General features: G+C 70.8%; 107 protein-coding genes, 3 tRNA genes and 1 riboswitch (2 of these 111 running past the window's edge). Of the genes, 52 read left to right on the forward strand and 58 right to left on the reverse strand.

All coding sequences use genetic code 11. The annotated features are described in order from the left end of the window. The 3 genes from DEJ13_RS15340 to DEJ13_RS15350 form a co-directional block, all read left to right on the forward strand. On the forward strand, nt 1–504 hold the 3' end of the coding sequence (locus DEJ13_RS15340; protein WP_111106423.1) for a SulP family inorganic anion transporter. Its footprint begins 1017 nt before the window's first position; 504 of the gene's 1521 nt are visible here — the last part of the coding sequence; its start codon lies beyond the left edge, outside the window; the stop codon is at nt 502–504. Nucleotides 505–654: 150 nt separating this feature from the next. Beyond that, nucleotides 655–855 carry a LacI family DNA-binding transcriptional regulator gene (locus tag DEJ13_RS15345; protein WP_236731478.1) on the forward strand — a complete coding sequence of 67 codons (201 nt, stop codon included), beginning with the start codon at nt 655–657 and terminating at the stop codon, nt 853–855. Between the two features lie 143 nt (nt 856–998). Beyond that, nucleotides 999–1400: an NUDIX domain-containing protein gene (locus tag DEJ13_RS15350; RefSeq protein WP_111106422.1), complete on the forward strand. Its 402-nt coding sequence runs from the start codon at nt 999–1001 to the stop codon at nt 1398–1400. Between the two features lie 34 nt (nt 1401–1434). Here the strand turns inward: DEJ13_RS15350 and DEJ13_RS15355 are convergent, their stop codons facing one another. Together DEJ13_RS15355 and DEJ13_RS15360 are read right to left on the reverse strand one after the other, a co-directional pair. Continuing rightward, nucleotides 1435–1920 carry a GNAT family N-acetyltransferase gene (locus tag DEJ13_RS15355; RefSeq protein WP_111106421.1) on the reverse strand — a complete coding sequence of 162 codons (486 nt, stop codon included), beginning with the start codon at nt 1918–1920 and terminating at the stop codon, nt 1435–1437. A gap of 339 nt (nt 1921–2259) precedes the next feature. Continuing rightward, nucleotides 2260–2451 (reverse strand): hypothetical protein, encoded by a 192-nt coding sequence (locus DEJ13_RS15360; protein WP_111106420.1) that lies wholly within the window; start codon nt 2449–2451, stop codon nt 2260–2262. Between the two features lie 202 nt (nt 2452–2653). On the opposite strand from DEJ13_RS15360, the gene DEJ13_RS15365 reads away from it, so the two are divergent. After that, complete coding sequence (locus DEJ13_RS15365; RefSeq protein ID WP_071282861.1) at nt 2654–3838, forward strand: MFS transporter; 1185 nt, start codon at nt 2654–2656, stop codon at nt 3836–3838. A gap of 34 nt (nt 3839–3872) precedes the next feature. Here DEJ13_RS15365 and lepB read toward each other — a convergent pair whose 3' ends face one another. From lepB to DEJ13_RS15385, 4 genes are all read right to left on the reverse strand, one after another. Next, nucleotides 3873–4580, reverse strand: a complete 708-nt coding sequence (lepB, locus tag DEJ13_RS15370; protein ID WP_111106418.1) for a signal peptidase I — start codon at nt 4578–4580, stop codon at nt 3873–3875. A 225-nt stretch (nt 4581–4805) separates the two neighbouring features. After that, nucleotides 4806–5012, reverse strand: coding sequence for a tautomerase family protein (locus DEJ13_RS15375; RefSeq protein ID WP_071275925.1), 207 nt, complete (start codon nt 5010–5012; stop codon nt 4806–4808). A 39-nt stretch (nt 5013–5051) separates the two neighbouring features. Continuing rightward, entirely contained in the window at nt 5052–5954 is a 903-nt protein-coding gene (locus DEJ13_RS15380) for an SDR family oxidoreductase (RefSeq protein WP_071282857.1), read from the reverse strand. Further along, nucleotides 5954–6694 carry an SDR family oxidoreductase gene (locus DEJ13_RS15385; protein WP_071282854.1) on the reverse strand — a complete coding sequence of 247 codons (741 nt, stop codon included), beginning with the start codon at nt 6692–6694 and terminating at the stop codon, nt 5954–5956. The genes DEJ13_RS15380 and DEJ13_RS15385 overlap by 1 nt, the downstream gene beginning before the upstream one ends. A gap of 96 nt (nt 6695–6790) precedes the next feature. Between DEJ13_RS15385 and DEJ13_RS15390 the strand changes: the two genes are divergently transcribed. Together DEJ13_RS15390 and DEJ13_RS15395 are read left to right on the forward strand one after the other, a co-directional pair. After that, the gene (locus DEJ13_RS15390; protein WP_111106417.1) at nt 6791–7516 is read left to right on the forward strand and encodes a TetR/AcrR family transcriptional regulator; all 726 of its coding nucleotides are present in this window, start codon (nt 6791–6793) and stop codon (nt 7514–7516) included. Further along, nucleotides 7513–8013 carry a VanZ family protein gene (locus tag DEJ13_RS15395; RefSeq protein WP_071282849.1) on the forward strand — a complete coding sequence of 167 codons (501 nt, stop codon included), beginning with the start codon at nt 7513–7515 and terminating at the stop codon, nt 8011–8013. The genes DEJ13_RS15390 and DEJ13_RS15395 overlap by 4 nt, the downstream gene beginning before the upstream one ends. Before the next feature lie 383 nt (nt 8014–8396). On the opposite strand, the gene DEJ13_RS15400 is transcribed toward DEJ13_RS15395, so the two are convergent. Both DEJ13_RS15400 and DEJ13_RS15405 read right to left on the reverse strand, forming a co-directional pair. Further along, nucleotides 8397–8471: transfer RNA gene (locus tag DEJ13_RS15400), tRNA-Arg, on the reverse strand. 33 nt (nt 8472–8504) lie between these two features. Further along, complete coding sequence (locus DEJ13_RS15405) at nt 8505–9623, reverse strand: epoxide hydrolase (RefSeq protein ID WP_111106416.1); 1119 nt, start codon at nt 9621–9623, stop codon at nt 8505–8507. Nucleotides 9624–9704: 81 nt separating this feature from the next. On the opposite strand from DEJ13_RS15405, the gene DEJ13_RS15410 reads away from it, so the two are divergent. Further along, the gene (locus DEJ13_RS15410; RefSeq protein WP_111106415.1) at nt 9705–10106 is read left to right on the forward strand and encodes an arsenate reductase ArsC; all 402 of its coding nucleotides are present in this window, start codon (nt 9705–9707) and stop codon (nt 10104–10106) included. A gap of 70 nt (nt 10107–10176) precedes the next feature. Here DEJ13_RS15410 and DEJ13_RS15415 read toward each other — a convergent pair whose 3' ends face one another. Beyond that, nucleotides 10177–10938 (reverse strand): SDR family NAD(P)-dependent oxidoreductase, encoded by a 762-nt coding sequence (locus DEJ13_RS15415; RefSeq protein WP_111106414.1) that lies wholly within the window; start codon nt 10936–10938, stop codon nt 10177–10179. 129 nt (nt 10939–11067) lie between these two features. Here DEJ13_RS15415 and DEJ13_RS15420 point away from each other — a divergent pair, with 129 nt between their 5' ends. Continuing rightward, nucleotides 11068–12399, forward strand: coding sequence for a PQQ-dependent sugar dehydrogenase (locus DEJ13_RS15420; RefSeq protein WP_111106413.1), 1332 nt, complete (start codon nt 11068–11070; stop codon nt 12397–12399). Between the two features lie 54 nt (nt 12400–12453). Here DEJ13_RS15420 and DEJ13_RS15425 read toward each other — a convergent pair whose 3' ends face one another. From DEJ13_RS15425 to DEJ13_RS15435, 3 genes are all read right to left on the reverse strand, one after another. Continuing rightward, the gene (locus DEJ13_RS15425) at nt 12454–12948 is read right to left on the reverse strand and encodes an HNH endonuclease (protein ID WP_056120587.1); all 495 of its coding nucleotides are present in this window, start codon (nt 12946–12948) and stop codon (nt 12454–12456) included. A gap of 336 nt (nt 12949–13284) precedes the next feature. Beyond that, complete coding sequence (locus tag DEJ13_RS15430; protein WP_146245196.1) at nt 13285–14226, reverse strand: C40 family peptidase; 942 nt, start codon at nt 14224–14226, stop codon at nt 13285–13287. 345 nt (nt 14227–14571) lie between these two features. Continuing rightward, nucleotides 14572–15267 carry an iron-dependent transcriptional repressor DtxR gene (locus DEJ13_RS15435; RefSeq protein ID WP_056120578.1) on the reverse strand — a complete coding sequence of 232 codons (696 nt, stop codon included), beginning with the start codon at nt 15265–15267 and terminating at the stop codon, nt 14572–14574. 121 nt (nt 15268–15388) lie between these two features. Between DEJ13_RS15435 and serC the strand changes: the two genes are divergently transcribed. Next, nucleotides 15389–16507 carry a phosphoserine transaminase gene (gene serC, locus DEJ13_RS15440; RefSeq protein WP_056120576.1) on the forward strand — a complete coding sequence of 373 codons (1119 nt, stop codon included), beginning with the start codon at nt 15389–15391 and terminating at the stop codon, nt 16505–16507. Between the two features lie 185 nt (nt 16508–16692). Here the strand turns inward: serC and DEJ13_RS15445 are convergent, their stop codons facing one another. Then, nucleotides 16693–17286 carry a DUF3027 domain-containing protein gene (locus tag DEJ13_RS15445; RefSeq protein WP_111106411.1) on the reverse strand — a complete coding sequence of 198 codons (594 nt, stop codon included), beginning with the start codon at nt 17284–17286 and terminating at the stop codon, nt 16693–16695. After that, entirely contained in the window at nt 17283–17660 is a 378-nt protein-coding gene (locus DEJ13_RS15450) for a cold-shock protein (protein ID WP_056120570.1), read from the reverse strand. The genes DEJ13_RS15445 and DEJ13_RS15450 overlap by 4 nt, the downstream gene beginning before the upstream one ends. A gap of 50 nt (nt 17661–17710) precedes the next feature. Between DEJ13_RS15450 and DEJ13_RS15455 the strand changes: the two genes are divergently transcribed. The 5 genes from DEJ13_RS15455 to DEJ13_RS15475 all read left to right on the forward strand — a co-directional run bounded on the left by DEJ13_RS15455 (nt 17711) and on the right by DEJ13_RS15475 (nt 24183). Beyond that, nucleotides 17711–18013: a hypothetical protein gene (locus DEJ13_RS15455; protein ID WP_056120567.1), complete on the forward strand. Its 303-nt coding sequence runs from the start codon at nt 17711–17713 to the stop codon at nt 18011–18013. 28 nt (nt 18014–18041) lie between these two features. Continuing rightward, nucleotides 18042–19871: a helicase-associated domain-containing protein gene (locus DEJ13_RS15460; protein WP_056120561.1), complete on the forward strand. Its 1830-nt coding sequence runs from the start codon at nt 18042–18044 to the stop codon at nt 19869–19871. A gap of 30 nt (nt 19872–19901) precedes the next feature. Next, complete coding sequence (locus DEJ13_RS15465; protein ID WP_056120557.1) at nt 19902–21617, forward strand: DNA repair helicase XPB; 1716 nt, start codon at nt 19902–19904, stop codon at nt 21615–21617. Between the two features lie 22 nt (nt 21618–21639). After that, nucleotides 21640–22335 (forward strand): response regulator transcription factor, encoded by a 696-nt coding sequence (locus tag DEJ13_RS15470; RefSeq protein WP_056120555.1) that lies wholly within the window; start codon nt 21640–21642, stop codon nt 22333–22335. A gap of 126 nt (nt 22336–22461) precedes the next feature. Continuing rightward, nucleotides 22462–24183, forward strand: a complete 1722-nt coding sequence (locus tag DEJ13_RS15475) for a sensor histidine kinase (RefSeq protein WP_111106410.1) — start codon at nt 22462–22464, stop codon at nt 24181–24183. Between the two features lie 204 nt (nt 24184–24387). Here DEJ13_RS15475 and DEJ13_RS15480 read toward each other — a convergent pair whose 3' ends face one another. From DEJ13_RS15480 to DEJ13_RS15510, 7 genes are all read right to left on the reverse strand, one after another. Continuing rightward, entirely contained in the window at nt 24388–25131 is a 744-nt protein-coding gene (locus DEJ13_RS15480) for a putative endonuclease domain-containing protein (protein ID WP_220037560.1), read from the reverse strand. Nucleotides 25132–25615: 484 nt separating this feature from the next. Continuing rightward, the gene (gene groL, locus DEJ13_RS15485) at nt 25616–27238 is read right to left on the reverse strand and encodes a chaperonin GroEL (protein ID WP_111106409.1); all 1623 of its coding nucleotides are present in this window, start codon (nt 27236–27238) and stop codon (nt 25616–25618) included. 330 nt (nt 27239–27568) lie between these two features. Then, on the reverse strand, nt 27569–27772 hold the full coding sequence (locus tag DEJ13_RS15490; RefSeq protein WP_056120541.1) for a cold-shock protein: 204 nt from the start codon (nt 27770–27772) through the stop codon (nt 27569–27571). A 259-nt stretch (nt 27773–28031) separates the two neighbouring features. Beyond that, nucleotides 28032–28604, reverse strand: a complete 573-nt coding sequence (locus DEJ13_RS15495; RefSeq protein ID WP_111106408.1) for a LytR C-terminal domain-containing protein — start codon at nt 28602–28604, stop codon at nt 28032–28034. Continuing rightward, nucleotides 28601–29011, reverse strand: coding sequence for a DUF3263 domain-containing protein (locus DEJ13_RS15500; RefSeq protein WP_258374054.1), 411 nt, complete (start codon nt 29009–29011; stop codon nt 28601–28603). The genes DEJ13_RS15495 and DEJ13_RS15500 overlap by 4 nt, the downstream gene beginning before the upstream one ends. A gap of 106 nt (nt 29012–29117) precedes the next feature. Next, complete coding sequence (locus DEJ13_RS15505) at nt 29118–30200, reverse strand: DUF2332 family protein (protein ID WP_111106407.1); 1083 nt, start codon at nt 30198–30200, stop codon at nt 29118–29120. Next, entirely contained in the window at nt 30197–30673 is a 477-nt protein-coding gene (locus DEJ13_RS15510) for a GNAT family N-acetyltransferase (RefSeq protein WP_181436969.1), read from the reverse strand. The genes DEJ13_RS15505 and DEJ13_RS15510 overlap by 4 nt, the downstream gene beginning before the upstream one ends. Nucleotides 30674–30728: 55 nt before the next feature. On the opposite strand from DEJ13_RS15510, the gene msrB reads away from it, so the two are divergent. Next, on the forward strand, nt 30729–31139 hold the full coding sequence (msrB, locus tag DEJ13_RS15515; RefSeq protein ID WP_111106405.1) for a peptide-methionine (R)-S-oxide reductase MsrB: 411 nt from the start codon (nt 30729–30731) through the stop codon (nt 31137–31139). Between the two features lie 42 nt (nt 31140–31181). Beyond that, nucleotides 31182–31257, forward strand: a tRNA-Thr gene (locus tag DEJ13_RS15520). Nucleotides 31258–31436: 179 nt separating this feature from the next. Here DEJ13_RS15520 and DEJ13_RS15525 read toward each other — a convergent pair. After that, complete coding sequence (locus tag DEJ13_RS15525; protein ID WP_111106404.1) at nt 31437–32468, reverse strand: aldo/keto reductase; 1032 nt, start codon at nt 32466–32468, stop codon at nt 31437–31439. Between the two features lie 54 nt (nt 32469–32522). After that, nucleotides 32523–33308 (reverse strand): alpha/beta fold hydrolase, encoded by a 786-nt coding sequence (locus DEJ13_RS15530; protein WP_111106403.1) that lies wholly within the window; start codon nt 33306–33308, stop codon nt 32523–32525. Nucleotides 33309–33341: 33 nt separating this feature from the next. Here DEJ13_RS15530 and DEJ13_RS15535 point away from each other — a divergent pair, with 33 nt between their 5' ends. Further along, entirely contained in the window at nt 33342–34034 is a 693-nt protein-coding gene (locus DEJ13_RS15535) for an NAD(P)H-hydrate epimerase (protein WP_111106402.1), read from the forward strand. Nucleotides 34035–34058: 24 nt separating this feature from the next. Here DEJ13_RS15535 and DEJ13_RS15540 read toward each other — a convergent pair whose 3' ends face one another. Further along, nucleotides 34059–35000 carry a 2-deoxy-5-keto-D-gluconate 6-phosphate aldolase domain-containing protein gene (locus DEJ13_RS15540; protein WP_111106401.1) on the reverse strand — a complete coding sequence of 314 codons (942 nt, stop codon included), beginning with the start codon at nt 34998–35000 and terminating at the stop codon, nt 34059–34061. A 58-nt stretch (nt 35001–35058) separates the two neighbouring features. Between DEJ13_RS15540 and ypfJ the strand changes: the two genes are divergently transcribed. Further along, a complete protein-coding gene (gene ypfJ, locus DEJ13_RS15545; RefSeq protein WP_111106400.1) occupies nt 35059–35952 on the forward strand; it encodes a KPN_02809 family neutral zinc metallopeptidase in 894 nt (297 codons plus the stop codon). A gap of 178 nt (nt 35953–36130) precedes the next feature. Here the strand turns inward: ypfJ and DEJ13_RS15550 are convergent, their stop codons facing one another. After that, the gene (locus DEJ13_RS15550; RefSeq protein ID WP_111106399.1) at nt 36131–37075 is read right to left on the reverse strand and encodes a DsbA family protein; all 945 of its coding nucleotides are present in this window, start codon (nt 37073–37075) and stop codon (nt 36131–36133) included. A gap of 279 nt (nt 37076–37354) precedes the next feature. Between DEJ13_RS15550 and DEJ13_RS15555 the strand changes: the two genes are divergently transcribed. Both DEJ13_RS15555 and DEJ13_RS15560 read left to right on the forward strand, forming a co-directional pair. After that, a complete protein-coding gene (locus DEJ13_RS15555; protein WP_111106398.1) occupies nt 37355–38455 on the forward strand; it encodes an ABC transporter ATP-binding protein in 1101 nt (366 codons plus the stop codon). Nucleotides 38456–38594: 139 nt separating this feature from the next. Then, the gene (locus tag DEJ13_RS15560) at nt 38595–39914 is read left to right on the forward strand and encodes a DUF4032 domain-containing protein (protein WP_111106397.1); all 1320 of its coding nucleotides are present in this window, start codon (nt 38595–38597) and stop codon (nt 39912–39914) included. A 215-nt stretch (nt 39915–40129) separates the two neighbouring features. Here DEJ13_RS15560 and rlmB read toward each other — a convergent pair whose 3' ends face one another. The 4 genes from rlmB to DEJ13_RS15580 form a co-directional block, all read right to left on the reverse strand. After that, complete coding sequence (rlmB, locus tag DEJ13_RS15565; RefSeq protein ID WP_056120504.1) at nt 40130–41140, reverse strand: 23S rRNA (guanosine(2251)-2'-O)-methyltransferase RlmB; 1011 nt, start codon at nt 41138–41140, stop codon at nt 40130–40132. A gap of 65 nt (nt 41141–41205) precedes the next feature. Further along, complete coding sequence (gene cysS / locus DEJ13_RS15570) at nt 41206–42615, reverse strand: cysteine--tRNA ligase (RefSeq protein WP_111106396.1); 1410 nt, start codon at nt 42613–42615, stop codon at nt 41206–41208. A gap of 101 nt (nt 42616–42716) precedes the next feature. After that, a complete protein-coding gene (gene ispD, locus DEJ13_RS15575) occupies nt 42717–43916 on the reverse strand; it encodes a 2-C-methyl-D-erythritol 4-phosphate cytidylyltransferase (RefSeq protein WP_258374053.1) in 1200 nt (399 codons plus the stop codon). Nucleotides 43917–43923: 7 nt separating this feature from the next. Continuing rightward, the gene (locus tag DEJ13_RS15580) at nt 43924–44406 is read right to left on the reverse strand and encodes a CarD family transcriptional regulator (RefSeq protein ID WP_017888066.1); all 483 of its coding nucleotides are present in this window, start codon (nt 44404–44406) and stop codon (nt 43924–43926) included. A gap of 165 nt (nt 44407–44571) precedes the next feature. Between DEJ13_RS15580 and DEJ13_RS15585 the strand changes: the two genes are divergently transcribed. After that, entirely contained in the window at nt 44572–45150 is a 579-nt protein-coding gene (locus DEJ13_RS15585; RefSeq protein WP_111106395.1) for a hypothetical protein, read from the forward strand. A gap of 81 nt (nt 45151–45231) precedes the next feature. Here DEJ13_RS15585 and DEJ13_RS15590 read toward each other — a convergent pair whose 3' ends face one another. Further along, nucleotides 45232–45912: a response regulator gene (locus DEJ13_RS15590; RefSeq protein ID WP_056120495.1), complete on the reverse strand. Its 681-nt coding sequence runs from the start codon at nt 45910–45912 to the stop codon at nt 45232–45234. Further along, nucleotides 45909–47075, reverse strand: coding sequence for a sensor histidine kinase (locus DEJ13_RS15595; protein ID WP_056120492.1), 1167 nt, complete (start codon nt 47073–47075; stop codon nt 45909–45911). Before DEJ13_RS15595 ends, DEJ13_RS15590 begins: the two co-directional genes overlap by 4 nt. Nucleotides 47076–47223: 148 nt before the next feature. On the opposite strand from DEJ13_RS15595, the gene phoU reads away from it, so the two are divergent. Then, entirely contained in the window at nt 47224–47880 is a 657-nt protein-coding gene (gene phoU, locus DEJ13_RS15600; protein WP_056120489.1) for a phosphate signaling complex protein PhoU, read from the forward strand. A gap of 89 nt (nt 47881–47969) precedes the next feature. Further along, nucleotides 47970–48509 (forward strand): P-loop nucleotide/nucleoside kinase family protein, encoded by a 540-nt coding sequence (locus DEJ13_RS15605; protein WP_056120487.1) that lies wholly within the window; start codon nt 47970–47972, stop codon nt 48507–48509. Nucleotides 48510–48572: 63 nt separating this feature from the next. Here the strand turns inward: DEJ13_RS15605 and DEJ13_RS15610 are convergent, their stop codons facing one another. After that, on the reverse strand, nt 48573–49319 hold the full coding sequence (locus DEJ13_RS15610) for a phosphoglyceromutase (RefSeq protein WP_056120484.1): 747 nt from the start codon (nt 49317–49319) through the stop codon (nt 48573–48575). Nucleotides 49320–49363: 44 nt separating this feature from the next. Between DEJ13_RS15610 and DEJ13_RS15615 the strand changes: the two genes are divergently transcribed. Further along, nucleotides 49364–50137, forward strand: coding sequence for a class I SAM-dependent methyltransferase (locus tag DEJ13_RS15615; protein WP_056120479.1), 774 nt, complete (start codon nt 49364–49366; stop codon nt 50135–50137). Between the two features lie 24 nt (nt 50138–50161). Here the strand turns inward: DEJ13_RS15615 and ygfZ are convergent, their stop codons facing one another. From ygfZ to DEJ13_RS15630, 3 genes are all read right to left on the reverse strand, one after another. Further along, a complete protein-coding gene (ygfZ, locus tag DEJ13_RS15620) occupies nt 50162–51229 on the reverse strand; it encodes a CAF17-like 4Fe-4S cluster assembly/insertion protein YgfZ (protein WP_111106394.1) in 1068 nt (355 codons plus the stop codon). Further along, nucleotides 51229–51837: a heme-binding beta-barrel domain-containing protein gene (locus DEJ13_RS15625; protein ID WP_056120475.1), complete on the reverse strand. Its 609-nt coding sequence runs from the start codon at nt 51835–51837 to the stop codon at nt 51229–51231. The genes ygfZ and DEJ13_RS15625 overlap by 1 nt, the downstream gene beginning before the upstream one ends. Before the next feature lie 136 nt (nt 51838–51973). Next, nucleotides 51974–52255 (reverse strand): hypothetical protein, encoded by a 282-nt coding sequence (locus DEJ13_RS15630; protein ID WP_056120472.1) that lies wholly within the window; start codon nt 52253–52255, stop codon nt 51974–51976. 85 nt (nt 52256–52340) lie between these two features. Between DEJ13_RS15630 and DEJ13_RS15635 the strand changes: the two genes are divergently transcribed. The 3 genes from DEJ13_RS15635 to DEJ13_RS15645 all read left to right on the forward strand — a co-directional run bounded on the left by DEJ13_RS15635 (nt 52341) and on the right by DEJ13_RS15645 (nt 56168). Further along, a complete protein-coding gene (locus DEJ13_RS15635) occupies nt 52341–53027 on the forward strand; it encodes a winged helix-turn-helix domain-containing protein (RefSeq protein WP_056120469.1) in 687 nt (228 codons plus the stop codon). Beyond that, nucleotides 53024–53863: a mycothiol synthase gene (gene mshD / locus DEJ13_RS15640; protein ID WP_111106393.1), complete on the forward strand. Its 840-nt coding sequence runs from the start codon at nt 53024–53026 to the stop codon at nt 53861–53863. The genes DEJ13_RS15635 and mshD overlap by 4 nt, the downstream gene beginning before the upstream one ends. Before the next feature lie 175 nt (nt 53864–54038). Next, the gene (locus DEJ13_RS15645) at nt 54039–56168 is read left to right on the forward strand and encodes a serine/threonine-protein kinase (RefSeq protein ID WP_258374052.1); all 2130 of its coding nucleotides are present in this window, start codon (nt 54039–54041) and stop codon (nt 56166–56168) included. Between the two features lie 291 nt (nt 56169–56459). On the opposite strand, the gene DEJ13_RS15650 is transcribed toward DEJ13_RS15645, so the two are convergent. Genes DEJ13_RS15650 through DEJ13_RS15660 form a run of 3 tightly spaced genes read right to left on the reverse strand, consistent with a single transcriptional unit; the run spans nt 56460 to nt 64879 of the window. After that, the gene (locus tag DEJ13_RS15650; RefSeq protein WP_111106391.1) at nt 56460–60710 is read right to left on the reverse strand and encodes a type VII secretion EssC family protein; all 4251 of its coding nucleotides are present in this window, start codon (nt 60708–60710) and stop codon (nt 56460–56462) included. Between the two features lie 30 nt (nt 60711–60740). After that, nucleotides 60741–62120, reverse strand: a complete 1380-nt coding sequence (locus DEJ13_RS15655; RefSeq protein WP_111106390.1) for a type 1 periplasmic-binding domain-containing protein — start codon at nt 62118–62120, stop codon at nt 60741–60743. Further along, complete coding sequence (locus DEJ13_RS15660) at nt 62117–64879, reverse strand: hypothetical protein (protein WP_111106389.1); 2763 nt, start codon at nt 64877–64879, stop codon at nt 62117–62119. The genes DEJ13_RS15655 and DEJ13_RS15660 overlap by 4 nt, the downstream gene beginning before the upstream one ends. Before the next feature lie 131 nt (nt 64880–65010). On the opposite strand from DEJ13_RS15660, the gene DEJ13_RS15665 reads away from it, so the two are divergent. Then, nucleotides 65011–66060 carry a hypothetical protein gene (locus DEJ13_RS15665; protein WP_284158107.1) on the forward strand — a complete coding sequence of 350 codons (1050 nt, stop codon included), beginning with the start codon at nt 65011–65013 and terminating at the stop codon, nt 66058–66060. A 361-nt stretch (nt 66061–66421) separates the two neighbouring features. On the opposite strand, the gene DEJ13_RS15670 is transcribed toward DEJ13_RS15665, so the two are convergent. The 4 genes from DEJ13_RS15670 to DEJ13_RS15685 all read right to left on the reverse strand — a co-directional run bounded on the left by DEJ13_RS15670 (nt 66422) and on the right by DEJ13_RS15685 (nt 73077). Continuing rightward, a complete protein-coding gene (locus DEJ13_RS15670) occupies nt 66422–66703 on the reverse strand; it encodes a hypothetical protein (protein WP_058740961.1) in 282 nt (93 codons plus the stop codon). Between the two features lie 180 nt (nt 66704–66883). Further along, nucleotides 66884–67342, reverse strand: a complete 459-nt coding sequence (locus tag DEJ13_RS15675) for a hypothetical protein (RefSeq protein WP_146245193.1) — start codon at nt 67340–67342, stop codon at nt 66884–66886. After that, nucleotides 67339–72687: a DUF6531 domain-containing protein gene (locus tag DEJ13_RS15680; RefSeq protein WP_146245192.1), complete on the reverse strand. Its 5349-nt coding sequence runs from the start codon at nt 72685–72687 to the stop codon at nt 67339–67341. The genes DEJ13_RS15675 and DEJ13_RS15680 overlap by 4 nt, the downstream gene beginning before the upstream one ends. A gap of 108 nt (nt 72688–72795) precedes the next feature. Then, complete coding sequence (locus tag DEJ13_RS15685) at nt 72796–73077, reverse strand: hypothetical protein (RefSeq protein WP_058740961.1); 282 nt, start codon at nt 73075–73077, stop codon at nt 72796–72798. 241 nt (nt 73078–73318) lie between these two features. On the opposite strand from DEJ13_RS15685, the gene DEJ13_RS15690 reads away from it, so the two are divergent. The 6 genes from DEJ13_RS15690 to pstB all read left to right on the forward strand — a co-directional run bounded on the left by DEJ13_RS15690 (nt 73319) and on the right by pstB (nt 80758). Beyond that, on the forward strand, nt 73319–75484 hold the full coding sequence (locus DEJ13_RS15690) for an RNA degradosome polyphosphate kinase (RefSeq protein WP_111106386.1): 2166 nt from the start codon (nt 73319–73321) through the stop codon (nt 75482–75484). A 20-nt stretch (nt 75485–75504) separates the two neighbouring features. Continuing rightward, nucleotides 75505–76428: an NUDIX hydrolase gene (locus DEJ13_RS15695; RefSeq protein ID WP_235515419.1), complete on the forward strand. Its 924-nt coding sequence runs from the start codon at nt 75505–75507 to the stop codon at nt 76426–76428. A 283-nt stretch (nt 76429–76711) separates the two neighbouring features. After that, the gene (locus tag DEJ13_RS15700) at nt 76712–77821 is read left to right on the forward strand and encodes a phosphate ABC transporter substrate-binding protein PstS (protein ID WP_111106385.1); all 1110 of its coding nucleotides are present in this window, start codon (nt 76712–76714) and stop codon (nt 77819–77821) included. Nucleotides 77822–77904: 83 nt separating this feature from the next. Continuing rightward, complete coding sequence (gene pstC, locus DEJ13_RS15705) at nt 77905–78855, forward strand: phosphate ABC transporter permease subunit PstC (RefSeq protein WP_056120326.1); 951 nt, start codon at nt 77905–77907, stop codon at nt 78853–78855. A gap of 14 nt (nt 78856–78869) precedes the next feature. Further along, nucleotides 78870–79949, forward strand: a complete 1080-nt coding sequence (pstA, locus tag DEJ13_RS15710; RefSeq protein ID WP_111106384.1) for a phosphate ABC transporter permease PstA — start codon at nt 78870–78872, stop codon at nt 79947–79949. Between the two features lie 29 nt (nt 79950–79978). Continuing rightward, on the forward strand, nt 79979–80758 hold the full coding sequence (gene pstB / locus DEJ13_RS15715) for a phosphate ABC transporter ATP-binding protein PstB (RefSeq protein WP_056120332.1): 780 nt from the start codon (nt 79979–79981) through the stop codon (nt 80756–80758). Between the two features lie 127 nt (nt 80759–80885). Here pstB and DEJ13_RS15720 read toward each other — a convergent pair whose 3' ends face one another. From DEJ13_RS15720 to DEJ13_RS15730, 3 genes are all read right to left on the reverse strand, one after another. Then, nucleotides 80886–81755 carry an anti-sigma factor gene (locus DEJ13_RS15720; protein ID WP_111106383.1) on the reverse strand — a complete coding sequence of 290 codons (870 nt, stop codon included), beginning with the start codon at nt 81753–81755 and terminating at the stop codon, nt 80886–80888. Beyond that, complete coding sequence (gene sigK / locus DEJ13_RS15725; RefSeq protein WP_111106382.1) at nt 81752–82351, reverse strand: ECF RNA polymerase sigma factor SigK; 600 nt, start codon at nt 82349–82351, stop codon at nt 81752–81754. Before sigK ends, DEJ13_RS15720 begins: the two co-directional genes overlap by 4 nt. A 618-nt stretch (nt 82352–82969) precedes the next feature. Beyond that, nucleotides 82970–83599, reverse strand: coding sequence for a hypothetical protein (locus tag DEJ13_RS15730; RefSeq protein WP_056120417.1), 630 nt, complete (start codon nt 83597–83599; stop codon nt 82970–82972). Nucleotides 83600–83722: 123 nt separating this feature from the next. On the opposite strand from DEJ13_RS15730, the gene DEJ13_RS15735 reads away from it, so the two are divergent. From DEJ13_RS15735 to DEJ13_RS15745, 3 genes are all read left to right on the forward strand, one after another. Further along, nucleotides 83723–83884, forward strand: a complete 162-nt coding sequence (locus DEJ13_RS15735; RefSeq protein ID WP_181436968.1) for a hypothetical protein — start codon at nt 83723–83725, stop codon at nt 83882–83884. A 62-nt stretch (nt 83885–83946) separates the two neighbouring features. Continuing rightward, nucleotides 83947–84019: transfer RNA gene (locus DEJ13_RS15740), tRNA-Lys, on the forward strand. A 528-nt stretch (nt 84020–84547) separates the two neighbouring features. After that, nucleotides 84548–84868, forward strand: a complete 321-nt coding sequence (locus tag DEJ13_RS15745) for a hypothetical protein (RefSeq protein ID WP_056120340.1) — start codon at nt 84548–84550, stop codon at nt 84866–84868. A 12-nt stretch (nt 84869–84880) separates the two neighbouring features. Here DEJ13_RS15745 and DEJ13_RS15750 read toward each other — a convergent pair whose 3' ends face one another. Then, entirely contained in the window at nt 84881–85822 is a 942-nt protein-coding gene (locus DEJ13_RS15750) for an aldose 1-epimerase family protein (protein ID WP_111106381.1), read from the reverse strand. Continuing rightward, nucleotides 85819–86664, reverse strand: coding sequence for a DeoR/GlpR family DNA-binding transcription regulator (locus tag DEJ13_RS15755; protein ID WP_181436966.1), 846 nt, complete (start codon nt 86662–86664; stop codon nt 85819–85821). Before DEJ13_RS15755 ends, DEJ13_RS15750 begins: the two co-directional genes overlap by 4 nt. Nucleotides 86665–86728: 64 nt before the next feature. On the opposite strand from DEJ13_RS15755, the gene galT reads away from it, so the two are divergent. Both galT and galK read left to right on the forward strand, forming a co-directional pair. Next, entirely contained in the window at nt 86729–87826 is a 1098-nt protein-coding gene (gene galT, locus DEJ13_RS15760) for a galactose-1-phosphate uridylyltransferase (RefSeq protein WP_056120346.1), read from the forward strand. Beyond that, a complete protein-coding gene (gene galK / locus DEJ13_RS15765; RefSeq protein WP_056120349.1) occupies nt 87823–88956 on the forward strand; it encodes a galactokinase in 1134 nt (377 codons plus the stop codon). The genes galT and galK overlap by 4 nt, the downstream gene beginning before the upstream one ends. Nucleotides 88957–89086: 130 nt before the next feature. Here the strand turns inward: galK and DEJ13_RS15770 are convergent, their stop codons facing one another. Both DEJ13_RS15770 and glyA read right to left on the reverse strand, forming a co-directional pair. Beyond that, nucleotides 89087–90016, reverse strand: coding sequence for a tetrahydrofolate dehydrogenase/cyclohydrolase catalytic domain-containing protein (locus DEJ13_RS15770; protein WP_258374051.1), 930 nt, complete (start codon nt 90014–90016; stop codon nt 89087–89089). After that, nucleotides 90013–91227, reverse strand: coding sequence for a serine hydroxymethyltransferase (gene glyA / locus DEJ13_RS15775; protein ID WP_502868739.1), 1215 nt, complete (start codon nt 91225–91227; stop codon nt 90013–90015). The genes DEJ13_RS15770 and glyA overlap by 4 nt, the downstream gene beginning before the upstream one ends. Before the next feature lie 177 nt (nt 91228–91404). Further along, a riboswitch (ZMP/ZTP riboswitch) is annotated at nt 91405–91490 on the reverse strand. Nucleotides 91491–91527: 37 nt separating this feature from the next. Here glyA and clpS point away from each other — a divergent pair. The 9 genes from clpS (at nt 91528) to DEJ13_RS15820 (ending at nt 98774) form a co-directional block, all read left to right on the forward strand. Further along, nucleotides 91528–91839 carry an ATP-dependent Clp protease adapter ClpS gene (gene clpS, locus DEJ13_RS15780; RefSeq protein WP_111106380.1) on the forward strand — a complete coding sequence of 104 codons (312 nt, stop codon included), beginning with the start codon at nt 91528–91530 and terminating at the stop codon, nt 91837–91839. Next, nucleotides 91836–92312, forward strand: coding sequence for a DUF2017 domain-containing protein (locus tag DEJ13_RS15785; RefSeq protein WP_056120353.1), 477 nt, complete (start codon nt 91836–91838; stop codon nt 92310–92312). Before clpS ends, DEJ13_RS15785 begins: the two co-directional genes overlap by 4 nt. Further along, a complete protein-coding gene (locus DEJ13_RS15790; protein ID WP_111106379.1) occupies nt 92309–93241 on the forward strand; it encodes a GNAT family N-acetyltransferase in 933 nt (310 codons plus the stop codon). The genes DEJ13_RS15785 and DEJ13_RS15790 overlap by 4 nt, the downstream gene beginning before the upstream one ends. 51 nt (nt 93242–93292) lie before the next feature. Next, a complete protein-coding gene (locus tag DEJ13_RS15795) occupies nt 93293–93712 on the forward strand; it encodes a MarR family winged helix-turn-helix transcriptional regulator (protein WP_082517784.1) in 420 nt (139 codons plus the stop codon). After that, nucleotides 93601–95154: an MFS transporter gene (locus DEJ13_RS15800; protein WP_258374049.1), complete on the forward strand. Its 1554-nt coding sequence runs from the start codon at nt 93601–93603 to the stop codon at nt 95152–95154. Before DEJ13_RS15795 ends, DEJ13_RS15800 begins: the two co-directional genes overlap by 112 nt. Nucleotides 95155–95361: 207 nt before the next feature. Then, the gene (gene purU, locus DEJ13_RS15805; RefSeq protein WP_111106377.1) at nt 95362–96222 is read left to right on the forward strand and encodes a formyltetrahydrofolate deformylase; all 861 of its coding nucleotides are present in this window, start codon (nt 95362–95364) and stop codon (nt 96220–96222) included. A 7-nt stretch (nt 96223–96229) separates the two neighbouring features. Beyond that, entirely contained in the window at nt 96230–96637 is a 408-nt protein-coding gene (locus DEJ13_RS15810) for a YrdB family protein (protein ID WP_111106376.1), read from the forward strand. 65 nt (nt 96638–96702) lie between these two features. Beyond that, nucleotides 96703–97875 carry an N-acetylglucosamine-6-phosphate deacetylase gene (gene nagA / locus DEJ13_RS15815; protein WP_181436986.1) on the forward strand — a complete coding sequence of 391 codons (1173 nt, stop codon included), beginning with the start codon at nt 96703–96705 and terminating at the stop codon, nt 97873–97875. Beyond that, nucleotides 97875–98774: a phosphotransferase gene (locus DEJ13_RS15820; RefSeq protein WP_111106520.1), complete on the forward strand. Its 900-nt coding sequence runs from the start codon at nt 97875–97877 to the stop codon at nt 98772–98774. The genes nagA and DEJ13_RS15820 overlap by 1 nt, the downstream gene beginning before the upstream one ends. Here the strand turns inward: DEJ13_RS15820 and DEJ13_RS15825 are convergent, their stop codons facing one another. Beyond that, entirely contained in the window at nt 98775–101231 is a 2457-nt protein-coding gene (locus DEJ13_RS15825; RefSeq protein ID WP_258374048.1) for a GH92 family glycosyl hydrolase, read from the reverse strand. Between the two features lie 91 nt (nt 101232–101322). Here DEJ13_RS15825 and DEJ13_RS15830 point away from each other — a divergent pair, with 91 nt between their 5' ends. Then, the gene (locus tag DEJ13_RS15830; RefSeq protein WP_111106374.1) at nt 101323–102504 is read left to right on the forward strand and encodes a MalY/PatB family protein; all 1182 of its coding nucleotides are present in this window, start codon (nt 101323–101325) and stop codon (nt 102502–102504) included. Between the two features lie 4 nt (nt 102505–102508). On the opposite strand, the gene nagB is transcribed toward DEJ13_RS15830, so the two are convergent. Then, nucleotides 102509–103294 carry a glucosamine-6-phosphate deaminase gene (gene nagB / locus DEJ13_RS15835; protein WP_111106373.1) on the reverse strand — a complete coding sequence of 262 codons (786 nt, stop codon included), beginning with the start codon at nt 103292–103294 and terminating at the stop codon, nt 102509–102511. A 100-nt stretch (nt 103295–103394) separates the two neighbouring features. Between nagB and DEJ13_RS15840 the strand changes: the two genes are divergently transcribed. Next, nucleotides 103395–104801 (forward strand): hypothetical protein, encoded by a 1407-nt coding sequence (locus tag DEJ13_RS15840; RefSeq protein ID WP_284158109.1) that lies wholly within the window; start codon nt 103395–103397, stop codon nt 104799–104801. 91 nt (nt 104802–104892) lie between these two features. Continuing rightward, the gene (locus DEJ13_RS15845; RefSeq protein WP_111106371.1) at nt 104893–105372 is read left to right on the forward strand and encodes an NUDIX hydrolase; all 480 of its coding nucleotides are present in this window, start codon (nt 104893–104895) and stop codon (nt 105370–105372) included. Nucleotides 105373–105377: 5 nt separating this feature from the next. Here DEJ13_RS15845 and DEJ13_RS15850 read toward each other — a convergent pair whose 3' ends face one another. Genes DEJ13_RS15850 through DEJ13_RS15865 form a run of 4 tightly spaced genes read right to left on the reverse strand, consistent with a single transcriptional unit; the run spans nt 105378 to nt 109463 of the window. Next, nucleotides 105378–106448, reverse strand: coding sequence for an ABC transporter ATP-binding protein (locus DEJ13_RS15850; RefSeq protein ID WP_111106370.1), 1071 nt, complete (start codon nt 106446–106448; stop codon nt 105378–105380). Continuing rightward, nucleotides 106445–107329, reverse strand: a complete 885-nt coding sequence (locus tag DEJ13_RS15855) for an ABC transporter permease (RefSeq protein ID WP_111106369.1) — start codon at nt 107327–107329, stop codon at nt 106445–106447. The genes DEJ13_RS15850 and DEJ13_RS15855 overlap by 4 nt, the downstream gene beginning before the upstream one ends. Then, nucleotides 107326–108306, reverse strand: coding sequence for an ABC transporter permease (locus tag DEJ13_RS15860; protein WP_056120442.1), 981 nt, complete (start codon nt 108304–108306; stop codon nt 107326–107328). The genes DEJ13_RS15855 and DEJ13_RS15860 overlap by 4 nt, the downstream gene beginning before the upstream one ends. 5 nt (nt 108307–108311) lie before the next feature. Further along, nucleotides 108312–109463 carry an ABC transporter substrate-binding protein gene (locus tag DEJ13_RS15865; RefSeq protein WP_056120445.1) on the reverse strand — a complete coding sequence of 384 codons (1152 nt, stop codon included), beginning with the start codon at nt 109461–109463 and terminating at the stop codon, nt 108312–108314. A gap of 175 nt (nt 109464–109638) precedes the next feature. Here DEJ13_RS15865 and DEJ13_RS15870 point away from each other — a divergent pair, with 175 nt between their 5' ends. After that, complete coding sequence (locus DEJ13_RS15870) at nt 109639–110076, forward strand: YdeI/OmpD-associated family protein (RefSeq protein WP_111106368.1); 438 nt, start codon at nt 109639–109641, stop codon at nt 110074–110076. A 134-nt stretch (nt 110077–110210) separates the two neighbouring features. Here the strand turns inward: DEJ13_RS15870 and DEJ13_RS15875 are convergent, their stop codons facing one another. The 3 genes from DEJ13_RS15875 to DEJ13_RS15885 all read right to left on the reverse strand — a co-directional run. Then, entirely contained in the window at nt 110211–110900 is a 690-nt protein-coding gene (locus DEJ13_RS15875; RefSeq protein WP_056120389.1) for a histidine phosphatase family protein, read from the reverse strand. A 23-nt stretch (nt 110901–110923) separates the two neighbouring features. Continuing rightward, complete coding sequence (locus DEJ13_RS15880) at nt 110924–111889, reverse strand: hypothetical protein (RefSeq protein ID WP_146245191.1); 966 nt, start codon at nt 111887–111889, stop codon at nt 110924–110926. Nucleotides 111890–112171: 282 nt separating this feature from the next. Beyond that, nucleotides 112172–113915 carry the 3' portion of an alpha-mannosidase gene (locus DEJ13_RS15885; protein ID WP_111106366.1) on the reverse strand. It continues 1367 nt past the right edge of the window, so the window shows 1744 of its 3111 coding nt (coding positions 1368–3111); the start codon falls outside the window, past its right edge; the stop codon is at nt 112172–112174.

Below are 113915 nucleotides of genomic sequence, written 5' to 3' on the forward strand. Positions count from 1 at the left end.
ATGGTGATGGTCTCCGTCGGCACCTTCGACTGGCACAGCATCAAGCCCTCCACCCTCAAGCGGATGCCCGTCGGCGAGACCATCGTCATGGTCCTCACCGTCGGAATCGTCGTCGCCACCGACAACCTCGCCATCGGCGTCATCATCGGCGTGATCGCAGCGATGATCGTCTTCGCCCGCCGCGTCTCCCACTTCACCAGCGTCTCGCGCAGCATCGAGACGCTCAGCACCGGCGAGCAGCACGCGCTCTACACCGTCGAGGGGGAACTGTTCTTCGCCTCCTCGAACGACCTCACCACCCAGTTCGACTACGTCGATGACCCCGAGCTCGTGATCATCGACATGACCAAGTCGCACGTGTGGGACGCCTCCACCGTCGCCGCGCTCGACTCGATCGAGACGAAGTACCACCAGCACGGCAAGCGGGTCGAGATCCGTGGCATGAACGACGCCAGCCAGGCCTTCCACGGCCGCCTCGCCGGCAACCTCGGCTCCGGTCACTGAAACCCTCCCACCTCCGCCCGGCCCCAACCCGGGGCACCGAGTGAACGGGCGGAGCACAAGGGCCGGCGTCCCCCTTTCCGCCGGCCCGGCGGGCACCGTCATGTCGTCCAGGACGGTGCCCGCACCTCACCACCCATGAGGAGCCAGCACGTGACCAAACCCACCATCCACGACGTCGCCGCCGCCGCACGCGTCTCCCACCAGACCGTCTCCCGCGTCCTCAACGGCGCCACCAACGTCCGCCCTGCAACCAGGTCCCGCGTCGAACACGCCATCCACGCACTCGAATACACCCGCGACGACCAAGCAGCAGCACTCGCACGCCGACCAAGGCGACACAGCACCGACTGACACCAATCGCGTCGCACGCAAACGGCCCCGGACAGCAGCTCGCTGTCCGGGGCCATTTCGGTGTCCGACAGCCGATCGTCACTCGAGGCACCTTGATGCCGGGCCGTGGCACTCGGCCAGGTGTTTCGTGGTGAGCTAGCCGGATGCGCATCAGGTCAGCGGCCGTTGTCGTCCGAGACGAGAGCCTGCTCGTCATCGATCGGTTGAAGAACGGTCGTCACTACTGTGTGCTCCCTGGTGGCGGGGTCGAGGAAGGCGAGAGCCTCCGCGAAGCGTGTCAGCGCGAGTTGCGCGAGGAGACGGGCCTTGATGCGAGCATCGGCGACCTCCTCGACGTACCAGTGGATAGCGCCGTTCCCGCGGCTTACTTCGTGGCACAAGTGCGTCCTGGTCCATTCCTACTCGGCGGCCTAGAGGTCGACCGTGCCTCGGAACTGAACCAGTACGAGCCGAGGTGGGTGAAAGTGGGCTTGCTCGCGCACATCCCGTTGGTGCCGGAAGCGGCGAGGGAAGCGGTCAAGCTGGTCCTCGAAGCGCACCGCTGAGGGATCGGCTACCGGACGTCCGCTGACCGACCGGCTATCGGACGCCCGCAGCAAAGGTCTTGCTGTACCAACGGTCGGAGTACGGCTCGTCATTGAAGGGCGCGACGCGCTCGTAGCCGTTCCGCTCGTACATTGCGCACGCCTCCGCGAGGGCCGCGCGGGTGTCGAGCCGGACCGTACTCATTAATCGCTGTCGGCAGACGTGCTCGGCCGCGTGCAGCAGTTGCGAGCCGATTCCCCGGCCTCGATGTGACGGCACCGTGAAAACCTTGGTGAGTTCAGCCACGCTGTCGAGGAAGCGGACGCCGACGCAGCCAACGGGCCGCCCGCCTTCTACGGCGACGAGCAGCGCGCCGGTGGACCCTTGTAGATCGCCGTAGGGCTCGTCTTGGAGTGCCTGGCTCAGCTCGTCGTCTGTCGCCGGGCGCTGGTACCACCGTGCCGCGACGTCGGCCATGTACTCCCGAACGATGTCAGCCGCTATGGCGGTGGTCGGAGCGACGGTCTCGATCGTGATCACGACATGACGCTATCCACCCCGAACGGCGACGGGCGGCCGATCCTCTATCGGCTCCCTCGCCGGGAAGCCACAGCCCGGACGATTGCGATCGTCATCAGCACGAAACCGGCGGCACCCAGAAGGGCAAACCAAATCCGGAGGTGCTCGCCGGAGGCAAGCCCGATCAGGGATGACACCAATACGAGGAAACCTACGATCGCTGGAGCCCAGAGCTGCCAGCTACTGAGTCCAGGTCGTCGCGGGGGCGATGGAGTCATAACGGCAGTCTGGCCCCTCGTCAGCTGTCTGGTTCGTTTCCGAAACTGCTCGCAGTGAAGGATCCCCTACCGTGTAGGCGCATCAGCTGCGATGACGTTCCGATATCTGTAGGAGGAGGCCCACGAGGCTGACCGCGGCCAAAACGAACGCGATCACGGCACCAACGGCGAAGGAGTTCACGACCAGGAAGATGCCGATGACTAGGAACGCAACGGCGAAGAACGCCGTGGCTCCCGGCGACTGCCGAGCGATCACTCTGGTGAGTTTCATCATTCCCTTAGACCGTGTCGACAAGCGCTGTACCGCGCGGCCTCCCTGCCACACACGCTAGCTAAGCACGATGTGCCGTAAGCGGATGGTTGAACGGGCGTCGACAAGTGGGCCACCTGGTGCCTACGATGGCGATGGGCGGCGGGGTGCCGGCTCGATAGGGAGTGTGTCTCCCGGGTGGGTGGGCTCCTTTCTTGGAGCCGTCGTGAATGGTTCGTACCGCATCGTCGTTACCGACCGGGCGTTCGTCACCGGACTGATCGCGGTCATGCTCTCCGCGATCGCACTCGGGATGGTGCCTCTGGTTCTGATCCTCGCTTCTCCAGCGGGGTCACTCGCGACCGCCGCAGTCGCCGCGGGAGCGTTCGGGATCGGTAACGCGCTCGGTGTTCCAGCCCAAGGTGCACTCCTCGCGCGGTTCCCCGTTCGGGCGGTACTCGGTGCCAGCGGATGCGCCTGCTGCGCGCTCCTTGTGGGTGCGGCAGCCATGACAGGCGCGGCGGCATCGCAGGCGGTAGTGCTCTTCTGTGCCGGTGCTGCGTTCCCAGCCATCACGGCTGCCTTCCGCGCCTGGGTTCCTCAACGGTTCACCACCCAAACCGTGAGGACGAGCGCTTACGCGCTGCTCTCGGTTGCGTTCCAGGCCGGATTAGCGGCCGGTCCGGTCCTCGCCGCGATGGCCATGGCATCGGCGCTTCGTCCGTACAGCGTGTCGGTGGTCGCAGTGCTCGCGGCAGGTGCAACCCTTTCGTTCACCGCTTCGCGCGGCACGATCGCGGGCGCCACGCCGAAGCGGCCTGCAAGCACGGCGACCCGGGCCGGAGTCCCAAAGGTGCTTCGTCTCGTGGTCATCGGAGCCCTGGTGAGCGTGGGGACAGGGGCACTGACCGCTGTCGTTCCGGCTGCGGCTGTTGCATCGGGAGCTCGCAGCAGCGCCGGCTTGATCTTGGCGTGCCTGGCAGTCGGGGAAGCGGTTGGAGCGCTGGTATTCGGTGCGATGCGCCTGCCGGGGTCAGAACGACGGCATCTCGTCGTCGCGTTGTCTCTGATCTTGGTCGGCTACCTGTCACTCTCGATGCTCCTCGGCGCGCTCCCGGCGATAGCGGGTGGAGTGTTCGTCATCGGGGCGCTCTCGAGCCCGGTCACGATCGTCCTGTCATCGATGCTCGATGACCTGCTTCCGCCAGCGCTCATCGCCGGCGCGTACGGCGCTGTGGTCGCTGCCGCGGTTGCGGGCGCGGCCATGGGCACGGGAACAGCGGGGCTGCTGCTCGGAAGCCCGCTCGGTATCACTGGTGCGGTTGGCGCAGCCGCTGTAGGTGTCTGCCTCGCGATCACACTCAGCATCCGGCGGATTTCACCACCAGATGAACCTGGCTCCGCCCGGTAGCTGATCCACTACCGGGCATTGGGAGAGCGCTCTGTCAGTGCTTTTTGGGGTCGGTGCCGGCGAAGACAGAGGGGTAGTCGTCGAGCCAAGCCCACCGCTTCACAGGCCAGGTGATGACGACTGCGCGACCGACGACATCGTCTTCTGGCACGAACCCCTTCGATGGCAAGCCCTGGTGATAGCGCGAGTCTCCAGACTCGTATCGGTTGTCGCCCATCACCCACAGCTTCCCTGTCGGTACCGTCACGTCGAACGGGGTTCCGGACGCGGCCTGGCCTGCTTGCTTCCGCACGTACGGCTCCGAGATTGGGACACCGTTGACCTCCATTTGACCGAGCGCGTTGCAGCACTGCACGTGATCGCCAGGCAGGCCGATGATGCGCTTGATGAGGTGATCGTCGCCGTCGGCGCCGAGACCAACCGTGCTGAGGGCCTTCGACAGTGCACTCCGCGACTGAGTCGTTTGGCCCTCGATGGACTGTCCGGCTTCGAGCCACCCGCCAGGATCGCGGAAGACGACGACGTCGCCACGGTGCAGTGCCGCGCGCTCGTTGACGATCACACGGTCGTTGATCTGCAATGTGTTCTGCATCGAACCTGACGGGATGTAGAACGAACGGACCAGGAACGTCTTCACGAGGAACGACACCAGGAGCGCTGCAAGCACGATGATGAGGAGGTCGCGAGCGAAACGCCAACCACTCGACTTCAGTTGGACGTGTCCCGCTGTTCGTTCCCCCACGACTGCAGCCTAGGTCAGGTCGACGATGCATCACCGGTCCCGTGGGCTGACAAAGCCCGATGCGGACCGGCGCCCGGTTGCGGATGGGCTACCGAACGCCCCCTCGGTCGCTCGTGGTCGCCCCGATAGGGGATCGGCTACCGGACATTGTCACGCCGTCTTCTCAAACTGGTGACGAAGGGACCCGGTCTTCCGGGTCCCTTCGTCTGCGTGTGGTCAGCGGACTCAGACGCGGCCGAGCATCGCCTCGTTGAGGATGGTGCCGCCGAGCATCCAACCGCCGTCGGCGACCTCGTCGAGGATGACGAGGGTGGTGGGGCGTGCTCGCTCCCCGTAGGCGTCGACGATGGCGTCAGTGACGGCGTCCTGCAGCTTCTTCTTCGACTCGGCGGTCAGGGTGTCAGCGGGGACCTTGATGTTGGCAAAGGGCATGGTGTTCCTCTCGGTGGGGTTTCCCGGGCGGTCCGGGGGTCAAAGTGCGGCGTTGGAGGAGAGCAGGTCCTCGATGCCGACGCGGTGGTAGAACTCGGACCGGATGCGGTCCGCCACCGCTGAGACGACCTCGCTGCCGTCGTGCGAGGGGTCGACGTGGGTCCGGTACGGGCGGGTTCCTTCTGGGAGGCTGACCACGCGGACGATCTCGTCGGCGACGTCCTGCACGTCGGCGTCCACCGGGACGATCGCGGCGAGGCGGTCGGTGAGGTCCTGCCGGAGCGCCCCGTACTCCTCGTCGTGTGCAGCGACTCGGGCGGCGTCTGTCGGGACCGCAGCGTTCGTGAAGTGGTTCGTTCCCGAGGTGAAGGCTCCCGGGACCACGATGGTGGTGTCGATGCCGAAGCGGACGAGCTCCGCTGCGTAGCTCTCGGCCAGGGCGTCCATGCCGGCCTTCGCCGCGAAGTACGGCGCGAGGAACGGCGGGTGCCCGCCGCGGGTCGATGAGCTGCCGACCCACACGACCAGTCCTGAGCGGCTGACGCGCATGTGCGGCAGGACGGCGCGGGCGACGCGTTGTGCGCCGACGACGTTGACGTCGTAGAGGGCCGTGAACTGCTCGGGCGTGAACGCTTCGGCCGGGCCGTAGGCCATGTGGCCGGCGTTCTGCACGAGGACGTCGATCCGCCCGTGCGAACGGACGACCGAGCCGACGGCGTCATCGACGGACTGTTGTGACTGGACGTCGAGCTCGACGGCGCTGAGCTGCAAGCCCTCGCGGATGGCGAGATCCTCGAGCTCGGTGCGAGCCGTCGCGTTCCGACGGTCGATCGCGCGCATCCCCGCGATGACCACGTTGCCCGCCCGCGCGAGCGCCTCAGCCGTCAGCCGACCGAAGCCGCTGGACGCACCCGTGACGAGGACGACCCGTGGAGCGGTCATCAGACCATCCCGCCGTTGGCGCGGATGGTCTGGCCGTTGACCCAGTGGCCGTCGGGTCCGGCGAGGAACGCGACGACCGCCGCGATGTCCTCCGGCGTGCCGAGCCGCTCGAGGGGCGGGACCTTCGACAGCGTATCGATCTGCTCCTGGGTCTTGCCGTCGAGGAACAGCTCCGTTGCCGTCGGTCCTGGGGCCACCACGTTCGCCGTGACGTCCCGGCCGCGGAGCTCCTTAGCCAGGATCAGCGTCATGCCTTCGACGGCGCTCTTGCTCGCGACGTAGGCGCCGTAAGTCGGGAATTGCGTCCCGACCACCGAGGTTGACATGCCGACGAACGTGCCGCCGGCCCGGAGCCTGCGCGCCGCCTGCTGCGCGACGACGAAGGTCCCGCGGATGTTCGTCCGGTGCAGTGCGTCGAGGACGTCGAGGTCCTGGTCGGCGATCGTTGACAGTGCGAGTCGTCCGGCGGAGTGCACGACGACGTCGACGCCGCCGTGGTCGGCCTCGACCCGATCGAACATCGCGGCGACTGCGTGCTCGTCCGCGACGTCGGCCTGCACGGCGACGGCGCGACCGCCTGCTTCCTGAATCTGCTCGACGGTGGCGGCGGCCGCGGCCGTCCCGCTGGCGTGGTTCACGATGACCGTGAAGCCGTCGGCCGCCAGCCGGGTCGACACCGCGCGGCCGATGCCGCGTGAGCCCCCCGTGACGACTGCGACGCGTTGTGGCGTGCTGCTCATCGTGCTTCCTTTCACTGATATGCACCGAGCATTTCGACGCTACGCAGAAGCTAGCACAGATACGATCACCGATACCAACTGCGCTACCATTGCTCTATGGCTCGATCTGATAAAGCACTCCGGAGCGCGCTGCTCCGCGCGGCAGAGGAGCAGCTCGTCGCAGCTCCCGACGGCGACATCGCCACCCGTGCTGTATGCGAAGCAGTCGGCGTCACCCAGCCCGTGCTCTACCGCGTCTTCGGCGACAAGCGCGGGCTGCTCGACGCCCTCGCTGATGTAGGTCTCGAGCGGTACGCGGCCAGGAAGGCCGAGCTCGAGGTGTCCGACGACCCGTCGGCGGACCTGCGACGCGGCTGGGATGACCACCTCGCATTCGCGCGCGAGCACGCCGCGCTCTACCGACTGATGTTCGCTCCTCGGCCGTGGGCCAGCAGTTCGGCGCGCGACGGCGTGACCGCGCTCCTCGAGCGGACGCTCACCCGCTGTGCAGCCGCCGGCATGCTCCGTGTCGACGTCAGGGTCGCGGCGACGATGCTGCTCGCCGCGAACGTCGGGCTCGCACTGGATGGGATGAGCGCCAACCGCCAGGACGACTCCGACGAGGTCGCCGACACGCTCCGGGACGCGGTCCTCGGCGCCGTCCTCGTGCAGCCGCCCAGCCCGGGACGCGGTGACGTCGACGCGGCCTCCCGTCATCAGCTCCGCGCGCGACTCGAAGCAGGCAGAGCGAGCCCGTTGCTCCCAGAGGAGTCGGCACTCATGCGGAAGTGGCTCGACCGACTCGACCACCACGCCGACCACGACCAAGACGGCTCCGAATGATCTCCACCTTCCTCATCGAACACGCACCCCTGGCCCGTGCGGCATTCTGGGTGGCACTCGCCGCCGCCGCCGTGCTCGCTTGGTTGCTCCACCGCCTGCGGCTCCGCGGCATCCTGCTGGGCCTGTCCGGGGTGTCGCTCGTCGCGGTGCTCGTGCTCACTCTGCTCCCCGACGGCACGCGCCCGGGCGGCGTCACCTGCACCGTACAGTTCTCCGTCCCGTTCCAGGGCCTCGAGACGCTCGCCAACGTCGCACTCCTGCTGCCGCTCGTGCTCTTCCTCGGAACCGCGACGAACCGACCGCTCACGATCCTTGCCGGCGCGGTGGCGCTCTCCGTCGCCATCGAGGTCGTACAGGCCCTCGCGCCGGCACTCGGTCGTCGGTGCGACACGAACGACTGGTTCATGAACACAGTGGGAGCGCTCCTGGGCGCCGTCGTCGCTCTCGTCGTTTGCATGATCGAACGACGTCGGACGACCGCCGCCGTCGCCGGGTGACCGACGGGCGGAACGCGGAGGACGAAGAGCTCGACACCCTGCGCGGTCGCTGCTGGTGAGGGCGCGATGTGCGCGTGCTCGCCGCCCCGCGAGGAGGGGCGCGAAACGGTCGTCCCGACGCGTCTCGTAAGCCGGTCGTTCACCGGCACCGAGAACGACACGTCAACCGCGACAACTCGACCAACACCCAATTGACCTGGGGATTCCCGTAAGACTGTCCCGCGAAATTGCCCGGTGAAGGGGCGACAAACGCAACACCGCCGACCGACGGACACAGGGTTGCGACAGCAGCCGTCGGACGCCACTGGCGCGCGCCCAGGCGAACCACGTCGACGACAGTACGGACACGAAGGCGACAAGTGGTCAACGTGGCGACCGGGTACTGGTGCCCCTGGAGGGACTCGAACCCCCAACCCTTTCCTTAGGACGGAACTGCTCTTCCATTGAGCTACAGAGGCCGGCCCGTCCACTCTAGCGAACCGGCCAGCCGCTCATCCTCGGGCGACGCCCCGGAACGGCTCGAGGAACGCGACCAGCTCGGCAACGTACGACTCCGGCTGCTCGACGGGTGCAAAGTGCCCTCCCCGCGCGGGCTCGGACAGGTACACCAGGTTCGTGGTCCGCTCGAGCCACTCCCGCGGCGCCGTCACCAGGTCCCCCGGGTACAGCGAGAACCCCGACGGCGCCTCGACCCGACGTGCGGACTGCTCGGGCGGGATCGCCGCGTTCGCGTGGTACATCCGCATCGCGGAGCCGATCGAGCCCGTCGCCCAGTACTCGGTCACGAGCGCCAGGACCTCGTCCCGCGTGTACACCGACCAGAGGTCCCCGTCGCAGTCGCTCCACGACCGCAGCTTCTCGATGATCCACGCGGCCAGCCCGGCCGGTGAGTCGGTCAGCCCGACCGCGGCGGTCTGCGGCTTCGTTCGGTGCATCATCGCGTACGCGCCTTCGGTGTCGCGCCACGCGGTGGTCGCGGCGACGAAGTTCCGTTCCGGTGGGGACAGCGTCGACACGTCGATCCCGGGCCACGGCAGCCCGCCGTCGATGCGGTGCACGGCGACCACGCGGTCGGGGTGGTCGAGCGCCAGGTACCGGGCGACGTGTGTGCCGATGTCCCCGCCGGCGACGGCGAACCGCTCGTGGCCGAGCGAGGTCATCAGCGTCGTCCACAGGCCCGCGACCTGACGGGCGTCGAGCACCTGCGGCGGCACGTCGGAGAAGCCGTACCCGGGCATGTCCGGCACGACGACGTCGAACCCGGCGGCGGTCAACAGCGGAAGCACCTTGCGGTAGCGCCACGTCGAGTCGGGCCAGCCGTGCGCGAGCAGCAGCGGCAGCGCCGCACGGTCGGACGCCGTCGAGGGGGCGACGAGCACGGTGACGCCGATGCCGTCGACCTCGACCCGGCGACTCGGCAGTGATGCCAGGGCGTCGCGGTGGGCGTCGAAGTCGAACCCGTCGGCCCAGTACGCCACCAGGTCGCGCAGTTCGTCCACGTCGACGCCGAGTGACCACCCGGTGCCCTGGGGAGCGTCGGGCCACCGGGTCGCCCGCAGCCGTGCCCGGAGGTCGGTGATGGTGTCGTCGTCGATCCACATCGCGGTCATGGCCCGACGCTACGGGCCCCAGCCGACATCCGCGATCGGTACCCTCGACGCTGCACCCACCCACACCGGAGGAACCCGCCGATGCCCGACAAGCTCGCCGTCCTGTTCGTCTGCGTCCACAACGCCGGCCGCTCCCAGATGGCCGCCGGGTACCTGCGGCACCTGGCCGGGGACCGCGTCGAGGTGTTCTCCGCCGGCTCCGAGCCCGCGGAGCACGTGAACCCCGTCGCCGTGCAGGCGATGGCCGAGGAGGGCATCGACATCACGAGCGAGCAGCCGAAGATCCTGACGACCGACTCCGTGCGCCACGCCGACGTCGTCGTCACGATGGGCTGCGGCGACGCCTGTCCCGTCTTCCCCGGCAAGCGCTACGAGGACTGGGACCTCGCCGACCCCGCAGGGCAGCCGCTCGACGCGGTCCGCCCGATCCGCGACGACGTCCGCCGCCGGGTCGCGGCGCTGGTCGCCGAGCTCACCGCCTGACCCAGCCCGGCCCGGCACCGGACGGGAGGCCCGTGGCGGCCCCGCCACGAGCCTCCCGTCCGACGCGTCGTCAGACGGCGGTGTACCCGCCGTCCGCCACCAGCACGGACCCGGTGATGAACGACGCCGCGTCGCTGGCCAGGAACACCACGCTGGGCGCGATCTCCTCGGGCAGTGCGAAGCGCTGCTGCGGGGTGTCCTCGACCCAGTGGCGCTGGAACTCCGGACGGTCGACCGGTGCCATCTCGGTCTTCACGTACCCCGGGGCGAGCGCGTTCACCCGGATGCCGTACGGCGCCCACTCCACCGCGAGCGACTTCGTCAGGTGGTGCACGGCCGCCTTCGACGCGTTGTAGGCGGGCTGCCACTGCGGGCGGTTGACGATGATCCCGGACATGCTGCCGATGTTCACGATCGACCCGGAGCCGGCGTCGCGCATGTGCGCCCCGACCGCGATCGTCGCCTTCCAGAGCGCCCGGACGTTCAGGGCGAACACGTCGTCCCAGGCCTGGTCCGTGACGGCGAAGGCCTCGTCGTGCACGCAGGTGCCGGCGTTGTTGACCAGGACGTCGATCCGCCCGAACGCCGCCAGGGCCTCGTCGGTCATGCGGGTGACCTGGTCGTCGTCGGTGATGTCCGCGGTGATGGTGACGAACTCGTGGCCGGCCTCGGCCGCCTCCATGGCGACCCGTGCATTGCGTTCTGCGGAACGACCGACGATCGCGACGCGGGCGCCGGCCTCGGCGAGACCGAACGCGAACGCCTTGCCCAGGCCCTGGTTGCCGCCGGTGACGACGGCGCTCCGGCCGTCGAGGCTGAACGGGGATGTCATGCGGTGCCCTCCGTCGGGTGCGGATGACGTCGGCGTCATCCTGTTCCCGACCCTACGCAGCGTCCGCCGTGCTGCGGGGGTGGACACTCGGACACGGACACGCTCGGGAGTCCACCGGAAGGACACGCCATGTCGACCACCCACCGCCTGACCGGGGTCGCGGCCGCAGTGCTGCTGGTCGCCACCGTCAGCGCCTGCACCGCCACCGACGCGCGCACCGAGGACACGCCGACGGGCGCCGCCAGCACCGCGGCGGTCACCGGCAACCCCTCGGACGGCCTGCGCGCGGTCCGCCTCACGGTCGCGGACGGCGCGGACGCCGGTGCTGCGGCCGGGCGCTCCCTCCGCGTGCCACAGGGGTGGCGGGCCGAGGTCTGGGCCGATGCGGACGGAGCACGCATGGCGGCGTGGCTGCCCGACGGCAGCATGCTGCTGACCACCGGCGACCGCGGGGAGCTCCTCCGACTCACGCCCCGCAGCGGCGACCGCGCCCCGTCTGTGCAGCGCCTGGCGTCGGGCCTCGACGATCCCCAGGGCGTGGCCGTCACGCAGCAGGACGGCCAGACCGTCGTCGTGCTCGGCGAGGACTCGCGCATCGTGACGTGGCACTGGCGGAGCGGCGCACTCACCGATCGCCGCGTGCTGGTCGACGACCTGCCGACCGGTGGCCACGGCGGCAAGTTCGTCGCCGTGCGGAACGGCATCGTCACCTACGACATCGGCTCCGGCACGAACGACAGCGGCGCCGACCGGCAGGCGAACCCCGACCGCGCCGTGATCCGGCAGGTCGGACTGGACGGCAGCGGCGACACGCTCCTGGCCACCGGGGTGCGCAACGGCGAGGGCCTCGCCCACGCCCCGGACGGCACGCTCTTCACCGCGGTGAACCAGGCCGACCAGCAGCCGTACCCGTTCCACGACGGCACGGGCAGGTACGGCCAGCGGGTCCAGGCGTACGTCAACGAGCACCCGAACGACCAGGTCACCCGGATCACGCGCGGCGCCGAACTCGGGTGGCCGTACTGCGTCCCCGACTCCCGCGGCAAGCCCGACCTGCTCGACCTGGGATACGTGCGGCAACCGGCGAACAACCCCGACGGCGACGCGCTCGACTGCGGCACGGTGACCACGACCATGGTCGGGCTGCCGGCACACAGTGCCCCGATCGGCTTCGTCTTCACGCGGGAAAGTGCGCTGCCGCAGGCGTACGACGACGGCGCGCTCATCACGACGCACGGGTCGTGGAACCGGCAGCCGCCGCGCCCACCGTCGGTGTCCTACAGCGCCTGGGACGACGACAGCGGGACGCTCGGCCAGCCGCACACGATCGTGGAGGGCTTCCAGACGGCATCCGGCTCGCGCTGGGGACGGTCCGTCGATGCCGTTCCCGGACCGGACGGCGCCCTGTACGTGACGGACGACACGGCCGGTCTCGTCTACCGGCTCACGCCCAGCAGGTGAGACGGGACGGACGGGAGGCCCGTGGCGGCGCCGCCACGGGCCTCCCGTTCGTCACTACGCGGCGACCAGGTACTCGTCCCACTCCGCCTGGGGGCGCTCCACGCCCCGGACCACCCAGCTCGAGCCGTGCGGTGCCTTCGGGCGGAACCGGAGCTGCCACCCCATCTCGCGCGGTGTGCGGTCGCCCTTCTCGTTGTTGCAGGCGAGGCAGCAGGCGACGAGGTTCTCCCACGAGTCGGCCCCGCCGCGCGACTTGGGCTGCACGTGGTCGATGGTCGTGGCATGCCGGTCGCAGTACGCACACCGGTTCGCGTCACGACGCAGGACCCCACGTCGCGACACGGGCACCAGGCGGGAGTGCGGGATGCGCACGTACCTGGTGAGGATGATGACCGACGGGCGGTCGTAGGTGGACGTCGATCCCGTGACGGGGTGGTCGAGGTCAGCGGCGACGATGGCGGCCTTCTGGTTCATGACCAGCACGAGGGCCCGCCGGAACGAGATGACCGCGAGGGGCTCGTAACCGGCGTTGAGGACGAGAGTGCGCATGGGTTCCCTTCCGACGAGCCTGGACGGCTTCCAGGCGGTGCGGGCACCGGACCGGTCGGGACGAACGGGTGAGGACGGACTGCCCCCGGAACGAAGAAGAGCACCACCCTGGCGGGCAGTGCTCTCGGTCACACCGGGACGTGCGGGTGCACGCAGGTCGTCGTCGACCGTATGTCGACGTACGCGCGCCGACCCATGGTGCGGGTCGTGTGTGACGTGGACATCAGGTCTCCTGTTCGGGCCGTGACGGGCCGATGGGGCCAGATTAACCCAGGAACCGGCCCAGCACGAGGGGTGCTGAACCGGTTCGGAGAGTGTTCAGGTTCTGGTCGGACGTCAGATGCCCATCCGGACGATGTGGTAGTCGCTCGTCCAGATCTTGCGGATCGACACGGCGCCGCCGGGCTTCGGGGCGTCCATGATCATGCCGTTGCCCATGTAGAAGCCGTCGTGCGCCTCGTTGTTGAAGATGACGACGTCGCCGGGCTGGGCCTGGGACTCGGGGATGGTCGTGCCGGCCTGGTCCTGCAGCGGGACCGAGTGCGCGAGGTTGATGCCGTACTGGGCGTACACGAACATCACGTAGCCCGAGCAGTCGAAGCCGGCCGGGGTGGCGCCACCGAAGACGTACGGGGTGCCGATGTACTGCTTGGCGGTCGCGACGACGGCGGGCAGGGAGAACGGCGTGCCGGCTGCGGGAGCGGCCGCGGTGGACGCTGCGGTCGTGGTGTTCGTCGTCGACGAGGCCAGGTAGTCGCTCTTGGTCGGGCCCGTGTACGCCGCGTACTGCTTGGCCGCGGCCGCACGGGCTGCGGCGACGTCAGCCGCGTGCTTCGCGGCGTCGAGCGTGGACTGCGCGGTCGCGGAGTACCCGTCGCGGCCCGTGTCGGCGAGGGCCGCGGCGTCGGAGACGGACAGCTGCTGGCTCTCGGTGGTGCGCGCGGCCTGCTGTGCGGTCGCGGCGTCGGAGGCACCGGACGGCTGCGTCGCGGCGAACGCTGCGGGGACGGCCATCGTGCCGAACATGCCCGCGGCGACGGTCAGGACGATCGGTGCCATGAAGCGACGCTTGCGCGAGACCGACGAGGGCTTCGTCGTCGCGGTGCGCGGAGCGGGTTCGGCCCTGCGGACGGCGTGGGTGCCGGTCGCGCGCATCGCCGCGGTGGCGGAGGACCGGCGGGGCGTCCGGCCTTCGGCCTCGCGGCTCGCCCGCCGGGTGAGCGGGGCATCGGTCGGGCTGGCGGCGTTCTCGGTGTTCGTCGGGTTCACGGGCGTCACGTCCGCGGGCGTACCGGTCTGCGTCAAGAGGGAGGTCTCCGGCGTCTCGTCATCACACACCACCGGCCACCGACTGCGTGACCTGCGACGTGCGCGACCCCATCCGTTCGTCATCGTCTCCGATCGAGGCAGGAGACGGGTTCGAGACGTCCTGCCACGGGTACCCGGGTCGTTGTCAGCCCGGGGACTCGTCGAGTGTACGGGCGGACCGTTACCTTGTCGAGACGAAAACGCCGTTTGGTAACGGAACGGTAAAGAAGCCCTGGTCAGGATGGAAGTTTGATTTTGCGCCAGGGCTTGCGTCAATCGCTCGACGTCGTCCCCCGGCGGCGTACCCCGGTCGGGCTAGGCGGCGTCGATGTAGACGTGCTGCGCGACCTCGGAGGGGAGCTCGATGCCCGCGTCCTCGCCGTCGACGCGCACCGCGACGTACGCCCCGGCGCGCTGCACACTGGCGAGTCGGCCGGGCATGACGCCCGCCGAGCGCAGCTGGTGCAGGAGCTCCGGCTCGAACTGGACGGGCTCACCCAGGCGACGGATGACACCGGTCGCCACCGCGTCGGTGCCCTCGGTCGCGGCGACGATGTTGCGGACGCCGTCGAGGAAGCCGCCGGCGTCGGGTCCGCCGATCTCGGCCAGGCCGGGGATCGGGTTGCCGTAGGGGGACTCGGTCGGGTTGCCGAGCATCTCGAGCAGGCGGATCTCGACCTGCTCGCTCATCACGTGCTCCCAACGACAGGCCTCGTCGTGGACGAACGCCCAGTCCAGGCCGATGACGTCGGAGAGCAGTCGCTCGGCGAGACGGTGCTTGCGCATCACGTGGGTGGCGCGCGAGCGCCCCTCGACGGTGAGCTCGAGGTGCCGGTCACCCGACACGACGACCAGGCCGTCGCGTTCCATGCGGGCGATCGTCTGCGAGACGGTCGGGCCGGAGTGCCCGAGGCGCTCGGAGATGCGCGCGCGCAGCGGGACGATCCCCTCTTCCTCGAGGTCGAGGATCGTCCGCAGGTACATCTCGGTTGTGTCGACGAGATCGGTCACGGTCCGCCCTCTCCTGTCCGGCTCCAGCGCGACCCACCCTACTTGTTCGCGGCGACAACCCGACATCCAGTCGCTTCCGGTGCAGGTCGGTTGGGATACCAGTGATCGGTAGGATCGGCCCATGGCAGACATCGTCATCCCCGCTGAATTCCTCCCGACCGACGGACGCTTCGGGTGCGGCCCGTCCAAGATCCGTGGTGCGCAGCTCGAGTCCCTCGTGACCCGCGGGGCGACGATCCTCGGCACCTCCCACCGCCAGGCGCCCGTGAAGGACCTGGTCGGCTCCGTGCGCTCCGGTCTCGCCGAGCTCTTCCAGCTGCCCGACGGCTACGAAGTGGTCCTCGGCAACGGTGGCTCGACCGCGTTCTGGGACGCCGCGGCGTTCGGGCTGATCGAGCGCCGCGCCGAGAACCTGTCCTTCGGCGAGTTCGGGTCGAAGTTCGCCAAGGCCGCCGCCGCCCCGTGGCTCGAGGCACCGCACGTCGTGCAGGCACCGGGCGGGTCGCGCTCCGAGCTCGAGATCGTCGAGGGCGTCGACGTCTACGCCTACCCGCACAACGAGACCTCGACCGGCGTGATGGCACCGGTCGTCCGCGCCGAGGGCGACCCCGGTGCGCTCACGGTCGTCGACGCCACCAGCGCCGCCGGCGGTGCGGCGTTCGACGTCAGCGCCACGGACGTCTACTACTTCGCACCGCAGAAGAACTTCGCCTCGGACGGTGGGCTCTGGCTGGCGCTGTTCTCGCCCGCGGCGATCGAGCGCGTCGAGCGCATCGCCGCCTCGGGCCGCTACATCCCCGAGTTCCTGTCGCTCAAGAACGCCGTCGACAACTCCCGTCTGAACCAGACGCTGAACACCCCGGCCCTCTCGACCCTCCTGCTGCTCGACGACCAGGTGTCGTGGATCAACGGCTCGGGCGGACTCGCGTGGGCGGACGTCCGCACCAAGACCTCGTCCTCGACGCTCTACGACTGGGCCGAGTCGGTCGACTGGGCGACGCCGTTCGTCACCGACCCGCAGCACCGGTCGCAGGTCGTGGCGACGATCGACCTCGACGACGCGATCGACGCCGCCGCCGTGGCCGCGACGCTCCGCCAGAACGGCATCGTCGACACAGAGCCGTACCGGAAGCTCGGGCGGAACCAGCTGCGCGTGGCGACCTTCACGGCGATCGACCCCGACGACGTGCAGCAGCTCGTGCGGGCGATCACCTACGTCGTCGGCCAGCTCGGCGCCTGACGCCGGCGCGGGTCAGCGCACGCCGGCGCGGGTCAGCGCACGCCGGCGCGGGTCAGCGCACGCCGGCGCGGGTCAGCGCACGCCACAGCACCACGGAACGGACACGGCACCGCGGAGATCCGCGGTGCCGTGTCCGTTCGTCGGTGCAGTGTGACGGTGTCAGCGCTGCTCGTCAGTGCTGCTCGTCAGTGCTGCTCGTCAGGGGCGGGCTCGCGGACGTCTGCGAGCTGGTCGACGTCGACGCCCTCGATCTCGTCGTCGTCCGACTCGGCGAGGTCGCCCTCGTCGGCGTCCGTGAAGTCGTCGTCCTCGTCGAACTGGTCGTCCGACTCGTCGTCATCGTCGTCGTCCGACTCGTCATCGTCGTCGTCGTCCGACTCGTCGTCGTCCGACTCGTCGTCGTCGGACTCGTCGTAGTCAGCGTCGTCGTCCTGGTCGTCCTCGTCATCGGACTCGTCGTGCGCCTCGTCGTCCTGCGCCGCGCGGTACTCGGCCAGCCGCTCCGACCACGGCACCCACTCCGGGGCGAGCAGCGCACCGTCACCGGGCATGAGCTCGACCTCGAGCACCGTGGGCTCGTCGCCCTCGACATGGGCGATGCTGACGGTCCAGCGCCACCCGGGGTAGCCGGGCATTCGGTTCGCGAAGAGGACCGAGACCACCCCGTCGCCCTCGTCCGTGGTGCCCGCGGGGGCGCCGACGGTGGACTCCGGGGTCACCTCGAGCAGCGCGGTGCGGGCCAGTTCGGTCAGGTCGGTGTGCTCGGTCGTCATGGTCATGCGTCCAATTGGTCTGCGACGTGCCGCAGGATCGCGGCGATGCGTGTGCCGTTCTTCGGGTAGCGGCCGTGGCGGAGGTCCCCGCTGATCCGGTCGAGCTCCTTCACGAGGTCCTCGACGATCACGGCCATGTCGTCCGCCGAACGCCGCGACATCTTCGCCAGCGACGGCTTCGGGTCGAGCAGCCGGACCGACAGCGCCTGGGAGCCCTTGTTGCCCTGCACGACGCCGTACTCGAGTCGCGCACCGGCCTTGACGGTGGTCGTGCCCTCTGGCAGCGAGGACGCGTGCAGGAACACCTGGTCACCATCGTCGCCGGTGATGAACCCGAACCCCTTCTGGTCGTCGTAGAACTTGACCTTGCCGGTGGGCATGCGTGGACTCCTCGATGTGTGTGCGGCCGTGGTGCGGATATCCTGGGCAGATGGCCAAGCCGACCCGATCCCCCGGGGACACGCGGAACTCCGCGCAACCCCCGGCGACGTCCAATCGTACCGAACGCGTCATCGCGTTCATGGTCGGTGGGATCGTCCTCTTCACGATCATCTGCTTCATCGTGATGATCGTCGGGTGGCTGACCATCGGCACGATCCCCGGCACCGGCATCTGGCCGGTCGCCCTCAGCGTGATCTACGTCGGACCGCCCATCGCGATGGTGCTGATCCTGGCACTGCTCGCGACCGTCTGGACGCGCAAGGCCCGCGAACACAAGAACGAGGCACGCTGACGTCCGCTCCGGACGCGGGCGAAGGACGATGACGACCACCGCCGACCTGGCCGCCCGACTGCGGGCGATGCCGGACGACGACCTCGAGCGGCTGATCGTCGCGCGCGGTCTGCCCACCGCCGTGCTCGGTGAGACCGGGCCCCAGAGCATCACCGACTTCTTCGACCTCGCCGAGGCATTCCGCGCCGAGGCCGCGGTCGACGCAGCGGTCGAGCGACTCCCCCGCCGCACCCTGCTGGCGCTCCGGGACGGCTCGACGGGTGACGACCTGGCTCCCGCCGTCGCCCTCGGCCTGGCAGACGACGACGGCCGGGTCGACGACGCGGTCGCCGCACGCGTGGCCGCCCACCCCGACCTCGCAGCCCTGCATGGGGCCACGCCGCCGGTTCCGGATCGACCCGCCAGCGGCGAGTCGGCCGTGCCGGTGGGGGGAGGCTCGCAGCACGACCGCCCCGACCGTCCCGTCACCGACACGGTCGGCCCGGACGCCGCACGCGCCACGGGCGCCGAGCACGCGTTCACGACGATGACCGTGCTCGCCGAGCTCCTGCGGGCGGTCGAGGACGGCGGCGTGCGCGAACTGGTCAAGGGCGGCATCGGGTCCCCGCTCGCCCGACAGCTCGCCGAGCGGTCCGGCGCCGACGCCGAGGTCGTCCCCGGACGCCTCGCGCTGCTCGCGCACATCCGCTTCACGGTCCCGGACGACCACACCTGGGCACTCACCGACACCGGCCGAGCGTGGCTGACGACCTCGTGGCCGGAGCGGTGGACCGACCTCGTCACGCGCTGGCACGACATGCTCGACCCCGCGGTGCACGACGTCCTCGCACTCGCGGGCACGGACTGGCGCGACCTGGTCGCCCTCGGCCGCTGGGCCTACCCCGCCGGCGCGCGCTGGCTGGACGCGACCCTGCTCGACGTCGCCGGCACCGCGAACGCGCTCGGACTGACCGTCGAGGGCATCGTCACCGACTCCGGCTCGACCCTGCTCGGCGACGACGCGTCCGCCGCTGCCCGGGTCGCCGCCGACGACCTGCCGCAGACGGTCGAGGGCGTGTACCTGCAGCACGACCTGACGGTCATCGCACCCGGACCGCTCGCCCCCGCGGCCGACGCCGAGCTCCGCAGCGTCGCCGACCTCGAGGCCCCGGGGCTCGCCGCACGGTACCGCGTGTCGGACGACTCCCTGCGGCGGGCCCTGCGCGCCGGCAGGTCCCGCGACGACGTGCTCGGCCTGTTCGAACGCATCGGACTGACCGGCGTCCCGCAGCCCCTGGCCTACCTGGTCGACGAGGTCGCCGCCCGTGACGGCAGCATCGTGGTCGACCGAGCGGGGGACGGGCTCGGTGCCGTCGTGCGCGGCACCCCCGACCAGCTCGACCTGATCGGGGTGGACGCCGAGCTCCGCCAGATGGCGTGGGAGCGGCCCGACCTGACGACACTGGTGACCCGCTACCCGGCGCACGTCGTCCACGCGGCGCTGGAGGACCAGCGCTACCCGGCCGTGCTGCAACCCGGCGCCCGCCCCGAGACGCACCACGGGCCTCCCGGTCGTCGCCGTGCCGCGACCCGGTCGCCGGAAGCCGCCGCGCGCGCCGTCGTCGGACGGCTCCGTCTCACGACGGAACGGGGCGACGCCGAGCCGGAGCAGGAGTGGCTCGGACGGCAGATCGACCTGGCCGTCCGGGGTCGCACACCCATCCGCGTCGTCGTCCGGATGCCGGACGGCACCGAGCGGCCGTTCTCGATCGTGCCCACGTCCGTCGCCGCCGGACGCATCCGCGGCAAGGACACGGCGGCCGACGTGGAGCGCACCCTGCCCCTGTCGCTCGTCGTGTCCGTCGACAGCGAAGCCTGACCCAGGCGCACCCGGCTAGGCTGGCAGGTCATGAACGGACCGCTGATCGTCCAGAGCGACCGCACGGTGTTGCTCGAGGTCGCACACCCCGACGCCGAGGACGCACGCCACGAGCTCGCGGTGTTCGCCGAGCTCGAACGCGCCCCCGAACACGTGCACACCTACCGGGTCACGCGCCTGGGGTTGTGGAACGCGCGCGCCGCGGGCCACGACGCCGAGAGCATGATCGCCACCCTCGAGCGCTTCGCGAAGTTCCCGGTGCCGCAGAGCGTCACCGTCGACATCCGCGACACCGTCAGCCGGTACGGCCGGCTCGTCATCCGCCGCGAGGAGCGCGAGGACGCGCCGGTCATCGCGAACTCGCCGGGCGAGGAGCTCGAGCGCCAGCCGAGGCTGCTGCTGACGGCGACCGACCCGACCGTCCTCGCCGAGGTGACCCGGTCCAAGCGCATCAAGCCGCTGCTCGGCGACAAGCGGTCCGACACCGCGATCGAGCTGCAGCAGTGGGCACGCGGGCAGGTCAAGCAGGAGCTGGTGAAGCTCGGCTGGCCGGCCGAGGACCTGGCCGGGTACACCCCCGGACAGCCGCACGCGATCGACCTCGACACCACCGAGTGGGACCTGCGCCAGTACCAGCAGGACGCGGTCCAGAGCTTCTTCGCGCAGGGGTCCGGCGTCGTCGTGCTGCCGTGTGGCGCGGGCAAGACGCTCGTCGGCGCGGGGGCGATGGCCACCGTCAAGGCGACCACGCTCATCCTCGTCACGAACACCGTCTCCGCGCGACAGTGGCGGTCCGAGCTGCTCAAGCGGACGTCGCTCACCGAGGACGAGATCGGCGAGTACTCCGGCAGTGTCAAGGAGATCCGGCCCGTCACGATCGCGACCTACCAGATCCTCACCGCGCGCCGGAAGGGCGAGTACACGCACCTGTCGCTCCTCGACGCGCTCGACTGGGGCCTCGTGGTCTACGACGAGGTCCACCTGCTGCCGGCGCCCGTCTTCAAGCTGACCGCCGACCTGCAGGCCCGTCGTCGCCTGGGACTCACCGCGACCCTCGTTCGCGAGGACGGCCGCGAGGGCGACGTGTTCTCGCTCATCGGTCCGAAGCGGTACGACGCCCCGTGGAAGGAGATCGAGGCCCAGGGCTACATCTCCCCAGCCGAGTGCTACGAGGTCCGCATCGACCTGCCGCACGAGGACCGGCTGGAGTACGCGGCGTCGAGCGACGACGAGCGCTACCGGCTCGCGGCGACGACGCCGGCCAAGACCCCGGTCGTCCGGGCCCTGATCGAGAAGCACCGCGGCGAGCAGATCCTGGTGATCGGGCAGTACATCGACCAGCTCGACGCACTCGCTGCCTCCCTCGACGCGGCCGAGATCACCGGGTCGACGCCCGTCGACGAGCGCGAGCGGCTGTACCAGGCGTTCCGCGACGGCGAGATCGACGTCCTGGTCGTCTCCAAGGTCGCGAACTTCTCCGTCGACCTGCCCGACGCCACGGTCGCCGTCCAGGTGTCCGGGTCGTTCGGGTCGCGGCAGGAAGAGGCGCAGCGGCTCGGTCGGCTGCTGCGGCCGAACAAGGACGGCCTCCCCGCGTCGTTCTACACGCTCGTGACCCGCGACACCGTGGACCAGGACTTCGCCCAGAACCGGCAGCGGTTCCTGGCCGAGCAGGGCTACTCGTACACGATCCTCGACGCCGACCAGATCCAGGGCGTACCCCAGACGCTCTCAGGGAACGCTTAGGGAACAGTCAGAGGATAGGGCCATGACCGATGGACCCAAGATCCTCATCGTCGATGACGAGCCGAACATCCGCGACCTCCTGACGACCTCGCTGCGGTTCGCCGGGTTCGCCGTCCGCGCAGTGGGGAACGGCGCCCAGGCCATCTCCGCCGTGCTCGAGGAAGAACCCGACCTCATCATCCTCGACGTCATGCTCCCCGACATGAACGGGTTCGGTGTCACCAAGCGCCTGCGCTCGTCCGGGTACACCTCGCCGATCCTCTTCCTCACCGCGAAGGACGACACCGAGGACAAGATCACCGGGCTCACGGTCGGTGGCGACGACTATGTGACCAAGCCGTTCTCGCTCGACGAGATCGTCGCCCGCATCAAGGCGATCCTGCGTCGCACGATGAACGACGAAGAAGACGCGATCATCCGCGCCGGCGAGCTCACCATGGACCAGGACACGCACGAGGTCACGATCGGCGACGCGCAGATCGAGCTCTCGCCCACCGAGTTCAAGCTGCTGCGCTACCTCATGCTGAACCCCAACCGCGTGCTGTCGAAGGCGCAGATCCTCGACCACGTGTGGGAGTACGACTTCAACGGCGACGCCGGCATCGTCGAGTCCTACATCTCGTACCTGCGTCGCAAGCTCGACCAGTACTCCACCGAGCCGATCATCCAGACCAAGCGTGGTTTCGGGTACATGCTCAAGGCGTCCAAGGCCTCGTAGCCCACGTGCGGGCGGGCTCGTCGCCCGGTCGTCCTCACGGCGTTCGTCCGGTTCCACCGGGCGGGCGCCGTTCTCACGGCGCTCGTCCGGTTTCACCGGTCGGGCGCCGTCTACCGTTGGGGCAGCATGCACGCGAGAATGAACCGCTGGTGGGACGGGATCTCCCTGCGCACCAAGATCACCGGGATCACGGTGCTCCTGGTGGCGCTCGGGCTGCTCGTCGCCGGCCTGGGCACGATGACCGTCCTGTCCACCTACCTGGTCTCCCGGCTCGACAACCAGGTCACGACGACGACCTCGCAGCTCGAGGGGCAGAACATCAGCGACGGTGAGCAGTACTGCAAGCTCACGATGGTGCTCGAGAAGAGCTCCTACGTCGCCGCCTACGACAGCGACGGCAAGCAGATCTGCGACACGCAATCGACTTCGCAGCCGGACATCGCGACCGTCGACTTCCCGGCCGCGACCAAGGCGAACACCCCGTTCACGCTCTACGACAAGCAGCACAACCACGAGTGGCGCGCGCAGGTCATCCCCGCCAACCTGCAGAACCTGACGACGGGTGCGACCGAGACCGGCTACGTGCTCGTCGCCGTGTCGAGCGCGGACACCGACCAGACGATCGCCCGGTTCACGGTGATCTTCCTGGGGTTCGGCGTCTCGGTGATCCTGCTCGGCGCGATGCTGACCCGGCTGCTCGTGACCGCGACGTTCGACCCCCTGCGCGACGTCGAGGACACCGCCGCCCGGTTCGCTGCCGGCGACTTCAACCAGCGCCTCGACGCCGACACCCCGAACACCGAGGTCGGTCGCCTGAACCGGTCGCTCAACGCGATGCTCGAGCGGATCGACAGCGCGTTCGAGGACCGCGAACGCACGATCGCGCAGATGCGTCGCTTCGTCGGCGACGCCTCGCACGAACTCCGCACGCCGCTGGTGTCGCTCCGCGGGTACGCCGAGCTCTACCGGATGGGTGCGCTCCGCAAGGACGAGGACGTCGCCCAGGCGATGGAGCGCATCGAGAAAGAGGCGCAGCGCATGGGGCTGCTCGTGCAGGACCTCCTGCAGCTCGCCCGCATCGACGAGTCCAAGCCGCTCGAGCTCGGGCCGGTCGACCTGGTCGCCATCGCCCGCGACTCAGCGCTCGACACCATGGCGTCGAACCCCGACCGCGAGATCCAGGTCCTGGTCGAGGACTCGGTCACGGGCGAGAACGTGCCCCAGGCCGTGCGGGCGCCGTCGGCGTTCGGACCGGGTGCCGTCACCCCGACCTCGGCCGACTCCGCCCCCACGTCCCCGTCGGCGAACACCACGGGGCCGATCGCGTTCTCGCGCCAGACCCTGGCGCGGCTGCGTGCCCGGCGCAACCGGGCGATGGAGATCGAGGGGCCGGTCGGCACCGAGACCACTCCCCTGCCCACGGTCGTGCTGCCGAAGCGTCCGCCGATCGTCCTGGCCGAGGAGAACAAGATCCGCCAGGTCGTGACCAACCTGATGGGCAACGCCATGCGCTTCACCGCGTACGACGACCCCATCGAGATCGGCATCGGCGTCGACGACGACCGTGGGATGGCGCACATCGACGTCATCGACCACGGCGAGGGGATCCCGCCGCAGCTGCGCGAGAAGATCTTCCAGCGCTTCTGGCGTGCCGACACCTCGCGCGCGCGGGACACGGGCGGCTCGGGCCTGGGGCTCGCGATCGTGTCCGGGATCGTCGCGGCGCACGGCGGGTCGGTCGAGGTCATCGACACCCCCGGTGGCGGTGCCACCTTCCGCATCTGGCTCCCCCTGCTCCCCCGTGACTGGGCGCCGACCCTCGCTCCCGAGGCGCCCCCCGCGTCCTGACGCCGCGGCGCGCGGCTGCCCGCCGCGCGTCCCGCGCATCTCCGCGTCGCACAACCCGCCGCTCACCTCCGCCGAAGTCGCTCAACCTGCCGCTCTTCACCGCGGACGACGGCCGACTCCGCGACGTCGATCGCTCGCCCGCGGCGAGTTATGCGACGTCGCGACAGACAGGTTCTGCGACGTGGACGGCACGCGCGCGGCATGTCATTCGACGTGGATCCGCGAGCGTTGCGCGAACGCCTGACGAAGTCGCTCGAACAGCACAGCCGTGCGCACCGCGTCAGCGCCGGTGGCGTGGATGACGAGCCAGTCACTCACCGCGAAGCCGTTCCCACGGCGCTGGTCGTGTCGGAAAGCGTCCCGTTCCCGATGGTGGTCGCCGTCGTACTCGAGCGCGATGCGGTACGCGGGCCACGCCATGTCGACACGCCCCAGGAAGTGCCCGGCGTCGTCGCGTACTTCGAGATTGAGTTCGGGCTCTGGGAACCCGGCGTCGATCACGTCGAGCCGCAGACCTGTCTCCATGGGCGACTCGGATCCGACCCGGACGTGGTCGAGGGCTGCCCGCGCCAACCGAACGTGACGGTTGCCCGGTCGGATCTGTGCAGCCAGGTCACCGATGGTCGTGTGCTCGCTGCGCCCGACGAGCGCGTCGCCGACGATGACGAGCGACCGGAGGTCCAACTCCGCCGCGCACTCGAACCACGCCCGGGCCGGGCTGCTCACTCGGAGGCCGCCGTCGAGCGTGGTGACTTGGTCGGGGGTGACGTGCGCTCGATGCGCCACGATGCCCGGACGCCGCATCAGCGGTCCCGCCCCGGCCGTGGACACGTGCACCGCGGACCGGTCTTGGACGTGGCTCGGCAATGGAGCGCCCCACAGGCCGGCTGCCGTCGTGTGGCTGAAGAACTGGTCGCACCGCATGACCACCGCGAGCGCCTGGACCACGGACGATGGCTCAGTCGACCGGACTCCGTGGATGACGGCATGGAGGTCACGACGGCGGAGACGGCCGGCATCGACACCGGAGGCGAGCGCGTCCCGAACGCGGAACGGGCCGGAGACGATGTGCGGCGGGAGCGGACGAGGACGTGCCATACCCAGCAGGATCACGCCGGCGTGCGAACTGGGCCCGCCTTGCACCGAACCTGTGGAGACCGACTCGAACGGCCCTCCTGTGCAGGAGGATGCACGGCCGAGGCGGTCGCAGGAAACGCCGTGGACGCGACACCGACGTCGCGCAGAGTGTCGGCGTCGCCGAGCGCGAGCGGCACGCTGAGCGACCTCGACGGGATTGAGCGGCGGGTCGTGCGACGTGTGCCCCGATGCCTGGGGGGCAGGCGGGGTGGGGGGGTGGCGGCGGGAAGGGCCACGCACGCGGAAGGGCCCCCGCACGCGCAGCGTGCGAGGGCCCTTCCGTGTCAGGACTGGATCAGAAGTCCATGCCACCCGTCGGGTCGCCAGCGGGAGCGGCAGCAGCGCGCTCGGGCTTGTCGGCGACGACGACCTCGGTCGTGAGGAACAGACCGGCGATCGACGCGGCGTTCTGCAGCGCCGAGCGCGTGACCTTGGCCGGGTCGATGATGCCCGCGGCGATCAGGTCGACGTACTCACCGGTCGCGGCGTTGAGGCCCCAGCCCGCTTCGAGCTCGCGGACCTTGGCGGCGACGACACCGGGCTCGAGACCGGCGTTGAGCGCGATCTGCTTGAGCGGCGCGTCGATCGCGACGCGGACGATGTTCGCGCCCGTCGCCTCGTCACCCTCGAGCGTGAGCCCGTCGAGCGCGACCTTGCCGGCCTGGATGAGGGCGACGCCACCGCCGGCGACGATGCCCTCTTCCACAGCGGCCTTGGCGTTGCGGACGGCGTCCTCGATGCGGTGCTTGCGCTCCTTGAGCTCGACCTCGGTCGCGGCACCCGCCTTGATGACGGCGACGCCACCGGCGAGCTTGGCGAGGCGCTCCTGGAGCTTCTCGCGGTCGTAGTCGGAGTCGGTCGCCTCGATCTCGGAACGGATCTGACGGACGCGGCCCGCGATCTGCTCGCTGTCGCCGGCACCCTCGACGATGGTGGTCTCGTCCTTGGTGATGACGACCTTGCGCGCCTTGCCCAGCAGGTCGAGCGTGGCGTTCTCGAGCTTGAGACCGACCTCTTCGGAGATGACCTGGCCACCGGTCAGGATCGCGATGTCCTGCAGCATGGCCTTGCGACGGTCGCCGAAGCCCGGGGCCTTGACGGCGACGGACTTGAAGATGCCGCGGATCTTGTTCACGACGAGCGTGGCCAGGGCCTCGCCGTCGACGTCCTCAGCGATGATGAGGAGCTGCTTGCCCGCCTGGATCACCTTGTCGACGACCGGCAGCAGGTCCTTGATGTTCGAGATCTTCGAGTTGACGATCAGGATGTAGGCGTCCTCGAAGACGGCTTCCTGACGCTCGGGGTCCGTCACGAAGTACTGCGACAGGTAGCCCTTGTCGAAGCGCATGCCCTCGGTGAGCTCGAGCTCAGTGCCGAAGGTGTTGGACTCCTCGACGGTGACGACGCCTTCCTTGCCGACCTTGTCGATCGCCTCGGCGATGAGCGCACCGATGGTCGGGTCCGCGGCCGAGATCGACGCGGTGGCGGCGATCTGGTCCTTGGTCTCGATCTCCTTGGCGTTCGCGAGCAGCTGGTCCGAGACGGCCGCGACGGCCTTCTCGATGCCGCGCTTCAGCGAGACGGGGTCCGAACCGGCGGCGACGTTGCGGAGGCCTTCGCGGACGAGGGCCTGGGCGAGCACGGTCGCGGTGGTCGTGCCGTCACCGGCGACGTCGTCGGTCTTCTTGGCGACCTCCTTGACGAGCTCGGCACCGATCTTCTCGTACGGGTCGTCGAGCTCGATCTCCTTGGCGATGGAGACACCGTCGTTCGTGATCGTGGGGGCGCCCCACTTCTTCTCGAGGACGACGTTGCGGCCGCGCGGGCCGAGCGTCACCTTCACGGCGTCGGCCAGCTGGTTCAGGCCGCGCTCGAGGCCACGACGGGCCTCTTCGTCGAAAGCAATGATCTTTGCCATGTGAGTTTCTCGTCCCTCCCGGACAACGTGGGGGTCTTCCGGCGCTCAGCGTGACCGAGCGCCTGCGCACGCGGCGTCAGCCGGTGCACCTGGCACTCAGTACGACCGAGTGCCAAGCCCGATTCTGGCACTCGACCCCTGAGAGTGCAACACGCGGAACGAGCCCGACCGCCAGGACACACGGACCGAGCCCGACCGCGACGACACCCGCGACGCCGCGGCCCGGCACACGCGACGCCGCGGCCCGCCAGGACACACGCGCCGCCCCGGCCCGACACGGACGAACGCGCCGCCCCCGAGGGGACGACGCGTTCGCGAGTGGTTCGGCGACTACGCCGGACGCACCGACTCGGCCTGCGGGCCCTTGGACCCGGTGCCGACGTCGAACGTCACCGCCTGGCCCTCTTCGAGGACCTTGTAGCCGTTCATGTCGATGGCCGAGTAGTGGACGAAGACGTCCTGGCCACCTCCATCGACGGTGATGAAGCCGAAACCCTTCTCGGCGTTGAACCACTTCACGGTTCCGTTGGCCATGATCTGTTGCTCCCTGCGGTACTGCTGTAGCGAACGACGGAGCCGTCGGGTGACGCCGTCGGGTCCCGGCCGGGGTGTTCCTGGCGTGCGCACCGAGGTCCGACGACATTCCGATCACGGGTTGACCACTTGTGACTCTAATCAGGAACGACGATCCGGCAAGGGGTGTGACGGACATTTCCCACAGTGACCCCCGGAACTCAACGTGCCGGAAACACAGTTGTTACAAACAGATGCGCGGAATGTCCGAGAACGCCGATCAACCGCTGTAGTCGGCGCCCAGGACGACGCTCACGTCAGCGTTCGGGAATGCAGTCGACTGTTCCACGGCGGTGGTGCCGATCGACTTCGCGATGCCTTCCGCCAGGGCCTTCTGGGACTCCTGCTGGTAGTACACGACGGTCGACGCGGTGCCGGTCGTCCCGGCGTTGCCGCTCGAGGTCACGGTCCACCCGGCGGTCGTCAGCGTCGCCGTGCCCTTCGCGGCGAGCCCGGCGGTCGTCGTGCCGTTGAGGACGACGAGCGTCGTGCTGCCCTGGTCGGACGGCCCGGCAGCTGCGGGCTCGGACGGGGAGGCCGACTCGGAGGGCGCCGCCGATGCCGACGACGACGCCGACGCCGACGGGGACGACGACGCGTCGGGCCCGGAGAACGAGTAGCTGCCGTTGAGCAAGGCGAGCACGAGCACGCCGATCCCGACGAGGACCCCCGTGGCCAGCGCCGCCCAGGCGAACGCGATCCATCCGCGACCGCGGCGGTGCATGCCGCGGTGCGCCCCGACGCGCGGACCATCGGTCACGTCGTCGAAACGGTCATGGGGGAATCTCGTCATCGTTCCTCTTCGGTTCGGTGGGGTCCCGGCGAGGTCGCCCCCGCCCCCGGCGCGACGAAGCGGCCGGCGCCCGGCGCGCCAGAGCGCCCGGCGCCCGGCGCGACAGAGCGCCCGGCGCCCGGCGGGACAGCGCGCTCGGCGTCCGGCGCGACGAAGCTCCGGGCGGCCCGCGCACCCACGCGGGACTGGCGCAGCCGCTGCAGGCGGCCGACCAGCTGCGGGTCGTACGCGAGCGCCGCGGGCGAGTCGATCACCCGGTTGAGCACCTGGTAGTACCGCGCCGGCGACATGTCGAACTCGACACGGATCTCCGCCTCTTTCGTCCGGTCGTGCCGTGCCCGCTCGTGCTCGAACGCGAGCACGTGCTTGGCGAGCTCGCTGAGCTCGTCCGCGGGGATGGTGGTCACGACGGTCCGATCGCGTTCGGGGAACAGGTCTCGCACATCGTAGGGGTCTGGTGGATGCCGACCCTGGCATGGCCCTGGACTGTCGCGGAATCGCCCTCGCGGGCTCTCAGACCCGGCGGAGCCACCGGATGACGGTGCCGAACGCGTCCGACACGGCGATGGCCCGCCCGTCGAGCGAGAGCGTCGCGAAGGCGTCGGGGTCGGCGGGGTCGACGTCGTCGGGCAGCGTGCTCGCGACACCGGTCAGGATGCCGGTTCGCTCGAGCGCGATCCACCGGAGTCCACGCTCGCGGATCCGGTCGACGACCTGCTGCCGGGCGGCTCCCGGCACGTAGACGAGCGTGCCGGTGGTCAGGACGACGGGCTCGCAGCCGGCCGGCAGCGCGTCGACCGCGCGGTCCAGGTCGTCCGGCACACGGCCGGTGACCCGGACGGGAGGCACGGTGCGCGTCGCCGACATCGCCGCGCGCATCTGGGCGATCCGGTCCAGGGCCTCCGGCGGCACCGCCCGCGACAGCCGGTCGAGTGCGTCGGGCGCCGCCGGGTCGATGGGGTGCGGGTCGAGGGCGACCCGCGCCACGACGCGAATCGGCCTCGTGGCCGGCGCCGGCAGCACTCCCGAGGCGTCGGCGACCAGGTGGATCGACGGGTCCGCGGGCGCGGTGTGCATCCGCACGGTGCGGTGTCGCACTCCCTGACGGACATCGCGCCCCCGCGCACCGGGGTGCGACGTCGGGACGGAGGTGCGATCCGGATCGGTGTCCGGAGCGCCGTCCGCTGCGACGCGGTAGTCGAGCGTCACCCGGTCCGGGATCGAGCACAGCCCCGCGGACGCCCCGACGTCCACGAGTCCGAGCGGCCGGTCGACCGACTCGGCGAGCGCCGCGAGCAGCGGGACGACGGGACCGAGCCGCCGCGGGTCGTTGGCCTGCACCGTCGCGGTGGTGAGGGCCGTGACCAGGGCGGGGCGGGCCTCCTGTCCGAGTGCGCGGAGCGCGCCCGGGTCCGACGGGTCCGCACCCAGGCTGCGCGCGACCGCGAAGAGCAGTTCAGGCTGCCGCTGCGTCGCCGGGACCCGGTCGAGGAGCGCGACGAGGTCGTCGTCGAGCGACCGGGCCCAGGCCGCGTAGGACGGGGACACGGTGGCGATGCGGTCGGCGTAGGACGCGTAGCGCTCCCGCGTGCTCACGCGCTCGCCGCGCGGTACATCCCGACGTGCCGGATGCCGGCCTCGACGTAGGGCTCGTCGAACCGGACGAAGCCGTGTCGCTCGTACAGTGCGGCGACGTACTCCTGGGCGTGCAGGACGACCGGTTCGTGCCCGTGCTCCCCCAGCACCGCGTCGACCAGGCGACTGGCGATGCCGACGCCGCGGTGCTCCGGGTGCGTGGCGACCCGCCCGACCACCCAGGCCGGTGGGACGCTGTCGGCGGGGTGCCGCTCGTCGGTCGCTGGCCGGATCAGTCGCAGGTACCCGACCGCTTCGGTGTCGGTTCCGAACCACCAGTGCTCGGTGTCCACCGCGCGGTCGCGGCCGTCGAAGTCCTCGTCCGTGACGCGTTGTTCGAGCGCGAACACCCGATTCCGCAGCCGGACGATGCCGTACAGTTCGTCCGTCGTCAGGCGGGGCCATCGAGTGCGGTGCACGGAATGCTCGGACATCCGGGCGAGTTTACTGAAGTGGTCGAAGAACCCCGACCGGAAGCAGGAGGAACCCATGGCATACAACGTCGAGAAGAGCGACGCCGAGTGGCGCGAGGAACTCTCCCCCGAGCAGTACGCCGTCCTCCGGCAGGCCGGCACCGAGCGGCCCTGGACCGGTCAGCTGCTGGACGAGGAACGTGCCGGCATCTACACCTGTGCGGCGTGCGGTGCAGAGCTGTTCAAGAGCGGCACGAAGTTCGACTCGGGCTGCGGCTGGCCGTCGTTCTACGAGTCGGTCGACCCCCAGGCCGTCACGCTCATCGAGGACAAGTCGATGGGCATGGTCCGCACCGAGGTCCGCTGCGCGAACTGCGGGTCGCACCTGGGGCACGTGTTCCCCGACGGCTTCGGCACCCCCACCGGCGACCGCTACTGCATGAACTCGCTGTCGCTGAACTTCTCCGAGAAGTCCGCGGCCGAATAGCACGCGAGCCAGGGCCCGCGCATCGGTAGGATGAGCGGGTCAGCCAGCATGGCGCAATTGGTAGCGCACCGTACTTGTAATACGGGGGTTGCGGGTTCAAGTCCCGCTGCTGGCCCCAGCAGAGCGAGAGCCCCGAGCGACAGTGTCGCTCGGGGCTCTCGGCGCAGGTGGAACACGGATCAGGAGTGTTCCTGGCGCTCAGCACGGTAACCAGCCGGCCGTACCGGAAGGATGACACCGTGCGGAGGGGCTCGTCCAGGCTTCCTGACCGACCTCGCGGCTTCCCGCAAGGAATGTTCAGCGTCCGCCCTGGATCTTGCGCTCCCGCTGCGCGACACCGGCGGTGCCGTAGGGGTAGTCGTCGATCCGCGGCGCGCTGGCGTCGGTGAGCGACCGCAGCTCGTCGTCGGTCAGGACGAGGTCCGCGGCGCCGAGGTTGTCCTGCAGCTGCGACACCGTCCGGGCGCCGAGGATGACGCTCGTGACGGCCGGGCGTGCGAGCAGCCATGCGAGGGCGACCTGCGACTTCGAGGCACCGTGTGCGTCGGCAGCGGCGGAGACCGCGTCGAGGACCTGCCACGTGCGCTCGTCGCCGTTGCGGGCCTCCCACGCCTCCATGCCGCGCTCCGGGTTCTCGCCGAGCCGCGTCGAGCCGGTGGGGGCCTCGTCGCGCTGGTACTTGCCGGACAGCCAGCCGCCGGCCAGGGGCGACCAGGGGAGCATGCCGATGCCCGCGTCGAGGCACGCGGGGACGACCTCGTGCTCGATGTCGCGCACGAGCAGGTTGTACTGGGGCTGCAGGGTCACGGGCGGGGCCCAGCCGTGCGCCTTCGCCTCGTAGACCGCCTTGGTGATCTGGTACCCGAGGTAGTTCGAGAACCCGTAGGTGCCGATCTTGCCCGCGGCGACGGCGTCGTCGAGGAAGCGCAGGGTCTCCTCGATCGGGGTGAGGGCGTCCCACGCGTGCATCTGGTAGAGGTCGATGTGGTCGACGCCGAGCCGCTCGAGCGAGGCGTCGAGTGCCACGCGCAGGTGCCGCCGCGACAGCCCGAGGTCGTTCGGGCCGTCGCCCTGGGGGAACCGGCCCTTCGTCGCGATGACGACCTGCTGGGCTTCGGTGGGGTGGGACGCGAGCCACCGCCCGATGATGCGCTCCGACTCGTTGCCGGAGTACACGTCCGCCGTGTCGACGAGCGTGCCGCCGGCCGCGACGAAGGCGTCGAGCATCTGGTGTGAGGTGGCTTCGTCGGCTTCGCTGCCGAAGGTCATGGTGCCGAGGGTGAGGGAGGACACCGCTGTCCCGCTGTTCCCGAGGAGTCTGTATTCCATGCGGCGGACGCTACGCCTGCGCTCCCCCGAGCCGAGAGGCCCTGGCGGTACCGGTCAGCCCACTTGTCCGAGGAACGCGATCGCCGCTTCGCGGAACGCGCGCGACGTCGGGGCATTGAAGTGGTTGCGACCCGGGATCTCGAAGAACGAGGCGTTCGGCGCCGCCTCGGCCAACCGGACGGCACTGTCGCGGATGCCGTCCTCGCTGCCCGCCGCCATCAGGACCGGCTGCGCGGGGGCGTTCAACGGCGTCGGCTCGACGCTGTCCCGCATGCCCTCGACCATCGCGACCAGGGCCCGCAGGTCATTGCCCTCGACGTTCGCCGCCATCGTCAGGTAGCCCTGCGTCACGCGGTCCTCCACCGGGGTGCCGTCGGTGATGTACGCCCACGCCTGGTCGACCCGGACGCGGCGCATCGGGTCGGCGTCCGGGATCCCGCCGAGGACGGCGCGCGTGATGCGGTCCGGGATGCGCTCGGCCGTGTGCCACCCGACGCGGGCACCGAGCGAGTACCCGAGGAAGGCGACGTCGTCGAGCAGGTAGGTGTCGATGACGGTCGTGACGTCGGCCACCAGCAGGTCCATCGAGTACGCGTCGGGCTCGTGCGGCTTCGACGACGCCCCGTGCCCACGCTGGTCGAGTGCCACCACGCGGTACCCGGCCCGGACCAGGTCGCGGGTCCACCCGGACGCGTGCCAGTTCAGCAGGGCCGCCGAGGCGAACCCGTGCACGGCCACCACCGCGGGTGCGTCGGGGTCGCCGAAGTCGTAGGTGGCGATGCGTCGGCCGTCGGGCGACATGACGGCGCGGGGCTGGGGCGCTGCGGGGACGAGTGACATGACCTCTCAGGCTAGCGGGGCACTGTGGCGTCCATGGACGGCTACGGCGGCGATCAGGTTCGAGCGGCGGAGCGGCCCCACCTCGACGCGGGCGAACCCCTCATGCGGCGGGCAGCGGACGGGCTCGCGCACATCGTGGGTCGGCTCCTCGACGACCCGGCCGAGCGGCCGGACGACGGGCCGGGGTCGGTCCTGCTGCTGGTGGGCAGCGGCGACAACGGCGGTGACGCGCTGTTCGCGGGTGCCGCCCTGGCATCGGACGGGAGGCACGTGGAGGTGCTGCGCGTCGGCTCACGCGTGCACGAGGCGGGCCTGGCAGCGGCGCTGGGAGCCGGTGCGGTCCTCCTGGAGGGTGCGCCCGAACAGCTGGCGACGGACGCGGCGCTCCGCGCCGACCTGGTGCTCGACGCGGTCCTCGGCATCGGCGTGCACGGCGCGTCCGCGCTCCGTTCCCCGGCCCGCGAGGTCGTCCAGGCGATCCGCGAACTGGCCCGCGACCAGCGCGCACCGTTCGTCGTCGCGGTCGACGTGCCGAGCGGCATCGACGTGGACACCGGGGCCGTGGCGGACGACCACGTGCTGCAGGCCGACGTCACCGTGACGTTCGGCGGGGTGAAGGCCGGGCTGCTGCGCGGCCCCGGTGCCACCCTGGCCGGTCGGATCGAACTGGTCGACGTCGGGATCGCGGACGACCTGGCCGCGACCGAGCCCCTCATCCGGACCTGAACCGGTCGGCCCGTGCCCCGCGGGTCAGATCCCGCCGGCGTCCACACCGTGCTCGACCCCGCCGCGGGCCTCGAGCCAGGTGTCGACGAAGTGCCGGTAGTTCGCGGCGATGAGGTCCTGGGCAGCCGTGGTGTCGAGGTGCTCGCGGACGACGTCCTCGAGCGGTTCCTCCCAGTTGCTGCGGCCGATCGCGAACCCGACGAAGCCGTCGACCGACGCCGCGGTGCGCAGCCACGCGTCGAGCTGGTCCTGCGGGGCGTCGCGACCGAGGACGATGCACTGCACGGCGTCCCGGCCGTCGCGACGCGCGGTGGCGACGACACGCTCGGCGTCCTCGCGTCGGTCGAGCCCCTCGAGCTTCCAGACGTCGGCCTCGACCCCGTGGTCCTGCAGGTACTCGAGCACCTGAACGACCAGGTCCGGGCGCAGGTCGCGGTCGTAGTCGTCGACGGAGGCCGTCTGCTCGTCGGTGCCGGGGACCAGGAGCTCCACCAGGAACGGCCGACCGGCGTCGTGCAGGGCAGCGGACACGGCGGCCAGGTCGTCGGCCTGCTGCGCACGACGGTCGGCGTCGAACGCGGGGTTGTCGCGGACGAGCACCTTCACCCAGTCCGGGTCGAAGGCGTCGACGTGGGCCATCCAGTCGGCGCCGTACTCGAGCTCGAACCACTCGCGACCGGAGCGCTCGACGGGCATGGCGAGCTGCAGCCCGGCCTCCTTCGTGAGCCGGGCGACGTCCGCGCCGTAGCGCTCGTCGACCAGCACCCCGGTGTGCTCGCGGGACGCGCCGGCGGCCAGTGCCGACAGCACCCCGCGGTAGACGAGCTGCTTGCCCGCGCGGACGCGCTCCGCCTCGGCCTCGTCCGCGGGTTCGCCGCCGGACTCGTCGTAGGTGTGCTCCAGCAGCGACGACCGCTGGTCCATCGCGAACAGGAAGAGGGGGTGGGATTCGTCGAGAACGGGCATGCCCCGTGTCTACTCGCGCCCCCGTGCACGCGGGCTCGGCGATCCGTACCCTCGGGGCATGACGTTCAACGACGACTCGCAGCTGCAGGGCGGCAAGGTCAAGCGGCGCGGACGGACCACCGGCATCGCTGCGGGTGGTGTGGGCGGCGTGGCGATCCTGGTGTTCCTGATCGCGCAGTTCACCGGCGTCGACCTGAGCGGCGTCCTCGGCGACGGCAGCGGCGTCACCACGATCCAGCAGGACGGCTCCGACGCGTCGCCCGTCGCCGAGTGCCGCACGGGTCGTGACGCGAACGCCAGCATCGACTGCCGCATGGAGGGTGCCGCCGAGTCGCTCGACACCTACTGGACGTCCGAGAGCCGGCAGCTCGGGATCACCTACTCGACGCCCGACTTCTTCCTGTTCGACGGGTCGACGGACACCGCGTGCGGGACGGCCTCGGCGTCGACGGGGCCGTTCTACTGCCCGCCCGACCGCGCGATCTACCTCGACACCGCCTTCTACGACGACCTGCAGGCGGAGTACGGGTCATCCGGCGGGCCGCTGGCGCAGATGTACGTCGTCGCGCACGAGTGGGGGCACCACGTGCAGCAGCTCCAGGGCACCTTCGCCGACACCGACCGCAGCGGCTCCGGCGCCGCGTCCGACAGCGTCCGCGTCGAGCTGCAGGCGGACTGCTACGCCGGCGCCTGGGCGGGGGACGCCGCCACCACGCAGTCGGCGAACGGCACGACGTTCTTCGAGCCGTTCACGCGGGCGCAGATCGCGGACGCGCTGTCGGCCGCGAGCGCGGTCGGTGACGACAGCATCCAGCAGCGCTCGCGAGGACAGGTCGACCCCGACTCGTTCACCCACGGCACGAGCGCGCAGCGGGTGCGCTGGTTCACGCAGGGCTACGAGCAGGGTGCCGGCACCTGCGACACACTCAGCGTGCCCGCGTCCTCGCTGTAGCGCGGCGGCGCCGCCCCTCGTGCACAGCTCCCCGCACTGCGCGACCCCTCCTCGCGCTGCGCGAGTGGTCGCAACACCCCGCTCACGTCCCGCGAGCGGTCGCAGACCGTCGACCGGATCGGCGCGCAGCGACGACCTGTGACCACTCGCCGTCAAGCCGGCGGGGTGTCGTGACCGGTCAGGACGCCGACGCCGAGGCCGACGGTGACGCGGTCGGGGTCCGGGTGCGGGTCGGGGTCGGCGTGGGTGTCGCTGTCTCGTCGTCGGCACCCGCGGCGGTGATCACGAACGTGCGGAACTCCTCGTTGGTGAACGGCTGGGAGTACTCGTACCGCTGCCCGTTGACCAGCACCAGGGGCACTCCGGGGAACTCCGTCAGCGTCGTGCCGGGGACGTCGCCGCCCGTGACGGCCGAGGTGCGCTCGTCGACCCACTTGCCGTAGCGCTGGTCGTCGATGCACGCGTTGATGGTGCCGGTGTCGCGCACGCCGTCGACCCGGTCGATCGTCCGCTGCAGCTGCGCGTCGGTGAGCCCGGCGGTCCCCTGCTCCGGCTGCGCCGCGAAGAGCGCGCGGTTGACGGCCCAGAACGCGTCGGGCGACGACTGCGCGACGCACGCAGCGGCGTTGGCGGCACGCAGGGAGTACTTCGTGCCCTGCGAGCGGTTCGACAGCGTCGCGACGGGGTGGATGTCGACCGTGGCGACACCCGAGTCGACGAGGCCCTCGATGTAGGTGCGGTTCGTCTTCTCGAACGCGGCGCACTCCGGGCAGAGGTAGTCGACGTACATCGTGATCCGGACGGGCTCGGCCGAGTCGGTCGAACTCGCCGAGGGCGACGACGACGCGGCGCCGGACACGGCCTTCAGGTCCTGCCCGATGGTGATGCCGCCGCGGGACATCGAGGACGGCCCCGGCCCGGCGGGCTTGGTCGAGTCGACGAGCACCAGCGTCACGACGGTCACCGCGGCGAGCAGCACGACTCCGAGTCCCACCTGGAGACCGATGCGGACACCCCGCTGGCGACGCTTCTGCTGGACACGGGCTCGCTGGGCACGCTCGCGGGCGGCTGCTCGGCGCTGGTTCCGCTCGGCGCGGGCATCACCCTCGGGGCGGTTCGTCATTCGTGGGTCGTCCTCCTGATCGGGGTCCGACCGCGCTCACCCCCCGGCACGGCGGACAGACCCGGTCGATCGTAGTGGCGGGCTCTGGGAACCACCCAATCAGCACTGGGAGTGCGCCGACCGTGCGGCATCCTTGCGGTCGGGACACTGGCGCTCACCGGGGAAGTCGTGTTGTATGAACCTCGTTGGTCGACGACGACCAACCGGGGCCCCTTGGGCGCACCGCTTCACTCGGATCGTCCGGCACGTACCTGCCGGTGGAGAAAGGACCGAACGCTCATGGCGTCCGTCACCTATGACAAGGCAACCCGTCTGTACCCCGGAGGCAACCGCCCCGCGGTCGACTCCCTCGACCTGGACGTCGCCGACGGCGAGTTCCTCGTCCTCGTCGGCCCGTCGGGCTGTGGCAAGTCCACCTCGCTCCGCATGCTCGCAGGGCTCGAGGAAGTGAACTCCGGCGCGATCCGCATCGGCGACCGCGACGTCACCGACGTCCCGCCGAAGGACCGCGACATCGCGATGGTGTTCCAGAACTACGCGCTGTACCCGCACATGACCGTCGCCGAGAACATGGGCTTCGCGCTCAAGATCGCCGGCGTCGGCAAGGAAGAGCGCGCCACCCGCGTACAGGAAGCCGCCAAGCTCCTCGACCTCGAGCAGTACCTCGGCCGCAAGCCGAAGGCGCTCTCCGGTGGTCAGCGACAGCGCGTCGCGATGGGCCGTGCGATCGTCCGTCAGCCGCAGGTGTTCCTCATGGACGAGCCGCTGTCGAACCTCGACGCCAAGCTCCGCGTCCAGACCCGTACGCAGATCGCCTCGCTGCAGCGTCGCCTCGGCGTCACCACGGTCTACGTCACGCACGACCAGACCGAGGCACTGACCATGGGCGACCGCATCGCGGTGCTCAAGGACGGCATCCTGCAGCAGGTCGGCACCCCGCGCGACCTGTACGAGAAGCCGAACAACGTGTTCGTCGCCGGCTTCATCGGCTCCCCCGCGATGAACCTGCTGCCGGCCTCGGTGCTCGAGGGCGGCATCAGCTTCGGTTCGCTCAACCACCCGGTCGACCGCGAGACGCTCGGCAACGCGCGCTCCGGCTCGGTCACCGTGGGTGTGCGCCCCGAGGACATCATCGTGTCGAACTCGGGCGAGGGTCTGCCCGTCACGGTCGACGTCGTCGAAGAGCTCGGCGCCGACGGCTACCTGTACGGTCACGCCGACGTGAACGGCACCCGCACCGACATCGTCACCCGTGTCGACGGCCGCAACCACCCCTCGATCGGCGACACCATCGTCGTGAGCCCCAAGCAGGGCCACGTGCACGTGTTCGACTCCGAGTCGGGCGAGCGCCTCGACGACAAGGCCGTCGTCAGCGCCTGACACCCAGCACCACCCGGGAGCCCGCGCCCGCCTCACAAGGGCGGGTGGCGGGCTCCCGTCGTACCACCCACCGGACGGGAGGTCCGTGGCGACGCCGCCACGTGCCTCCCGTCTTGCACACCGCACCACAGGAGCTACCGTGCCCGACTCCCTCGCCATCACCGCCGCCACCGTCGACCCCGGGTTGCTCGACCTGCCGTGGGACCTGCCCCTCGATGCATGGCCCGACGAGACGATCGTCGCGCTGCCGAAGGGCATCTCGCGGCACCTGGTGCGGTTCGTGCACCTGAGCGGGTACGTCGCCGCCGTGAAGGAGACCGGCGAAGAGGTGGCCCGCAGCGAGTACGACATGCTCCGCACGCTGCAACGCATGGACGTGCCCTGCGTCGACCCGGTCGCGGTCATCACGAACCGGCAGTCCGCCGACGGCGAACCCCTGCACCCGGTGCTCGTCACCCGGCACCTGCGCTTCTCGCTCCCCTACCGCGCGCTCTACTCGCAGACGCTGCGCCCGGACACCGCCACCCGTCTGGTGGACGCCCTCGCGCTGCTGCTCGTACGCCTGCACGTCATCGGCTTCTACTGGGGTGACGTGTCGCTGTCGAACACCCTGTTCCGCCGCGATGCCGGCTCGTTCGCCGCCTACCTCGTCGACGCCGAGACGGGCAAGCTCTACCCCGGTGGCCTGTCGAACGGGCAGCGCGAGAACGACCTCGAGGTCGCGCGCGTCAACATCGCCGGCGAGCTCCTCGACCTCGAAGCGGGCGGCCGCCTGGACGAGAACGCCGACCCGGTCGACGTGTCGAACCGCATCGTCGCGCAGTACCGCACGCTGTGGAAGGAGCTCACCGGCACCGAACAGTTCGACGTCAAGGAGCGCTGGCGCATCAACGACCGCGTCGAGCGGCTCAACGCGCTGGGCTTCGACATCGAGGAGCTCTCGATCCACACCACGGAGGGCGGCTCGCAGGTCCGCATCCAGCCCAAGGTGGTCGACGCCGGACACCACCAGCGCCGACTGCTGCGCCTGACCGGCCTGGACGCCGGCGAGAACCAGGCGCGCCGCCTGCTCAACGACCTGGACTCGTACCGCGCGCGGAACGGCCGCGACCAGCTCGACGAGGAGATGGTCGCGCACGAGTGGGTCTCCCGCGTCTTCGAGCCCGTGATCCGGTCGATCCCGCGCGACCTGCGCGGACGGCTCGAGCCCGCCGAGGTCTTCCACGAGCTCCTCGAGCACCGCTGGTTCATGTCGCAGGAAGAGGAGCGCTCGGTCTCGCTCCCCGAGGCGACCACCGCGTACATCAACGACGTGCTGCGGCACCGTCGCGACGAGCGGCTGCTGATCAACCCGCCGACGTCGTCCATCACCGTGCCCATCCCGGTCGTCGACGTCGACGTCGACGCCGACGCCGACGTGGACGTCGACGAGGACGAGGACTGGCGCGCGAACGTCTGAGGCGCGCTGCGGTACGGCCCCGAACCCGCGAGGTTCCACAATTGCGGAACCTCGAGGCCGTGGACGGAGCAGTCCGGGCACCCGACCGGAAGTGAGCGGCGAGTCTCGTCACCTCGTGTGCAGGCCGGCCAGCGTCGCACACGCAACGCACTGGAGGCCCGGTGCCGGTCCGTCGGACCAGCACCGGGCCTCCGGTGCGTTGCGTCTGGTGCGCGCTACGCCGTACGACGGCGGCGCGCGACCTCCCACAGGGTCACGCTGGCCGCGATGCCCGCGTTGAGCGACTCGGTCGCCGACGAGATCGGGATCGACACGATGGCGTCACAGGTCTCGGTGACCAGTCGGGACAGGCCCTTGCCCTCGGAGCCGACGACGATCACGATCGGGCGGTCGGCGAGCTCGAGTGCGTCGAGCTGCACGTCGCCGTCACCGTCGAGCCCGAGCACGAACAGCCCCATCGACTTGAGCGACTTCAGGGTCTGCGTCAGGTTCGGCGCCATGGCGACGGGCGTGCGAGCGGCCGCACCGGCGGAGGTCTTCCACGCCGAGGCGGTGACCCCGACCGAGCGGCGCTGCGGCACGATCACGCCGTGCCCGCCGAACGCCGCGGTGGAGCGGATGATCGCACCGAGGTTGCGCGGGTCCGTGATGCCGTCGAGGGCGACCATCAGGGGGACCTGGTCGCGGGAGAACGCGCGCTCGGCGATGTCCTCGGCGACGGCGTACTCGTACGCGGGGACCTTGAGTGCGACCCCCTGGTGCACGCTGTCGTGGCCCGTGATGCGGTCGAGCTCCGGCCGCATGATCTCCATGATCGGCACACCGCGGTGGTTGGCGAGCGCCAGGATCTCCTTGACGCGGTCGTCGACCTCGATGCGGGCGGCGATGTACAGCGTCGTCGAGGGGGTCTTGGTGCGCAGCGCCTCGAGCACGGAGTTGCGCCCGGTCACCAGCTCGGAGTCGTCGCTCTTGCGCTGCGGCGGACGGCCCGTGCGGTTGCCCGTCGAGCTCGAGGCACCGTGGCGCGTGCGCGCCGCGTCGAAGCGTTCCTTGGCCGCCTTGCGCTTGCCGGCGGGGTGGTAGGGCCGGTCCTCGGCCTTCGGCGTGGGCTTGCGCCCCTCGAGCGCCTGGGCACCCTGACCGCCGGAGCCGACCTGCTTGTTGCCCTTGCGCCCGGAACGGACGGCGCCGGGTCGGCCCTTCTTGTTCCCCGAGATGTTCTTCATGGTGTGCTCCTTCGGCGCCGCCTGCGCGACTTCAGTGCCGCGCGTTCTGCGGCGGTGCGTCGCTGCTAGGCGATGCTCCAACGTGTTCCGGACGGGGTGTCCTCGATCGTGATGCCCGCTGCGGCGAGGTCGTCGCGCACGCGGTCGGCCGTGGCGAAGTCCCGTGCGGCCCTGGCGTCCGACCGCTCCTGGACGAGGCGGTCGACGAGCGCGGCGAGCGGTGCGGCGGAGGGGTCCTGACCGGCACCGGACCAGTGGGACGCCCGCGGGTCGATGCCGAGCACCTCCACCATCGCGGCCACCTGATGGTACGCGACGCCGAGCGCTTCCGCATCGTCCGCGTCCAGCGCAGCGTTGCCGGTGCGGACGGTCTCGTGCAGGACGGCCAGCGCCTGGGGGACGGCGAGGTCGTCGTCCATGGCCCCAGCGAAGGCGTCGGGAACCCCCGGGGCGTCGGCGAGCGCCACTCCTTCGAGCCGGGTCACCGCCCGGTCGAGGAACCCGGCGATGCGGTCGAGTGCCGCCTCGGCCTCGGCCAGGGAGCCGTCGTGGTGGTCGATCGTCGAGCGGTAGTGAGCGGCGCCGAGGAAGTAGCGCGCGACGACCGGCCGGGCGCTGCCCAGGAAGTCCGCCGCGAAGATCGAGTTGCCGAGCGACTTCGACATCTTCTGCCCGTCGACGTTGACCAGCCCGTTGTGCAGCCAGTACGACGCGAAGGGGTCGCCAGCGGCGGTCGACTGCGCGAGCTCGTTCTCGTGGTGGGGGAACCGCAGGTCGAGTCCGCCGCCGTGGATGTCGAACGCCGGGCCCAGGTACCGCTTGGACATCGCCGAGCACTCGATGTGCCAGCCCGGACGCCCGGCACCCCACGGCGACTCCCACGACGCGGTCGACGGTTCGCCGGCCTTCGCCCCCTTCCACAGCGCGAAGTCGCGGGGGTCGCGCTTGCCCCGCGGGTCGGCGTCGGTCGCCTCGACCATGTCGTCGCGGCGCTGCCGGGTGAGCGCGCCGTAGGCGTCCCAGCTGGCGGTGTCGAAGTAGACGTCGCCCGAGCCGTCGTCGGCCGCGTAGGCGTGCCCGCGTTCGATGAGCGTGGCGATGATGTCCTGCATCTGCGGGATGCTCGCCGTGGCGCGGGGCTCGTACGTCGGGGGCAGGATGCCGAGTGCGGCGTACCCGGCGCTGAACTCGAGCTCGACGCGGTACGCCCGTGCCCACCAGGGCTCGTCCGTGCCGGCGGCCAGGTCCAGCACCTTGTCGTCGATGTCCGTCACGTTGCGGACGAGCGTCACCTGGTAGCCGCGATGGGTGAGCCAGCGCCGCCAGATGTCGTAGACCAGGGCGGAGCGCAGGTGGCCGATGTGCGGGGACGACTGCACGGTCGGACCGCACACGTACATGCTGACGTGTCCGTCGACCAGGGGGACGAGGTCGACGACGTCTGCGGCACGGGAGTCGTAGAGGCGAACGGTCACGCCCCGAGCCTAACCGGCGCACACGCCCGGACTCCGGACCTGTGGAGGAGCGCCGTCAGCTCGGCCGGACCATCGCCGTCAGCTCGGCCGGACCAGCCCCCTCAGCTCGGCCGGACCATCGCCGTCGCGATCGCCGCGAGTCCCTCGCCCCGCCCCGTGAACCCGAGGCCGTCCGTCGTCGTGCCGGACACCGCGACCGGGGCCCCCACGACCGCCGACAGCGCCGCTTCCATCTCGCCGCGCCGGGACCCGATGCGCGGGCGGTTGCCGATGACCTGCACCGTCACGGACGACGGCACCAGCCCCCCGTCCGCCAACGCCCGGACAGCGCCCCGGACGAAGACGTCCCCGGTCGCCCCCGCGAAGGCCGGGTCCGACGTGCCGAAGCGCCCGCCGATGTCGCCGAGGCCCCCGGCGGACAGCAGAGCGTCGCACACCGCGTGTGCGACGGCGTCGCCGTCGCTGTGCCCGGCGAGCCCCCGCTCCCCCGGGAACTCGAGCAGCCCCACACGGCACGGGGCGGTGGCGTCGAACGCGTGCACGTCGACCCCGAGGCCCAGGCGCACGTCGGCGCGGACGTCGCCCGACCGCTCGGTGACGATCGACGTCGCACGCTGCAGGTCCCACGGGGTCGTGATCTTGAACGCGTCGGCGTGCCCGGGGACGAACCGCACGGTGCCGCCCGCGGCCTGGAACACCCCCGCGTCGTCGGTCTCGGACTGCGTCGACGCCGCGTACGCACCCCGGAGGGCGGCGAGTGGGAAGCCCTGCGGTGTCTGCACCCCGACGAGCGAGGAGCGGTCGACCGTGCCCACCACCACGTCGCCCGACACCTGTTTGACGGTGTCGGTCACGGGCAGCGCCGGGACCACCCCGTCGCCGGTCGACTCCACGGTCCGGAATACCAGGTCGAACTGTGCCGCGGGAGTGAGGCAGCGCGCGGCGTCGTGCACGAGCACCGTCTGCACCGACGACGGCAGCGCAGCGAGGCCAGCCTGGACGGACGCGTGCCGGTCGCCACCGCCGGCGACGACCGTCGTGTAGGTCACCGCGGCCCCCGCGACCGACGCGACCAGTGCCCGGCACGCGTCGAGCCGGTCGTCCGGTGCGACCACGACGACGACGGTCGGCTCGGCCATCGCGAACACCGGCGCGAGCGCCCGAGCGAGCATGAGCTGGCCGGCGACGGGGACGAACGCCTTGGCGGTGCCGAGCCCCAGTCGCGTGCCGGACCCCGCCGCAACGACGACGACCCCACGGACCAGGTCGGTCGGTGGGGTCGTCGGGGAACCGGTGCTCAAGTGCCGATCAGGATGCCAGGACCTCGTCGAGGACGGTCGATGCCTTGTCCTCGTCGGTCTTCTCGGCGAGGGCCAGCTCGGAGATCAGGATCTGCCGCGCCTTGGCCAGCATGCGCTTCTCGCCCGCGGAGAGACCGCGGTCCTGGTCGCGGCGCCACAGGTCGCGGACGACCTCGGACACCTTGATGACGTCACCCGACGCGAGCTTCTCGAGGTTCGCCTTGTACCGGCGGGACCAGTTCGTGGGTTCCTCGGTGAAGGGTGCACGCAGGACCTCGAAGACCTTGTCGAGGCCTTCCTTGCCGATGACGTCACGGACGCCGACCAGGTCGACGTTGTCCGCCGGGACCTCGATCGTGAGGTCACCCTGCGTGACGCGCAGCTTCAGGTAGACCTTTTCCTCGCCCTTGATGACTCGGGTCTTGACTTCAGAGATGGTTGCCGCCCCATGATGGGGGTAGACGACGGTTTCGCCGACTTCGAATTGCATGTAAGAAGCTCCGTTCCGCAACACACAGTTTACCACAAGGGGTGTCCGGGTAAGGGGGCCCTGACCGACAAGCCCTCCCGGGTGATCGCTAGGATGGGAGCGCGTCGGACCACACGGCCTGCGCATCGTGATCTTCGGAGGAATCTCTTGCGAGCTCGGGTACTCGTGTCCGTCGCCGTTGCGGCAACCATCGCGCTCGGCGCGACCGGCTGTGAGTTCATGTCGCCGGCGTCCACCGGCGAGATCCGGCAGATCACGGACGGCGTGAACGTCTCGACGGGCAAGATCGACGTGCGCAACGCGCTGCTCATCTCCGACTCGGGCAAGAACGCCCGGTTCGTCGGCACGATCGTCAACACCAGCGCCGACGACATCACACTCACCATCGAGGTCGGCAGCGTCGCACAGACGGTCGAGGTCCCGGCCAACTCGCACGTCGACCCGTCGTCCCCGTCCTCGCAGCGGGCCGAGTCGAGCGTCCAGAGCGGTGCCGAGACGCAGGGCCCGCGTGCCGCGGGCTCGGACGACGTCGTGTTCCGGGGTGCGGACGCGCGGCCCGGGTCGCTCGCCAAGACCTACTTCTCGTACTCCGGTGCCGAGGGCGTCTCCGCCAACGTGCCCGTGCTGACCAGCGCGCTCGAGGAGTACAACACCCTCGCACCGACCCCCACGCCGACCCGGACCTCCGAGCCGAGCGAGACGTCGACCCCGACCGACGACGCCACCGCGACGCCCGCCGGCTAGGCGACAGCAGCACGAGGCGCACCGACAGCAGGCCCGGTGCCGGTCCGACGGACCGGCACCGGGCCTCCCGTGTGTCCGGTCTCAGGCCTCGATCCGGTACCCGAGACCGCGCACGGTCACCAGGACCTCGGGCGCCGACGGGACGCGCTCGATCTTCGAGCGGATGCGCTTGATGTGCACGTCGAGCGTCTTCGTGTCGCCGAAGTAGTCCGACCCCCACACGCGGTCGATGAGCTGCCCACGGGTCAGCACACGACCGGCGTTGCGGAGCAGCAGCTCCAGCAGCTCGAACTCCTTGAGCGGCATCGGCGTCTCGGACCCGTCGACCGACACCGTGTGGCGCTCGACGTCCATCCGGATGCCGCCGACCTGCAGGATGCCGCTGTCCGCGGGGTCGTCCTCGGTGCGACGCCGGAGCACCGCCCGGATGCGTGCCAGGAGCTCGCGGGTCGAGTAGGGCTTGGTCACGTAGTCGTCCGCGCCGAGTTCCAGCCCGACGACGATGTCCACCTCGGAGTCCTTCGCCGTCAGCATGATGATCGGCGCGTTCGACCGGGTGCGGATCTGCCGACACACCTCGGTGCCGGAGAGTCCCGGCAGCATGAGGTCCAGCAGGACGAGGTCCGGGTTCTCGCTGTCGAACTTCGACAGGGCGGTCACGCCGTCCGCAGCGACGGAGGTCTCGTACCCCTCGCGCTGCAGCAGGAACTCCAGGGGCTCGCTCAGGGCCGGCTCGTCGTCGACGATGAGGATCTTGGTCACGATGGCTGCTCTTCCAGTTGCTCTTCGAGTGCTGTTGTCAGTTCGGTGTCCGCCTCGGGCAGGCGGATCGTGAAGGTCGAGCCCTTGCCGGACTGCGACCACACGCGCACGTCGCCACCGTGGTTGCCGACGACGTGCTTCACGATCGCGAGTCCGAGGCCCGTGCCCCCGGTGGCCCGCGAGCGTGCGGGGTCGACGCGGTAGAAGCGTTCGAACACCCGGTCGAGATCGGCCTCGGGGATGCCGACGCCCTGGTCGGTCACCGCGATCTCGACGAACCCCTTGCTGCTCCGGACGCCGACACCGACACGGGTGTTGTCCGGGGAGTACTTGACCGCGTTCGCGATGAGGTTGGACACGGCGACCTGCAGCAACGCCGGGTTGCCCATCACGCGCAGCTTGGACTTCTTCGCCCGGACCAGCTCGATGTCGCGTGCCCGGGCGACGACCTCGTTGGCGTCGATTGCGGCAGACACGACCTTGTCGATGGACATGTCCTCGCTGGACTCGAGCGTGTCGACCGACTGCAGGCGGGAGAGCTCGATGATGTCCTTCGTCAGGGCGCCGAGCCGCTCGGACTCCGTCACGAGCTGCGCCGCGAACTTCCGCACGTGCTGCGGGTCGTCCGCGGCCGCGATGAGGGTCTCGGACAGCAGGCCGATCGCGCCGATCGGTGTCTTGAGCTCGTGCGAGATGTTGGCGACGAAGTCCCGTCGGACCTCGTCGATGCGCCGGCTCTCGGTCAGGTCGTCCGCGGTGACGAGCACGTAGCGGTTGCCGAGCTGCGCCGCGCGGAAGCTCAGGTACCCGACGAGCTCACCGCGTCGCCCGCGCGGGAGCTCCATGTCCTCGGACCCCATCTCGCCGCTGGACCGGACCCGGTCGACCAGGTGACGCAGCTCGTCGTGCACCAGACGCCGCCGCACGACCAGGCCGATCGTGAGCGCCTGGGGCGACGCCGCCACGACGGTGTTCGACGGGTCGACGACCACGGCGGGGTTGTGCATCGTCGCGATGACCGCGGCGACACCGTCCGGCAGGGTGCGCTCGGCGACGTCGGCTGCCCGTGCCGTGCGCTCGGCGGTGATGATGAGCCCGACGACACCCGCGCCGAACACCCCGCCGAGGAGCATCGACAGTGGCACGAGCCACGCGTTGTCCATGTCAGCAAGTGTAGGAGTGGTCACACGCGGTTCCGACACCGTTCACCACCGTTCCCAGGCCGGATCGCGAAGCGTTCAGGCCCGGGACACCGACCGTTCACCTGGGCTGACGACACTCTCCCGGTACGCAGAGAGAGGCACATCCCCCATGCGCGAAGTCTTCCAACAGGAACTCCAGGACGTCCAAGAGCGTCTCGCCGAGATCGCCGGGCTCGTCGAGTCCGCGATCACTCGGGCCACGCAGTCGTTCACCGAGTCCGACGTGGCCCTCGCCGAAGAGGTGATCGCGGACGACCAGAAGATCGACGACGCGGCTTCGAGCCTCGACGAGATCGCGATCGACATCCTCGCCCGACAGGCCCCGGTCGCCCGCGACCTGCGCGTCGTCGTGACCGCGCTGCGTGTCAGCTCGTCGCTCGAGCGCATGGGCGACATGGCCGAGCACATCGCGCAGCTCACCCGCCAGCGCTTCCCCGAGAAGGTCGTGCCGAAGGGGTTGCGCGGCACCTTCAAGAAGATGGGCCAGCTCGACGTCGCGATGGCGCAGAAGCTCACGCGTCTGCTGGCGACCGAGGACATCGCGCTCGCTGGCGAGATCCGGGACGAGGACGACGCCATCGACGAGCTGCACGCCAGCGTGTTCGACTTCGTGCTCGGTGAGACGTGGAAGGGTGCCCCGATCGACACCGTCGACGCCACCCTGGCGTCCCGGTACCACGAGCGCTTCGCCGACCACGCGGTCTCGATCGCGAAGAAGGTCGAGTACCTGGCCACCGGCGACTGGGTCGGTTCGACCAACCCCTGAATCGCGTCCCGACCGGCCGATCCCGCTCCCCGCGGGGCCGGCCGTTCGTGCGTCCGGCGCGCGCCCGTCGGTCTGGGAGGATCGAGGACATGGCCCAGGTCGCGATCATCGTCAACGGCATGCCCGCCTCGGGCAAGAGCACGATCGGAGCAGCCCTCGCCGAGGTGCTCGGCTGCCCGTTCCTGTCGAAGGACCGGATCAAGGAGCCCCTCGCCGACATCGCCGGTCCGATGATCCCGTCACGCGAGCTCGGCGCGATCGCGATGAGCACGATGTGGCAGATGGCCGGAGCGGTCGACAACGGCGTGGTCCTCGACGCCGTCTGGCTGCCGTCGCGTGACCGTGCCTTCCTGGAGGCCGGGCTCGCCACCGCAGGGTCGCCGCGCGTCGTCGAGGTGTGGTGCCACGTCGACGCGGCGACCGCCCGCGGCCGGCTGGCGGACCGGTACGACCCCGGCTCGCCGCTGCGCCACGAGGTGCACGGCGACCTGGCTGACGTCCTGGCGTTCTGGGACGAGCACGGTGCCACGGCCGGCCCCATGGACATCGGCCCGGTCGTCCGGGTGGACACCACGGCACCATACGACGTGGGCGAACTCGTCCAGGAGATCGCGTCGCACTTCGTCTGACGGCAGCGCGGACACACGAACGCCCCACCCGTTGCCGGGCGGGGCGTTCGTTCGTCCGTCGTGCTACTTCTTGGCGCCCTGGGCGGCGACCGCGGCGGCTCCGGCAGCGGCGGCCTCGGGGTCGAGGTAGCGCGAGGGCCCGGTCGGACGGAAGTCGTCGTCGAGCTCGTACACCAGCGGGATGCCCGTCGGGATGTTGAGGCCCGCGATGTCGTCGTCCGAGATGCCGTCGAGGTGCTTCACGAGCGCGCGCAGGGAGTTGCCGTGCGCGGTGACGAGGACCGTCTTGCCCGCGGCGAGGTCCTTCGTGATGTCCGACTCCCAGTACGGCAGCAGCCGCTCGATGACGAGCGCGAGTGACTCGGTGCGGGGCAGGTCGTCACCGAGGTCGGCATAGCGGCGGTCGCCGTGCTGCGACCACTCGGCGTCGTCGGCGATGGGGGGCGGCGGGACGTCGAACGAACGGCGCCACTCCATGAACTGCTGCTCGCCGTACTGCGCGAGGGTCTGGGCCTTGTCCTTGCCCTGCAGGTCGCCGTAGTGCCGCTCGTTGAGGCGCCAGTCGCGCTTGACCGGCAGCCATGCCAGGTCGGCTTCGAGCAGGGCGATGTCGGCGGTCTGGATCGCCCGCGTCAGGAGCGAGGTGTACAGGACGTCGGGGACGATGCCGGACTCGGCGATGAGCTCGCCGGCGCGCTTCGCCTCCTTCTCGCCCAGCTCGGAGAGCCGGACGTCGACCCAACCGGTGAACAGGTTCTTCTGGTTCCAGTCACTGTTGCCGTGACGGAGCAGGACGAGCGTGGAGGTCATGCCCCGGAGTCTACCGAGCGGGCCGCTCCCCGTAGCCTGGTCGCATGCCGATCGGGAACGTCACGCGCGGGACGACCGGGCACAACCGGTTGCGTCGCGTCGACCGGTGGATCGCGTCACTGCCCGCGCTGCGGCGGACCGCGGACCCCCTCGTGGCAGACGTCGGCTACGGCGCCAGCCCCACGACGACGCTCGAGCTGCGCGACCGCCTGGCCCTGGTGCGGCCCGACGTCGAGGTCACCGGCATCGAGATCGAGCCGTCCCGGGTCGCCCTGGCGAACGCGGGGGCCCGCGATGGCGTGACCTTCCGGTTGGGCGGGTTCGAGACCCCGACACCCGGGGGTCGTCGCGCGGCGGTGATCCGGGCGTTCAACGTGCTGCGGCAGTACGACGAGTCCGAGGTCGCCGCGTCGTGGCGGGTCATGCAGGACCGGCTGCAGCCCGGCGGTGCGCTCGTCGAGGGCACGTGCAACGAGGTCGGACGGGTGGCCTCGTGGGTGACGCTCGACGACGTCGCACCGCGCACGTTCACGGTGTCGCTCCGTCTGGCCGAGCTGGACGTGCCGAGCATCGTCGCGGAACGGCTGCCGAAGGCCCTGATCCACCGGAACGTGCCTGGCGAGCGCGTGCACGCCTTCCTGCGCGACCTCGACCTGGCGTGGGCCGTCGCCGCACCGCTGGGCACCTACGGCCCACGGCAGCGGTGGCTCGCGGCGGTCGCGGGCATGCGGGACCGCGGGTGGCCGGTGTTGCACGGCACGACCCGGTGGCGGCTCGGCGAGCTCAGCGTCCCGTGGTCGGCCGTCGCCCCGCGCTGACGGCGGTCGGATGCGTGCGCGGGGTCAGGAGCGCTTGACGGCCCCGAGGCGGGGCAGCCGCGGCACGTTCGCGGTCGCGCCGGCCTGTGGCGGGACGATGGTCTCCTGCGCCGCCGTGACCACGACGTCGTCCACCGTCAGCGTCAGCGTCGCCACCGGGTCGAGCGAGCGCTTGAGGACAGCCAGCCCGATCGGCCCGAGCTCGTGGTGCACCGCCGACGCCGCCAGCCGCCCCACCACGACGTCGTCGAGTGCGACCGAGGTGCCCGGAGCGGGCAGGACCGCGTCGGATCCGTCGAGGTGCAGCATCACGACCCGGCGCGGCGGGTGCCCGAGGTTGTGCACCTTGGCGACGGTCTCCTGTCCGCGGTAGCAGCCCTTCGACAGGTGCACGGCGGAGCGGAGCCAGTCGAGCTCGTGCGGGATCGTGCGCTCGTCGACGTCGGTCAGGGCTGGACGCCAGGCGGCGATGCGCAGGGCCTCGGCTGCGAGGAGCCCCGCGACCGGCCGGTCGGACGCGGCCAGGGCGATCGCGGCATCGGTGTCGAGCACCGCGATCCGCAGCGTCCAGTCGGAGCCGGGATGGGCCTCCTGGCTGGCGTAGCCCCACCCACCCGGCGTGACGGACGACCACGGGTCGACCCACTCGACGACCGCGCCGTCGACGGGCGCAGCACCGGCGAACGAGCCGATCGTCGCGAACGCGGGCGAGCGGTCCTGGACCTCGACGCGGAGCATGAAGCGCATCGAGGAGAGCCAGGCGGCGAGCGGAGCGGCGTCGGCGGACTCCGTCAGCAGCCAGGTGGTGGCGCCGTCGTCGACGACCCGGGCAGCGTGCTCGACGCGACCGGACTGGTCGAGCACCAGCGTCTCGGTGCTGACGCCGGGTGCGAGGCCGAGCAGCAGCTGCGAGGTGATCGAGTTCAGCCAGGACAGACGGTCGGGTCCGGTGACCGTGACCACGCCGAGCCCGAGCTCGACGACGGCTCGACCGTCGGCGAGCGCACGCTGCTCGCCGAGCGGGTTGCCGAAGTGCGCCGCCGGGCCGAGGTCCGAGGCGACGAAGCCGGCTCGCTCGGCGAAGACGGCCATCAGTCGACCTTCGCGAGCTGCCCCGAGGCGTGCGAGGTCAGCGCCCGGCCGAGCGCCGCGATGTCCCAGGCCCAGAAGAGCTTGCCCTCGACGAGACCGTACATGCGCGTCGCGGCGGCGTAGTCCTTGGCGTTGGCCGAACGCATGACGGCGTCGGTGGCCAGGTCGATGCGGCCCTTGCGGACCTGTCCGACGTACAGCTCGTTGACCCCGGTGGGGTGGATGATCGCCGCTTCGATGTCGAAGCCGTCGTTCGTGTTGCGCAGTGCCTCGACGCTCTGGGTGGTGCCGAACGGCACGACGCCGTCGCCGAGCAGCATCGCCGGGCCGCGGTCACCGGGTTCGGACGGTCGGTCGAGCCGCCAGTAGCCCATCTCGGCCGCGAGCGGGGTGTGCTGCTCGTCGAGGAGCCAGGTGGTCGAGGAGTAGTTGAGGTACGGCAGGCCGTCGTGACTGAAGCTGACGCGCTGGCCGAACTCGTAGTTGCGGACGTCCGGCTCGTCCCCCTCGCCCACGGGGTACTCGACGACGCCGGTGCCCTCCCAGACGCCGACGAGCCACGACAGCGGGACGAGTTCGGCGGCCAGGCCCTCGGGCAGTTCGATCAACGCTGGCCCTTGAACAGCTTGACGACGACGGTGACCGAGACGAACGCGATCGCGAGCGACGCCAGGCCCAGCAGACCGACGTAGAAGAGCTCGAGGGCTAGCAGCGAATCCATGGCCCGAGTCTACGCGGCCCGGCTCAACGCGCCAGGAGCACCACGGCGGTCACGAGCACCACGACGAACGAACCGGACGAGGCGATGCTGATCCGCTCGACCAGACCGTCCTTGGTCGCGGTGATGAGCTGCAGGACGAAGCTGACCATCACCGACGCCACGAACACGAGCAGCAGCCACGCGAAGGGGTCGCGCTCGCTCACCGTCAGCACGAGGACGGCGCCGACGATCGACAGCAGCCAGACGGGCAGCACCGACGTCAGCTGCAGTCGACGTTGGTCGGCGGGCGGGACGGGCTCGGTCACGTGCCCATCATTGCAGGCCGGATCGGGGCACATCCCGAGCATCAGTAGGATGTTCCGCAGACGTCTCACCCGTTCTGGAGGTCCTGTGGCACAGCTCCTGGTACTCACCTCGGCCGCGCCCGGCGACGTCCTGCCGAGCCTCGGGCTGCTGAGCCACCGGATCCGCCACGTGCCCGCCGAGGCAGCCCAGCTGGTCAACGCACCGCAGAGCGACCTGATGTTCGTGGACGCGCGCACCGATCTGGTCAGCGCCAAGGCCCTCTGCAAGATCCTGTCGACGTCCGGGTCGACGACGCCGATCGTGCTCGTCGTGACCGAGGGCGGGCTGACCGCGGTCACCAGCGAGTGGAACGTCGACGACGTCGTGCTCGAGACCGCCGGCCCCGCCGAGGTCGATGCGCGGATCCGCCTGAGCTCCGGTCGCGCCGCCAAGAACCAGACGGGCACGAAGATCCAGGCGTCGGGTGTCGTCATCGACGAGGCCAGCTACTCGGCGAAGGTGCGGGGCAAGCCGCTCGACCTGACGTTCAAGGAGTTCGAGCTCCTGCGGTTCTTCGCCACGCACCCGTCGCGGGTCTTCACCCGTGAGCAGCTGCTGAGCGAGGTCTGGGGCTACGACTACTTCGGTGGCACCCGCACCGTCGACGTCCACGTCCGGCGGCTGCGCGCCAAGCTCGGCGACCTCGAGTCGCTGATCGGCACCGTCCGCAACGTCGGCTACCGCTTCAACGTCTACGACGACGAGGCCGAGCGGCTGACCGGACAGTCGTGACCGACCTGTCGCAGTTCACGGTCCCCGGCGAAGCACCGCCGTTCTCGGACCAGACGCTGGTCGACGTGCGCGCCGGTCGGGCCGCCGTGCTCGAGGAGCCCTCCGGGCATCCCGACGGGGTCGCGGTGGTGCGGGAGGGCGAGCTGGAGCTCGTCGTCCGACTGGAGGCCCGTGGCACCGGCATCGGGACCCGGCTCGTCGAGCAGGCGCTCGCGCTGGGCGGCGGGGCCGCACCGCGGCTGGCCTGGGCGCACGGGGACAGCCCGGCGGCCCGCGCGATCGCGACCCGGTACGGCTGGGCCGCCACGAGGACCCTGCTGCAGCTGCGCGCGCCGGTGCCGGATGCCGGAGTCGACCCGGACCTCCCGTCCGGCTTCATGCTGTCCGGAGCCGTCACCGGTGGCGGCGCCCCCTCGGTCGACGAGACCGACTGGCTGGACCTCAACGCCACGGCCTTCGCACACCACCCGGAACAGGGCTCGATGACGCTCGACGACCTGCGCGCTCGCGAGGCCGAGCCGTGGTTCTCCGGCGACGACCTGCTGCTGCTGCGCGACGCGACCGGTGCGCTGGCGGGTTCGTGCTGGCTCAAGGTCGAGGACGGCATCGGCGAGTTCTACGCCGTGGCCGTCCGTCCGGACCTGCAGGGACAGGGACTCGGCGGTGTGCTCATGCGGGCCGGGACCTCGCGGCTGGTGGGTCGTGGGCTGCGTGCGCAGGCGCTCTACGTCGAGGGCGACAACGAACCCGCGCTGGCGCTGTACCGCCGATCCGGGTTCACGCAGCACGCGATCGACGTGCAGTACGCCGCGCCGGAGCACGCCGCCAGCCAGTGACGACGTGCAGAACGCCGCGCCGGAGCATGCTTCCTGCCGGTGACGACGTGCAGTACGCCGCGCCGGAGCACGCCTCCGGCCGGTGACGACGTGCGGTACGCCGCGCCGGAGCCGTCGTCCGGCCGGTAACATGGCACGGTCGGCGAGGGGCCGATCAGTTCGAGTCGGGGGATCCGTGACGGAGCACATCCGGGCGCAGTACGGCGCGGGGGAACCGCTCGGTGCGGCCTACCGTCTGGTCGAGTTGCTCGGCACCGGCGCCACGGGCGAGGTCTGGCGCGTTGCGCACCACGCCAGCGGCTCGGAGTTCGCGGCGAAGCTGCTGCGCGCCGAGCTGGCCGCCGACCCCGGCATCGTCGAGCGGTTCGTCCGAGAGCGCTCGGTGTTGCTCGCGCTGCAGCACCCGTCGATCGTGCGTGTCCGTGACCTCGTGGTCGAAGGGGACCGCCTGGCGATCGTGATGGACCTGGTCGATGGTGGCTCGGCACGCGACCTGCTCACCGCGTCCGGCACGCTCCGGCCTCGCGACGCCCTGACGATCACGGCGGAGACGCTCGATGCACTGGCCGCAGCGCACGAGCGGGACGTCACCCACCGCGACGTCAAGCCGGACAACGTGCTGCTCGACGCGGCGTGGGCGCCGGACGCGACGGGGCTCGTGCGGGTGACCGACTTCGGGATCGCGTCGGTCGTGGCCGAGCGCGAGCGCACGACCACCGGGCTGCTCGGCACCCCGCAGTACATGGCTCCTGAGGCGATCAGTCACGGGCGCTCCGGACCGGCCGCCGACGTCTACGGCGGGGGCGTGATGCTGTACGAGCTGCTCGCCGGACGGACGCCCTTCGCCGGCCCCGGGACGGACTTCGCGGTCGCGTACCGGCACGTCACGTCGCTGCCGCCGGTGCTCGACGTCCCCGGTCCGCTGTGGTCGGCCGTGTCCGCCATGCTCGCGAAGGATCCCGCGGCCCGGCCGTCCGCGATCGAGGCTGCTGCGACGCTGCGGCGGTTGGCGAGGTCGCTGTCCGGGGTGCCGGCGCTCGAGTTGCTCGGGGCCCCGGAGACGTTCGCCGAGGTGGAGCGGCCGGCGACCGTCGTGCGGGGTGTCGGCGGAGCGGGTCCTGGTTCCGGGTCTGGTCCCGGGACTGGCTCAGCGGCGGGTCCGTGGGCTGGTACGGGGGCAGGTGAGGGTCCGGATGCCGGTCCGGCACCGGAGCTCGGTCCGGCTGGGTCCCGGACGGTCGTCCGTCCGATGGCCCGGCAGCCGATGCCACCCATGCCGGACGACTCGATCGCCGCCTCGTCGCGGACCGGTCGGTTCCAGCGGCCCGACTGGCTGACGAACCGAGCGCTCGGTTCCGGTGCGCTCGGCGTCGTCCTGGTCGCAGCGCTCGTGGTCGGAGCCGTCGTCTGGCTGCCCGGTGCCGGCGGCTCCACGCCCGGACGACAGGCCTCCGCCCAGGCCGCGAACGCATACCAGCAGGACCGGCCGCTGCCGACGGGCCTCACGACGACCCGCAAAGCGACGCTCGACCCCGAGTCGGGCGCGATCGAGCTGACCGTGACCTACACCGCGCAGGAGGCCACCCTGTCCGGTCCGCTGGTCGAGGTCCTGCCGAGCGCCCGATCCGGCGGCGGGTCCGGCAGCGCGTCCGTCGGCGGGTCCGGCAGCGGGTCCGGCAGCGCGTCCGGCGGCGCGTCCGAGTCCGCGTGCCCGACCGTCCGCTGGCGCGAGGGCGACGTCACCGCAGCCCGGAACCAGCCGTTCGTCACCGGTGTCGACACCGCGTGCGCGTGGTCCCTCACCGGCGCGCGGATCGCACCCGGGGCAGACGTCGCGGTGCAGGCAACGGTGCGGGTGCCCTCGGTGACCGACGGGGCGTCACTGCAGACGTGGCTCGACGCCGTGGGGACCGCGACCACGGGGGTCCTCACCGACCAGGCGGTCTCGGGGACGGCCTACCCGGTGCAACGGCTGCAGGACGTCGTCGTGCAGACGCCGGACCGCACCGTCAGCCAGACGACGCTGCCCGTCACCCTGGTCCCCGTGTGGCCGAGCGGGACCGACGAACTGAACCCGCTGTACCGCAGTCCCGCGAGTGGTTCACCGTCGCAGATGCTGCAGGACGTGGCCGGCGGCGAGTCCGGCGTGCGGTTCGCCGACGGGTGCTCGGGTGCCCTCGCCGTGTCGTCGGACGGGCTCGTCGTGACCGCGCTGTCAGTGGCGCCGTCGTGCACGGTGCGGGCGTCGGTCGGGGCGTTCTCGGACCTCGAGAGCGCGCCGTTCGGCATCACGACGCGGAACTGACTGACGTCGTCGGCCCGCCGCCGGGCCCCTGCGTGCGGCTGACCACCCGGTCGGCGGTTGCCGTCACGGTGTGCGGCTGACTACCCGGTCGGCGGTCGCGGTCACGGTGTGCCACTGACCGCCCGCTCAGCCGCCCCGGTCACGGTGTGCCACTGACCGCCCGCTCAGCCGCCCCGGTCACGGTGTGCCACTGACCGCCCGCTCAGCCGCCCCGGTCACGGTGTGCCACTGACCGCCCGCTCCGCCGCCCCGGTCACGGTGTGCCACCGACCGCACGGTCCGCCACCCCGGTCACGGTGTGCGGCTGACCGCCCCGTCCGCGGTTGCGGTCTGGACCAGGCGGACGCGACCGCCGGAAACGGCGTACCCGCGGCCGACCGTCATCGCCACCGGGGACCGACGCGGGACCTGGACACCGAGCAGTTCGCCGTCGTAGTCGACGTCGGGCTGGAGCAGTACCCCGCACCGGGCCTTCCGGACCGCCTTCGTCCAGTGGCTGTAGAGGGAGCGGAGGTCCGCCGACCGCCCGGCGGCGACCACGCAGAGGCCGGGACGCTCGGACGCGATCGCGCCGGCCAGCGCCTGGTCGCTGTCGTCGAAGCGCTCGGCGTCGTCCACCAGCAGCAGGACGGGTCCGCGCTCGAGCCGCAGTCCGGCGAGCAGCGCGGGGACCTCGTCCGGCCCGACCGCCAGCCGGTCGAAGTCGCCGGCGGCGAGTGGTGACCGGCGGTCGCAGATCGTCCAGACCGCGGGTCGCGTACTCTCGGCGGTCCGGGCGGCGTCAGCGAGCGCCATCAGCACGCTCGACTTGCCCGACCGTGCCGGGCCGGCGACCAGGACGTGCTCCCCCTCGTACACCTCGAGCACAGCGGTGCCCAGGTCGTCCTCGGCCAGGCCGATCGGCACGCGCCACGGCTCGGAGTCGAACGACGCCCGGGTCGACAGCTCGGTCACGGACACGATGTCGGGCAGACGGCCGACCGCGCTCGCCTTGCGCGGGGCGTCGGCCCAGCGACCGGCAGCCTGCGCCACGGCGTCGGCGAGGGTGCCGGCGGGCGTCGCCACGTGCGACTGCAGGCGCGCGACCGAGTCGATGAAGCGTCCGGGGACGGGAGGTGGGACGTCCTTCGGGCGCACGCCGATCGACGAGTAGTCGTACGGGTCCGCGAGCCGGAACAGCCACTTCTGCGTGGTGACCTCGTCCATCGCGCTCGGCACGGCCTTGGCACGCGTCGCCGACACCGCGAACGAGATCCCGAGCGCCGGCCCCTCGGCGTACACCCGGTACAGCCCATCGAGCAGCTGCTGCCCCTCGAAGTCCTGGTACTCGTCGCGCAGGGCGGCGAGCCCGTCGATCAGCACGATGGCCCGACGTCCGCCCGGCGCAGCGCGACGTCGTTCCAGGTCGGCGCGCAGGTGCCGCAGGAACCGTGCCTGGAGCTCACCGGCACCCGGGCCGGAGCCGACGTACGCCGTGGTGTGCGGCAGGTGCTGCAGCGGTGCGAGGTCGCCGGCGCCCATGTCGAGCACGAGCAGGTCGAGGTCGGTGGGGTCTGTCGAGGCGGCGAGTTGCAGACCCATCGCTGCGAGGGCCGTGCTGGTGCCGCTGCCCGGGATCCCCATGAGCATGACGTTCCCCTGCGACAGGTCCCAGCCGGTCGTGACCTGGCGCTGGTGGTCCGGGTCGTCGGCGAGTGCGACCGGGACGACGTCGGCACGGACCGACGCCGGCTCGAGTGCGGACCGGTCGACCCGCTCGCCGAGGGCCTCGGGCCAGATCGGTCGCGGCGGAGCGTACCCGGCGGCGTCGTTCGCCTGGCGGACCGCGTCGATCAGCCGGTCGAGGTCGGTCTCGTCGGCGGCGGTCGACCCCGCCGAAGGTGCCGCAGCGGCGACACCGAACACGTCGGTGGGTCGGACGAGCACAGCGGCCCCGACCGCGGCGTCGCGCGCACGACCGGTCACGAGTGCGGTCTGCACGGGCGTGATGTCGTCCTGGCCGAGCTTCACGTAGGCGCGTCCGGTCTGCTGGCGACTGATCGCCGAGGCCGCGGGGACGCCGATGACGTTGACGGAGTCCTCGCGACTCTGCACGCGCAGTGCGACGCGCATGTTCGTGTTCGCCAGGATGTCCTCGCTGACCACGCCGGCTGGTCGTTGCGTCGCCAGGACCATGTGCACGCCGAGGGTGCGTCCGACCGCGGCGATGCTCACGAGCGAGGTCAGGACGTCCGGGAAGTCCTTGGCCAGCATCGCGAACTCGTCGACCACGAGCAGCAGCCGGGGCATCGGCTCCGTGGGTCCTGTCGCCAGGTAGGCGTCGAGGTTGTCGATGTCGGCACCGGCCTCGGCGAACACCCGCTGCCGACGCTCGAGTTCCGCCTCGAGCGCGCGCAGTGCCCGGTCGGCGAGCTGCTCGTCGAGGTTGCTGATCGTGCCGATCGTGTGCGGCAGCCGCTCGCACGCGGCGAAGGCAGCCCCGCCCTTGAAGTCGACGAGCAGGAAGTTCAGCGTCGTCGGGTCGTTGCGAGCGGCGAGACCGGCGACGAGGGAACGGAGGAACTCGCTCTTGCCGGAGCCGGTCGTCCCACCGACCAGCCCGTGGGGACCGTCGCGGACCAGGTCCAGCTCGAGCGGACCGGCCTCGGACGAGCCGATCGGGGCGGAGACCCCGGTGCGGGCCTCCCACGAGGCTCGGACGGCCGCCGGTGTGTCGACGCGCACCAGGTCCGGGAACCGGACGAGCGACGGCAACGAGGCGCCGGGGACCGACAGCTCGGGGTCGTCGAAGTGCGCCAGGTCCCGCGCGCAGCGTTCCGCCGTGCCGGTCGAGAGCCCGGCCAGCACGACGTCGTGCACCTCGGAGCGGTCCTCCGGGCGGGACACGGTGGCTGCGGCGTCGGTGTCGACCGTGATGATCGTCGTGCACGCGGCGGGCAGCTGCTGCGCACCGGTCGCGATGACGATGCCGCTGACCCGCCGGGGCTGCTCGCCCGGCCGGGGCGACCGGCCGGGGACCGACCGCCCCTGCCCGAGCAGGCTGCGCGCGGGGGCGTCCCGGCCCTCGGTCAGCACCTCGGAGTCGATGACCACGAGCAGGTTCGGGGTGGGCAGATCGTCGATCGAGTCGCGCAGCCCGCGGAGCACCGCGGCGCTGTGGTCGCGGTGCTCGGACATCCAGCGCTCCCCCGTGCTGCTGCCGGCGACGCGGGTGTGCGGCAACCAGGAGGCCCAGGCCCAGTCGTCCTGACGCCCCTGGTCGCAGAACACGCCGATGGTCAGGTCGGCCGGGCCGCAGTGCACCCCGGCCTGCGCGAGCAGTGCGCGGGCCAGGGCGAGTGCGCCGTCACGGTCACCGACGATGCCGACCACGCCGGCGTCGGTCAGGTCGGCCACGACCGGGGCCGCGGTGAGCCGGCTGTCGGCGATCGCGGCCTTCGCCTCGTCCTCGAGCTTCGTCGATGTCGCGCGCCCGTCGACCTGCGGGCGCCACGGCACGTCACCGGTCCCGGCGTGCAGCGTCAGGAAGTCCGGGTCGTCCGAGCGTCGCTGCCAGAGCGTCGTGGTCGGCAGGGCAGCACGGCGCACGACCGTGGCCGGGTCGGGGACGAGTTCCTGACGGCGTGCGGCCTCGACCTCGGCTGCGGATGCGATCTCCTGGCGGAAGGTCTCCACGGCGGCGGCGAAGCGCTGGTCCTCTTCTCGCAGGTTCTTGGACCGGCTGTGCTTCTGCTCGAACCACATGCCGATCGCCGTAACCGGGCTGAGCAGCGCGAACAGTGCGAAGCGGGCGTCGCCGAGCAGCAGGACCATCGCGCCCGCCAGCACGAGCGGCGCGGCCACGGTGATCCAGCTGAACTTCGACGCCGGTGGGACGTCCTTGCGGGTCGGCGGGACGACGGTCTCCTGCTCGGTTTCCCGGCCGGGCCGCGGGGGCCGGTTGAACGGCGCGGTGGCCGCCGGGGTCAGGTTCGGCAACGCGCCAGCCGGGGGCACGGTGGACTCGGCCAGCGTCGGTCGCACGAGCAGCACGGCGCCGCCGACGATGACGCTCGTGGTCCCGGTGACCAGGACGCCCTCGGCGTCGAGGCGTGCACCGCCGACGATGGTGCCGTTGGTCGAGCCGGCGTCACGGATCCGGATGCGGTCGTCCTCGTGTTGGAGCGTGCAGTGTTCCCACGACGCGCTCTCGGTCGGCAGCACGAGGTCGGCCTGCGGCGCACGCCCGACGACGAACGGTCGCGAACGCGGCACCGGCAGGACCCGACCGACGTCGAGGCCACCCGCGAGCGTGACCGTCCACCCGTCGGTCGTGCGGGGACGCATCTCGGGCGTGCGGGCGATGCGGGACCCCTCGAGCAGGACCAGGTCGCGCAGTGGGGTCTCGGCGCTGGTGATGTGGGCGTCGACCGCCAACGTCGCGCCCGGTTCGAGGACGTGTCCTGTCGCCGCCTGGACGAGCTGCCCCAGGCTGGACGTCTCGGCCCAGCCGTCCACCTCGACCGCTTCGACTCGGTCGTCGAGCTCGATCACCACCCGCATGCGCGTGCGCTCCTGTCGTCATTCGTCGGGTCAGCGACCCGTCGTGCCCGACGTGTCCGTGCCCGACGTGTCCGGGAACCACACCAACGTCGACGTCGAGGCCGCTGCGGGCCGGAGCCCGAGGGCCTGCGCCGACGAGGCCAGGACGGTCGCCCGGGCCCCGAGTGCCTGCGGGTCTCCGAAGTCCAGTGCCGGACCGGCGAGGCCGTCGTCGGCGTCCAGCGGTGCCGATGCGAGGGCGTCGGTCACGGTCTCGGGAGCGGTGCTCCGCGCGGTACCGACGGCGTGTACCAGAGCGATCACAGCGTCGTGACTGCGCGAGTCGGCTCCGGCGGCCACCGCCGAGAACGGCTGGTCACCTGTGAGGTTCTCCGCATCCAGGTCCTTCGCCCCGACACGGACCGCCCCGAGGAACGCGGACATGGCACGCCCTGCGGCGTCCCCGTCGAGCGCCGTCGCGTCATCGGTCGCGACTCCGGCGGTCCGGAACGTCCCGGAGACGCTGCCGCCGGCAGTGGTGAGTGCCGCGCCGAACGCCGGGCTCGTCGCATCCGAGGTGAGCACCACCGGGACGGTCACGTCGGCCGCCTGGAGGGCCGCGACGAACGCCCCCTGACGCGCAGCAGTGCCACTGACGACGACCGCGTCCGAGTCGACTGCCGTCGCGCCGTCGGTCGGGTCGCCGGTGGTGGCGTCCGCGGAGGGCTGGGCAACACCGGTCCGCTCGGCCACCGTCGTGGCGAGGACCGTCAGGTCGGTGGCGCCCGCGGAGAGGACGTGCGCGACGCGCAGGCCGGTCGGCGCTTCCCCGCCGAGGTCGACCAGCAGGGGCGAGTCGGCTCCGCCGAGCGCCCGCTGCATCGCGGTCGCGAGGGACTGCACCGACGGCGCCGTCGACCACGCGTCGTCGGTGTGCTCGGCGTACGGCAGCACGACCGGGACACCGGCGTCCGATGCGGCCTCGGTCGATGCAACCACGTGCGCACCCGAGGACGCGACGACGATGCCGGCGACACCCTGACGGACGAGGTCCTGCACGGCCGCACGTGCACCCGCGGTGGTCCCGCTGTCGTTCCGGGTGACGAGCTGCACGCGGGTGCCGCCGAGCTGCAGGCGACGCTGCGCGACGACCGCGCCCTGGGCGGCCTGGTTCCACTCCGACCCCTCACCGTCGCCAAGGGTGACCACGACCCCGATCGCCGTCCGAGCCGGCACGTGCTCGACGGTCACCGGGACGGGGATCGTGGCCGGGACGGCCTCGGCCGGCTCGGCCGACAGCGCGCGGAACGTCAGCACCGCCGCGACGACCGCGGCGACCAGCAGGACGGCCAGTCCGATGAACAGGAGCCGACGTCGGGAGCCGTGCCGGGCCTCCTGGCCGTCCTGGTCTCCCTGCGTGTCGGCGGTCATCGTGCGCCCCCGATGCGGAACGTGTACAGGGTGGTCGACGTGGCGCCCGATGGCAGGTCGAGGGCGAACGCCGGCAGCTTCGTGGCGGCGTCCAACGACGCCCGGAGCTGCTGCTGCTGGAGCAGGATGCCTGCCACGTCTTCGGCACGGACGTTGGCGTAGCCGGCGGCGTTCTGCGACGCGAGGGCGAGCTGGTAGTCAGCGGAGTCGGACTTCGCCGCACTCGTCGCCATCGCGCCGAGGATGCCGGAGCCGTTGACCTTGCGGTCGCCCAGGTCGAGCATCACGCGGTTGAGGTCACCGGTCAGCAGGGTCCGCGCGCCGTCAACGTCGCGGGTGGACGCGCTCGTGCTCGCGTCGATGCGCTGCAGGCTCGACGCCGTCTGCGCGTCGACAGCGCTCGACAGCGCGCCGCTCTCCTGCTGCAGCGTGCCCTTCTGCTTGTCGATCGTGCCCTTCGAGTCCGCCGTCACCTGACCCGAGGTGGAGCGGAGGCCGGAGATGGACGCGTCGAAGGCCTTGACCACGGCGTCCCGACTGCCCGTGGCGGTGTCGCTGACCTTGCGGACCTGCTGGCCGATGATGCCCTGCACCTGCTCGGCGGAGTCGTCCGAGGCGTCTTGGAACGCCTTCGTGACCGCTGCCTGCAGCGTTTGCTGCTGGTCGCTCACGGCGACGAGCAGCGTGTGCACCGTGTCGCTCTGACCATCCGCCTGCGTGACCAGGTCGTGCAGCTCTTCGACCTTGCCGCTGATCGTGCCGTCGTCGTTGCTGATCGCCGCCCGGACGTCGGCGACCGCGCCGGCAACCGCGTCCAGATGCGCGGCGAGCGTCGCGACCGCACCGCCGACACCGGTCGAGGAGTCGGTGGCGGTGGCTGCGACCACGGCGTCCCAGGCGTCGGACTGCGCCGTGAGCCGCTCGTCCATCGGGGTGGTGAAGCCCAGGCCCGGCTGGAGCGTCGTGCCGTCGGGAGCACCGGCGCACGGAGTCGCCGTGAGGGAGCCGCGCAGTGACGCCGCTTGGTCGGGGGTGAGCTGTCCGGCGGCTGCCAGCAGGCAGAGCTGGTCGGCGACGGCGCCGTTCTGTGCCTGCATCGACGTGCTCAGGAACCGGTCACCGGCCGTGCCGAGCTCGGATCGCGCCGAGGCTGCCTGGCGGTTCACGGTGCGCAGCGACTCCCGGAGCGGGCCGAGGTCCTGCTTCGCCTGCGTCACTGCGGTGTCGAGCGCGTCGAGCGTCCGTCCGACCGTGCCGTCGCCGTCGCTGCCCAGGCCGTCGAGCGACGTGGCCAGCTGCCCGAGCGTGCCGTTGAGCGCGTCCGACTGCTCGATCGCCTTGTCCGCCAGCTCCGGATCGAGCTGGTCGGCGAGCGCCTGGCCCGTCGCGACGAGGCCGATCAGCGACGTCGCCACGGCGGACGAGGACGCGAACAGCGCGCAGGTCAGCGAGTCCTGGTTGGCGGGGACCGCGCACGTCGTCGTGCCCGGGTCGGTCGGACCGACGGCGGAGGCCAGCTGCATGCTGACCTGCTGCTTGCAGGCTTCACTCGCGTCGGCGTACCCGTTCAGCTGTGCCGACACCCGCAGCAGGTTGCCGTACACGCTCGAGCCCGTGGTCGGCATCGTCGGCGTCGCCGCACAACCCGTGCCGTCCAGCGTGACGGGCGGAGCCGTGGCCGAGGTGCCCCCGAGCAGCGCGTCGAGGCTGGTCGTCGTCTGCTGGAGCTGCTGCAGGACGGTCGACTGCGTGGCCTTCGCCGTCGCACCGAGGTCGCTCTGCAACGAGCCGAGCTCGCCGGTGAGCGACTGCATCGTGCCCGCCAGCGCCGTGCTGCTCTGCTGCAGGCGTTGCGCCGTCTGCACGCCGAGGGTCTCGGACGTCGACTCGAGGTTCGACCGGACCTCGGTGATGGTGCCGCCCGCACGGGCGAGCACCTCGTTCACCTGCGCGATCAGGTCGATCGTGCGCCGCTGCAGCGCCAGCTCGGAGTCCGTGTCGGACCCGAACGCACCGTTCATCACGCCAGCGGAGGACAGGTCCGTCGTGATGCCGGGCTGCGCCGCGATGTCCACGGTCGGTGCCGCGAAGTCCTTGACGTCCGCCACCAGGTGCAGCGTGCTGCTCGCGCCCGAGGTCGGCGGTGCCAGCAACCGCCCCCACTGCACGACCGCATCGCCGTCGGCGTTCGTGCTCACCACGCCGTCCGTCGCCGTGCCGTCGGCATCGGCGCTGTCGGTCACGATCCGGTTCGCGGCGGTACCGGTCAACACCGTCGACGCCGCGATGCTGAACGGGGCACCGACCAGTGCCGGCGTCGTCCGCGAGGAGCCCGCGACGTCGTACGTCAGGTTCTTCGACCGGACCGTCAGGTTCTCGATCGTCAGGTCGATCTCGACGCGGCCGGAGTAGCCGTCGAGGTCCGCCAGGTCACTGCCCGTCGTCTTCGACGTCGTGTACTGCGTGGTGACGCGGAGCGGCAGGTCGCTCGTGGCCTTCGCCGGGTCGTGATCGGTGGTGGCGCTGGACGAGTCCGTGCCGGAGACGGAGATGGCGGTGCCCTGGATCGACCGGACCGCGCCGTCCGCCGCGAGCCGGGTGTCGACCGTCTGCAGCACACGCGACGGGTCCTTGACGGGCTCGGCGCCGGCAGTACAACCGGCGAGCACCAGAGCGGCGGCACCGGTCAGTGCCGCTGCCCCAAGGACACGGCGTGCGACCTGTCGTTCGCCAGTCGTGCCGGCACGCTTGATGACCACGTTCTTTCCCCCCGAGAGAATGGACGACCCCGTCGATGCTGGTTGTCGGAACAACGCTGGGACCGCTCCGGACGGCCCGTGGATTCCCCCACCATTCGGGCCCTGATCCGACGGTAGCGCACTCTGATACGTTGCACACGACATCCATACGACATGGGGATGGTTGTCCGATCTTGGGGGGAACGACCGACATGTGGACCACCTTCTTCTCGGTGAGCGTGGCCTTCCTCGCCGCCTTCCTGATCCCGCTCACCGTCAGCGCGACCGTCCGGCGGAACGACCGCCGCCGCGCGGAGCGGGATCCGATCAGCAGACCCGACCCCACGCACATGGAGGTCCGCTTCCGCACGTGGCAATGGGTCGTCTGGCGGGTGCTCGGGATCGCTTTCGTCCTGGTCGGGGCGCTCCTCTCCCTGGTCAGCATCGCCGGTGCGGGCGAGTTGGACAGCCCGGCACCGACCATCGCGGCGATCGCGATCCTGCTGGCCGGTTGCGGGGCCCTGCTGCTGGCCTCCGCGCTGCGCCGGGGCCGGATCGTCACGTCGCCCGATGCGCTCACCGTCCGGCGCGGCTTCCGCCAGGAGCGCACCATCCCGCTGACCTCCATCGCTGCGATCCGGCCCCTCGCGAACGCCTACGGCGGGCTCGACGCGCGCGACGCGGACGGCCGGCGGTTGTTCACCGTCATGGGACTGGCCCGCGGGTACGACGAGTTCGAGCAGTTCCTGGCCGAGCGGGTCGTGGAACCGCAGCACACAGCACCCGCTCCGACAGGCCCGTCCGGGAACTCCGTGCCGGAGTGGCATGGAACGGGCATGTCCGCCGACTGGACGATGCTCGTCGTGGTTCGCGGCCGACCGCAGCCCGTGGTGCGGATCCGGACGGCTGACGGCGCGTTGGCGCTCCACCTGCAGGATGCCCAAGCGGTCTTGCGAGGCAAGCTTGCGATCGCCGAGTCCATCTGGACGCCCGAGGCATACCTCTGCTCACCAGCGTGCGCTTCACCCGGCTCGCCGGCTGCCACCGCGCTCGCAGGTGTCCCTGCGAACGCACTGGCGCTGCTGGTGGGCGATCTGCCCCGGCCCGCTGTGGTGTTGCAGGGTGGCGAGCTCGAGTCGTTCCGGGGATGGGTCCACGGGCTGCCGTCGACAGCGGACGCGGCTGGCGGGCCGCCGGCCTGAGCAGGCGGGTCACTGCCGCTCGGCCTGGAGGACCGGCTCGGGTCCGGCAGGCCGCCACTGTCGGCGCGCGGGTCACGTTCTCGGGCGCTCGCGAATATCCGCTGTCCGGGCGGTTTGGCAGAACGGCACTTAGCCGATATCCTGCATACCAGGATGGGGGGGAATCCGATCCGACAGGTCGGTCGTCGACCGCTGACTGACGCTCAGTGCCCGACACGGTGCGCTGCAGATGTAGCTGGATCGTGTCGTCAGGCACGCCGCCGCCGTCGTGTGCACGATGACGCGGATGGCGCTGCCGTGACACGGCGGCGGGAACGCCCGGACTGCCGCGACGGCGGCAGTCCGGACGGTGGTGCGGTGGCTACGCGCCGCCACCTGCGGTGAAGATGTCCTGCGAGATCTTGTCGAGCTGCGTGCGCAGCTGCTCGAGCTCGGTCTTCGCCTTGTCGAGGGCGGCCTTGGTCTCCGGCCAGGTCGACCCACGGAAGGTCGATGCGAGCGGGCCGTCCCAGACGTTGGAGTCGGACAGGATCCGCCCCTGGGCGTCGAGCTGCGAGATCTGGTCGGTGAACCCACCGTTGACGATCGACTGGATCTGGCGGATGGCCGACTTGGCCTGCTCGGTGGAGAGCACACGAGACATGGTGAACCTCTGACATCCAGGCGGCCCACCTCGGCGTACGCATCGTCACGGTCCACGATCGCCGACAGATACGCGAGCGCCGACCACTGACGAACACACCTTCATCGAGCAGTTAGTGCGCCCTTCGGCCCTGTTACCCCTGTCCCCTCGACGGGCGTTGATAGAATTCACGAATTTCGCTCATTGCGTTGATTCGTAGCCGTAGACAACTCGGGCAATGTGCACAGCCCGCAAGAATTCCCGCAAACTGTAGGACGCGCTCCCAATCTCAAATTCATACCGCTCGCCCGCTCTGAAACTGTGCGCAATCTTATTCTGGTTGCTTGCAGTCACGCCTCGCTCGAGAAGCAGTTCTCCACAACTTGAATCAATGAAAACCTGATTGGCGGTACTCCCGATGCCCTTCCCGGAACGCGTCGAACCGAGCGATGCTTCCGCACCGGAGACCTTGCATTCTATTCGTATGATGTGTGCCTTGTCGTAAGCAATCAACAGGGTCGGACCGCCAACGAGGATCGCGACTGGCGCAACAACAACCAGTAGAAGGATGATTATCGCTACCACTCTGTTGCGGAAGACCTTTTTCTGTCGCGCGTTCTCGAGCCCGAGTTGTTGTTTGTCACGGAACATCTTGTTCAATAGCTTGCCCTAGTTGAATGCCGTGATGTCAAATCACGTACCTCAGGCCCCTGCGCGCCACCAATCATACCGTTTATGATGGTACCGCGTATATTCTCCGCACTGGTGTCATGCCCAGGCCTGACCCACTCATTCACGCCGGCTTGCAGACCCCCAGCTACATGGTCAACCACGCTACTGATTCCCGACTGCCACGCTGAGATATTCGGCGCGACTGCCGAAGCGGCAGTGAGCGCACGGCGCCCCGTCGAGGCTACTGCCTGAATGTCAAGTAGTTGGATGACCTTTGACGCCAACTTCGGCACGAGCGTCCCTGAACCGGCACTAAACGCAGCTCCGGTCGCTGTCCCAGTGAGAGCAGAGCCCACGTAGCCGCCGACGCTTCCCCTTCCTTCAGACTTCGCACCGTAGTCAACGGTATTTGCAAAGCCGTTCTGTAGCCCACTAGAGATAGACGCCTGGGCGACCTTGCCTAACGCTGGAAGGGCCTTTGAGATCCCGAAGGATGCCGCGCCTCCGAACGCACCAGACAGTCCACCGATCGCTGCGTCCAAACCAGCTTGACGCCAGTCGACTTTTCCGTCTTTCGCCTTCTGCGTGGCCACGGAAATTCCACCCGAGAGCAAAGCGCCAGAGCCCGCCATGACAGCAACGGCAGCCAGAGGCCCGAGCGGCGTGGCCATCGCGAGGATCGTCAGTCCGACTCCCGCAGTGATCGCAAGCGTCGCGATGATCTCATCTTTATGGTCGCCGACCCACTGACCGGCGCGCGACAGCACACTCTGATGCGCGTCCCGGTACGCCTGCAGGTCTTTGTCCGTCGCCGGCCGCAACCCCAGCGGGTCGAGCGCCTGCAGCGGGTCGTTCCCCGCGTACGAGTACGGGTTGCCCGCCCACGCCGCGCCCACGATCGGCGCGAGCGGGTCCACTGACAGGAATCCTCGAGCCGCCGGGTCGTACACACGCGCCCCGAGCCACTCCAACCCACCGACAGACAGCCCACCAGTACCGGTCAGCGCAACACCCGACGGCAGCCTGAGGTCGTTCGCCGCGGCCAGCACAGCCCACGGGTCGGCAGCATCGGTCGCCCGAGCACTCCGCCACCCGGGCTGCGTCCAGGCATCACCGATCGCGAGCACACCGCCGGGCAGGTCCAGCAACGACGTCCCGCCGACCTCCACCAACGCTGGCACGGTGGACGCGGAATCGAACCACGTCGACACGCCACCGACCTCGGCCAACTCTCCGAGCGCATCGGCCCAGACATCCAGGCGGCCCACCTCGGCGTACGCATCGTCACGGTCGGCGATCGCCGACAGGTACCCGAGCGCCGACCACGCGTACTCCGTGGTCGAACCGTCGGCAGCCGTCCGACGGACACGGCGCCCGAGTCCGTCGTGCACGTACTCCGTGCGGCCGCCATCACGCACACTCGCGACCAGCTGCCCGGCGGCGTCGTACTCGTGGGTGGTCTTGACGCCGTCGACGACCTCGCGCACCAGTCGTCCACCGCCGTCGTACTCCCACGTGGACGCACCCGCACGCACGAGCTGCCCGGCAGCGTCGTACTCGTAGGGCACCCGACCGGACGGAGCGTCGACCGCCTTGATGCGACCGTCGGCATCGCGGTCGATCGTGGTGGTGGAGGCGCCGTCGGGCGTGGTCGCCGTGAGCGCGACGAGCACACCGTTGTGGTACGACCACGACTGCACGACATCACCCGTGGCGGACTGCACGATGCGGCCAGACGCGTCGTAGGCGAACGTGCCCGCACCGAGCCCGTCGCGCTCGACACCGACCACGCGGCCAGCAGCATCGCGACGGTAGATCGTCCGCGCTCCCGAGGGGTCGACACGAGCCGTCCGGTTGCCGTCGGCGTCGTACTCCCACCCGAGTGACTGGTCACCGCGCGAACGACGGACCAGCAGTCCCCGACGGTCGTACCGCAGCTCGTGCTCGACGGCACGTCCGGCGCCACGAGTGTGGTCGGTGACCACCAGGGTGCGGTCGAACGCGGCGCGGCGGATCTCGGACTGCGGCACGCCGTCGACCAGGACCTGGTGCTGCCGACCGGCGTCGTCGAACGTCCACGTGGTGGTGTGGCCGTCCGGATCGGTCTGGCTGGTCTGCCGTCCGGCCGCGTCGTAGGCGGCGGACGTGGTCCGCCCGAGCGCGTCCGTGACGGCGACGAGCCGGTCGGCGTCGTCGTACACACGCCGCGTGACACCGCCGGCGGCGTCAGTGATGGTGGTCAAGCGACTGCGCTCGTCGTACGCGAACGCGGTGACCCCGCCGACGCCGTTGACGGCCTCGGTGAGCTGGCCGGCGACGTCGTACCGGAACCGGCGCCGACCGAAGCGGACGTCCTGACTGGAGACCAGCCTGCCGGCGAGGTCGTACCGGAACCGCGCCGTGCCGGAGCCGGGGCTGGACTGCGTCACGACGCGACCGACAGCGTCGTAGGTGACCGCTTCCACCTCGCCGGTGGGCAGCGTCCGCTGGACGACGCGTGAGTCGGCGTCGTACGCCAACGTGGTGCGCGCCCCCGCCGCGTCGGTGGCGGCACACGGTCGCCCGCAGGCGTCGTACTCGTAGGTGCTGCGCGCACCGGAGGGCGACACGATCGCGACGACCCGACCGGCCAGGTCACGTTCCAGTCGTGTGAGCCCGCCCTCGCCGTCGACGAGCTCGACGGGCCGCCCGGCCGCGTCGTAGGTGATGAGTTCCGAGCCGGACTCGTCCGAGGTGGACTCGACCAGGCGCCCGTACGCGTCGAAGCGCACCGTGGCCGCGGTGAACGCGTCACGCAGTGTCGCGACGCCCGTCGGCACGTCCGTCGCGATCTCCTGACGGACGCCGGTGGGGTCGATGGTCGCGGACAGGCCGCCGTTGACGTCGTACTCACGCCGCCAGGTCGCGCCGGTGGGGTCGCTGACGGCCAGGAGGCGCGACAACCCGTCGTGCGCGAACGTCCAGACCGCACCACCCGGCACCTCGAGCCGCGCCAGCTCGGCCTGGTCGTCGTACGTCTGCGTCGTGGTGCGACCCAGCGGGTCGGTCACGGTGTGCAGTTCGCCGTCGGCTGACCAGGTGTACTCGGTGCGCGCACCGAGCGGGTCGATGACCGCGCTGGTCCGACCACCCTCGGTGTGCTCGAACCGCCACACCGCGCCGTCTGGATCCTGTCGGGCGATGAGCAGGCCTGCCGCGTCGTAGCGGTACTCGGTGCGGGCACCCGACGGGCTGACCCCGGCGACCGGGCGACCCGCGGCATCGACCTCGATCCGCGCGGTGTCACCGACCGCGTTCGTCGTCGACACGAGCTCGCCGAACGCGTCGTGCTCGAGCGTGATCGTCACGCCGGTCGGGTCCACCACGCGCTTGAGCAGCCCGGCGTCCCAGGCCAGCTCCGTTCGGCCGCCGACCGGGTCGATGACCACGGACGGATCCCGGTCGTCGCCGAGGTACTCGTAGCCGACGACCGAGCCTGACTCGGTCACCACCGTCGTCACGCGGTCCTGGTCGTCGTACCCGTAGGTGAGGTCGCCACCGGAGGGGGTGACCGTGCGGGTCTTCCGGCCGCGCTCGTCGAAGGCGTGGACCGTCACCGAGCCGTCACGCTCGGTCACCGACACCAGGTTGCCGTGCGGGTCGTAGCTCATCGACTGGCGGTGGTCGTCCGAGTCGACGATGCCCACCAGACGGCCCTTGGCATCAGCGATGTAGGAGTTCGAACGGGAGCCGTCCGGGTCGGACACCACGGTGACCCGTCCGGGCAGGTAGGCGAACCGCACCGTGCGCCCGTGCGGACTGATCTGCTGGGTGACGCGGCGCTGGGCGTCGTACGTGTTGTCGACCTCGACGACCCCTGCGGCCGAGGTGACGGTGACGACCAGGTCGTCGTCGTTCCAGCCGTAGGTGCGGGTCCCGACCGCGTCGGTCACCGACACCAGCCGGCCACGGTCGTCGTAGGCGTACTCCACCCGTCGGCCGTCGGAGCCACGCAGCACCACGACGCGGCCGTCGACATGGTCGATGTCGACCGACCGACCGCGCTCGTGCACCAGGCCCGTGACGAGCCCGTCGGCGTCGCGCCGCACCGTGACCGCGGTGCCGGGGCCGCCACGCTGGCCGAGCCACACGCCCGACGGGCTGAACTCGATGCGTCCGCCGTCGTTGTCGCGGACCACGAGCAAGTCGCCCTCGACCGCGAGCCAGCGGTTCTCGCCGACACCGCGCGCCCATCCCGCACCCTCGCGGGGGAAGCGGACCTGACGACCGTCGGCCCCGACGAACGAAGCGCCCTCGTCGTCCAGGAGCAGGCGGGTCTCGAGGACCGAGGACCACCCGGGACCGAACACCCCGACGTGGTCGTCGAGCGAGTTGTACATGCGGGTGACCTGGAGCGACGCCGACGCACCCGCGAAGGCGAGGTCGGTCTCCGGCTCGAGGAAGTTGCCCGTCGTGGTGTTCACCGGGTCCATCGAGAAGCCCGTGGTCGGCTGGGCGCCGTACGCGGTCGGCGGGTCGATCTGCACGTCGGACCGGGAGGCACTCACACCCGCAGCCTGCAGCGCAGCGGCGAGCGCCGAGTCCGCGACCGTGGAGACCGCACCGTCACCACCGGCAGCGGCGAAGGCGTCGGCGATCGTGTTCGCCCAGGTGACGTCCTGCTCGTTCGCGGCGAGCCACTGGCGGAACGCCGTGACCACGCCGTCGGCGTCGATGTGCGCCCAGGAGCACTTCGACGCGAAGTCGGCGAGCTTGCCCGACACCTGGCCGGGCTTGCCGTCGAGGGCCTGGTTCAACGCAGCGGATCCCGTGGCGAACGAACGCAGGTCCGACGGGCGGGCAGACGACGTGCCGCCGCCCCCGCCACCACCGGCACCCGGGTTCGGCGTCTGCCGCGGCCTCGCGGAGACCGGCGGGGCGGGGAACGACGGCGGCTTCGTGTTCTCGACCTGTGGCATCGGATCGTAGTGGAAGGTGTCGTTCAAGAAGTCCTGCACGCCGTTGCGGTCGTCCTCGCGCGCCTGCCACTCGCGCGCCTTCTTGCGGTTGGCCCGCTCGGTCGCGGCGGCGGTCTTCATCGTCCCGACCCACCCCGCGACGGTCCGGAGCGCTGCGGCGATGTCCTTCGCGTCGCCGGTGGCCGTCGTGGCGTTCTCGGCGAAGCGCTGCGAGAAGTGCCCCCGGAACTCCTGCGACGCGGTGGTCACGTACGACCGCCGTGATCCCGCCTGGCCCGAGATCGATTCGGCTGCGCCGTTGAGCGCGGAGACGAGCGCGTCGGCGGTGCCGTCGTCGAACTCGATCGCATCGGTGTTGGCGTGGATCTGCGCCATGGTCGTTCCCCCGAGGAAGCTGCTGGTCAGGCCGTGCTGCCCGGTCCGCCCCGGACCGGGCATGTCCGGACCGCCGCGACGGCGGCAGTCCGGACGGTGGTGCGGTGGCTACGCGCCGCCACCCGCAGTGAAGATGTCCTGCGAGATCTTGTCGAGCTGCGTGCGCAGCTGCTCGAGCTCGGTCTTCGCCTTGTCGAGGGCGGCCTTGGTCTCCGGCCAGGTCGACCCACGGAAGGTCGATGCGAGCGGGCCGTCCCAGACGTTGGAGTCGGACAGGATCCGCCCCTGGGCGTCGAGCTGCGAGATCTGGTCGGTGAAACCACCGTTGACGATCGACTGGATCTGGCGGATGGCCGACTTGGCCTGCTCGGTGGAGAGCACACGAGACATGGTGAACCTCTTTCATTTCGTAGCTGCACCCCCGCGCAGTGGAATCCCCCCGGAGGCTCTGACAGCGCCACCATACCCACATTCCCGTCTCAGATGTCACCGTTCGTATATCATGACGATGCCTTACCCCTGTAGGCGGGGCACCAACACGACGGCCTCCCGGAGCAGTCACCCGCCGGAGTTCTCCACAGGCAGCGCTGACCCGGATCCCGCCCCTGGGACCGGGTGGCAGGATGTGCGCATGGACACCGAACCGCAGCTCGACGGCGAATCCGTCTCGCACGACCTCGACGACTTCGACGAGGTCGTCGAGATCGAGCACGAGTCGCTGCCGACGGACCGGTACTTCGACCGCGAGATCAGCTGGCTGCGGTTCAACCAGCGTGTCCTCGAGCTCGGCGAGGACCGCACGGTGCCCCTCCTCGAACGCGCCAACTTCCTGGCGATCTTCGCCTCGAACCTCGACGAGTTCTTCATGGTCCGGGTCGCGGGGCTCAAACGCCGCATCGACACCGGCATCGCGGTCCCGACCAACGTCGGACGCGCCCCCAGCGATGTCCTGCGCGACATCGCCAACAAGGCGCACGAGCTGCAGGACCGGCACGCCCAGGCGTTCATCGGGTCGCTCAAGCCGGACATGGACGCCGCAGGCATCCACATCGAGCACTGGTCCGACCTGGCCGAGGCCGACCGACTGACCATGCGCGACTACTTCGCCGAGCAGATCTTCCCGGTCCTCATGCCCCTGGCGGTCGACCCGGCCCACCCGTTCCCGTACATCTCCGGGCTCTCACTGAACCTGGCGGTGCGCGTCCGCAACCCGAAGTCGCAGCGCCAGGAGTTCGCACGCCTCAAGGTCCCGCAGAACTTCTCGCGCCTGATCAAGCTGCCGGACGACAACTCCGGGCGCATGCGCTTCATCCCGCTCGAAGACCTGATCGCCAACCACCTGGGCGACCTGTTCCCGGGGATGGAGGTGCTCGAGCACCACGTGTTCCGCGTCACCCGCAACGAGGACGTCGAGATCGAGGAAGACGAGGCCGAGAACCTCATCCAGGCCCTCGAACGCGAACTGCTCCGTCGTCGGTTCGGCCCGCCCATCCGCCTCGAGATCACCGAGGACATGGACCCGGTCACGCTCGACCTGCTCGTGCGCGAGCTCGACATCACCGAGCAAGAGGTCTACCGGCTGCCGTCACCGCTCGACCTGGCGTGCCTGTTCGAGATCTCGAAGATCCCCCGTCCCGACCTCCACTACCCCAAGCACGTGCCGACCACCCCGGTGCAGTTCCAGCCGGGCGAACCGAACACCAAGCCCGACCTGTTCCGCGCCATCGCGACCAGGGACGTCCTGGTGCACCACCCGTACGAGTCCTTCGCGACGAGTGTGCAGGCCTTCCTGGAACAGGCGGCCGCCGACCCGAACGTGCTCGCGATCAAGCAGACGCTGTACCGCACCTCGGGGGACTCCCCCATCGTCGAAGCGCTGATCGACGCCGCGGCCGCGGGCAAGCAGGTGCTGGCGCTCGTCGAGATCAAGGCGCGCTTCGACGAGCAGAACAACATCACCTGGGCCCGCAAGCTCGAGAAGGCCGGCGTGCACGTGGTCTACGGCCTGGTCGGGCTCAAGACGCACTCCAAGCTCGTGCTCGTCATCCGACAAGAGGGCGGGACGCTCAAGCACTACAGCCACATCGGCACGGGCAACTACAACCCCAAGACCTCCCGCATCTACGAGGACATGGGCCTGTTCACCGCCGACGACACCGTGGGCAAGGACCTGACCCGTCTGTTCAACGAACTGTCCGGCTACGCGATCGAGAAGAAGTTCAAGCGCCTGCTCGTGGCACCGCTGCACCTGCGCAAGGGGCTGCTCAAGCGGATCCAGGTCGAGACGGACAACGCACTCGCCGGCAAGCCGTCGGGCATCCGCATCAAGGTCAACTCGATGGTCGACGAGCAGATCATCGACGCCCTCTACCTGGCCAGCCAGGCGGGCGTGCCGATCGACATCTGGGTGCGCGGGATCTGCTCGCTCAAGCCGGGGATCGAGGGCGTCAGCGAGACCATCCGCGTCCGCAGCGTGGTCGGGCGGTACCTCGAGCACTCGCGGGCGTTCGCGTTCCACAACGAGGGCGACCCGTTCGTGTTCATCGGCAGCGCGGACATGATGCACCGCAACCTCGACCGCCGCGTCGAGGCCCTCGTGCGCCTGTCCGAGCCGGCCCACGTCAACGAGGTCACCGAGATGTTCGACCTGGCGATGGCCGAGTCCACCAGCTCGTGGCACCTGGAGTCCGACGGCGAGTGGACGCGTCGATCGACCGACGAGGACGGACGCCCTCTGCAGGACGTGCAGAATGTCATCATGCGGCAGATCTCGTCCCGGAAGCGCTCCGCACGGTGAAGGGCGGACCCTCGGGGCCCGTGGTCGCCGCCGGCGCGGTCGTCTGGCGCCACCAGGACGGCATCCCCGTCGTGCTGCTCATCCACCGCGAGCACCACAAGGACGTCTCGTTCCCCAAGGGCAAGGTCGACCCGGGCGAGGCCGTCACCACCGCTGCCGTGCGCGAGATCGACGAGGAGACCGGCTACCGCGTCCACCTCGGCGCGCCGCTCGGCACCGCCGAGTACGTGCTGCCGAACGGACGCGACAAGGTCGTCCACTACTGGGCCGCCAAGGTCTCGACGAAGGAACACGAGCGCGCCGGACGGTTCCAGCCGAACGACGAGGTCGCAGCGATCGAGTGGGTGAGCATCGACGACGCGCGCGCCCGGCTGACCTACGCGCGCGACGTCGAGATCCTCGAGCGCTTCGCCGACCGCGTGGCCGAGGGACAGCACGACACGTTCGCGCTCATCGCGTTGCGGCACGCGAAGACGACGCCCGGCTCCGAGTGGCACGGGCCGGACGCCACCCGCCCGTTGCTCGCGGTCGGGCGGTCCCAGGCCAAGGCCGTCGCGGCCCCGGTCGCCGCCTACGGTCCGCGCAAGATCATCAGCAGCCGAGCTGCGCGGTGCCTGGCGACGGTCGAGCCGTTGTCCGACACGCTCAGACTCGGTGTCACGAGCACCGCCGACATCAGCCAGGACGCCCACGACCAGGGCTCGGCCGACGTCAAGGGCGTCGTCCGCAAGCGGCTGGCGAAGGGCAGGACCGCGGTGCTGTGCTCCCACGGCCCGGTGCTGCCGGACATCGTCGCGCGCATCGCCACCGACACCGCTGCGGACACCAGCCGGTTCGACCTGCGCCGCGCCGCGATGCTGTCGGTCGGGGACTTCGCCGTGATGCACATCGCCGACGGCGCACTCGTCGCGGTCGAGACCCACCGCAACCCGGTCTCGGGCTGACCGAAGCCCCACCCGCTCCACCGTAGAGCCAGGTGTCCACCGGGCAGACGCCAGCGGGACCGAGCCGACCCGAGCCTCCAGTCCGTAGGCACGCTGCTCCTGAGCATGCTCCCCCGACCGCGCCCTCGCGCCGGTTCCGCGCCGCGACAACCCCTCGTTCACCTTCCGTTCACCGGCCGAGACCAATCCGGTCACTTCACGTCCCTACAGTCGCTCGCGGGTCGGCACCGACCCACGGGACCAGCAGCGGTCCCACCTGCACTCACTTCCCGAAGGGACCCCTGTGAACATCAAGCGAATCGGCTCGGTCGCGGCAATCGCGATCGCCGGCGCGGTCGTGCTCTCCTCGTGCGCGGCGAACGAAGGCGGCGCGGGCAGCACCTCGTCGGCCTCGGCCTCGGGTGTCGACTACTCGAAGCTCTCCGGCACCCTGACCGGCTCGGGCTCCTCCGCACAGCAGACCGCCGAGACCGTCTGGGCCACCGGCTTCCAGGACATGGCCTCCGGCGTCACGGTCAACTACTCGCCGGACGGCTCCGGCGCTGGCCGCAAGAACTTCATGTCCGGCGCGGCGGACTTCGCCGGCTCGGACGCAGCACTCTCCGACGAGGAGCTCTCGGGCACGTTCGCGAACTGCGCAGCGGACTCGAAGGCCACCGACATCCCCGTCTACATCTCCCCGATCGCCATCGCCTACAAGGTGGACGGCGTCAAGGACCTGAGCCTCGACGCGAAGACCATCGCGGGCATCTTCTCGGGCAAGATCACGAAGTGGAACGACTCGCAGATCGCCGACCTGAACAAGGGCGTCGACCTGCCGGACGCGAACATCACGGTCGTGCACCGCTCGGACGACTCGGGCACCACGCAGAACTTCTCCGAGTACCTGTCGGCGAACGCCGGTGACGTGTGGACCGAGGCCCCCAGCCAGACGTTCCCGTACCAGGTCGGCGACGCCGCGGCCAAGACCTCCGGTGTGGCCTCGGCCATGCAGGGCGCCTCGAACGCGATCACCTACATCGACGACTCGGGTGCGGGTGACCTCGCCAAGGCCAAGCTCATGGTCGGCGACACCGCCACCGAGATCAGCGCCGACGGTGCTGCCAAGGTCGTCGCGGACTCCGAGACGGTCTCCGGCCGCGCGGACAACGACCTCGCGATCGACATCGACCGCAAGGACACCGCCAAGGGCGCATGGCCGCTCGTGCTCGTCTCCTACGCCATCGCGTGCCAGGAGTACAAGGACTCGACCAAGGCCGACCTCGTCAAGTCGTACCTGACCTACGTGGTCTCGGACGACGCCCAGAAGGCCGCCGCCTCGGAGGCCAAGTCGGCCGCCCTGTCGAGCGACCTCGGCAAGAAGGCCGCTGACGCGGTCGCCTCCATCAAGTAACTCCTCACCGAGAGCCCGGACGCCGGTCAACCCACCACCGGCGTCCGGGCACTTCCCCGTCTCCCGACAGGAGTCCACTCCCCATGACGACCGCACCCGTCAAACAGGGTCCTTCGATCACCCCGCCGAAGCCCAAGGCCGTCGTCCGTGTCGGCGACCGCGTGTTCTCCGCCGCCTCGGTCATCTCCGGTGGCCTCATCCTGGTGGTCCTCGCCCTGGTCGCGGCCTTCCTGGTCTGGCAGAGCATCCCCGCCTTCTCGGCGAAGGTCGGCGAACTGCCGAACCAGGCCGGGAACTTCTGGGAGTACGTCGGCCCGCTGGTCTTCGGCACCGTGTGGTCCGCGCTGCTCGCGCTCGTCATGGCCGTGCCGCTCTCGCTCGGCATCGCCCTCTTCATCTCGCACTTCGCGCCCCGGCGCATCGCACCGCTGCTCGGCTACGTCATCGACCTGCTCGCCGCGGTGCCCTCGGTCGTCTACGGCCTGTGGGGCATCGTCGTGCTGTCGCAGTTCGTGAAGCCGTTCTACGCGTTCCTCAACGAGTACTTCGCGTGGATCCCGCTGTTCTCCGGGCAGGTCTCCGGCACGGGTCGCACGATCCTGACCGCGTCGATCGTGCTCGCGGTCATGACGATCCCGATCATGACGGCGATCATGCGCGAGATCTTCCTGCAGGCGCCGACCCTCAACGAAGAGGCCGCCCTCGCCCTCGGCGCCACCCGCTGGGAGATGATCCGCCTGTCGGTCCTGCCGTTCGCCAAGTCCGGGATCGTGTCCGCGGTCATGCTCGGTCTCGGCCGTGCTCTCGGCGAGACGATGGCCATCGCCCTGGTGCTGTCGGTCTCGACGAACGTCACCTTCAAGGTGCTCACGTCGCTCAACCCCTCGACCATCGCGGCGAACATCGCCCTGCAGTTCGCCGAGGCGTCCGGAACGGCCCTGAACGCGCTCATCGCGACGGGCCTGATCCTGTTCGTCATCACCCTGGTCATCAACATGCTCGCGCGGTACATCGTGCGCGCACGCGTCAGCTGAGAGGTCACGCCCCGATGTCCCTCGCACTCCGTCAGTCCGCCGGCAACGTCTTCGCCAACGGCAAGCTGCACAAGTCCGTCCCGTGGCTGCTCCTCGGCGGCAGCTGGGTCGCGCTGGCCCTCGTCTTCGCGCTGCTCAACGCCGGCGGTGCGGTCAAGGACTTCAACGTCGTGGCCGCGCTGTTCCTCGGCACGGTCCTGTTCGACGTCCTGATCGTCGTCGTCTCGCGCATCGTCGAAGGCGGACGCAAGGCCGTCGACCGGCTGGTCACCTCGCTCGTGATCACCGCGTTCGTGATCGCGGTCCTGCCGCTCGTCTCGCTGCTGTGGACCGTGATCGCCGACGGGCTCGCCCGGTTCGACGTCGCCTTCTTCTCGTACTCGATGCGCGGCGTCATCTCGGTCGGCGGCGGTGCGCTGCACGCGCTCGTCGGCACACTCGAGATCACGCTGTTCGCGGCGCTGATCAGCGTCCCGATCGGCCTGCTCACCTCGATCTACCTGGTCGAGTACGGCCGCGGTGCACTCGCTCGCGGCATCACGTTCTTCGTCGACGTCATGACGGGCATCCCGTCGATCGTCGCCGGCCTGTTCGCCTACTCGCTCTTCGCGCTCTTCCTCGGCCCGGGTGCCCGCTTCGGCCTGGTCGGCTCGATCGCCCTCGCGGTCCTGATGATCCCGATCATCGTGCGGTCCACCGAAGAGGTCCTGAAGATCGTCCCGATGGAACTCCGCGAGGCCTCCTACGCGCTCGGCGTCCCGAAGTGGCTGACCATCGTGAAGATCGTCCTGCCCACGAGCCTCGCCGGCATCACGACGGGCGTCATGCTCGCGATCGCCCGCGTCATCGGCGAGACCGCACCGCTCCTGGTCACGGCCGGCTACACGTCGAGCATGAACTACGACCTGTTCGGCAACCCGATGATGACCCTGCCGGTGTTCGCCTACACGCAGTACTCGCAGCAGGGCGCCAACCCGGTGCCGTTCGTCGACCGGGCCTGGACCGCCGCACTGGTGCTCATCCTGATCGTGATGCTCCTGAACCTGCTGGCACGCTTCGTCACCCGCCTCTTCGCCCCCAAGCTCTCGCGCTAGCGCGAGTCCCGAACACAGTAAGGATCACCGTGTCCAAGCGCATCGAGGTCGACGGCCTCAACGTCTACTACTCGAAGTTCCGCGCCGTCGAGGGCGTCGACATGATCATCGAGCCCCGCACGGTCACCGCGTTCATCGGCCCGTCCGGCTGCGGCAAGTCCACGTTCCTCCGCACGCTCAACCGCATGCACGAGGTCATCCCCGGCGCGTACGTCGAGGGCTCGGTCAAGATCGACGGCGACGACCTGTACGCCCCGGGCGTCGACCCGGTCATCGTCCGCCGCCAGGTCGGCATGGTGTTCCAGCGCCCGAACCCGTTCCCGACGATGTCCATCAAGGACAACGTGCTCGCCGGCGTGAAGCTCAACAACAAGCGCATCAGCCGCTCGGAGGCCGACGACATCGTCGAGCGGTCGCTGCAGGGTGCCAACCTCTGGAACGAGGTCAAGGACCGCCTCGACAAGCCCGGCATGGGCCTGTCCGGTGGGCAGCAGCAGCGTCTGTGCATCGCTCGCGCGATCGCCGTCCAGCCCGACGTGCTCCTGATGGACGAGCCCTGCTCGGCACTCGACCCGATCTCGACCCTGGCGATCGAGGACCTGATCGAGGAGCTCAAGAAGGACTTCACGATCGTCATCGTGACCCACAACATGCAGCAGGCGTCGCGCGTCAGCGACCGGACCGCGTTCTTCAACATCGCGGGTACCGGCGCCCCCGGCAAGCTCATCGAGTACGACGACACCACGACGATGTTCTCGAACCCGTCGGTCAAGGCCACCGAGGACTACGTCTCGGGTCGCTTCGGATGAGCTGACACCTGGCACGGCCTGGAGGCCCGGTGCACGTCCGCAACGGACGGTGCCGGGCCTCTCGTGGTCATGACGAAGGCCCGGCACCGTCCACAGGGACGGTGCCGGGCCTTCCTGGTCGCGGGGACTACACCGAGTCGGTGGGGACCGCCACGATCGGGGTCGTGGTCGGCTGCTTCGAGCCACCGGCGGGCTCGACCGTGATGCCGATCGTCGCGCCGCTCGCCTTCTCGCCGCTCAGCACCGCCGAGCGCACGCCGCCGTCGACGTCGTTCATGAGACCGGCGGACTTGATGGTGCCGCCGGTGTCCTGCGAACCGATGTACCAGAGCTCGTAGGTCTTGTCGTCCGGAGCGGCCTTCACGCCGTCGAGGATGACGGCCGACTTGCCGAGCTGGTCCGACCACACGACCGTTGCCGTGCCGCCGCCGGTGACCGTCGCGCTCTTCCGTGCGAAGTCGGGCGAGGCGTAGATCTGGTCGAGACCGGACGCTGCCTGCGAGGAGGTGACCTCGGGGCCGGAGCCGCTGCCGAAGATCGCGCCGCCGGCACCGAGTCCGAGGGAGACACACACCACACCGACTGCCGCGACGGCACCGATGAACGCTGCCGGACGCTGGAACCACCGACGGCGAGCCGCAGCACTGGCCGCGCCACCACCGGAGGCGAGGGACGTGACGGAGGCGCTGGGGGCCTCCTGGACGGGTTCGGGCGCCTCGGTCGAGGCGAGGTGACGCGCCGGGGCGACCGGCTCGGCGGGAGCCTGGGGCATCGTCTGGATCGCCGCCATCAGCGAGGACTTGAGCGACGCGGGCGGTGCGACGGACTCGACCGCGTAGGCCAGGGCACGTGCGGTCTCGGCGAGCGAGTCAGCCTCGGCACGGAGCTCGGGGGATTCAGCGAGTGCGATCTCGAACTCGCGGCGCTCGTCCTCGGTGAGGGCGTCGGTCGCCCAGGATCCGGTCAGGAGCGCGGGGTCGTCGTGTCGTTGTGTCATGACGTCACCCCCATCTCGTCGCGTAGACGAATCATCCCGTCGCGGAGACGGGTCTTCACGGTGCCGATCGGCACCCCGAGCATCTCGGCCATCTCGCTGTGCGAGTAGCCGCCGTAGTAGGACAACTGGACTGCCTGGCGCTGGAACTCGGTCAGACGACCGAGGGCCCGGCTGACCCGCTCGTGTTCGATGCGGATCTCGACGGACTCGGACACCTGGTCGAACCCGGACTCGAAGTCGCGGATGCCGATCTTGGTGTCGCGGTCTCGAGAAGACTGTGCGGCCCGGACCCGGTCGACGGCCCGGCGGTGGGCCATGGTGAGGATCCAGCTCGCTGCACTGCCGCGGCCGGTGTCGAACTTCGCGGCCTGTTGCCAGACCTCGAGGAAGACCTCTTGTGCAACCTCTTCGGACTGTGCGCGGTCCCGGAGGAGCCGTGTGATGAGCCCCAGGACCCGGCCGGCGAGTTCGTCGTAGAGCTCGGAGAAGGCCTGTTGGTCGCCCTGGGCGACCCGGAGGAGGAGGGAGTCAGCGGACACAGGGGCGCGCTCGGTCGAGCTCCAGCTGTCGGTGTCGCGTTCCACGATCGCAAGCATTGCAGGTTTTCCTCCTTCCGGTGCTCGGGTGGTCCGATTCACCGCCGGTGTTCGGCTGTGCGGTGTCTCGGGAACGGTCGGCACGAGGGGCCCTGCGCGACCCGCAGGGAATTACTCCGGCCGGGTGGACCGGGTCGAGTCGCACAGGGTGACCCTCGCCGTGTGACGACCCATGGGTTCCGTCACACGCTGATGATTCGGCACCCTCGCCCAGTCGGTTTGCTCGAAGACCGGTTCTCGTCCGGATCGTCGTCTCGGAGCGCCTCCCGCGTCGACGCGCCCGGCGTGTCCGTGTCCACCGAGAGTGAACACGGACGCGCGCTCGGGTGGGATCTCGTAGACTCGACCTCGCCGGGCCGCAGCAAGCCCCGGGCTCCAAAATTCGCCGCTTCGAGCGGCCTCGCGCCGAGAGGCGCTTCTGCGGCCCGGTCTTCCTCTTCCCGCTTCCGGGACGGTCTTCCTCTGCCCGCTTCCGGGACGGTCTTCCTCTGCCCGCTTCCGGGACGGTCTTCCTCTGCCTGCTTCCGGGACGGTCTTCCTCTGCCTGCTTCCGGTAGACGCTTCGGCGTCCGGCCAGGAGGCCCGGTGCAGGTCCGCCGCGTCCGGCCGCGCGGGCCGTCAGTCCAGGGCGTCGCGGCGCCAGAGCGCCGCCGCTGCGGAGAGGTCCTCGGCCAGCTCCGCCAGACGGAAGGCGCGGACCGTCAGGACGCTGGCACGCGCTTCCGCCGTCAGGTCGGAGTCGTCCGCCACGCTGGTCGCCCCCGCGGCGGCGAGTCGACAGAAGGCCGCCCCGCGGTCGAGTGCCACCGCGAAGTCCCCCGTGTACAGCCCGTGCAGGATGCTGTCCGCGAGCGACAGGATCTCCGCCGGGCCGGTCGGCTGCTCGGCCCCGGCAACGGCCTGGTCGATCGTGGTGATCCGCTCCGTGCCGCGCGTGAAGAAGTACGCGATCTCGTCCGGGTTCTGCCGGATCACCGTGCGCATCAGGTAGATCCGCCACAGCGCCCCCGGCAGCGTGTGCGCCCCGACCCGTGCCCACAGCTCGGCGACGGCCTCGATGCCGTGCACGTCCGTGTAGGTCACCAGCCGCTCGACCACCTGCGGGTCGGGGTCCTGGCGCACGCGGTGCAGCAGCGCGTTCGCGGTCTCGTGCGCGACGCGGTTCACCAGGGCCGGGTCCTCGCCGCCCTGCAGCGCGGCGAACTCGGCGTCGGTGAAGTGGACAGGACGGTGGTGATCGCGAGGCACCGCAGCAGTGTAGGCGTCGCCGGTGACACGCCCGCTCCCTACCAGCGCAACCCGTCGCGGCCGTTCCGCGTACCGTGTGCGGGCGAGGGAGGGACTCCTCCCACAACGGAAGAGAGGACCCTCATGAACCCGCTGCTCATCATCCTGGCCGTCATCGCGGTCATCCTGCTGTTCGTCGGTGGCTTCACCGCGAGCCTGAAGTTCCTGCTGTGGGTCGGCCTCGTGCTGCTCGTCATCGCGGTGGTCATGTGGCTGTTGCGCACGCTGACCAGCCGGCGGGGGTGACCTCCGCCGCCGTCCCGACGCATTCGGTCCCGGAGGCCCTCGCCCGCTAGCCTTGCGGGTGAGGGCCTCTAGCTCAGTTGGTAGAGCACCGGACTTTTAATCCGAGGGTCGTGGGTTCGAGCCCCACGGGGCCCACTGGAACCGCCCACCCGACTTTTCATCCGAGGGTCGTGGGTTCGAGCCCCACGGGGCCCACTGGAACCGCCCACCCGACTTTTCATCCGAGGGTCGTGGGTTCGAGCCCCACGGGGCCCACTGGAACCGCCCACCCGACTTTTCATCCGAGGGTCGTGGGTTCGAGCCCCACGGGGCCCACTGGAACCGCCCACCCCACTTTTCATCCGAGGGTCGTGGGTTCGAGCCCCACGGGGCCCACTGGAACCGCCCACCCCACTTCTCATCCGAGGGTCGTGGGTTCGAGCCCCACGGGGCCCACTGGCACCGCCCACCCGACTTTTCATCCGAGGGTCGTGGGTTCGAGCCCCACGGGGCCCACTCCGCTTCCCTCGGGGTACAAGTGCTCCACAGGCAGCTCATGGCGTTCCTTCTGCACACCCCAGGTTGCCCACAGCGATCTGCTGGTCTGCCGCCGATAGTGTCATACCCGGATCGACCGAGGTCGTTCCCGTCGCACCATCCGCACCAGAACGAACGGGGTACACCGTGATCGAGCACATCGACGCCACGCAGTCCAGCAGCACCGGAGACGCGCGCCGCATCGTCGAGCTCGCCGCAGCGACCAACACCACCATGAGCGACCAGCTCCTGCTGGACACGCTCCGGCGGAACGCGCACGTCACGACCCGGCACATCCGCAAGGACTTCGCCGAGGTGTCCACGGCGTCGAGCGTGCTCGGCTACGTGTGCCGGCAGCGCAAGCAGTTCATCGCCCTGCGCGGGGACGACCCCGCGTGGGCGCAGGAGATCGGCCGCTACGACTCCGAGTCGCTCGCGGTCGAAGCGCTCCGCATGCGTCGCCGCTGACCGCCGGCCGGGTCAGGACCAGACGCGGCGGATCCCCCACGAGCCGGTCCAGGAATCGTCGGGCTCGAGCCAGCGCAGGCCTTCCCCCGAGTTCAGCGCATCGGCCGGCGCCGTCATCGGTTCGACCGCGACCGCCAGGCCCTTGCCCTCGCCCTCGCTACGCGGGAACTCGCGCGACGTGAACACCTGCACGTAGGGGAAGGACGGGTCCTGCCACAGCTGGACGCCGTCGCCCTCCGGACCGTGGATCGTCGTCCGACGGATGCCCTCGTCGTCGGGCGTGACGTCGGTGTAGGCGGTGTCCAGGTCCGAATCCCCCGCGCGACGCCCCTGCCGCAGGTCGAGGTCGGTGCCGTCGACGGACTGCGTGCCGTTCGGGATCTTCCGCTCGTCCACGGTGAACGCGGTGGCGGCGTCGAGCGTCACGACGAGGTCCTCGGCCGGGGTGTCACCGGCGCGCAGGTACGGGTGCGACCCGACGGCGAACGGAGCGCGCACGCCGGAGCGGTTCGTGACGGTGTGGGTGATGCGGATGCCGTCATCCACGAGCTCGTGGTGCACGCGGGTCTCGAGGGTGAACGGCCATCCGTGCTGCGGATGGATGGTCGCCGTCTGCTCCACTCCCGACTCGGTCTGCGCCACCAGTCGGTACGGCGAGAACCGGAGCAGGCCGTGTGAGGCGTTGCCGAACTTCGGCTCGGACACGTCGAGCTGCTGGCGCTTGCCGTCCAGCTCCCAGGCTCCTCCGGCGACGCGGTTGGGCCACGGGACCAGCACGATGCCGTTCGCTCCCGCGGGCGCCTCGGACACAGGGAAGGGCTCGGTCAGGTCGAAGCCCGCGACGGTGAGCTGGCGGATGCCCGCCGCCACCTCGGTGACGACCGCCTCGACGACCCCGTCCGGGCCGGCGTGACGGAGGCGGTACTGACCTCCGGTGGGTGCTGCTGCGGTCATGCGCTGTGGTTCCTTCCCGATGCCGTGCTGTCGTCCGCCACGACGACGTCGACGCCCGCTGCCCGCACCGGTGCGACGTCCTCCGGCAGCGCGTCCGCGGTGACGACGACGTCGATGTCGGCCAGGGCCCGGACGACCCCGACGTGGGCGTGCCCGAACTTCGAGCCGTCCACCACGACGACGGTACGCCCGGCCGCGGCGGCGAGGACGCGCTTGGCCTCGGTCTCGGGCAGGTTGACGTTCGTCAGGCCGTGCTCGACGTCCAGGCCCGTGCCGCCCAGGAACACCACGTCCGCCGCGATCACCGGCAGGACGGTGTTGTTGAATGGCGCGACGAGCGAGTGTTGGAGCGGCCGGAGCGTGCCACCCGTGACGATCACGGTGAACCGCGGGACGGCGCGTTCGAGGGCGAGTGCCGTCGTCAGGGAGTTCGTCACGACGGTGACGTCGACCAGGTCCTCGCGAGCGACGAGCGCCTCGGCGACGGCGGCCGGCGTCGTGCCCACGTCGAGCAGCACGCACTCCCCGGACCGCACCAGCGCGGCCGCGGCGCGGCCGATGGCGGCCTTGGCCACCTGGTGCTCGACGGCGGTCTCCTCGAACGGTCGCTCGCGGGAACCGACACCGAGACGGACCGCACCGCCGTGCACCCGCCGCAGCCGAGCCTCCCGGTCGAGCACCGCGAGGTCCTGACGGACCGTGACCTCGCTCGTGCCGAGTGCCGCGGCGAGCGCAGCGGTCCTGACCATGCCTGGCGCGCCGTCGACGATCGTGACGATGCGGTCCTGGCGGAGCGGCGCCGGCATCGTGCCGGCCAGGAAGGAGAGGTCGTCGTCGGTCACGGCCCAAGTTTCGCCTGCTTCCGATCACTTTCGCAACGCTTCGGACTGCGGCTAGGATGGATCGGTGATCACCAAGCGCGCGACGAAGCTCGCGGACGGCCGCGACCTCATCTACTTCGACGATGCGGACACGCAGCTGTCCGCCGAGCGCCGTGTCGACGAACGGACGCTCGACCCGCGGCCCGTGACGGCCACGATGCGACAGGACGTCCTGACCGGCGAGTGGGTCTCCATCGCCAGCAGCCGGCAGAACCGCGTGTTCCTGCCCCCGGCCGACCAGGACCCCCTCGCGCCGCAGTCCGCTGCCAACCCGTCAGAGATCCCGAGCGTGTACGACGTCGCGGTGTTCGAGAACCGCTCGCCGTCGTTCGGCCCGGCACTGCAGGCCGACGACGCCCCCGGCTCGCTCGGCGACCTGACCGACGTCGGGCTGAACCGGACCTTCCGCTCGGTCGGCCGGTGCGAGGTCGTGTGTTTCTCGCCCGAGACCGCCGGGTCGTTCGCGTCGATCTCCGAGTCGCGGGCACGCACCGTCGTCGAGGCCTGGGCGGACCGCACCGCTGCACTGTCGGCGATGCCGGGCATCCAGCAGGTGTTCCCGTTCGAGAACCGCGGGCAGGCGATCGGCGTCACGCTGCACCACCCACACGGGCAGATCTACGCCTACCCCTACGTCACACCGCGCACGCAGCGGCTGCTGGACTCGATCGAGCGTTTCGGGCCGGACCTCTTCGAGCAGCACCTGGCGAACGAGCGTGACTCCGAACGGGTCGTGCTGGCCGGCGAGCACTTCACCGCCTTCGTACCGTTCGCCGCGCGCTGGCCGATCGAGATCCACATGCTGCCGCACCGCCACGTCCCGGACTTCGCCGGGCTGACCGATGCCGAGAAGGACGAGCTCGCCCACATGCACCTGCGGCTCACGCGGGGCCTCGACGAGCTCTACGGCGACCCCACGCCGTACATCGCCGCGTGGCACCAGGCGCCCGTCCACACTGCTCGCGACACCGTGCGGCTGATGCTCCAGATCACGTCCCCGCGGCGGGCAGCCGACAAGTTGAAGTTCCTGGCCGGCAGTGAAGCCGCCATGGGCGCCTGGATCGGGGACCTCGTGCCCGAGAAGGCGGCCGAGTTCATCCGAGGAGGGATCGAGCGCGCATGACGTTCCAGCAGGTGTTCGGGTACGGGCCCACGGTGCGGTACTCCGCGCCCGGTCGCGTCAACCTGATCGGTGAGCACACCGACTACAACGAGGGCTACGTCCTGCCGTTCGCGATCGACCGGCGCACCACCGCGTCGATCGCACCGCGGACCGACCGGGTGCTGCGCGTCGCCTCCGCGTTCGACCCGGAGTCCGTCGTCTCGCTCTCCCTCGACGACCTCGACCCGGCCGCGATGGACGGGTGGTCCGCGTACGTGTTCGGCATCGCCTGGGCGTTGCGCGAGCAGGGCGCCGACCTGAGCGACAAGACCGGGTTCGACGTGTTCATCGAGTCCGACGTGCCCGTCGGTGCCGGCCTGTCCTCCAGTGCGGCGATCGAGTGCGGGGTCGCGCTGGCGTTCAACGACCTGTGGGAACTCGGGCTCGACCGCAAGCAGCTCGCCCGCGTCGGGCAGTACTCCGAGAACCACGCCGTCGGGGCCCCCACCGGGATCATGGACCAGTCTGCGTCCCTGCTCGGCGAGCGCGATGCCGTGGTGTTCCTGGACTGCCGGACACTCGACACCGCCGTGGTCGACATGGCGCTCGAGGCGAACGGGCTCGAGGTCCTGGTCATCGACACCCGTGTCGAGCACGCCCATGCCACGGGTGGCTACGCCGCGCGGCGGGCATCGTGCGAGAAGGGGGCACAGGTGCTCGGGGTGGAGGCCCTGCGCGACGTGACCGTCGACGACCTCCCCCGGGCGCAGGAGCTGCTCGACGACGAGACCTTCCGGCGGGTGCGGCACATCGTGACCGAGGACCAGCGCGTGCTCGACACCGTGCGGACACTGCGCGAGCACGGCCCCCGCGCGATCGGCGAGCTGCTCGTCGCGTCGCACGAGTCGATGCGCGATGACTTCGAGATCTCCGTCCCCGAGCTCGACCTGGCCGTCGCGACCGCGATGGCGCACGGTGCGGTCGGGGCTCGGATGACGGGCGGCGGGTTCGGTGGCGCGGCGATCGCACTCGTGGACGCCGGGCAGCGCGAGGCGATCAGCACTGCCGCCGTGGCCGCGTTCGCCGAGGCCGGGTACCGCGAGCCGACCGTGTTCACGGTGCACGCAGCACAGGGCGCCCGGCGCGACTGACCTGCCCGGCGGCCGCCCGTTCGGCTCGGCTCGGCTCCGCACAACCAAAACCACCTCGCACCACGGATTGCCGTGGTGCGAGGTGGTTTTGGTTGTGCGAACGCGGCGACCGCCCCGCGGCCCCGCCCGCTCAGTGCAGGTGGCGCTCGGCGGCCTCGACGACGTTCTTCATGAGCATCGCCCGCGTCATCGGTCCGACGCCGCCCGGCGTCGGTGTCAGGTACCCCGCCACCGATGCAACCGCCGGGTCGACGTCGCCGTGCAGCTTGGCCTTGCCCGTCTCCTCGTTCACCACGCGGGTGATGCCGACGTCGATGACCGCGGCCCCCGGCTTCACCCAGTCCGGCTTGACGAGTCCGGCGACCCCGGCCGCGGCGACGATGATGTCGGCGCGACGACACTCGGCAGCGACGTCCTCGGTCAGCGAGTGGGTCAGCGTCGCCGTGGCCTCGAGCCGGGTGAGCAGCAGCCCGAGCGGGCGTCCGACCGTCAGCCCCTGGCCGATGATCGTGACGTGCTGCCCCCGGATCGGGACGTCGTACGCCTCGAGCATCGCGACGATGCCGCGCGGGGTGCAGGGCAGCGGGGCGTCGATCGTGCCGGCGCCACCCGGGACGGCGAGGACGAGCTCGCCGAGGTTCGTCGGGTGCAGGCCGTCGGCGTCCTTGGCCGGGTGCATGAGCTCGAGCATGGGGATCGGGTCGATGCCCTGCGGCAGCGGGAGCTGGACGATGAAGGCGGTGACCCGGGGGTCGTCGTTCATCTGCAGGATCGCGGCACGGATGTCGGCGGCGGACGCAGTCTCCGGCAGGTCGATCCGGATGGAGTCGAGCCCGATCTGCGCCGAGTCGCGGTGTTTGCCCGCCACGTACGACACCGAGCCCGCGTTCTGGCCGACCATGATTGTGCCGAGGCCCGGGCGGAACCCGTGGTCGTGCAGCCGGTCGATCCGGGTCTTCAGGTCGTCGAGCGTGCGGGAGGCCAGAGCGGTGCCGTCGATGCGGACGGCAGAGCCCTCGCCGGCCCAGCGCTCGTGGACCAGCGGTGCGGTGTCGTTCACGCGTACAGGGGGAACGCGTCGGTCAGGGTCTTCACCCGGGCCGAGAGCGCTGCGACGTCCGGGTTCGGCATGAGCGTCAGCGCGATGATGTCGGCGACCTCGGTGAACTCGGCGTCGCTGAACCCGCGGGTGGCGAGCGCCGAGGTGCCGATGCGGACCCCGGAGGTGACCATCGGCGGACGCGGGTCGAACGGCACGGAGTTGCGGTTCACGGTGATGCCGACCTCGTGCAGCAGGTCCTCGGCCTGCTTGCCGTCGACCTCGGACTCGCGCAGGTCGACCAGCACCAGGTGCACGTCGGTGCCGCCGGTCAGGACGTCGATGCCGGCCTGGCGCGCGTCGTCCTGGGTCAGGCGTGCCGCCAGGGCCTGGGCGCCGCGGATGGTGCGCTCCTGGCGGTCCTTGAACTCCGGCGTCGCGGCGAGCAGGAACGCGGTGGCCTTCGCCGCGATCACGTGCATGAGCGGCCCGCCCTGCTGGCCCGGGAACACGGCGGAGTTGAGCTTCTTGAACAGGGTCTCGTCGTTCGACAGGATCAGACCCGAGCGCGGACCGGCGAGCGTCTTGTGCACGGTCGTGGACACGACGTGCGCGTGCGGGACGGGCGACGGGTGCAGGCCCGCGGCGACGAGCCCCGCGAAGTGCGCCATGTCGACCCAGAGCTTGGCGCCGACCTCGTCCGCGATCTCACGGAACTTCGCGAAGTCGAGCTGGCGGGGGTAGGCCGACCAGCCAGCGATGATGACCTTGGGCTGGTGCTCGACGGCCTTGGCGCGGATGTCGTCGTAGTCGACCTGGAACGTGGTGGGGTCGACGCCGTAGGACACGGCGTTGTAGATCCGGCCCGAGAAGTTGAGCTTCATGCCGTGCGTCAGGTGCCCGCCGTGGGCGAGCTCGAGCCCGAGGATCGTGTCGCCGGCCGAGGCGATTGCGTGCAGGACCGCCGCGTTGGCCGTGGCGCCGGAGTGCGGCTGGACGTTGGCATAGTCGGCGCCGAAGAGCTTCTTGGCGCGCTCGATGGCGAGGGACTCGGCGACGTCGACGTACTCGCAGCCGCCGTAGTAGCGCTTGCCCGGGTAGCCCTCGGCGTACTTGTTCGTCAGGACGGAGCCCTGCGACTCGAGCACGGCGCGGGGGACGAAGTTCTCGGAGGCGATCATCTCGAGGAAGTCGCGCTGACGACCGAGCTCCTGCTGCAGGACCCGGGCGATCTCCGGGTCGACCTCGCTGAGCGGGGCGTTGAAGGCGGCGCGTGCGGCGGCCTGGTCGAACGCCGCGCCGGAGGCGTCCGGGGACTCGGGCGAACCGGCGACGAAGGGGGACAGATCGGTGATGGACACGGGACTCCTTGGTGACGAGCCGGAGCGTGTCCGGCGGCGAGGATCGGTCGGCGTGGCCCAGGCGTACGGCCACGCACCGTGTCGAGTGTCGCTCCCTGATGGTGACCCATCCGACGCCAGTCGCGACGAGACGATCGTACCGAGCCGCCCCGTCTGTGTCACCCTGGTTGCATGACCCTGTTGACGCCGTCCGTCGACGAGCGCATCGACGCCGACACGGACGAGCGCACCCGGCTCCGGCCGGACGTCCCGTGGGTGACGGTGGTCTGGGACGACCCGGTCAACCTGATGTCGTACGTCACGTACGTCTTCCAGAGCTACTTCGGGTTCCCGCGTGCGAAGGCCGAGCGCCTGATGCACCAGGTCGACTCCGAGGGGCGTGCCGTCGTCGCGACCGGCAACCGCGAGGCGATGGAACGACACGTCCAGGCCATGCACGGCTTCGGCCTGCAGGCGACGGTCGACCGGGCATCCGACTCGTGATCCCCTTCGTCCGTCGCGGTGACGGCATCCACCTCGGCCTCGCCTCCGGCGAGCGCTCGCTGCTCACGAGCCTGGTCGAGCAGCTGCGCGAGCTGCTCGGCGGCGACCTCGACTCCGACCCGGTGACGCTCCGGATGTTCCCGGACGCCTACCCCGGCGACCGACAGGCCAGCAGCGAGTTCCGCCGGTACACCCGGGACGACCTGCGGGACGCCAAGTCCGCCAACGCCGAGACCGTGCACGCCTGGCTGACCGGCGCGCGTGCGGGAGCGCTGACCCCGGCGGACGAGCAGTCCTGGCTCCGCTGCCTGACCGACCTACGGCTCACGATCGCAGACCGGCTCGGCATCGTCGATGCCGACACCGAGGAAGCCACCCGGACCGCCGCGGACGGCGTCGGCCTGCGCGACGTCTACGACTGGCTCGGCTACGTCCAGGAGCACCTGGTGACGACGATGACGAGCCGTCGGTGACCGTCACGTTCCGTGCGTCGCCTCCGGACGACCTGGAGGCCCTGCTCGCGTTCTCGACGTCGGACCCCGTCTCGTGGATCGATGCAGACCGGTACCGGCAGGAGTCCGTCACGCGCAACTACCGCCCGGAGTGGTCGTTCCTCGCCGAGCGCGACGGCCGCCCGATCGGACGAGCGCTGTGGTGGGGCGGCTCGGACGCGGCGAAGCCCTCCACCCTCGACGACCTGATCGTGGACGTCTCCGACGATGACGAGCGTGTGGCCGTCGCCGCGGGCCTGATCCGCGCCGGCGCCGAGGCGTTCGGCACGCTGCCCGAGTGGGTGGTCGACGTCGCCGTCGACTGGCACGACGACCCGCGGGCGGTCGCCGCGGTCGCCTGGCGCGAGCAGGCGGCACGCACCGCGGGGCTCGGCCGAACCACCGAACGGGTGAGCGTCGCGTGGGAGCCGGGAACGGGCCTCCCGGCGGCACGCACGGACGGCGACCTGACGTTCCGGACCGGCGACGACGCCGAGTTCCTCGACCTGTTCGCCCGCGTCACCGTCGGCTCGCTCGACGCCCACACCCGCGCCACCGTCGCCGAGCTCGGTGCGCACGGCACCGCGGCGGATGACCTCGAGTTCTACCTGACCCTGCCGGGTCGCCGTCAGGACTGGCTCGTCGCCGAGGACGCCGACGGACTGGTGGTCGGCTTCGTGCTGGCGACCCGCACGGCGTACGACGCCGCGATCAGCTACATCGCGGTCCTGCCGCAGCACCGGGGCAGGGGCGTCGTGGACGCGCTGCTCGCCGCGGCGCTCCGCGTCCACGGTGCTGCCGGGGAACCGCGGGTGGTCGGCACGACGGACTCCGAGAACGTGCCGATGCGCCGGGCGTTCGAGCGGGCCGGCTTCACGGTCACGAAGCGGCGGATCGTCTTCGAGGCCTGAAACCAGAAGGCAACCTTGCAAGCCCGGCTGCCGAAGTAGTACCGTGACGGTATGGAATCGCACGTCGAGCTCGCGGGCGACCTGCTCACGCTGCACGGCCGCATCCGCCGGACCCTGCTGACGGGCAAGGCCGACCAGGTCACCGCCTCGCAGACCGCCGCACTCGGTCGACTGTTGCGCCACGGTGAGTCGACGGTCGCTGACCTCGCACGGGCCGAGGGTGTCCGTCCGCAGTCGATGGGCGCGACCGTGCAGGCGCTCGTCGACCTCGGGCTCGTCGAACGCCGACCCGACCCTGCGGACGGTCGACGCACGCTCGTCCGTGCGACGGACGGCGGCTCCCGCGCCCGCCAGGACTCGTGGGCGACCCGCACCGGCGTCCTGGCGGACCGCCTCGCCGCCCTGCCGGCGGACGACCGCGACACCGTCGCCCGTGCCATCGCCATCCTCACCCCCCTGACCGAGTCCTGACGACCGGCCACCACCCCGGAAGAAGCCGCACCACGTCCACCTCCACGCGTCCCGTCCCCGTCGTCACCCCCGACTCCGGCGGCAGCGGCTTCGGCCCGAAGCTGCTGATCCCGGTCCTGGTCGGACCGCTGCTCAACCCGATCAACACCACGATGGTGTCCGTCGCACTCGCACCGATCTCGCGCGACCTCGGCATCGGGGCCTCCCAGGCGATCTGGCTCGTGGCGGCGCTCTACCTGGCGAGTGCGATCGCACAGCCGACGATGGGCAAGCTCGCGGACCGCTTCGGCCCGAAGAAGGTCTTCATGGCCGGGCTCGTGGTCGTCGGGATCGCCGGGGTGGTCCCCGAGGTGCTGACGGGGTTCGGTGGTGCCGTGTTCGCCCGCGTGCTCATCGGCATCGGGACCTCGTCGGCGTACCCGGCGGCGCTCACGACGCTGCGGCAGCACTCCCTGCGCATCGGCAAGCCCACGCCGCCGCTGGTGCTCGGCGCGCTGTCGATCACCTCGCTCGTGTCCGCCGCGGCGGGGCCACCCCTCGGCGGAGCCCTCATCGCCGCGTTCGGCTGGCACGCGATCTTCCTGGTGAACGTCCCGCTCGCCGCGTTCGGACTGGTGGTCGCCGGACTCTGGCTGCCCTCCGACCGGCTCCGCCCCCGCACCGACGCCGATGTCCCGGTGCTCACGGCACTCGACCCGTTCGGCATGGTGCTGATGACGGGCACGGTCTCGGCGCTGCTGGTGTTCCTGCTCGACATCACGGCCGGGCTGTGGTGGCTGCTGGGCGTCGCAGTCGTGCTGCTCGTCGCGCTCGTGCTCTGGGAGCTCCGCGCGACCAAGCCGTTCATCGACGTGCGGATGCTGGCGCGGAACGGAGCCCTGAGCCGCACCTACGTCCGGCTGTTCCTGGTCTACATGCTCGCGTACACGATGACCTACGGCTTCTCGCAGTGGGTGCAGGACGTCGCCGGGTACTCCAGCGACCAGGCCGGGTACATCCAGTTGCCGGCTGCCGTCATCGCCGGGATCGCGTCCTTCCTGATCGCCCGGAAGACGGCCGTCCGCGGCCCGCTCATCGTCGCGGCCACCGTCCCGATCGTCGGCGGACTGCTGCTGCTCGGGCTGCACACCGGGTCCCCGCTCGTGTTGCTGGCGCTCGCCCCCGCGCTGTTCGGCATCCCGCAGGCGCTGGCCTCGGTGTCGAACCAGGCCGCGCTGTACCGGATCGTCCCCGCGGAGTCGATCGGCACCGCTGCCGGGCTCTCGCGCACCAGCGTCTACATCGGGGCGATCGCGGCGTCCTCGCTCATCGGCGGGGTGTTCGGGCAGGGCCCCACGACCGCCGACCTGCACGTGCTCGGGTGGGTGATCGTCGGCATCGCCGTGCTGCTGAGCATGCTCACCATCGGCGACCGCGCACTCCGCGAGCGCCCCGCGGCCTGACGCGGACGCGGCGCGGCCGCGACCGCCGGGGCCCGGCGGGCTTCGCACAACCGGAACCTCCTCGAACCACGCGATCGCGTGGTTCGAGGAGGAATCGGTTGCGCGAACGCAGCTCGCACCACGGACGCAGCGCAGCGCGCGACCGCGGCGTACCCACCGGAGCCGCGCCGGGCCTCCCGTCCGGTCCGCCCCCGGTAGCCTGATCCCGTGACCGACAGCACCGCCACGCACTGGACCCTCACGCTGGTCTGCGACGACCAGCCCGGGATCGTGCACGCCGTCTCCGGAGCCGTCGTGCAGGCGAACGGCAACATCACCGAGTCGCAGCAGTTCTCGAGCCACGACACCAACACGTTCTTCATGCGCCTGCAGGTCATGGCCCCGGTCGACCGGTCGACGTTCGAACAGGCCCTGGCTCCGGTCGTCGAGCGGTACGGCATGCGCGTGCAGCTCGACGTGGTCGGCCGGCCGATGCGCACGCTGGTGCTCGTGTCGAAGGCGGGGCACTGCCTGAACGACCTGCTGTACCGGCAGCGCAGCGGGCAGCTGCCGATCGACGTGCCGCTCGTGCTGTCCAACCACGCTGAGCTGTCCGAGCTGGCGGCGTTCTATTCGGTCCCGTTCGAGCACCGGCCGGTCACCGACGCCGACAGCAAGCAGGCGATGGAGCAGCGCGTCCTGCAGGCGGTGGACGAGCACGACATCGAGCTCGTCGTCCTGGCGCGCTACATGCAGATCCTGTCGCCGGAGCTCTGCACCGCCCTGCGGGGCCGTGCGGTGAACATCCACCACTCGTTCCTGCCCGGGTTCAAGGGTGCGAACCCGTACCGACAGGCCCATGCCCGCGGCGTGAAGCTCATCGGCGCGACGGCGCACTTCGTCACGAGCGACCTCGACGAGGGGCCGATCATCGAGCAGAACGTCGTCCGCGTCGACCACACGAAGGACCCGTCCGAACTGGTCTCGATCGGCCAGGACGAGGAGTCCCGCACGCTCACCCAGGCGGTGCGCTGGATCGCGGAGGACCGGGTCCTCCTCGACGGCGCCCGCACGATCATCTTCAAGTAGGCACCGCATGAGCAACGCCCCGCAGTCCCCGGTGGACTGGTCGGACACCCCGGACCCGCACGACGACGCGGTGTCCCCCCGCCGTGTCGACGTCTGGAGCGTGTTGCGCGTCGTCGTGTGCGTGTTCGGCCTGCTCTCCCTGGCGACGTGGGGGTACTACGCGTGGCCGTTCCCGATGCCCGGGCTGCTGTTCGTGATCGGTGCGCCGCTCTTCGCCGCGGTGGTCTACTTCCTGTTCCGTTCCTCGCGCTCGCCGATCGAGACGGACATCGTGGGCAAGACGATCGTCGAGGTCGCGCTCATCGTCGCCGCCGGCGGCGCCTGGATCTCGATCGGGCACCCCGTGGTCGGCCTGGTCTTCGTGCTGGTCGCCGCGACGTCCGGTGTGGTCACCTTCCGTCGGGAGACACGGTGAGCGCGGGCGGCGGGCACATCGCCGGCCCCGGTGCCGACGCGGGTCCCGCTCCCAGCGCTGGCGGCCTGGAGGCCCGGCGCACCCTGGTCCGCGCCGCGCACCTGGTCGACGTGGCCGGGTCCACCCCCGACGGCTGGGTCCTGCTCGACGGCGAGACCATCCACGCGGTCGGCTCCGGACCCGATGCGCCCGCGGCGGACCAGGTCGTCGACCTCGGCGACGCCACCCTCGTCCCCGGCTTCGTGGACCTGCACGGGCACGGCGCCGGCGGTGCCGCGTACGAGGACGACGCCTTCGGGGCCGCCCTCGCGGTGCACCGGGCGCACGGCACGACCCGCTCGGTCCTGAGCCTGGTCGCGAACCCGGTCCCGGCGATCACCACCACGCTCGACCACGTCCGGTCCGTGATGGCAACCGACCCGCTGATCGTGGGCGTGCACCTCGAGGGGCCGTTCCTGTCGCCGGACAACAAGGGCGCCCACAACGAGCACTTCCTGGTGCCGCCGACCCCCGCCGACGTCGAGGCCCTGCTCACCGCCGGCGACGGAGTGGTGCGACAGGTCACGATCGCACCGGAGCTGCCCGGTGCCCTCGACGCGATCCGCCGTGTGCACGCAGCCGGGGTCGTCGCCGCGGTCGGGCACACCGTCGCCTCGTTCGACCAGGCCCGCGCGGGCTTCGACGCCGGCGCCACGGTCCTCACCCACGCGTTCAACGCCATGCCCGGCCTGCACCACCGTGCGCCCGGGCCGATCGCCGCCGCGGTCGCCGACGACCGCGTGACGCTCGAGCTCATCCTGGACGGCGTGCACGTGCACCCCTCGGTCGCCCGGGTGCTGCTGCGTGCGGCACCGCGCCGCGTCGCGCTCATCACGGACGCCATGGCCGCCGCCGGGTCCCCCGACGGCGCGTACACGCTCGGGTCGCTCGACGTGTCCGTCACCGACGGCGTCGCCCACGTGGCGGGCACGGACACCATCGCCGGGTCCACCCTGACGCAGGACGTCGCGCTGCGGATGGCCGTGACCCAGGTCGGCGCGTCCCTCCCCGAGGCCGTGGCGGCGCTGACCAGCATCCCGGCGACGGCGATCGGCCTCGGCGACAGGCTCGGTCGACTCGCGCCGGGCCATGCGGCGGATCTGGTCGCGCTGTCGCCCACCCTCGAGGTCCTGCGCGTGTGGGGCGCCGGCCGCGAGCTGTCCGTCCCGCACGGGTCCGCGGGGGCCGATCGCCCGTGATGCACGACGACGAGCTCGCGGTCGACGCCGACCGGGTCCGTCGTCTCGTCGAGCACCAGTTCCCGGCGCTGGGCAGTCGTCCGGTCCGGGCGCTGCCGCTGGCGGGGACGGTCAACGCGGTCTTCCGGCTCGGCGAGGACCTGGCCGTCCGCTGCCCGCTGCACGCCGGGGACCCGGACGCGGTCCTCGCCACGATGCGGCACGAGGCCGACGCCGCACGGGAGTTCGCGGGCATCGCAGCGCTCCCGACACCCGATCTGGTCGCGATCGGCGCACCGGGCGAGGGGTACCCGCTGCCCTGGACGGTGCACACCTGGATCCCTGGGGACGTCGGGACGCCCGCCGGGGCCGCACGCAGCACGCCGTTCGCCGAGGACCTGGCCACGCTGGTGCTCCGGCTCCGCGCGGCCGACACGGGCGGCCGCTCCTTCGCGGGCAGCGGCCGTGGAGGACACCTGCCGGACCACGACGACTGGGTCGCGGAGTGCCTCGCCCGCAGCGGCGGGCTGCTGCCCGTCGAACGGCTGCGGTCGATGTGGGAACGGCTCCGCGTACTCCCGGAGCCGGACCGGCACGCGATGACCCACGGCGACCTGATCCCGGCGAACGTGCTGGTGCGCGGGGACCGCCTGGCCGGGGTGCTCGACGCGGGCGGCACCGGCCCGGCGGACCCGGCGCTGGACCTGGTCGCCGTGTGGCACATGCTGGACAGCGACGCGCGCGCGGTGTTCCGCACGCGCGTCGGCAGCGACGACGTGGAGTGGTCTCGGGGGGCAGCGTGGGCGCTCGAGCAGGCACTGGGGCTCGCCTGGTACTACCGCGACACGAACCCGGCCATGCATGCGCTGGGACGCAGCACGCTCACACGCCTGCTGGCAGCACCCGAGCTCGCCGGCTGATCAGCGGTCGCGCGGCCGGTCCCGCGGGGCGGTGGCCCACGTCGTGTCCGGCGCCGCACCGACCTGCAGCGAGAGCGTCCCACCCCGGTTGACGAACGAGGACGGCACCCACGACCGCCCGAGTGTCCGGCCGTCCAGCTGGGCGCCCTGCACGAACGTGTCGGTCCCGGACGACCGGATGACGATCCGCTGCCCGCTGGCCCGCCGGATGTCGACCGTCGAGAACGTCGGGCTGGCCACGAGCATCTCGGCCCGCCCGGGTGTCTGCGGGTAGAGCCCGATCGACGCGAACACGTACCAGGCGCTCATCGTGCCGAGGTCGTCGTTGCCGGGGAGCCCACTCGGCCCGGTGCCGTACGCGTCGTCGACGACCCGGCGGACGGTCTCCTGGGTCTTCCAGGGCTGCCCGAGCGCGTTGTACATCCACGGCGTGTGGATGTCGGGCTCGTTCGTCGGGTCGAACTTCGTGGCGTCGCCGCCGGTGACCGCGAACGCACCCGAGTCGTCGTGGAAGAAGGTGTCGAGCCGTGCCACCGCAGCGGCGTCGCCCCCGAGCGCCTGCGACAGGCCCTGCACGTCCTGCGGCACCAGCCACGTGTACTGCGCGCTGGTCCCCTGCGCGAACCCGACGCCGGTCGAGGGCGACCAGTCCGGTGCCCACGACCCGTCGGCCTGCCGTGCGGCCTGGTACCCGACGGCCGGGTCGAACGTGTTCGCCCAGTACGTCCCGCGCGCGGCGAACATCCGTGCGTCGGAGCGGAGCCCGAGCGACGATGCCCAGTACCCGAGCGCGCTGTCCGAGATCGAGTCCTCGAGGGTCTCCGCCGCGCCACCCCAGCAGTGGCAGTCGTCGTTCGCGGCGTACTGGCGCTGCAGGTACTGGTCGAGCCCGGGTCGCTGCGCCAGGCACTGGCCCGGGCACCCGATGTCGCTGAGCGCGTCGGCGTTCTGCGTCGTCGCCTGGGTGCGGAGCGACTGGTAGGCGGCACGGACGTCGAAGTTCCGCACGCCCATCGCGTACCAGGTGGCGAGCGTCGCGGCCGAGGGGTCGCCGGTCATCACGTGGGTCGGTGCGCCGAGGTGCAGCCACCGGTCCCACACGCCGCCGTTCTGCTGGGCGAACCGCAGCATCGACTGTGCCATGTCACCAGCGACGTCCGGCCGCAGCAGCGCGAGCAGCTGGATCTGCGCCCGGTACTGGTCCCAGCCGGAGTACGTGCCGTAGACCGCGCGGTGTCCCGGGTCGATGCGGTGGACGCGCTGGTCCGGCCCGAGGTAGCGGCCGTCCCGGTCGTTGAGCGTGTTGGGCTGCATCAGCGCGTGGTAGACGGCGGTGTACAGCTGGGTGGTCCGCTCCGGCGTGCCGCCACCGACCCGGATGCGCGAGAGCTCCTGGTTCCACGACGCCCGGGTGGCCGCCGCCACGCTGTCGACGCTCGCACGCCGGCCGACCTCACCGTCGCGGTTCGCGACGGCGCCCTCCGCGCTGACGTACGAGATGCCGACGCGGGCGTGCACCGTCGCACCGCGACGCGCGTCGAACCCGATCCACGCGCCGGAGCCGCGTCCGGCACGGTCGGCCCCGGTCAGGTAGCCCTCTCCGCCGGAGACGTGCGTGCCTCCCGGCTGGACGGTGCCGTCCTTCCAGGTGCCGGTGCTCGTGAAGTCACGGTCGAAGGTCGCGGTGAAGTACAGGCGGTAGTAGCTGCGGCGGTCGGGGTTCGTCGCGCCGCCGCCGTTGGCGCGGCGGCTGCAGAAGCCGCCGGTCAGGACGCTGCCGCTGACCGTGCGGGTGCGGGGGTCGACGCTGGTGGTGGCGTCCTCGCTGCCGTTGATCGAGTTCGAGGTGCGGAAGAGCAGGTTGGCGGCCTTCCCGGCGGGGAAGGTGAACGCGCCGACGCCGGCGCGGGTCGTGACGGCCAGGTCGGTGCGGACACCGTTGTCGAGCTGGACGCCGTACCGGCCGGGGCTGGCGGACTCCTGGTCGTGGGAGTAGCCCGCTGCGTAGACCGCATCGGTGGTGTCGGCAGACGGCGAGGTCGTCACGGCGGTCGTGACCGGCATGATCGGCACGTCGCCGGCGGCACCGGGTGCGCAGCCCGCGCCGTTCAGGTGCGTCAGGCTGAACCCGCGCAGGCGGTCGACGTCGTACGAGTAGCCGTTCGCGACGGGTGTCGACGTCTGGTCGCCGGCGGTGCCGGTGGGACTCCACGCGACCATGCCGAACGGCGCGGTCGCGCCGGGCCAGGTGTTGCCGTCGTGGCTGGTCCCGATGAACGGGTCCACGGAAGCAGCCGGGTCGGTGGCCGGCCGGGAGGCCGTGGTCACCCCCGTCGTGCCGGCGGCGGTGGCCGGCGGGGTCACGACCACCGCGCCCAGCAGCGCGACGGCGACGGCCGCTGCGGCGAGAGGGACCGGACGGAGGAGCGGGCGACGGTGCACGCGAGGACGGGTCACGTCGGTGACGCTAGCCCCCTCGGACGGGGGACGGTCACGACGTCACGGATCGGCCGTCCGGATTTCACCGTGCATGCACCAGGATGAGCGCATGAGCGTCATGGTCTCCCTCTTCGATGCACGCCGGACCCGCACGAGCGAGAAGTACACGGCCTACCCGCCGGACGTGCTGCCAATGTTCGTGGCCGAGATGGACAGCATGCTCGCCGAGCCCGTGCGCGAGGCCCTCGCCGCCGCCGTCAGCGCGGGCGACACCGGGTACGTCGGACACGGTCGGGCGCTCCCCGAGGCCTTCGCCGACTTCGCCCGTGACCGCTGGGACTGGCAGGTCGACCCCGATCTCGTCCGCACGACCACGGACGTCTCCGTCGCCGCGGTCGAGACGCTGCGCCGTGTCATCGAGCCCGGCGACCAGGTCGTCATCATGCCGCCCGTGTACCCGCCGTTCTGGGACTACATCACCGAAGCCGGCGGCTCGGTCACCGAGGTACCGCTGCTGGCTCCCGAGGGGGCGGCCGACCCGTTCGACACCACGGCCGCATGGCGCATCGACCTGGACGGCATCCGTCGCGCCTTCGCCGAGGGCGCCCGGACCGTGCTGCTCTGCAACCCGCACAACCCGCTCGGACTCGTGCACGACCGGGAGTCCCTCGCCGCCCTGGCACGCCTGGCGGCCGAGTGGGACGCCGTCGTCGTCTCGGACGAGATCCACGCCCCGCTGACGCACGCCGATGCGACCTTCACGCCGTTCCTCGACGCGGGCGACGAGGCCGCCGCGGTCGGGGTCGCCCTGACCAGCGCGAGCAAGGCGTGGAACCTGGCAGGCACCAAGTGCGCGCTGATGGTCGGGGCGTCCGACCGGGCGCGATCGTGGTTCGACGACATGCCCACCGAGGTCGTCGAGCGCACCGGGATCCTCGGCTACACCGCCAGCGTCGCCGCGTTCAGCGAGGGCGGCCCGTGGCTGGCGTCCCTGCTCGCGGAGCTCGCGGCGAACCGGCGGGTGCTGGCCGAGGAGCTCGGCGACGTCCTGCCCGGGGCCCTGCACCGCCAGCCCCAGGCGTCGTACCTGTCCTGGATCGACCTCAGGGCGCTGCCGTGGGGCGACGACCCCGCCGCGGTGCTCGTCGACGAGGCGAAGGTCGCGCTCGCCAGCGGGCCGGCGTTCGGGCGACCGGGTCGCGGTTTCGCCCGACTCAACTTCGGGTGCTCGGAGGAGACCCTGCGCGAGGGCCTGTCACGCCTGCGGGACGCGTACACCGCCCGCAGCTGACGGGCTACTCGAAGCGCTGCCACTCCGGCTTGTTCGCGTAGGTGTACCGGTAGTAGTCCCCGAGCTGCAGCTCGGCGGCGGCGGCTTCGTCGACGACGACGGTGGCGTGCTCGTGGAGCTGCAGGGCGCTGCCGGGGACGAACGACGACAGCGGCCCCTCGACCGCGGCGGCGATCGCGGCGGCCTTCGCGGAGCCCTGCGCGACGAGGACCAGCTGCCGGGCCTCGAGGATCGTGCCGAGTCCCTGGGTCATGCAGTGCGTCGGGACCTGGTCGAGGGAGTCGAAGAACCGGGCGTTGGCTTCGCGCGTGGACGGGGCGAGCGTCTTGATCCGGGTGCGGGACGCGAACGACGACGTGGGCTCGTTGAAGCCGATGTGCCCGTTCGCCCCGATCCCCAGGATCTGCACGTCGATCCCACCGGCAGCCCGGATCGCGGCGTCGTACTCCTTCGCCGCGAACTCGATGTCGGCTGCGCGGCCGTCGGGCACGCGGACGCGCGACGGGTCGAAGCCGAGCGGCTCGACGACGTCGCGGGCGATGACGGCTGCGTAGGACTCGGGGTGCTCGAGCGGGATCCCGACGTACTCGTCGAGGGCGAAGCCGCGGGCCTGGGCGAAGGTGATCTCCCCTGCCGCGACGCGGCGGTGCAGGTCGGTGTAGATGCCCTGGGGGCTGGACCCGGTCGCGAGACCGACCACGGCGGTCGGCTTGGCCGCGACGACGGACGCGATCTTCGCAGCGGCGACCCGACCGACCTCGGCGGGCGTGGGCAGGATGATGATCTCCACGAGCTCACTCTACTGGTCATGACCAATCAGGGCGATGGTCACGATCAGGTCGATGCGTATGAGATATTTCATATGTTCATTCCTTCGACCCTGGAGTCTCATGTCCCGTTCCGTCCATCGCTACCGCCCCACTGCCATCGCGGCCGCGGTCCTCGCCACCCTCGCCGCGGGTGCCGGCGCGCTTCCCGCGTCCGCAGCCACGGCCTCCACCGCTGCCCCCTCGTTCATCGCCGTCTCGTACGACGGCGACTTCCTGCAGCCTGACGCGTACGACACCGTCACCATCGGAAGCGACCACCGTGCCGTGTTCGAGCTCTTCACGGAGGGCGTGACCGGTGGGTCGGTCACGGTCCGTGACGCGGACGGCTCGGAACTCTGCACTGCTCCGGTCCTCCCCGGCTCGATCGGCATCGCGCACTGCGACACCGTGCGCCCGCTCAAGCCGGGCGTGCACGACGTCACCGCCGTGACGACCGCGGCGACGGGTGCGTCCTCCCCGTCCGAGGTGCTGCACCTGGGCGTCCACGGCGACGACCACAGCGGCGACACGCCCGATCCGATCGTCGCGCAGCCGGCACCGGGTGACACCGACACCGGCTTCACCGCGAGCGGTGTCGCCGCGCCCGTCGTCACGCTCGGCCAGACGATGGGGGACCACCAGAGCCTGCTCTTCGATGCTCCCGAGCTCGGGAACGACGGCGGTCGTGGTCACATCAAGCTGTACGACGCATCCGGCTCGCTCGTCCAGGACCGCGAGTGGTACGGCCCGCTCGGGTCCGACGGCGTGCAGCTCTGGGTCGCCGCGCCGTTCGGTGAGAAGACGGTGTACCACGCCGAGTACGTGCTGCCGGCCGGCACCTCGGCGCGCACCGAGGTCGTCGTGGACAGGACGGGCAAGGACCTGCCTGCACCGACCTTCGCCTTCGAACCGGGCGTGCAGGGTGACCGCATCCTCTTCAACCTCTACGGGGTCCCCGGGGCGACCGCGACCTTCACGGACAGTGACGGCACGGAACACCGCGAGGACATCGGTGCGACCGGCATGGCCGCCTTCACCGGCACCGTGGCCCGCAACGCGCAGAACACCTACTCGATCACGCAGACGAAGGCCGGCCAGACGTCAGCACCGCTGACCCACGAGGTGGACACCCGGACCGGCACCGAGGACATCGTCGCCCAGCCCGCCCCCGGGGACACCGACCCCGGCTTCACCGCCCCTGGCGACAGCAGCGACGAGATCGCGACGCCGGTCGTCGCGAGCGGCCGCGTGCTGCCCGACCGCAAGACCGCGGAGCTGACGATCCCGGATGCCCCGAGCACGGTCCTCCCGAACGGCAGGTACCTGTTCACGGACGAGTCGGGCGTCACGACCGAGCGGCGGATCTCGCCGAACTGGCGCTACCTGGTCCCCGTCTCGCACTCCGGCGCGCAGACGTTCACCATCGTGAAGAAGGTCGGCGATGCGGTCTCCGCCCCGACGACCTTCCGTGTGCGCGGGCTCGACTAGGTCCGCTGCGCTCAGACGACGAGCCCCGGCGCACCGACCACCGTCGGTGCGCCGGGGCTCCGCCGTTCCACCGCGTCGGTAGCGTTGCCCCATGCCGACCCCCGACTTCGTCCTGGCCCTCCGCGAGAAGATCGGCACCGACCCGCTCTGGTTGACCGGCGTCACCGCCGTCGTCACCCGTGGCGCCGGCGAGGACCGGGAGCTCCTGGTGGTCCGGCGCGCGGACAGCGGCGCGCTGACCCCCGTCACGGGCATCGTCGACCCGGGCGAGCAGCCGGCCGTCGCCGCCGAGCGCGAGGTCCTCGAGGAAGCCGACGTCGTGGCCGTCGCCGAGCGTCTGACGTGGGTGCAGACCCTGCCGGAGATGACCTACCCGAACGGCGACCGTGCGCAGTACCTCGATCTGGTGTTCGCGTGCCGCTGGGTCTCCGGCGACCCGTACCCGGCCGACGGCGAGAACACCGAGGCGTTCTGGGCCCCGGTGTCCGACCTGCCCACGATGTCCGAGAACATGCGCGAGCGTGTGCGCATCGCACTGGCCGGCGCCGCGGAGGCACGCTTCGAGCGCTGACCCGGTCAGGCGACCGGCGCGACCGCGACCGGGGCGCCGAGCAGCCGGACGGCGACGGCGTCACCCGTCGTCCGTCGGTCACCGACCTCGTGCTGCACGGTGATGACGGTGTCGTCGTCGAGCCGGACGGTGGTGCGCCGGATCGACCCGAGGAAGCTCGACGAGATGACGGTCCCGGTGACACCCTCGGGAGCGAAGGCGATGTCCTCGGGCCGGACGTACGCGAGCACCGGGCCGTCGGCGGCGGTCGGGTCGAGCGCGGGAACCCGGAAGCCGTACACGAACACGTCCCCACCACGCAGGTCGCCCCCGAGCCGGTTCGACTGCCCGACGAAATCCGCCGTGAAGGCCGAGGACGGGGAGCGGTACAGCTCTTCGGGCGTGCCGATCTGCTCGATGTTGCCGGCGTTCATCACCGCGATCCGGTCGGACACGGCGAGCGCTTCCTCCTGGTCGTGGGTCACGAACACGGTCGTGATGCCGAGGTCGGTCTGGATGCGCCGGATCTCCTCGCGCAGTGACACCCGCACCTTGGCGTCGAGCGCGGACAGCGGCTCGTCGAGCAGCAGGACGCGGGGCCGGGTGACGAGCGCACGGGCGAGTGCCACGCGCTGCTGCTGCCCGCCGGAGAGCTGGTGCGGGTACCGGTCGGCGAAGTCTGCGAGGTGCACCATGTCGAGTGCCTCGACGACGCGCTCGCGCCGGGACGCCGCCGGCACCCGACGCATCTCCAGCCCGAAGGCCACGTTCTGGCGCACGGTCATGTGCGGGAACAACGAGTACTGCTGGAACACCATCCCCATGTCGCGCTTGTTCGCGGGCGTGTTCGCCACGTCGACGCCGTCGATGCGGATGGCGCCGGCGTCGATCGCCTCGAGGCCGGCGAGCGCCCGGAGCGCCGTCGTCTTGCCGCAGCCGGAGGGCCCGAGGAGCGACAGGAACTCGCCGGGTCCGACCCGCAGGGACAGCCCGGTGAGCGCGCGGTGGGTGCCGTAGCGCTTCTCGACGGCGTCGAGCTCGACGACGGCTCCGGTGCCGGCCAGCGAGGCGGGAGCGGCGGGTGCGGTGGTGGTCATGCGGGGTCCTTGGTCTGGTGACGACGGACGCGCGTGCGGCGCTGTCCGATCCGGCCGATGGCGACGAGCAGCAGGAACCCGAACACCAGGGCGCCGAGCGAGAAGATCGCCGCGACGTACGGGTCGGTCCCCTGCACCAGGAGCAGTGCCGTCTGGAAGGTGGTGCGGGAGAGGAACGACGCCAGGGTGTACTCACCGAGGACGACCGTGATCGTCAGGAAGCACGCGGCCAGGATCCCCCGACGCAGGTTCGGCAGGAGCACCCGCCACGTGACCGTCCACCAGGACGCCCCGAGGGAACGGGCCGCCTCGGTCAGCGTGGTCAGGTCCATCGCGGTGATCGCGGCGGAGATCGGACGGAAGGCGAACGGCAGCGCGATGATGCCGATGGCGAAGGAGAGGGTCCACGCGCCGGACCCGAACACCTGGGCGACGACCTGGTAGACGGGGACGAACCCGACCACGAGCACGACGACCGGCACGGTGATCGGCACCAGGCAGACGAACTCCACGACGCGTCGGAGTCGCGGGTGGTGCAGGGCGGTGATGACCTGGGCGGGCAGGAGCACGAGCAGGACGATCGCGACGGCGATGACCGCGATCACGAGTGACGCACCGAGGCCGTCGAACACCGGCTGGTACGTGCCGATGTTCGCCGGGTCCGCGATGGCCGCGTAGTGGGCCGTGGTCAGGCTGCCGTCGGTGCCCTGGCGGAACGTGAACTGCGCCAGCGCGACCAGCGGCACGGCGAACACGAGCCCGACGACGACCAGGACGACCGCCGCGGTGCCCCGTGACGGGGCCGCGCCGAACCGTGGGACGCGGGCCGGGCCTCCAGACCGACCGGAACGAGCCGGACGCGCCGGCGCTCCCGCGCTCATCGCTGCCACCGGGCGGCGCGGCGCTGCAGCAGCGAGTAGGCGCCCATGACGACCGCCATCACGACGACCATGCCCAGGGCGAGCACCCCGGCCACGTTCTGCAGGCCGATGATCGTCTCGCTGGTGAGCTGCGCGCGGATCGTCAGCGGGACGATGCCGCCCTGCGAGATGAGCGCCGCCGCGGTCGCGAACGACGAGAACCCGTTCGCGAACAACAGCAGCAGCGATCCCCAGAAGGCCGGAGCGAGCACGGGCAGGGCCACACGGCGCCAGTACGTCGCGCGCGATGCCCCCAGCGTCGCGGCGGCTTCGCCCCACTGGGTCTTGACGCCCTCGAGTGCGGGCATGAACGTCAGGACCATGAGCGGTACCTGGAAGTAGACGTACGGGATCACCAGGCCGGGCACCGTGTACAGGAAGGCGCCGTCGGCGTTGAGGTCCCAGTGGAACGTGGACACGAGCCACGCCGTGACGAGCCCCTGCGTGCCGATCGTGGCGATGAACGCGAACGCGAGCATCACGCCGCCGAACTGGGCCAGCACGCTGGCCGCGGAGTCGATCATCGACCGGACGACCCCGTCCGGCCGGAGCGCGGCGAGCGCCCAGCAGACGAGCGCACCGATCACGGCACCGAGCACGGCGGAGACCGCGGAGAGGCCGAACGAGCCGCCGAAGGCACGGAGGACGCTCGGGTCGCGGAACGCCGACAGGTTCGCCAGCGTCAGGTTCCCCGTCGCGTCGAAGAAGCCGGACCCCACCGCGATCAGCGCCGGCACGGCGAGGAAGAGCAGGACGTACGCGGCGAACGGGGTGAGACCGAGCCACGCGATGCCGACGCGGCGCCGGGCACGGGGACCGGCACCGCGACGAGCGAGCGCATCGACGCCCGCGCCGGACCGGGTTGCGGTCGCCTGCTCGCTGGTGACGAGGGTGGCGGCCGGTCCCCCGGTCGCGCCGGGCGCCGATGCGGTGGTCATGCTGCTCAGGACCCCATCGTCGAGGACCACTTGGCCGCCAGGACCTTCGCGGCCGCGGTCACCTGGTCGTCGGTCAGCTCGACGTAGTCCTTCGGCGCGCCACCGGCGGCGTCGAGGGCGTCCTGGTCGACCTTGCCCGACTTCTCGAGCGCGGCCAGGGTCGACGGGAACGCGCCGGCCTGCAGGTACAGGTTCTGCACGGTCGGGCTGGCGACGTACTCCTGCCACAGGCGGGCAGCGGCGGGGTGCGGGGCGTCCTTGTTGATCGCCTGCGCGTAGTACGAACCGAGCGCCTGCCCCTTCGGCACGACGGTCTTCCAGTGCTTGTTGCCGGACGATCCCGCAGCCGGGCCCCACGCCAGGTTGTTGTAGGACCACTGGACGACGACCGGGGTCTCACCCGAGGCGACCGTGGCCTGCGACGGCAGCACGTTCTGGAAGTTGCCGGCCTGCTTCAGCTTGCCGAAGTAGTCGACGCCCTTCGTGATGTCGTCGGCCGAGCCGCCGTTCTCGAGCGCGGCGAGGTAGACCGCGCTGGCGGCCTGGTTCGCCTGGGTCGGGTCACCGGCGATCGAGACCTTGCCCTTGTACTCCGAGCCGAGCAGGTCCTCCAGGTCCTTCGGGGCGTCCTTGATCTTGCTGGAGTCGTACCCGATCGACATCAGACCCGTGTAGTCGCGGGTCCAGGCGCCGTCCTGCTCCTTGAGGGTCGTGGGGATGTCGCTCCAGTTCGCGACCTTGTAGTCCGTCAGCAGACCGAGGTTCTGCTGCAGCACGGCGTTGCCGAGATCGAGCACGTCCGGCGCCGTCGACTGGCCCTTCTGCGACTTCACGGCGGCGACCTCGTCGGCGCTCGAGCCGTTCGGGTTCGCGGAGTTGATCGTGATGCCGTACTTCTGCTTGAAGCCGTCGATGATCTTGCCGTAGTTGGCCCAGGTCGGCGGGAGCGCGATGACGTTGAGCTGCCCCTCCGCCTTCGCGGCCTTCACCAGTGCGTCCATGCCGCCGGCGCTCTCGGCGCTCGTTGCCGTCTTCCAGTCGGCGGCGCCGCTGCTGCTGCTGCCGGTCGATGCCGAGCTCGTCGCCGAGCAACCGGCGAGGGTGACCACTGCGGCTGCGGCGAGGGCGATGCCGGCCAGGGTGCGCTTGTTCTGCACGGAGAGTGCCTTTCGGGTGCGTTCGGGGACCCCGCGGATCGGGTTCTGGATGATCGTGGACGCGGCCGGTATCCGGCTCGTGGTGCGATGGTGAACGCTGGCGGAACTCGCGGTGCGGTTGTACGGTTCCTCACGACGCGGCGGTCGCCGCTGCTGGCTCGGACTGGAGGCACGGGTGCAGTTCACGACGGCGGTCCTGCAGGCACGGCAGACGGCGACCGGGCTGCCCGTCCCGCCCGAGGTCATCGAAGCGCTGGGGGCGGGCAAGCGCCCGGCCGTGGTGGTCACGCTGAACGGCGGGTACACCTACCGCTCGACCGTGGGCGTGATGGGCGGGCAGTACCTCGTCCCGCTGTCGGCAGCACACCGTGCGGCGTCCGGGGTCGCCGGCGGGGACGCGGTCGAGGTGACGCTGGTGGTCGACACCGCACCGCGCGAGGTGCCCCTGCCCGAGGACCTGGTGGCGGCGATGTCGTCGGCCGGCGTGCGAGCGGCGTTCGATGCGCTGTCGAACTCGCGTCAGCGGGCGCTGGCGGACCCGGTGGAGCAGGCGAAGTCACCGGAGACCCGGCAGCGCCGCATCGACAAGGCCGTGGAGACCCTGCGGGGCTAGCGGGTGCGCGCCTCCGGGGCCCGTTCCGAGCAAAGGATGTCGAATCGCGCGTTGTCGGTCGGAAGTTCGGGCTACCTACGCGCGAAACGACCATCCATGTGGGCCGCGGCTGGACCGGCGGGATCGGGTTGGGGTCAGGCCAGGTGCTCGACGGCGGAGAACTCGACGAGGGTCCATGGCTGGCCGAGCCCCGCGCGGCCGAGACGGGTCAAGGACGCGTTGCCCACCGGGTTGGCGGCCGTGAACTCCGTCAGGGCCGCTTCGTCGAGGTCCAGGCACACCGCCACGGCCAGCGTCACCACGACGTCGTGCGCGGCGATGACCAGGCGCTCCGGGCCGTCGATGCGGTCGATGTCCATGAAGGCCGAGCGCAGCCGGGCCTGGACGTCGACCCACGACTCGCCGCCCGCCGGCCGGTGGTAGTACTTGCCGAGCCGATGCCGGCGTTCGTCCTCGTCCGGATGGCGGTTCGCCACGCCGCGCAGCGTGTGGCGCTCCAGCACGCCGAGCTCGCGATCGCGCAGTCGCTCGTCGACCCGTCGCGGGGGCTCGTCGACACCGCCGGACTGGATCGCGATGTCGATCGTCTGCTGCGCCCGGAGGAAGGGCGACACCCACAGCGCGACCGGCACGGACCCCATGCCGCGTTCGGCGAGCTCGGTACCGAGGGCTCGCGACTGCTGCTCCCCGACGGTGCTGAGCGGGACGTCAGGGTCGCGCTGCTCGATCGCGATCAGGTCGTCACCGGCCGCCTCCGCGCGCTCGGCAGCGACGTTCGCGGTGGACTCGCCGTGACGGACGAGCCAGATCTCGGTGACGGGCATGCGCCCACGCTAGGCCTCCGGGATCAACCGACCACCAGGCGGTCACTGCTGCCGGGGCGGAGAGCGCACGGCAGACCCGCAGCACGAAGACGCGGCACGAGCAGTTCGGGGTGCAGGAGGTCACGCCGCTCGGCCCGGAGGATCCGCCTGACGTCCGGGACGGTGAGCACGGCTTCCTGGCGACGCTTCTCGTCGATGAAGACCTCGGTCGGGGAACGACCTGCGCGGTAGCGGTCCTGCGTGTCCTTCGCACGGCCGTCGATCTCGATGACGACGCCCTGCTCCGGGAACCAGAAGTCCACGATGATCCGCCTGCCGTGGACGACGAACTCCTGCTGCAGCACGGGTTCGGGCAGCCCGAGTTCACGGAAGACCACGCGCCCGAGTGACTCGGCGACGGACCCGGACCGCGCGTCCGCCAGGTCGAGCACGAGTTCGGCGGTACGACGCCCCCGTGAGCCCGGGGCCGCTGGCAGTGCCGCTGTGAGTTCGTCAGGCGTCGCCCCGGCGCGGAGGGCCGAGTCAGCCACGACGACCGCCGCCCGCACGTCACCCGTCAGCGCGACGTCGACCACCGTGCGCGGGATGCTCGTCGCGGTGATCGGCCCGTCCCGCTTGACCTGGTCCGGACACAACGGCCGCGTGTGCAGTGCGAGGCCGTTGCTGGCGGACCGGTAGCGCGACTTCGGGACCGTGAGGTGGACGGTGTCGGGCCAGCCGTACAGCCAGGCGAGACCGTGCAGGGCGACAGCCGACACGTGCGACGCCGACGCCGGTTCACTGAGCCGGGCGAGTCGCGCCCAGACGCGCGTGACGTAGCGGACGCGCGTCCCTGCCCCAGCCCAGTCCGTCGCTCGCGCGAACGCGTTGGGCCCCAGGCGCACGAGCCCGTCCGGACCGGGCTCTCCCGCACGTCGCCGCAGCGTCGAACCCACTCGGCCGGCCTCTCGCATCGCAGTGGCCCTGATGATCGGGAGCGGTCGTTCCATGCCACCACGCTGCCGGGCCGAGGACAGCTGAACGGGGGCGACGGACCGAACTGTGGACGACCCTCCAGTCAGACGCTCTGTGGAGGAGTCCTCGTTCGTTCCCACACCGGTTGCGCTGGAAAGTCGGATCGCGCGTGGTCGGTCGGGAACTCCAACCCACCACGCGCGATCCGACCCCCTGCGCGCGATTCGACTTCCTCCGCGCCACACACAACGGGCCTGCCAACCCGCCGTGCAACACGGCGCCGGACGGACGCACCCGTGTCCGTCCGGTGCCGCGGTCTATGCCCGCCGCACCCGCAGCGTGACGATCTCGAACGGGCGGAGCGTCAGGACGACGGGCTCCCCCGCGTCCCACGATGCGTCCAGCGGCCGTTCGAGCAGGTCGACCTGCGTGACGGACGCGACGTCGAAGCCGAAGTCGATGCCGACGTCGGTCGCCCGACCGCCGAGTGCCTCGTACAGCCGCACGACCACGTCACCCGAGCGGTCCTCGGCGAGCTTCACGGCCTCGACGAGGACCTGCGGCGACGACACCGTCACCAGCGGCGACACCTCGGTCGACCCGGCCACCGACCGCACCGGCAGGTTCAGCCGGTACCCCGAGTCGGCCGCGTCGAGCACGGAGGGACCGACACGCAGCACCGTGCGGAACACGTGGTGCCCCTGGTCGGCGTGCGGGTCCGGGAACGTCGGCCCGCGCAGCAGCGACTCGCGCACGAGCGTCGTCGTGCCGCCGTCCGGACGGGTCGCGCGGGTGATGTCGTGCCCGTACGTCGAGTCGTTCGCGACGGCGACCCCGAACCCGGGCTCGGCCACGTGCACCCAGCGGTGGGCGCTCGTCTCGAACCGGGCGAAGTCCCACGACGTGTTCTGGTGCGTCGGCCGGTCGATGTGGCCGAACTGGATCTCGCTCGAGGCCTGGTCCGCCTTGAGGTCGAGCGGGAACGCCAGCTTCAGCAGCTTCTGCTGCTCGTGCCAGTCGACCTCGGTCTCGACCACGAGTTCCGGCTCGCCAGCGACGGCCGAGTACCGGGTGGTGACGGTCGACGAACCGACCGCGCGCACGACGACCACCGTGTCGCCCTCGATCGCGACGGAGGACGCGGACAGCGGCTTCCCGTTGCGCTGGTAGGCGCGGTCGATGTCCCACGCCTCCCACTGGTTCGGGGTGTCGCGGAACACGGTGTACTCCGCGCCGGCCGCCCCGGGGGCGATCGCGTCGCGCCCGGTGCCGTGCTCGACGAAGGACACGACGTGGCCGGCCGCGTCGATGGTCGCCACGACCGCGCCGGTGTCGAACACGAAGCCGTCACCGTGCGGGACGGGAGGCACGGCCTGCGTCTCGGGACCGACGGAACCACCCAGCGCGGCGGCGTGCCCCGACGTGACCGGCGCGGCGTTGAAGCGCACGAACGACCCGCTGGTGCCCGTGCCGCCGACGGCCTCGGACGACGGCGCGTCGAGCAGCCCCGACCCGCCCCCGGCGACCGACGCCGACGACGAACCGACCCCGGCGAGCGCCGCGGCCCCGCCGTTCGCCAGTGCGGTCGTGGCGGTGCCGATGAGCCCCTCGAGGGTGTCCGCGACGAGCCGGTAGTTCTCCTCGGCGTTCTCGTAGACCCAGGCGATTGACGAGCCCGGCAGGATGTCGTGGAACTGCTGCAGCAGGACGGTGTGCCAGGCCTGTTCGAGTTCGTCGTACGGGTAGTCGAGTCCGAGCCGCACGGCCGCGGTGGCCGCCCAGAGCTCGGCCTCGCGCAGCAGGTGCTCGGACCGTCGGTTGCCCTGCTTGGTCCGGATCTGCGACGTGTAGGTGCCGCGGTGGAACTCGAGGTACATCTCCCCCGACCAGACCCCGGGCGTCGGGAGCTCCTGCTCGAGCTGCTCGAACACCTGCGCCGGGGTGCCGAGCGACACCCGGGGCGACCCGTCGAGGTCGTGCTGCCGGTGGGCGGCTGCGACCATCTCGCGCGTCGGTCCACCGCCGCCGTCGCCGAAGCCGTAGAGCAGCATCGAGGTGTTC

The organism is Curtobacterium sp. MCLR17_007, from assembly GCF_003234655.2.
Lineage (GTDB): Bacteria > Actinomycetota > Actinomycetes > Actinomycetales > Microbacteriaceae > Curtobacterium.

Excerpts from the sequence above, each read along its gene's own strand:
- DEJ13_RS15425 (WP_056120587.1), bottom strand. The coding sequence starts at position 12,948 with ATGCGCACTCTCGTCCTCAACGCCGGTTACGAGCCCCTCGCGGTCATC.
- DEJ13_RS15385 (WP_071282854.1), bottom strand. The coding sequence starts at position 6,694 with ATGAGCAGCACGCCACAACGCGTCGCAGTCGTCACGGGGGGCTCACGC.
- DEJ13_RS15420 (WP_111106413.1), top strand. The coding sequence starts at position 11,068 with ATGTCGACCACCCACCGCCTGACCGGGGTCGCGGCCGCAGTGCTGCTG.
- DEJ13_RS15735 (WP_181436968.1), top strand. The coding sequence starts at position 83,723 with ATGAACCCGCTGCTCATCATCCTGGCCGTCATCGCGGTCATCCTGCTG.
- phoU (WP_056120489.1), top strand. The coding sequence starts at position 47,224 with ATGCGCGAAGTCTTCCAACAGGAACTCCAGGACGTCCAAGAGCGTCTC.
- DEJ13_RS15595 (WP_056120492.1), bottom strand. The coding sequence starts at position 47,075 with ATGGACAACGCGTGGCTCGTGCCACTGTCGATGCTCCTCGGCGGGGTG.
- DEJ13_RS15850 (WP_111106370.1), bottom strand. The coding sequence starts at position 106,448 with ATGACCACCACCGCACCCGCCGCTCCCGCCTCGCTGGCCGGCACCGGA.
- DEJ13_RS15450 (WP_056120570.1), bottom strand. The coding sequence starts at position 17,660 with ATGCCCACCGGCAAGGTCAAGTTCTACGACGACCAGAAGGGGTTCGGG.
- DEJ13_RS15750 (WP_111106381.1), bottom strand. The coding sequence starts at position 85,822 with ATGACCGCAGCAGCACCCACCGGAGGTCAGTACCGCCTCCGTCACGCC.
- DEJ13_RS15650 (WP_111106391.1), bottom strand. The coding sequence starts at position 60,710 with ATGCGGGTGGTGATCGAGCTCGACGACCGAGTCGAAGCGGTCGAGGTG.
- DEJ13_RS15490 (WP_056120541.1), bottom strand. The coding sequence starts at position 27,772 with ATGGCCAACGGAACCGTGAAGTGGTTCAACGCCGAGAAGGGTTTCGGC.
- groL (WP_111106409.1), bottom strand. The coding sequence starts at position 27,238 with ATGGCAAAGATCATTGCTTTCGACGAAGAGGCCCGTCGTGGCCTCGAG.
- DEJ13_RS15465 (WP_056120557.1), top strand. The coding sequence starts at position 19,902 with ATGAACGGACCGCTGATCGTCCAGAGCGACCGCACGGTGTTGCTCGAG.
- DEJ13_RS15615 (WP_056120479.1), top strand. The coding sequence starts at position 49,364 with ATGCCGATCGGGAACGTCACGCGCGGGACGACCGGGCACAACCGGTTG.
- ypfJ (WP_111106400.1), top strand. The coding sequence starts at position 35,059 with ATGACGTTCAACGACGACTCGCAGCTGCAGGGCGGCAAGGTCAAGCGG.
- DEJ13_RS15380 (WP_071282857.1), bottom strand. The coding sequence starts at position 5,954 with ATGACCGCTCCACGGGTCGTCCTCGTCACGGGTGCGTCCAGCGGCTTC.
- DEJ13_RS15410 (WP_111106415.1), top strand. The coding sequence starts at position 9,705 with ATGCCCGACAAGCTCGCCGTCCTGTTCGTCTGCGTCCACAACGCCGGC.
- DEJ13_RS15445 (WP_111106411.1), bottom strand. The coding sequence starts at position 17,286 with ATGACCATGACGACCGAGCACACCGACCTGACCGAACTGGCCCGCACC.
- DEJ13_RS15510 (WP_181436969.1), bottom strand. The coding sequence starts at position 30,673 with ATGTCCGAGCATTCCGTGCACCGCACTCGATGGCCCCGCCTGACGACG.
- DEJ13_RS15395 (WP_071282849.1), top strand. The coding sequence starts at position 7,513 with ATGATCTCCACCTTCCTCATCGAACACGCACCCCTGGCCCGTGCGGCA.
- sigK (WP_111106382.1), bottom strand. The coding sequence starts at position 82,351 with ATGCTTGCGATCGTGGAACGCGACACCGACAGCTGGAGCTCGACCGAG.
- DEJ13_RS15655 (WP_111106390.1), bottom strand. The coding sequence starts at position 62,120 with ATGACCGCCGACACGCAGGGAGACCAGGACGGCCAGGAGGCCCGGCAC.
- DEJ13_RS15535 (WP_111106402.1), top strand. The coding sequence starts at position 33,342 with ATGGACGGCTACGGCGGCGATCAGGTTCGAGCGGCGGAGCGGCCCCAC.
- DEJ13_RS15455 (WP_056120567.1), top strand. The coding sequence starts at position 17,711 with ATGGCCAAGCCGACCCGATCCCCCGGGGACACGCGGAACTCCGCGCAA.
- DEJ13_RS15670 (WP_058740961.1), bottom strand. The coding sequence starts at position 66,703 with ATGTCTCGTGTGCTCTCCACCGAGCAGGCCAAGTCGGCCATCCGCCAG.
- DEJ13_RS15580 (WP_017888066.1), bottom strand. The coding sequence starts at position 44,406 with ATGCAATTCGAAGTCGGCGAAACCGTCGTCTACCCCCATCATGGGGCG.
- DEJ13_RS15830 (WP_111106374.1), top strand. The coding sequence starts at position 101,323 with ATGAGCGTCATGGTCTCCCTCTTCGATGCACGCCGGACCCGCACGAGC.
- DEJ13_RS15690 (WP_111106386.1), top strand. The coding sequence starts at position 73,319 with ATGGACACCGAACCGCAGCTCGACGGCGAATCCGTCTCGCACGACCTC.
- DEJ13_RS15795 (WP_082517784.1), top strand. The coding sequence starts at position 93,293 with ATGGAATCGCACGTCGAGCTCGCGGGCGACCTGCTCACGCTGCACGGC.
- DEJ13_RS15540 (WP_111106401.1), bottom strand. The coding sequence starts at position 35,000 with ATGCCCGTTCTCGACGAATCCCACCCCCTCTTCCTGTTCGCGATGGAC.
- DEJ13_RS15605 (WP_056120487.1), top strand. The coding sequence starts at position 47,970 with ATGGCCCAGGTCGCGATCATCGTCAACGGCATGCCCGCCTCGGGCAAG.
- rlmB (WP_056120504.1), bottom strand. The coding sequence starts at position 41,140 with ATGAAGAACATCTCGGGGAACAAGAAGGGCCGACCCGGCGCCGTCCGT.
- DEJ13_RS15350 (WP_111106422.1), top strand. The coding sequence starts at position 999 with ATGCGCATCAGGTCAGCGGCCGTTGTCGTCCGAGACGAGAGCCTGCTC.
- galK (WP_056120349.1), top strand. The coding sequence starts at position 87,823 with ATGACGTTCCAGCAGGTGTTCGGGTACGGGCCCACGGTGCGGTACTCC.
- DEJ13_RS15555 (WP_111106398.1), top strand. The coding sequence starts at position 37,355 with ATGGCGTCCGTCACCTATGACAAGGCAACCCGTCTGTACCCCGGAGGC.
- DEJ13_RS15375 (WP_071275925.1), bottom strand. The coding sequence starts at position 5,012 with ATGCCCTTTGCCAACATCAAGGTCCCCGCTGACACCCTGACCGCCGAG.
- DEJ13_RS15415 (WP_111106414.1), bottom strand. The coding sequence starts at position 10,938 with ATGACATCCCCGTTCAGCCTCGACGGCCGGAGCGCCGTCGTCACCGGC.
- DEJ13_RS15840 (WP_284158109.1), top strand. The coding sequence starts at position 103,395 with ATGTCCCGTTCCGTCCATCGCTACCGCCCCACTGCCATCGCGGCCGCG.
- DEJ13_RS15360 (WP_111106420.1), bottom strand. The coding sequence starts at position 2,451 with ATGATGAAACTCACCAGAGTGATCGCTCGGCAGTCGCCGGGAGCCACG.
- DEJ13_RS15610 (WP_056120484.1), bottom strand. The coding sequence starts at position 49,319 with ATGACCTCCACGCTCGTCCTGCTCCGTCACGGCAACAGTGACTGGAAC.
- DEJ13_RS15860 (WP_056120442.1), bottom strand. The coding sequence starts at position 108,306 with ATGACCACCGCATCGGCGCCCGGCGCGACCGGGGGACCGGCCGCCACC.
- DEJ13_RS15845 (WP_111106371.1), top strand. The coding sequence starts at position 104,893 with ATGCCGACCCCCGACTTCGTCCTGGCCCTCCGCGAGAAGATCGGCACC.
- DEJ13_RS15390 (WP_111106417.1), top strand. The coding sequence starts at position 6,791 with ATGGCTCGATCTGATAAAGCACTCCGGAGCGCGCTGCTCCGCGCGGCA.
- DEJ13_RS15810 (WP_111106376.1), top strand. The coding sequence starts at position 96,230 with ATGAGCAACGCCCCGCAGTCCCCGGTGGACTGGTCGGACACCCCGGAC.
- DEJ13_RS15405 (WP_111106416.1), bottom strand. The coding sequence starts at position 9,623 with ATGACCGCGATGTGGATCGACGACGACACCATCACCGACCTCCGGGCA.
- DEJ13_RS15720 (WP_111106383.1), bottom strand. The coding sequence starts at position 81,755 with ATGACACAACGACACGACGACCCCGCGCTCCTGACCGGATCCTGGGCG.
- DEJ13_RS15880 (WP_146245191.1), bottom strand. The coding sequence starts at position 111,889 with ATGGAACGACCGCTCCCGATCATCAGGGCCACTGCGATGCGAGAGGCC.
- DEJ13_RS15685 (WP_058740961.1), bottom strand. The coding sequence starts at position 73,077 with ATGTCTCGTGTGCTCTCCACCGAGCAGGCCAAGTCGGCCATCCGCCAG.
- pstC (WP_056120326.1), top strand. The coding sequence starts at position 77,905 with ATGACGACCGCACCCGTCAAACAGGGTCCTTCGATCACCCCGCCGAAG.
- DEJ13_RS15460 (WP_056120561.1), top strand. The coding sequence starts at position 18,042 with ATGACGACCACCGCCGACCTGGCCGCCCGACTGCGGGCGATGCCGGAC.
- ygfZ (WP_111106394.1), bottom strand. The coding sequence starts at position 51,229 with ATGGCCGTCTTCGCCGAGCGAGCCGGCTTCGTCGCCTCGGACCTCGGC.
- msrB (WP_111106405.1), top strand. The coding sequence starts at position 30,729 with ATGGCATACAACGTCGAGAAGAGCGACGCCGAGTGGCGCGAGGAACTC.
- DEJ13_RS15470 (WP_056120555.1), top strand. The coding sequence starts at position 21,640 with ATGACCGATGGACCCAAGATCCTCATCGTCGATGACGAGCCGAACATC.
- pstA (WP_111106384.1), top strand. The coding sequence starts at position 78,870 with ATGTCCCTCGCACTCCGTCAGTCCGCCGGCAACGTCTTCGCCAACGGC.
- DEJ13_RS15525 (WP_111106404.1), bottom strand. The coding sequence starts at position 32,468 with ATGGAATACAGACTCCTCGGGAACAGCGGGACAGCGGTGTCCTCCCTC.
- clpS (WP_111106380.1), top strand. The coding sequence starts at position 91,528 with ATGACCCTGTTGACGCCGTCCGTCGACGAGCGCATCGACGCCGACACG.
- DEJ13_RS15855 (WP_111106369.1), bottom strand. The coding sequence starts at position 107,329 with ATGAGCGCGGGAGCGCCGGCGCGTCCGGCTCGTTCCGGTCGGTCTGGA.
- DEJ13_RS15530 (WP_111106403.1), bottom strand. The coding sequence starts at position 33,308 with ATGTCACTCGTCCCCGCAGCGCCCCAGCCCCGCGCCGTCATGTCGCCC.
- DEJ13_RS15820 (WP_111106520.1), top strand. The coding sequence starts at position 97,875 with ATGCACGACGACGAGCTCGCGGTCGACGCCGACCGGGTCCGTCGTCTC.
- DEJ13_RS15495 (WP_111106408.1), bottom strand. The coding sequence starts at position 28,604 with ATGACGAGATTCCCCCATGACCGTTTCGACGACGTGACCGATGGTCCG.
- DEJ13_RS15680 (WP_146245192.1), bottom strand. The coding sequence starts at position 72,687 with ATGGCGCAGATCCACGCCAACACCGATGCGATCGAGTTCGACGACGGC.
- serC (WP_056120576.1), top strand. The coding sequence starts at position 15,389 with ATGGCAGACATCGTCATCCCCGCTGAATTCCTCCCGACCGACGGACGC.
- DEJ13_RS15875 (WP_056120389.1), bottom strand. The coding sequence starts at position 110,900 with ATGCCCGTCACCGAGATCTGGCTCGTCCGTCACGGCGAGTCCACCGCG.
- DEJ13_RS15550 (WP_111106399.1), bottom strand. The coding sequence starts at position 37,075 with ATGACGAACCGCCCCGAGGGTGATGCCCGCGCCGAGCGGAACCAGCGC.
- DEJ13_RS15475 (WP_111106410.1), top strand. The coding sequence starts at position 22,462 with ATGCACGCGAGAATGAACCGCTGGTGGGACGGGATCTCCCTGCGCACC.